This is a genomic window from Streptomyces sp. NPDC043812, from assembly GCF_056436245.1.
The window spans coordinates 49,670-142,418 of the sequence record NZ_JBWKCY010000021.1 but is presented as its reverse complement, the minus strand read 5'-3'; the positions used below and the strand labels follow the sequence as shown (position 1 = coordinate 142,418).

Below are 92,749 nucleotides of genomic sequence, written 5' to 3'. Positions count from 1 at the left end.
TCGCTGGCGTGGGTCGCCACGATCGTCATGTTCTGGTACGTGACCTCGCACAACGTGCGTCACGGGCTCCTGCCCGCGCCGGGCTGGCTGCGCGGCTTCTTCGACGAGTTCACCTGGGTCGTGCCGGTGCTGCACATCGGGATCATCGGGATGCTGATCCTGACCCGGTGGTGGGACTTCTGGACCGGCTGACCCGGCCCGCGGGGACTGTCAGAGCTCTGGCATAGGCTTCACGACGTGGAGCCCGACCTCTTTACCGCAGCAGCCGAAGAACGCCAGGAGAAGGACCCGACCACCAGCCCGCTGGCGGTCCGGATGCGCCCGCGCATCCTGGACGAGGTCGTCGGCCAGCAGCATCTGCTCAAGCCGGGATCCCCGCTGCGCAGGCTGGTCGGCGAGCAAGGATCCGGGCCGGCAGGCGCGTCCTCGGTCATCCTCTGGGGTCCGCCCGGTACCGGCAAGACGACCCTCGCCTACGTCGTCTCGAAGGCGACCAACAAGCGCTTCGTCGAACTCTCCGCCATCACCGCGGGGGTCAAGGAGGTCCGCGCGGTCATCGACGGCGCCCGTCGTGCCGCCGGCGGCTTCGGCAAGGACACCGTCCTCTTCCTCGACGAGATCCACCGCTTCTCGAAGGCCCAGCAGGACTCTTTGCTCCCGGCAGTGGAGAACCGCTGGGTGACACTGATCGCCGCCACCACGGAGAACCCGTACTTCTCGGTGATCTCCCCGCTGCTTTCCCGCTCCCTGCTCCTCACCCTGGAACCGCTGACCGACAACGACATCGGTGCCCTGCTGGACCGGGCGCTGGCCGAGGAGCGCGGACTCGGCGACGCGGTCACGCTGCCCGAGGACGCCCGCGGTCATCTGCTGCGCATCGCGGGCGGCGACGCCCGCCGGGCTCTGACCGCCCTGGAGGCCGCGGCCGGTGCTGCTATCGACAAGGGTGAGCAGGGGATCACCCTGGAGACGGTGGAGGAGACGGTCGACCGGGCGGCGGTGAAGTACGACCGGGACGGCGACCAGCACTACGACGTCGCCAGCGCCCTCATCAAGTCGATCCGTGGCTCGGACGTGGATGCGGCGCTGCACTATCTGGCGCGCATGATCGAGGCGGGGGAGGACCCGCGGTTCATCGCCCGCCGGCTGATGATCTCGGCGAGCGAGGACATCGGTCTCGCGGACCCGACGGCCCTGCCGACGGCGGTCGCCGCGGCCCAGGCAGTCGCCATGATCGGTTTCCCGGAGGCCGCGCTCACCCTCAGCCACGCCACGATCGCCCTCGCGCTCGCCCCGAAGTCGAACGCCGCCACCCTCGCGATCTCCGCCGCCCAGGAGGACGTGCGGAACGGGAAGGCCGGGCCTGTACCGCCCCATCTGCGCGACGGTCACTACAAGGGCGCCGCCAAGCTCGGTCACGCCAAGGGATACGTGTATCCGCACGACGTCCCGGGCGGCATCGCGGCCCAGCAGTACGCACCGGACGCGGTGCACGGCCGCCGCTACTACGAGCCCACGCGCTACGGCGCCGAGGCGCGGTACGCGGACGTGGTGGAGAAGGTGCGCGGGCGGCTGCGCGGGGAAGAGTCGTAACCCTTCAGCCCGCAGCGGCCTCGAAGAGCGTGTGCATCGCCCGGCGCAGCTCCGTGATGTCCCGCACCGGAGCGGGGAAGTCGAACCGCACGTCGAACGGCTGCTCGCCGGTGAAGCGCACCCGCAGGCCGAACCGGTCCAGAGCGAGGGGCACCGCACGTCGGCGGCTGCCCGCCGCATCGTTCGCCCGCTCGCCCACCAGTCCCGCGAGCTCATGCACCTGGTCGCCGTGCGCGGAATCCAGATGTTGCAGAAGCTCGGTCTCGTGCGTCACGAGCGGGTCCACGGACGCCAGGGCCAATGCCTCGGCGTCCACCGCGGAGGCACCCCACAGATCGTCGACGCTCGCCTCGCCGACCTCCAGGCGCAGCATCATGCAGCCTGGTTCGGTCGCGAGGCCGGGAGCGCAGGTCAGCCAGCCGCTGACCCAGGCGCGGCCGCGGATACGATGGGGGACGGCGACGGGTGCGACGTCGGTGATCTCCAGGACGGCCGAGAGTTCGTCGTCCTGTGCGTGGGTGGCTGCCCGTACGACGGGTGAGTCGGCCGGGAAGAGCAGGAACACCTCGCCGTCGGTGCCGAACGCCCGCGCCTGGGGGCTCAGCTGCTCGGGCCGCGCGCTCTCCACCCCGGGAACGAGCAGTACCGCCGAGCATGTACTCTGTACGAGAGTTCGTGTGCGCTCGGCTGCTGACGGCATTCGAGTGATTTCAAGCCCGCTGGGACGCGGCTGACCATGAGCTGATCGGACCTCCGTCACCTCCACGCTCGAAGAAGCGTCGGTGTTCGTCGTGCTGTCCGTGATGCGCTTGGTGTTCCCAGGGCGAGACATGCGATCTCCTTGAGTAAGGTGAGCCTAACCTAACCTACAACGGAGGTCTGGAGAACGTGCCTAACCAGTCGCGTCCCAAGGTCAAGAAGTCCCGTGCGCTCGGTATTGCGCTGACGCCGAAGGCCGTCAAGTACTTCGAGGCCCGCCCCTACCCGCCGGGCGAGCACGGCCGTGGCCGCAAGCAGAACTCGGACTACAAGGTCCGTCTGCTCGAGAAGCAGCGTCTGCGCGCCCAGTACGACATCAGCGAGAAGCAGATGGCGCGTGCCTACGACCGCGCCAAGAAGGCCGAGGGCAAGACCGGCGAGGCGCTGGTCATCGAGCTCGAGCGCCGCCTCGACGCCCTGATCCTGCGTTCGGGCATCGCCCGCACCATCTACCAGGCCCGTCAGATGGTCGTCCACGGCCACATCGAGGTCAACGGTGGCAAGGTCGACAAGCCGTCGTTCCGCGTCCGTCCCGACGACGTCGTGATGGTCCGCGAGCGCAGCCGTGAGAAGGCGCTCTTCCAGGTCTCGCGTGAGGGTGGCTTCGCCGCCGACGGTGAGACCCCCCGCTACCTGCAGGTCAACCTGAAGGCCCTGGCGTTCCGCCTGGACCGCGACCCGCAGCGCAAGGAAGTTCCGGTCATCTGCGACGAGCAGCTGGTCGTCGAGTACTACGCCCGCTGATCCAGGCATAGCGCACAGCGTTTCAGCCCGCCGCTTCCCCGCCGTTTCCGGTGGGGGAGCCGGCGGGCTCTCGCGTTTCCCGGGCCGAGGGGCCATCGCCACGCCGCCGGGCCGGACGGGGAGGTCTCTGCTCCGGCAGGGCCAGCGAGCGCCGCACCGTCGCGTCGAGGGACAGCGCCCCACCCTCCCGCGCGCATTCCTCGTACCGCGCGGAGCCCAGCACCTGGCGGGTCTGCTGCTCGCACATCGCGCGCGGCGCACCGAACATGGCCGAGCCGAACAGCGGCACACCCACCGACTCCCACACCGGGGCGGCAGCACCCTGCAGCACCGCGGCCTCCGCCGGCTCCCCCTCGCTCGCGGTCACCAGCGCCAGCAGCTCGATCGCGAGCACGAGTCCCACCATGTCGTTGAACCGGTGATCGATGGCGATGCACTCCGACAGCAGTGCCCGGGCGCGGGCGTTTTCGCCCTCGCTCCAGGCGGCGTAGGCCAGCACATACAGCGCATAGGCCCGCGTCCACCGCTCACCGCGCTCCTCGCAGACCTCCCGCACCTCCTCGCACAGGGCGACGGCCGCGTCCAGCCGGTTCTGGAAGGCAAGTGTCATCGCCAGCTCCACCCGGCCCATCAGGACGTTGCTGTTCAGCTCGCCCACCGCGTCGTACGCGGCGAGCGCCGTGCGCAGGAGGCTCTCCGCGCGCGGCATGTCGTCGGTCAGGAGTGCCAAGCAGCCCTTGCGGTGCACCGCGTACGCGCCGGCCACCTGGTTCCCGACGAGTTCCGCGCCCTCCTCGCACTCGTACAGGGCCGCGGCCGCCGCCGCGTTGTCGCCCTGCAGGACCGCGACGTAGCCGAGCACCCACAGCGCCTTCAGCCGTGACTCCGCGTGCGCGTTGTCGTGCGCGAGGGCGCGGTCCAGCCAGTGCCTGCCCTCGGCGAGACGGCCGCAGCCCACCCAGGAGAACCAGAGCGTGCCCGCCAGATACTGGCCCAGATACACCTCCTCGGGGCGCTCCAGGCAGAGTTCGAGCGCTGCCCGCAGATTCGGCAGCGCACTGTCGGTGACGGCCGCGACCTCGGCCTGGCGTGGGCTGAACCACTCCAGCTCGCACCAGGTGGCCAGTCCCATGTACCAGTCGCGGTGGCGTCGGCGCACGCGCTCGTCGTCGCCGAGCGCCGCCAGCCATCCCGCGCCGTACTCACGGACGGTGTCCAGCATCCGGTAGCGCGGCCCGGCGGGCGTGTCCTCGCGCGTCACGACCGACTGGGCGATCAGCTCTCCGAGCACGTCGAGCACACCGTCCGCCGGCAGCTCCGGCCCGCTGCAGATGTACTCCACGGCCTCCAGGTCGAACTGCCCGGCGAACACCGAGAGCCGCGCCCACAGCAGCCGCTCCTCGGGCGTGCACAGTTCATGGCTCCAGCCGACGGCCGTGCGCAGGGTCCGATGGCGGGGCAGTGCGCCGCGGGCGCCTCCGGACAGCAGCGCGAACCGGTCGTCGACGCGGTCCAGCAACTGGTCGAGGCAGAGTGCGGGCAGACGGCCGGCGGCCAGTTCCAGTGCCAGCGGGATCCGGTCGAGGCGCCGGCACAGCTCCCGCACCCTTGCCATGTCCGCCTCGTCGGCCCGCCACTGCGGCAGGTGACCGGCGACCCGGTCGCGAAAGAGCGCAGCGGCATCGTCCTCGGACATCGATCCGAGGGGGAGTACGCGTTCGCCGTCCACCCGCAGCGGTCGGCGGCCGACCGCCAGGACCTGGACACCGGGCGCGCGCCGCAGTACGTCCCGGACGAGTACGGCGCACTCGTCGACGAGATGCTCGAAGCCGTCGATCACCAGCAGCGTCCGGCGGTCCGCGAGACGTTCGAGCAGCACCTCGCGCGGCGGTCTGCTGGTGTGGTCGGTGACGGCCGCCGACTCCAGGACGGCGTGGGCGAGCAACTGCGGATCGTGCAGCAGCGACAGTTCGGCGAGCAGCACCCCGTCGACGTACCGATTCTGCAGGGTGGCAGCAGCGTGCAGGGCCAGCCGCGACTTGCCGATGCCACCGGTGCCGGTCACCGTGACGAGCCGGGACTCGTCGAGCGTCCAGGTCAGCGCGGACAGCTCGTCGGCCCGACCCACGAAGCGGTTCAGTTCAGCGGGAAGACCGTGCCGGCCGGGCACCTGGTCGTCGGGAGAACCGGATCGAGGGGAGGGCCACATGGGACACGCAGCGTACTCAGTCGTAAGCACTCCGTACAATCGGCTTCCGTGATCACGGCCCCCGCGCACAGCTAATGCGGTATGGGGTGCCACCCCGGGCGCGATAGGGTCGGCATACGACTTTTCAGGTGCCGGACGACAAGCAGAGAGCGGTGCGCAGTGACCGGTGGAGAGGTTGCCGGGATTCTGGTGGCCGTCTTCTGGGCGATCTTGGTTTCCTTCCTCGCCGTGGTGTTGGTGAGGCTGGCCCAGACGCTCAGAGCGACCACCAGACTCGTGGCGGACGTGACCGAACAGGCAGTGCCGTTGCTGGCCGACGCCTCGGCGACCGTGCGCTCCGCGCAGACCCAGCTCGACCGGGTCGACGCCATCGCGAGCGACGTCCAGGAGGTCACCTCCAACGCCTCCGCACTCTCCACGACCGTCGCATCGACTTTCGGCGGCCCGCTGGTCAAGGTTGCCGCGTTCGGATACGGCGTACGCAAGGCGCTGGGCCGCAAGGGCCCGGACGCGCCGCCCGCCCAGACCCGCCGCACGGTGATCGTCAGCCGGACCGTACCGGCGGCACGGCGTAAGAAGCGGAAAGGCTGAGGCGCATGTTCCGCCGCACGTTCTGGTTCACCGCGGGCGCAGCAGCCGGTGTGTGGGCCACCACCAAGGTCAACCGCAAGCTCAAGCAGCTCACCCCTGAGAGCCTCGCCGCGCAGGCGGCGAACAAGGCGCTCGACGCGGGGCACCGGCTCAAGGACATCGCTCTCGACATCCGCTCCCAGATGGTGCAGCGCGAGGCCGAACTGGGCGAGGTGCTGGGCCTGAACGCGACACCCGACGGCGAACTCCCCGCGGCCGGGCGGCGACCGGCCATCGAGCGCACCCGGCCCGCGCAGGTCACCTACCTGCACGACCGGACCAAGTACGCCAAAGACGCAGACGGCAGGACCGACAGTGCCGGCAGGACCGGCAAGAACAACGACACGACCGAGGACCCGTATCCCGGGACCTCGTACAACCGGAATGAGGACCACTGATGGAGTCGGCTGAAATCCGCCGCCGCTGGCTGAGCTTCTTCGAGGAGCGCGGGCACACCGTCGTCCCTTCGGCGTCGCTCATCGCGGACGACCCGACTCTCCTCCTGGTCAACGCGGGCATGGTCCCCTTCAAGCCGTACTTCCTCGGTGAGACCAAGCCGCCGGCCCCGCGCGCCACCAGCGTGCAGAAGTGCGTGCGTACGCCGGACATCGAAGAGGTCGGCAAGACCACCCGCCACGGCACGTTCTTCCAGATGTGCGGCAACTTCTCGTTCGGCGACTACTTCAAGGAAGGCGCCATCGAGCTCGCCTGGGAGCTGCTCACCAGCCCTCAGGACAAGGGCGGTTACGGCCTGGACCCCGAGAAGCTCTGGATCACCGTCTACCTCGACGACGACGAGGCCGAGCAGATCTGGCGCGAGAAGGTCGGCGTCCCCGCCGAGCGCATCCAGCGCCTGGGCAAGAAGGACAACTTCTGGTCCATGGGCGTCCCCGGTCCCTGCGGTCCCTGCTCCGAGATCAACTACGACCGTGGTCCGGAGTTCGGCGAGGAGGGCGGCCCGGCCGTCAACGACGAGCGCTACGTGGAGATCTGGAACCTGGTCTTCATGCAGTACGAGCGCGGCGCCGGTGAGGGCAAGGAGGATTTCCCGATCCTCGGGGACCTGCCGTCGAAGAACATCGACACCGGTCTCGGCCTCGAACGCCTCGCCATGATCCTGCAGGGCGTACACAACATGTACGAGACCGACACCCTGCGCGTCGTCATGGACAAGGCCACCGAGCTGACGGGCGTCCGTTACGGCGACAAGCACGACACCGACGTCTCCATGCGTGTGGTGGCCGACCACATCCGCACGTCCGTCATGCTCATCGGCGACGGCGTCACCCCGGGCAACGAGGGCCGCGGCTATGTGCTGCGCCGCATCATGCGCCGTGCCATCCGCAACATGCGTCTGATGGGTGCCACCGGCCCGGTGGTCAAGGACCTGATCGACGTCGTGATCGACACGATGGGGCTGCAGTACCCGGAGCTGGTCACCGACCGGAAGCGGATCGAGACCGTCGCCCTCGCCGAGGAGGCCGCCTTCCTCAAGGCCCTCAAGAGCGGCACCAACATCCTCGACACCGCCGTCACCGATACGAAGGCCGCCGGCTCCACCGTCCTGCCCGGCGACAAGGCGTTCCTGCTCCACGACACCTGGGGCTTCCCGATCGACCTCACGCTCGAGATGGCCGCCGAACAGGGCCTGACCGTGGACGAGGACGGCTTCCGGCGGCTGATGAAGCAGCAGCGGGACCAGGCCAAGGCCGACGCCCGGGCCAAGAAGACCGGTCACGCCAACCTGTCCGCCTACCGCGAGGTGGCCGACCGCTCCGGCAGCACCGAGTTCACCGGATACGCCTCCACCGAGGGTGAGTCGACCGTGGTCGGCCTGCTCGTCGACGGCGTCTCCTCCCCGGCAGCCTCGGAGGGCGACGAGGTCGAGGTCGTCCTCGACCGCACCCCGTTCTACGCCGAGGGCGGCGGCCAGCTCGCCGACCAGGGCCGGATCAAGCTCGACTCCGGCGCCGTCATCGAGGTCCGTGACGTCCAGCAGCCGGTTCCCGGCGTCAGCGTCCACAAGGGCGTCGTCCAGGTCGGCGAGGTCACCGTCGGTGCCTCGGCCTACGCCGCCATCGACGTACGCCGTCGCCGCGCCATCGCCCGCGCCCACAGCGCCACGCACCTCACCCACCAGGCGCTGCGCGACGCTCTCGGCCCGACGGCCGCCCAGGCCGGCTCGGAGAACTCGCCGGGCCGCTTCCGCTTCGACTTCGGCTCGCCGAACGCCGTCCCCGGCACGGTCCTCACCGACGTCGAGCAGAAGATCAACGAGGTCCTCGCCCGCGAACTCGACGTGCATGCCGAGGTCATGAGCATCGACGAGGCCAAGAAGCAGGGCGCCATCGCCGAGTTCGGCGAGAAGTACGGCGAGCGCGTGCGCGTCGTGACCATCGGCGACTTCTCCAAGGAACTGTGCGGCGGTACGCACGTCCACAACACCGCCCAGCTCGGTCTGGTGAAACTGCTCGGCGAGTCCTCCATCGGCTCCGGCGTGCGCCGGGTCGAGGCCCTGGTCGGCGTCGACGCGTACAACTTCCTGGCCAAGGAGCACACGGTCGTCGCTCAGCTCCAGGAGCTGGTCAAGGGCCGCTCCGAGGAACTGCCGGAGAAGATCGCCGCCATGCTCGGCAAGCTGAAGGACGCCGAGAAGGAGATCGAGAAGTTCCGTGCGGAGAAGGTGCTGGGCGCCGCCGCCGGTCTCGCCGAGGGCGCCAAGGACGTCCGTGGCGTCGCTCTTGTGTCGGGCACGGTGCCGGACGGCACCTCGGCCGACGACCTGCGCAAGCTGGTTCTCGACGTCCGCGGCCGGATCCCGGGCGACCGCCCCGCCGTCGTGGCCGTGTTCACCACCGCCAACGGCCGTCCGCTGACGGTCATCGCCACCAACGAGGCCGCCCGCGAGCGCGGCCTCAAGGCCGGTGACCTGGTCCGTACGGCCGCCAAGACGCTGGGCGGCGGCGGCGGAGGCAAGCCGGACGTCGCCCAGGGCGGCGGCCAGAATCCGGACGCCATCGGCGACGCCATCGCCGCCGTCGAGCGTCTCGTCGCCGAGACGGCTTGATGACCATGCGCAGAGGACGTCGGCTCGCGATCGACGTCGGGGACGCCCGGATCGGGGTCGCCTCGTGCGACCCCGACGGGGTCCTTGCCACGCCGGTGGAGACCGTGCCGGGACGTGACATCCCGGCGGCCCACCGGCGGCTGCGTCAACTGGTCGAGGAGTATGAGCCGATCGAGGTCGTGGTCGGCCTGCCCCGCTCGCTCAGCGGGCGGGAAGGGCCGGCGGCCAAGAAGATCCGGGGCTTCGCACAGGTGCTCGCCCAGGGCGTCAAGCCGATTCCGGTCCGATTGGTCGACGAGAGGATGACCACAGTGACGGCCACTCAGGGGCTGCGTGCTTCGGGTGTGAAGTCCAAAAAGGGCAGGTCCGTCATCGATCAGGCTGCCGCTGTGGTGATCCTTCAGAACGCTCTGGAGTCCGAACGGGCTTCCGGTACTGCTCCGGGAGAAGCCGTCGAAGTGGTTGTCTGATCGCGATACGGTAACGTTCCGCGCGATGCGGCGGTGTTCGAACAGCCGCCGCACGGCAGAGAGGCGGAACGTTCCGCGCCGTCTCGCGGCAGCCCTAGGGGATCGATGACTGAGTATGGCCGGGGCCCCGGCTCCGAACCGTGGCATCCCGAGGACCCCTTGTACGGGGACCAGGGATGGGGAGGCGAGCAGGCTGCGGCCGGCCAAGCTCCGTACGGCGGCCAGCCGCAGCAGCAGTACCCGCAGGCTCAGCAGCAGTACGGCGCGCAGGACCCGTACCAGCAGCAGTACGACCAGCAGCAGTACGACGAGCAGACGCAGTACGCCCAGCAGCAGTACCAGCAGCAGCAGGCGCAGCAGCAGTATCAGCAACAGCAGCAGTACCAGCAGCAGGCGCAGGCGCAGCAGCAGTACCAGCAGCAGGCGCAGTACGACGGGGGCTGGGACACGGGCCAGCACGCGGCCATGCCGTACGGCGCGGACCAGACGGGCGGGTACGGCGGTCATCCCTCCGGTTACGGCAGCCCTCAGGAGGCCGACTACTACGGCACACCGGAGGCGTATCCGCCGCCGCAGCCCCCGGGCAGGCGCGGACAGGATCCCCGACCGGCCCCGGAACCGGCCACCGACTGGGAGGCCGAGGCCCAGCAGGAGGAGAACCACCCCTTCTTCACGGGTGACGACGGCCGCGACGACGACGAGTACGACGACGATCCCCGGGACGCACGCCGGGACGGGCGCCGCGGTGGCGGCCGCGGCGGCGACGGCGGCGGCAAGAAGAAGAGCCGCAACGGCCTGGCGTGCCTGGTGGTCGCCACGGTCCTCGTCGGCGGCTTCGGTGGCATCGGCTACTTCGGCTACCAGTTCTGGCAGAGCCGGGGCGAGGTCGAGGACTTCGCGGGCAGTGGCACCGGCTCCGTCCAGGTGGAGATCCCCAGGGGCGCCGGCGGCTACGAGATCGGCAACATCCTCAAGAAGAACGGCGTCGTCAAGAGCGTCGACGCCTTCGTCGCCGCGCAGGAGCAGAACCCGAAGGGCAACACGATCCAGGACGGCATCTACGTCCTGAAGAGCGAGATGTCGGGTGAGAGCGCGGTCGAGCTCATGCTGAGCCCGGCCAGCCGGAACAACCTGATCATCGCCGAGGGCAGGCTCAACGTTCAGGTCTACGCGGACATAGACAAGCGGCTCGGCCTGAAGGCGGGCACCACGAAGGACGTCGCCGAGAAGAAGGCGGACAGCCTCGGCCTGCCCGCCTGGGCGAAGAACCACGCCGACGTCAAGGATCCGCTCGAAGGCTTCCTCTTCCCTGCCAGCTATCCGGTGGCGAAGGGGAACAACCCCGAGGCAGTCCTCAAGAAGATGGTCGCCCGTGCCAACCAGGAGTACGAGAAGGCCGGCCTGGAGGACAAGGCGAAGGGCCTCGGCCTCAAGAACCCCTGGGAGCTTCTGACCGTCGCCAGTCTGGTGCAGAAGGAGGGCAAGACGCACGACGACTTCCGCAGGATGTCCGAGGTCGTCTACAACCGGCTCAAGCCCACCAACACGGAGACGAACCAGCTGCTGCAGTTCGACTCGGCGTTCAACTACCTCAAAGGTCAGAGCAAGATCGACATCTCTGAGGACGAGATCAACAGCAACCAGGACCCGTACAACACGTACACCCAGAGGGGCCTGACCCCCGGGCCGATCAGCAACCCCGGCAACGAAGCGATCGCCGCCGCGCTGAACCCGACGAAGGACGGCTGGATGTACTTCGTCGCCACCGACGGGGTGAAGAAGACGGAGTTCGCCAAGACGCATGACGACTTCCTGAAGCTGAAGGAAAAGTTCAATGCCAGCTAGGGCAGGGGCGCGCCGCGCGGCGGTGCTCGGTTCGCCCATCGCGCACTCCCTCTCCCCGGTGCTCCACCGCGCCGCCTACGCCGAGCTCGGCCTCTCCGACTGGTCGTACGACCGGTTCGAGATCGACGAGGAGGCCCTGCCGGGCTTCGTGGAGGGGCTCGACGACTCCTGGGCGGGGCTGTCGCTGACGATGCCGCTCAAGCGGGCGATCATCCCGCTCCTCGACGGCATCAGCGACACCGCCGCCTCCGTCGAGGCCGTCAACACGGTGGTCCTCACCGACGACGGACGCCGCTTCGGCGACAACACCGACATCCCCGGCATGATCGCCGCGCTGCGCGAGCGCGGCGTGGACAAGGTGGAGACCGCCGCCGTCCTCGGCGCCGGCGCCACTGCCTCCTCGGCACTCGCCGCCCTGTCCCAGGTGTGCTCCGGCCCGGTCACCGCGTACGTCCGCAGCGCTGCCCGGGCGCACGAGATGCGCGGCTGGGGCGAGCGGCTCGGAGTCGACGTCCGGATCGCCGACTGGGCAGAGGCCGCCGAGGCCCTGCACGTGCCGCTGGTCGTCGCCACCACCCCGGCGGGCACCACGGACGCGCTCGCGGCCGAGGTCCCCGAGCGGCCCGGCACGCTCTTCGACGTCCTCTACGAGCCGTGGCCCACCGCCCTGGCCGCCGCGTGGGCCGGCAGGAACGGTCCGGTGGTCGGCGGTCTCGATCTTCTGGTCCACCAGGCGGTGCTCCAGGTCGAGCAGATGACGGGCCGTTCCCCGGCCCCCCTGGGGGCGATGCGAATTGCCGGTGAACGCGCGCTCGAAGCCCGCTAGTATCTGCGCGTTCGATCAGGAGCACGTCAACAGCACAGGGGGACTCCGGCCATGGAAACCGGTCAGCCGCAGGCGTCGATCGCCAAGAACATCTTCGAGGGCGTCGTCTCGTTCCTCCCCGAGTGGCTGCAGATCCCGCTGCTGTGCCTCTTCATCCTGCTCGTCGTCCTCGGCTGGGCGTCGTCGGTCAAGAAGAAGATCGCCCGGCGCCGCGCGGCCAGGAACCCCCAGCCGGTCGTCGTGCCACAGGGCAGCCAGGGCAGCGGCGCCGACCACCTCGGCCAGTACGCCCCGGCCCGGTCAGGGGCCGCGCAGCCCGCGCCGCAGCAGCCCAGCGGCGCCGACTTCCTCGGCGCCTACGCTCCCCAGCAGCGCCGCGACGCCGACTGACCGCTGTCCAGGGACGTCCGCCTGGTGGACCGGTGGCCGGGCGGCGCCCGCGGACGTGGGAGGATCGGGGGAGGCGGGCCAGGGCAGCGCGCCCCAGCCATCGCTGGAGGTGCCCCCCGGCCGTGCCGTCGCAGTACGAGGCGCGAGCATGAGGAGCACCGTTGAGCAGGTTGCGTTGGCTGACCGCGGGCGAGTCGCACGGACCCGCACTGGTGGCGACGCTGGAGGGTCTTCCCGCCGGTGTGCCGATCACCACCGACATGGTGGCGGACCACCTCGCGAGGCGGCGCCTCGGCTATGGGCGCGGTGCCCGGATGAAGTTCGAGCGCGACGAGGTCACGTTCATCGGCGGCGTGCGGCACGGCCTGACCATGGGCTCCCCGGTCGCCGTCATGGTCGGCAACACGGAGTGGCCGAAGTGGGAAAAGGTCATGGCGGCCGACCCCGTCGACCCCGACGAGCTCGCCCAGCTGGCCCGTAACGCGCCACTGACCCGGCCCCGTCCCGGCCACGCCGACCTCGCCGGTATGCAGAAGTACGCACTCGACGAGGCCCGGCCCATCCTGGAGCGTGCCAGCGCCCGGGAGACCGCGGCCCGTGTCGCGCTCGGCGCGGTGGCCCGTTCGTACCTGAAGGAGACCGCCGGGATCGAGATCGTCTCCCACGTCGTCGAGCTGGCCTCGGCGAAGGCCCCGTACGGCGTGGTGCCGGTCCCCGCCGACGAGGAGCGTCTCGACGCCGACCCCGTCCGCTGCCTCGACGCCGACGCGAGCAAGGCGATGGTCGCCGAGATCGACCAGGCCCACAAGGACGGCGACACCCTCGGTGGTGTGGTCGAGGTCCTGGCCTACGGCGTCCCGGTCGGTCTCGGCTCGCATGTGCACTGGGACCGCAGGCTCGATGCCCGGCTCGCCGCCGCGCTCATGGGCATCCAGGCCATCAAGGGCGTCGAGGTCGGCGACGGCTTCGACCTCGCCCGCGTCCCCGGCTCCAAGGCGCACGACGAGATCGTCGCCACCGACGACGGTATCCGCCGCACCTCCGGACGCTCCGGCGGCACCGAGGGCGGTATGTCCACCGGTGAACTGCTGCGCGTCCGCGCCGCGATGAAGCCGATCGCCACCGTGCCGCGCGCCCTGCGGACCATCGACGTCGAGACCGGCGAACCCGCCGCCGCCCACCACCAGCGCTCCGACGTGTGCGCGGTGCCTGCCGCGGGCATCGTCGCCGAGGCGATGGTCGCGCTGGTCCTCGCCGACGCCGTCGCGGAGAAGTTCGGCGGCGACAGCGTCACCGAGACCCGCCGCAACGTGCAGTCGTACCTCGACAACCTCCACATCCGGTGAGCGGCCCGCTGATCGTCCTCGTCGGGCCGATGGGCTCGGGCAAGTCCACGGTCGGTGAGCTGCTCGCCGACGCGCTGGGCGTCACCTTCCGGGACACCGACGCCGACATCGTCGCCGCCGAGGGGCGGGAGATCTCGGACATCTTCGTGGACGAGGGCGAGCCGCACTTCCGGGAGCTGGAGCGGGCGGCCGTCCGGGACGCCGTCGCCGAGCACACCGGAGTCCTGGCCCTCGGCGGCGGCGCGATCCTCGACGACGGAACCCGCGTGCTGCTCGGCGGCCTCCCCGTCGTCTATCTCTCGATGGACGTCGAAGAGGCCGTCAGGCGCGTCGGCCTCAACCAGGCCCGCCCGCTGCTCGCCGTCAACCCGCGCCGCCAGTGGCGCGAGTTGATGGACGCCAGGCGCCACCTCTACACCGAGGTCGCCCGCGCCGTCGTTGCGACCGACGACCGGACACCTGACGAGGTCGCGCAGGCGGTACTCGACGCGTTGGAGCTCAAGACGGTAATTCCCGGGGGACAGACCCCGGACCCCCGGCAGGAGAAGAAGTGACTGACCAGGCAGTGACGCGTATCCAGGTCGGCGGCACGGCCGGCACCGAGCCGTACGAGGTGCTGGTCGGCCGGCAACTGCTCGGCGAACTGGGCGGGCTGATCGGCGCCAGGACCCAGCGCGTGGCCGTCGTCCACCCGGAAGCGCTCGCCGAGACCGGTGAGGCGCTGCGCGCGGACCTCGCGGACCAGGGCTACGAGGCCGTGGCCATCCAGGTGCCGAACGCCGAGGAGGCCAAGACCGCCGAGGTCGCCGCCTACTGCTGGAAGGCGCTCGGCCAGACCGGCTTCACCCGCACCGACGTGATCGTCGGCGTCGGCGGCGGCTCCACCACCGACCTCGCCGGATTCGTCGCGGCCACCTGGCTGCGCGGCGTGCGCTGGATCGCCGTCCCGACCACCGTGCTCGCCATGGTGGACGCGGCAGTCGGCGGCAAGACCGGCATCAACACCGCCGAGGGCAAGAACCTCGTCGGCGCCTTCCACCCCCCGGCCGGAGTGATCTGCGACCTGGCCGCGCTGGACTCGCTGCCCGTCAACGACTACGTCAGCGGCATGGCCGAGATCATCAAGGCCGGCTTCATCGCCGACCCGGTCATCCTCGACCTCGTCGAGGCCGACCCCGAGGGCGCGCGCACCCCCGCCGGACCGCACACCGCCGAGCTGATCGTCCGTTCCATCCAGGTCAAGGCCGACGTCGTCTCCAGCGACCTCAAGGAGTCCGGCCTGCGCGAAATCCTCAACTACGGGCACACTCTCGCGCACGCCATCGAGAAGAACGAGCGCTACAAGTGGCGGCACGGCGCGGCCGTCTCGGTCGGCATGGTCTTCGCCGCCGAACTCGGACGTCTCGCCGGACGGTTGGACGACGCCACTGCCGACCGGCACCGCGCCGTCCTGGAGTCCGTCGGACTGCCCCTCACCTACCGCGGCGACCAGTGGCCCAAGCTTCTGGAGACCATGAAGGTCGACAAGAAGTCCCGCGGCAATCTGCTGCGCTTCATCGTCCTCGACGGCCTCGGCAAGCCGACCGTCCTGGAGGGCCCCGACCCGGCCGTCCTGCTCGCCGCGTACGGAGAGGTCTCCGCATGAGCCGCCGGACGCTGGTGCTCAACGGCCCCAACCTCGGCCGTCTCGGCTCCCGCGAGCCCGACGTGTACGGCGCCACGTCCTACGCGGGGCTCGTCGAGACCTGCCAGGCGCTCGGCAAGGACCTCGGCCTCGACGTCGAGGTGCGCGAGACCAACGACGAGGGGGAGATGATCCGCTGGCTCCACGAGGCCGCCGACGGATCGATTCCGGTCGTTCTCAACCCAGGGGCGTTCACGCACTACTCGTACGGCATGCGGGACGCGGCGGCCCAGCGGACCGCGCCGCTGATCGAGGTGCACATCTCCAACCCGTACACCCGCGAGGCGTTCCGGCACACCTCGGTGGTCGCCGCCGTCGCCAGTGGCACCATCGCGGGCTTCGGCATCGGCTCCTACCGGCTGGCGCTGCGCGCTCTCGCCGAGGAGCTCGACTCCTGACGCACCCGCGGGCCGCCTTCGAACGGGCTTGCCCGGCTTGCCCCGTGGGGCACTTTCCGCCGCCTTCGGCCGTTGTGACGACAGCGACCGAAGGCGGTCGCACATCCGAGCGGCCCGCGGAGGGTACCGTTCGGTAGCGGGGGGCCGACGGCCGCCCGATCAGCGTCAGTCGCACGAGACGGAGTGGCACCGGATGCAGCACGCAGTGGGGGCTCCGCTGCCGCCTCCCCACGGCCCCGGGCACGGCCCGGCCGGATGGACACCCAGCGCCCACCACCCTGGACCGGCTCCCGGCCATCCCGTAGGGCCCCCGCCGCCGCCTCCGGCCGCACCTGCCCCGGCGCCCCAGGGGCCGCCGCCACAGCAGGCCCCCGGCTGGACGGGTCCGGCGCCGCACCACCCGCCGGCGCCGCCGTCCCGCGAGACGACCGGACACATCCAACTGCCGCCCGGCGAGCCGGTCCCCATCCCCGCCCCGCCCCTCGCGGAGAACGGCACGGGCTCGACGATGCTGGCGGTGCTGCTGATCGGCCCTGCCGGCGCGGGCAAGACGACAGTGGCACGCCACTGGGCCAAGCGCCGCCGGGTCCCGACGGCGCACATCAGTCTCGACGATGTCCGCGAATGGGTCTGCTCCGGCTTCGCCGACCCGCAGGACGGCTGGAACGACCACTCCGAGGCCCAGTACCGCCTCGCCCGCCGCACCTGCGGCTTCGCCGCGCGCAACTTCCTGGCCAACGGCATCTCGTGCATCCTCGACGACGCAGTCTTCCCCGACCGCCCGGTCGTCGGCCTCGGCGGCTGGAAGCGCCACGTCGGCCCCGGCCTGCTGCCGGTGGTGCTGCTTCCCGGCCTGGAGATCGTCCTCGAGCGCAATGCGGAGCGCACGGGCAACCGCCGCCTCTCGGACGAGGAGGTCGCGGGCATCCACGGCCGTATGGCTGGGTGGTACGGGTCGGGCCTGCCGATCATCGACAACTCGAAGTACGACGTGGAGACGACGGCACGGGTGCTGGACGACGTCCTGGCGCGCGCGATAGCGAGCCCACCGAGCTGGTAGCCGGGGCCGGGCCCCGGCCCCCCGCTCGGCCGTGTCACCGGGCCGACCGACCCACCGGCTCGTACGCTCGGAGAATGTCCGAGGTGTTTGGCGCCCGACGCGGTCGGCTGCGCGACCGGTGCGCGGCCGCCGGCAGCGCGGCCGTACTGGTCTCCCGCCCTGCCAACGTCCGCTACCTCACGGGCAGCGCGCCGACCGGTGCCGTGCTGCTGCTCGGCCCGGACGAGGACGCCCTCCTGTGCCCCCGCACGCCCACCGACGACCCGGCCGACGGACGGCCCGACGACGCGTTGCGTCTGACCGTGCTGCCCACATCCGCCGGTGATCCGGCTGTCGCCGCGGCCGAGGTGGCGCGGACCGCGGGGGCGGACGCCCTCGCTGTCGAGGAGCATCATCTGACCGTCGCCCGGCACCGGGCGCTGCAGTCCGTCGCGCCCCGCCTGCGCATCGGTGACCTCGGCCTCGCCGTCGAGCAGCAGCGCGTCGTCAAGGACGAGGACGAGATCGCCTGTCTGCGCATCGCCGCCGAGATCACCGACCAGGCCCTCGGCGAACTCCTCGAATCGATCCTCGTCGGCAGGACCGAGCGCCATCTCGCCCTGGAGCTGGAACGCCGGCTGGTCGACCACGGCGCGGACGGCCCCGCCTTCCCCACCTCGGTGGCCACCGGCCCCAACTCGGGACGTCCGGGTCATCGCCCGTGCGACCGCCGTGTCGAGGAGGGCGACTTCCTCTCCGTGTGCCTCGGTGCGAACTACCGCGGATACCGCTGCGAGATCGGCCGCACGTTCGTGATCGGAACGAGCCCGGCGGACTGGCAGATCGACCTGTACGAGCTCGTCTTCGCCGCTCAGCGGGCCGGCCGCGAGGCGCTCGTGCCGGGTGCGGCGTACCGCGACGTGGACCATGCGGCCCGGCAGATCCTGGACGCGGCGGGGCACGGCGAGGGCCTCGCGGCCCGTACGGGGCACGGTGTCGGGCTCGAAATCGGCGAGGACCCGCAGCTGGCCCCTGCAGCCATGGGTAAACTGGACGCTTGTGTGCCGGTCACCGTCGAACCGGGGGTCCACCTCCCGGGCCGGGGCGGCGTCCGGATCGATGACACGCTCGTCGTGCGCCAGGAGGCGGACGGCGGACCCGAGCTACTCACCATCACGACCAAGGAGCTGCTCGCGCTCTAGCGCGCGCCCCGGCAGCCACTGGGTCGTCCACCAGCGTCAGTCCAGGAGATTCCGCAACCGTGGCTTCCACGAACGACCTCAAGAACGGCATGGTGCTCAAGCTCGACGGAGGCCAGCTCTGGTCCGTCGTCGAGTTCCAGCACGTCAAGCCCGGCAAGGGCCCGGCCTTCGTGCGCACCAAGCTCAAGAACGTGCTCTCCGGCAAGGTCGTCGACAAGACGTTCAACGCCGGCGTGAAGGTCGAAACGGCCACCGTCGACCGCCGCGACATGCAGTTCTCGTACATGGACGGCGAGTACTTCGTCTTCATGGACATGCAGACGTACGACCAGCTCATGGTCGACCGCAAGGCTGTCGGCGACGCCGCCAACTTCCTGATCGAGGGCTTCACCGCCAGCGTCGCGCAGCACGAGGGCGAGGTGCTCTACGTGGAGCTCCCCGCCGCTGTCGAGCTCAACATCCAGCACACCGAGCCGGGTGTGCAGGGCGACCGCTCCACCGGTGGCTCCAAGCCCGCCACCCTGGAGACCGGCTACGAGATCCAGGTCCCGCTCTTCATCACGACCGGTGAGAAGATCAAGGTCGACACGCGCTCCGGCGACTACCTCGGCCGGGTGAACAGCTAACCGTGGCTGCTCGCAACAAGGCCCGTAAGCGCGCCTTCCAGATCCTCTTCGAGGCCGACCAGCGCGGGGCGTCCGTGCAGACGGTCCTCGCGGACTGGGTCAGGCACGCACGGACCGACGACCGTCAGCCGCCGGTCGCCGAGTACACCATGGACCTCGTCGAGGGGTACGCGGCGCACGCGGACCGGATCGACGAGCTGATCGCCACGTACGCGGTCGGCTGGACGCTCGACCGGATGCCCGTGGTCGACCGCAACATCCTCCGGCTCGGCGCGTACGAGCTGGTGTGGGTGGACGAGACGCCCGACGCGGTGGTCATCGACGAGGCGGTGCAGCTCGCGAAGGAGTTCTCCACCGACGAGTCGCCCTCGTTCGTGAACGGTCTGCTCGGCCGGTTCAAGGACCTCAAGCCGAGCCTCCGCCGCGACTGACAGCGCGCGCGGGTACGACCCGGCTTCACCAGGCCCGGGGCACAGGACAGGAGTCCTCTGCCCCGGGCCTGGTGTTTGTGTGCCCCGGGCCTGGTGGTTGCCCGGAAACGTCGGAGGGCGGGCCCGGTGCGCACCGGGCCCGCCCTCCGACGTGACGTTTTTTCAGATTCAGAAGAAGTATCAGGCCTCTTCGTGTGACACCGCGCGCCGCGCGTCCGCGTCCAGCACGCCCCAGCTGATCAGCTGCTCGGTCAGGACCGAAGGCGACTGGTCGTAGATCACGGCCAGCGTGCGCAGATCGTCCTGGCGGATCGACAGCACCTTGCCGTTGTAGTCGCCGCGCTGGGACTGGATCGTCGCCGCGTAACGCTGCAGCGGACCGGCCTTCTCCTGCGGGACGTGGGCCAGGCGCTCCAGGTCGAGGACGAGCTTCGGCGGCGGCTCGGCGGCTCCGCCCGGCGTCGTGCCCGGGAGCAGCTCCTGCACCGGGACGCCGTAGAAGTCCGCCAGCTCGGCGAGGCGCTGCACGGTCACGGCACGATCGCCGCGCTCGTACGAGCCGACCACGACGGCCTTCCAGCGGCCCTGGGACTTCTCTTCCACGCCGTGGAGGGAGAGCCCCTGCTGGGTGCGGATGGCGCGGAGCTTGGCCCCGAGCTGCTTTGCGTATTCGCTGGACATATAGCTCCCCGGACGCTGTGACAACGTGCGGCTCCGCCGCGCGACTGGTAACTCACTGTGAGGTTACGCAGCGTTACTTGGCTGAGTCAAGCCGAATGGTCCGGACCGGTTTCGGCCAACGGCCGAGGACCCGGATCAGTACACCCATCAAGCCCTGGTAACGTTGACGGCGCAATTCCGACGTCCTTTAAGGTCCGTCCCGTGAGGCGGAGAAGGAGGTCCGTTTCTTATGGACACCCAGCAGAACCCGGATGCCGCCCGCCCCGTTCTCGAGGCGCCCGACATCGCGCGGGTACTCACCCGCATCGCCCACGAAATCGTCGAACGCGCCAAGGGCGCCGACGACGTGGTGCTCCTCGGCATCCCGACCCGCGGTGTGTATCTCGCCCGGCGGCTCGCCGACAAGCTCGAAGGCATCACCGGCCGGAAGATCCCGGTCGGCTCGCTGGACATCACGATGTACCGCGACGACCTGCGCCTGAAGCCCGCCCGCGCGCTGGCCCGTACGGAAATCCCCGGGGACGGCATCGACGGCCGCCTGGTCGTGCTCGTCGACGATGTGCTCTTCTCCGGCCGCACCATCCGCGCCGCTCTCGACGCCCTCGGCGACATCGGTCGTCCCCGGGCCGTTCAGCTCGCCGTCCTCGTCGATCGCGGCCACCGCGAGCTGCCCATCCGCGCCGACTACGTCGGCAAGAACCTCCCCACGTCGCTGCGCGAGACGGTCAAGGTCCAGCTCGCCGAGGAGGACGGTCGCGACACCGTGCTGCTCGGCGTGCGGGAGACCGCCCCGGTCGGCGAGCGGTAGCACACCCCGTACGTCCACCCCTCGTACGGCATGCCCTGCCGCGCGCCCGCATGTCTCACGATCCTCCACAGACCTGGAGAAAACACCCAGATGATGCGCCACCTCATCTCGGCCGCCGACCTCACCCGCGACGAAGCCGTCCTGATCCTCGACACCGCCGAGGAAATGGCCCGGGTCGCCGACCGGCCGATCAAGAAGCTTCCGACCCTGCGCGGCCGCACGGTCTGCAACCTCTTCTTCGAGGACTCGACCCGCACCCGGATCTCCTTCGAGGCCGCCGAGAAGCGCCTGTCCGCCGACGTCATCAACTTCGCCGCCAAGGGCTCCAGCGTCTCCAAGGGCGAGTCCCTCAAGGACACCGCCCAGACCCTGGAGGCGATGGGCGTCGACGCCGTCGTCATCCGGCACGGAGCCTCCGGCGCCCCTTACCGCCTCGCCAATTCCGGCTGGATCGACGCCCCCGTCATCAACGCCGGCGACGGCACCCACCAGCACCCCACCCAGGCCCTGCTCGACGCCTTCACCATGCGCCGCCGCCTCGTCGGCAAGGACGCCGGGATCGGCCAGGACCTGGCAGGCCGGCGGATCACCGTCGTCGGCGACATCCTGCACAGCCGCGTCGCCCGGTCCAATGTCGACCTGCTGCACACCCTCGGCGCCGAGGTCACCCTCGTCGCACCGCCCACGCTGGTGCCCGTCGGTGTCGAGACCTGGCCCTGCGAGGTCTCGTACGACCTGGACTCGACGCTGACCAAGTCCGACGCCGTGATGATGCTGCGCGTCCAGCGCGAGCGGATGAACGCCGCGTTCTTCCCGACCGAGCGCGAGTACTCGCGGCGCTACGGCCTGGACGGCGAGCGGATGGCCAGGATGCCGGAGCACGCCATCGTGATGCACCCCGGGCCGATGGTCCGCGGCATGGAGATCACCGCCGAGGTCGCCGACTCCGACCGCTGCACGGTCATCGAGCAGGTGGCCAACGGCGTCTCGATCCGCATGGCCGTGCTCTACCTGCTGCTCGGCGGCAACGAATCCGACGCCCCCAACCCCCGTACCGAGGAGAAGTAAGACCCATGAGCAAGATCCTGATCCGTGGTGCGAAGGTGCTCGGGGGCGACGCGCAGGACGTCCTGATCGACGGCGGAAACATCGAGGCCGTCGGGAACGGTCTGCCGGCGGAGGGCGCCCAGGTGATCGAGGCCGAGGGCCGGATCCTCCTGCCCGGCCTCGTCGACCTGCACACCCACCTCCGCGAGCCCGGCCGCGAGGATTCCGAGACCGTCCTCACCGGCACCCGCGCCGCAGCGAGCGGCGGCTACACCGCCGTGTTCGCGATGGCCAACACCTTCCCTGTCGCCGACACCGCAGGTGTCGTCGAGCAGGTCTACCGGCTGGGCAAGGAGTCCGGTTACTGCGACGTGCAGCCCATCGGCGCCGTCACCGTGGGACTCGAGGGCAAGAAGCTCGCCGAACTCGGCGCCATGCACGAGTCCGCGGCCGGTGTCACGGTGTTCTCCGACGACGGCAAGTGCGTCGACGACGCCGTGATCATGCGCCGGGCGCTGGAGTACGTGAAGGCCTTCGGCGGTGTCGTCGCCCAGCACGCGCAGGAGCCGCGGCTGACCGAGGGCGCCCAGATGAACGAGGGCATCGTCTCCGCCGAGCTCGGGCTCGGCGGCTGGCCGGCCGTCGCCGAGGAGTCGATCATCGCCCGCGATGTGCTGCTCGCCGAGCACGTCGGCTCCCGCGTGCACATCTGCCACCTCTCCACCGCCGGATCCGTCGAGATCGTCCGCTGGGCCAAGTCCCGCGGCATCGACGTCACGGCCGAGGTCACCCCGCACCACCTGCTGCTGACCGACGAGCTGGTCCGCTCGTACAACCCGGTCTACAAGGTCAACCCGCCGCTGCGCACCGAGCGCGACGTCATGGCCCTGCGCGAGGCCCTCGCCGACGGCACCATCGACATCGTCGCCACCGACCACGCCCCGCACCCGCACGAGGACAAGGACTGCGAGTGGGCCGCGGCCGCCATGGGCATGGTGGGCCTGGAGACGGCGCTGTCCGTCGTGCAGGAGACGATGGTCGAGACGGGGCTCCTCACCTGGGCCGGAGTCGCCGACCGGATGTCCTTCACGCCGGCGCGGATCGGGCAGGCCACGGGCCACGGCCGGCCCGTCTCGGCTGGTGAGCCCGCGAACCTCACCCTGGTCGATCCGGCATACCGTGGTCCGGTGGACCCCGCGGGCTTCGCCTCCCGCAGCCGCAACACCCCCTACGAGGGCCGTTCGCTGCCGGGACGCATCACCCACACCTTCCTGCGGGGCCGGGCAACGGTCGTGGACGGGAAGCTGGCGTGACACCTGCACTGATGGAACTGGCCGCCGAGCAGAAGTCGGCGGAGGTGACCGACTGGGCCGCGCGCATCGGCTGGGTCGTCGGCCTCCTGCTCTTCATCGCCTTCGTCTACTGGCTGATGCGCCAGGGCTGGAAGTGGCGCGGCAGCCTGCAGTCGGACCTGCCCGAGCTGCCTGGAATGCCCGAAGCGCCCAGCGAGGCGAAACTGACGATGAGCGGCCGCTACCACGGCTCCACGACCGCCGGGCAGTGGCTCGACCGGATCGTCGCCCACGGGCTGGGCGTGCGCAGTCGCGCCGAAGTCACGCTCACGGACGCGGGACTCGGCGTGGTGCGGCCCGGTGCGCAGGACTTCTTCGTACCGGTCGAGGCTCTGCGCGAGGCCCGGCTCGACAAGGGCATCGCCGGCAAGGTCCTCGCGGAGGGCGGTCTGCTGATCGTCACCTGGGCGCACGGCGACAAGCTGATCGACTCCGGTTTCCGCTCCGACCACGCGGCCGAGCAGAGCACCTGGGTCGACACCCTGAACGACATGATCAAGACAACGGAAGGCACCGCACGATGACGATCTCCACCCGGGGAGCGGCCAAAGCTCCCGCCGTACTCGTCCTGGAGGACGGCCGCATCTTCCGCGGCCGTGCCTACGGGGCCGTGGGGGAGACCTTCGGCGAGGCGGTGTTCAACACCGGCATGACGGGCTACCAGGAGACCCTCACGGATCCCTCGTACCACCGCCAGGTCGTCGTGATGACCGCCCCGCACGTGGGCAACACGGGCGTCAACGACGAGGACGACGAGTCGAAGCGGATCTGGGTCGCCGGATACGTCGTCCGGGACCCCGCCCGGATCCCGTCCAACTGGCGCTCCCGCCGCTCCCTCGACGACGAACTGGAGACCCAGGGCGTCGTCGGAATCTCCGGCATCGACACCCGCGCGCTCACCCGCCACCTGCGCGAGCGTGGCGCCATGCGCGTCGGCATCTTCTCCGGCGAGGCACTGGGCGACGACGCGACGCTGCTCGCCCGGGTGCTCGAGGCTCCCGAGATGAAGGGCGCCGACCTCTCCGCCGAGGTCGCCACCACCGAGACGTACGTCGTCCCCGCCATCGGTGAGAAGAAGTTCACCGTCGCCGCCCTCGACCTCGGCATCAAGGGCATGACGCCGCACCGCATGGCCGAGCGCGGCATCGAGGTGCACGTCCTGCCCGCCACCGCCACCGCTGAGCAGGTCTACGCCGTGAACCCTGACGGCGTCTTCCTCTCCAACGGCCCCGGCGACCCCGCCACCGCCGACCTGACCGTCATCAAGGCGGTCCTGGAGCGCCGGACCCCGCTGTTCGGCATCTGCTTCGGCAACCAGCTGCTCGGCCGCGCGCTCGGCTTCGGCACCTACAAGCTGAAGTACGGCCACCGCGGCATCAACCAGCCCGTGCAGGACCGCACGACCGGCAAGGTCGAGGTCACCGCGCACAACCACGGATTCGCCGTCGAGGCCCCCCTCGACAAGGTCTCCGAGACCCCCTACGGCCGCGCCGAGGTCTCCCACGTCTGCCTCAACGACAACGTGGTGGAGGGCCTCCAGCTGCTCGACCAGCCGGCCTTCAGCGTCCAGTACCACCCCGAGGCGGCCGCCGGCCCGCACGACGCCGCGTACCTCTTCGACCGCTTCGTATCCCTGATGGAGGCCGAGCGTGCCTAAGCGCACCGATATCCAGTCCGTCCTGGTCATCGGCTCCGGCCCGATCGTCATCGGCCAGGCCGCCGAGTTCGACTACTCCGGCACCCAGGCCTGCCGCGTCCTCAAGTCCGAGGGCCTGCGCGTCATCCTGGTCAACTCCAACCCGGCCACGATCATGACCGACCCGGAGATCGCCGACGCCACGTACGTCGAGCCGATCACCCCGGAGTTCGTCGAGAAGATCATCGCCAAGGAGCGCCCCGACGCCCTGCTGCCCACCCTCGGCGGCCAGACGGCGCTCAACACGGCCATCTCCATGCACGAGCAGGGTGTGCTGGAGAAGTACGGCGTCGAGCTGATCGGCGCCAACGTCGAGGCGATCAACAAGGGCGAGGACCGCGACCTGTTCAAGGGCGTCGTCGACGCCGTCAACGCCAAGATCGGTCACGGCGAGTCCGCCCGCTCGGTCATCTGCCACTCCATGGACGACGTCCTCAAGGGCGTCGAGACGCTCGGCGGCTACCCGGTCGTCGTCCGGCCCTCGTTCACCATGGGCGGCGCCGGCTCGGGCTTCGCCCACGACGAGGACGAGCTGCGCCGCATCGCCGGCCAGGGCCTGACGCTCTCCCCGACCACCGAGGTGCTCCTGGAGGAGTCCATCCTCGGCTGGAAGGAGTACGAGCTGGAGCTCATGCGCGACAAGCACGACAACGTCGTGGTCGTCTGCTCCATCGAGAACTTCGACCCCATGGGCGTGCACACCGGCGACTCGATCACGGTCGCCCCGGCGATGACGCTGACCGACCGCGAGTACCAGCGGCTGCGCGACATCGGCATCGCGATCATCCGCGAGGTCGGCGTCGACACCGGCGGCTGCAACATCCAGTTCGCGGTCGACCCCGACGACGGCCGGATCATCGTCATCGAGATGAACCCGCGCGTCTCCCGCTCCTCGGCGCTCGCGTCCAAGGCCACCGGCTTCCCGATCGCCAAGATCGCCGCGAAGCTCGCCGTCGGCTACACGCTGGACGAGATCCCGAACGACATCACCGAGAAGACCCCGGCCTCCTTCGAGCCGACCCTCGACTACGTCGTCGTCAAGGCCCCGCGCTTCGCCTTCGAGAAGTTCCCGTCCGCCGATGCCACCCTCACCACGACCATGAAGTCGGTCGGCGAGGCGATGGCCATCGGCCGCAACTTCACCGAGGCCCTGCAGAAGGCCCTGCGCTCGCTGGAGAAGAAGGGCTCGCAGTTCTCCTTCACCGGCCCCGTCGGCGACAAGGACGAGCTGCTCCAGGAGGCTGTGCGCCCCACCGACGGCCGGATCAACTCCGTCATGGAGGCCATCCGCGCGGGCGCCACGCCCGAGGAGGTCTTCGAGGCCACGAAGATCGACCCGTGGTTCGTCGACCAGCTGTTCCTGATCAAGGAGCACGCCGATGAGCTCGCCGCGGCCGACAAGCTCTACCCGGAGCTGCTCTCCGAGGCCAAGCGTCACGGCTTCTCCGACGCCCAGATCGCCGCCATCCGCGGCCTGCGCGAGGACGTCGTCCGCGAGGTCCGGCACGCGCTGGGCATCCGTCCGGTCTACAAGACGGTCGACACCTGTGCCGCCGAGTTCGCCGCCAGGACCCCGTACTTCTACTCGTCCTACGACGAGGAGTCCGAGGTCGCCCCGCGCACCAAGCCCGCCGTGATCATCCTCGGCTCGGGACCGAACCGCATCGGCCAGGGCATCGAGTTCGACTACTCCTGCGTCCACGCGTCCTTCGCGCTGCACGACGCCGGGTACGAGACCGTGATGGTCAACTGCAACCCCGAGACCGTCTCCACCGACTACGACACCTCCGACCGGCTCTACTTCGAGCCGCTCACCCTGGAGGACGTACTGGAGATCGTTCACGCGGAGTCTCTCGCCGGCCCGATCGCCGGAGTCGTCGTCCAGCTCGGCGGCCAGACCCCGCTCGGTCTTGCCCAGGCGCTCAAGGACAACGGCGTGCCGGTCGTCGGCACCCCGCCCGAGGCCATCCACGCCGCCGAGGACCGCGGCGCCTTCGGCCAGGTCCTCGCCGAGGCCGGACTGCCCGCGCCCAAGCACGGCACCGCCACCACCTTCGCCGGCGCGAAGGCCATCGCGGACGAGATCGGCTACCCCGTCCTCGTACGACCCTCGTACGTGCTCGGCGGCCGCGGCATGGAGATCGTCTACGACGAGGCGCGCCTGGAGGCGTACATCGCCGAGTCCACCGAGATCTCCCCGACCCGCCCGGTGCTGGTCGACCGCTTCCTCGACGACGCCATCGAGATCGACGTCGACGCCCTCTACGACGGCACCGAGCTCTACCTCGGCGGCGTCATGGAGCACATCGAGGAGGCCGGTATCCACTCCGGCGACTCCGCCTGCGCCCTGCCCCCGATCACCCTCGGCGGCTTCGACATCAAGCGGCTGCGCGCCTCCACCGAGGCCATTGCCAAGGGCGTCGGCGTCCGCGGACTGATCAACATCCAGTTCGCCATGGCCGGTGACATCCTCTACGTCCTGGAGGCCAACCCCCGCGCCTCCCGCACCGTCCCCTTCACCTCGAAGGCGACCGCGGTCCCGCTCGCGAAGGCCGCCGCCCGCATCTCGCTCGGCACGACCATCGCCGAGCTGCGCGAGGAGGGCCTGCTGCCCAGGAACGGCGACGGCGGCACGCTCCCCATGGACGCGCCGATCTCCGTCAAGGAGGCGGTCATGCCGTGGTCGCGCTTCCGCGACATCCACGGCCGCGGCGTGGACACCGTCCTCGGCCCGGAGATGCGCTCCACCGGCGAGGTCATGGGCATCGACTCGGTCTTCGGCACGGCGTACGCCAAGTCGCAGGCGGGTGCCTACGGACCGCTGCCCACCAAGGGCCGCGCGTTCATCTCCGTCGCCAACCGCGACAAGCGCTCGATGATCTTCCCGGCCCGCGAGCTGGTCGCCCACGGCTTCGAACTGCTCGCCACCTCCGGCACGGCCGAGGTGCTCAAGCGCAACGGCATCAACGCGACCATCGTGCGCAAGCAGTCCGAGGGCGAGGGCCCGAACGGCGAGAAGACCATCGTCCAGCTGATCCACGACGGGGACGTCGACCTCATCGTCAACACCCCGTACGGCACCGGCGGCCGCCTCGACGGCTACGACATCCGTACGGCGGCGGTGGCCCGCTCCGTGCCGTGCCTCACCACGGTCCAGGCACTTGCCGCGGCCGTCCAGGGCATCGACGCGCTGAACCACGGTGACGTGGGCGTCCGCTCGCTCCAGGAACACGCGGAACACCTGATCGCGGCCCGCGAGGACTAGCAGCCCACTGAGGGGGACACCGAACCGGTGTCCCCCTCTTCATGAGGCATACGAGGACACACACGATGTACACATTCTTCTTCAACCTGGTCTTCAAGCGGATGGACGCCGAGACGGCCCACCACCTGGCCTTCCGCTGGATCCGGCTCGCGGTCCGTATCCCGGTGCTGCGCACCTTCGTCGCCGCCGCGCTCGCCCCGCGCTTCAAGGCGCTGCGTACCGAGGCCCTCGGACTGCGCATGCACGGCCCGTTCGGCCTCGCGGCAGGCTTCGACAAGAACGCCGTCGCGATCGACGGCATGGCGATGCTCGGTTTCGACCATGTCGAGATCGGTACGGTCACCGCCGAGCCCCAGCCCGGCAACCCCAAGAAGCGCCTCTTCCGCCTCGTGCCGGACCGCGCGCTGATCAACCGCATGGGCTTCAACAACGAGGGCTCGGCGGCCGTGGCGGCCCGGCTGGCCGCCCGCACGGCCGTCTTCCGGACCACCGTCGGCGTCAACATCGGCAAGACCAAGGTCGTCCCGGAGGCGGAAGCCGTCGGCGACTACGTGACGTCCACCGAACGCCTCGCCGCCCACGCCGACTACCTCGTCGTCAACGTCTCCTCGCCCAACACCCCCGGCCTGCGCAACCTCCAGGCCACCGAGTCGCTGCGCCCGCTGCTCACCGCCGTGCGCGAGGCCGCCGACCGTACCGTCACCGACCGGCGCGTCCCCCTGCTCGTCAAGATCGCCCCCGATCTGGCGGACGAGGACGTCGACGCCGTGGCCGACCTTGCCGTGGAGCTCGGTCTCGACGGCATCATCGCCACGAACACCACCATCGCCCGCGAGGGCCTCGGCCTGAAGTCCTCGCCCGAACTGGTGAAGGAGACCGGCGGACTGTCCGGCGCCCCGGTCAAGGCGCGCTCCCTGGAGGTGCTGCGCCGGCTGTACGCCCGCGTGGGCGACCGCATCACGCTTGTCGGCGTCGGGGGCATCGAGAACGCGGAGGACGCCTGGCAGCGGATCCTCGCCGGCGCCACCCTCGTCCAGGGCTACAGCGCCTTCATCTACGAGGGCCCGTTCTACGCCCGCGCCATCCACAAGGGTCTCGCCGCGCGTCTGGCGGCGAGCCCGTACGCCACCCTCGCCGAAGCAGTCGGCGCCGAGACTCGAAAGGCCACCACCGCATGAGCCCCCAGGAGCCCTTCGGTACCCGCCTGCGTCACGCCATGGACACCCGCGGCCCGCTGTGCGTCGGGATCGACCCGCATGCCTCGCTGCTGACCGCGTGGGGACTGAACGACGACGTCAACGGTCTCGAGCGGTTCACCCGCACCACGGTCGAGGCGCTCGCCGACCGGGTCGCCGTGCTCAAGCCGCAGTCCGCGTTCTTCGAGCGCTTCGGCTCGCGGGGCATCGCCGTTCTGGAGAAGGCCGTCGAGGAGGCGCGTGCGGCCGGCGCCCTGGTGCTCATGGACGCCAAGCGCGGCGACATCGGCTCGACCATGGGTGCCTACGCCGAGACCTTCCTGCGCAAGGACTCCCCGCTCTTCTCGGACGCGGTCACCGTCTCCCCGTACCTCGGCTACGGCTCGCTGCGTCCCGCTCTGGACCAGGCCGTGCTGAGCGGCAGCGGCGTCTTCGTGCTCGCCCTCACCTCCAATCCGGAGGGCGCCGAGGTGCAGCGGTCGACGGCGGCGAACGGAGCGTCGCTCGCCCAGCTGATGCTCGACCACATGGCAGCCGAGAACGAGGGTGCCCACCCCCTCGGCTCGGTCGGCGCGGTCGTCGGCGCGACCCTCGGCGACGCCGGAGTGAACCTCGACATCAACGGACCCCTGCTGGCCCCCGGCATCGGCGCGCAGGGGGCGACCCCCGCGGATCTGCCCGGAGTCTTCGGCTCCGCCGTCGGCAACGTTCTGCCGAGCGTCAGCCGCGGTGTGCTGAAGCACGGCCCGGACACCGCGGCTCTGCGTGCGGCGGCGCAGCAGTTCGCCGACGAGGTGCGCGAGGCGGTGTCTTCGGCCGGGGCCTGACGGGCACCCGCGGACCTCGGGCGTGTGCGATCGGTGCATCGCAGGAAGACGCTGGGTAACTGCGTGGATCTCGCGGTTCCGGACGGATGACGGATTCTTGGCCGAAAAGCCGGTCGTTATGTCGGAAATGTCCCGGTCGGTCGATGCTGACCAGGACTTTTCGTCTGTTCTCGCTGACTGGAGCGGTGTTGGCCGCTAGTCTCCGTCGAAGAGTGAACGTGCAGGCAGCGTCCTTCCACGGGCGTACTGCGTTGCTCGTTGCTCGCCTGGTGTGGGGCGACTAGGTTCCTCACCGGTCCGTATCCGACAGTTCGACATCCGAGGTGACGTAGGCGTGGCTCTTCCGCCCCTTACCCCTGAACAGCGCGCAGCCGCGCTCGAAAAGGCCGCCGCGGCTCGCCGGGAGCGGGCCGAGGTCAAGAATCGACTCAAGCACTCAGGTGCCTCGCTCCACGAGGTCATCAAGCAGGGTCAGGAGAACGACGTCATCGGCAAGATGAAGGTCTCCGCCCTTCTCGAGTCCCTGCCCGGCGTGGGCAAGGTCCGCGCCAAGCAGATCATGGAGCGGCTCGGCATCTCCGAGAGCCGCCGAGTGCGCGGTCTCGGCTCCAACCAGATCGCCTCCCTGGAGCGCGAGTTCGGCGGCGGCGCCGCCTGACGTTCTCGGGCACTCCCGGGAACCTGGATAATCGCTGCATGGCAGCAGAGGTACGTCCGCGGCTGACCGTGCTCTCCGGCCCCTCCGGGGTCGGTAAGAGCACGGTCGTCGCCCATATGCGCAAGGTCCACCCCGAGGTCTGGCTCTCGGTGTCGGCGACCACCAGAAAGCCGCGTCCCGGCGAGAAGCACGGCGTCCAGTACTTCTTCGTCACGGACGAGGAGTTCGACAAGCTGGTCGCCAACGGAGAGCTGCTGGAGTGGGCCGAGTTCGCGGGCAATCGCTACGGCACGCCCCGCCGCGCGGTCCTCGACCGCCTGGAGGCGGGCGAGCCGGTGCTGCTGGAGATCGATCTCCAGGGTGCGCGGCAGGTCAAGGAGTCCATGCGGGAATCCCAGCTGGTCTTCCTGGCCCCGCCGAGCTGGGACGAGTTGGTCCGCCGGCTCACCGGCCGCGGCACCGAGTCCGCAGAGGTCATCGAACGCCGGCTGGCTGCCGCGAAGGTCGAACTGGCCGCCGAATCGGAGTTCGATACGACCCTGGTCAACACCTCCGTCGAGGACGTGGCGCGTGAGCTGCTAGCCTTGATGGAAGTTGTTTGATCTTTTGTCCGATCATTTTGCACGTTCTTCGGAAGGCTAAGCGTGTCCTCCTCCATCACTGCGCCCGAGGGCATCATCAACCCGCCGATCGACGAGCTGCTCGAGGCTACTGACTCGAAGTACAGCCTCGTGATCTACGCGGCCAAGCGCGCGCGCCAGATCAACGCGTACTACTCGCAGCTCGGTGAGGGCCTGCTCGAGTACGTCGGTCCGCTGGTGGACACCCACGTCCACGAGAAGCCGCTTTCGATCGCCCTGCGTGAGATCAACGCGGGTCTGCTGACCTCCGAGGCCATCGAGGGCCCGGCCCAGTAGGCGCAATTCGTACGTGACCACAGGCCCGGCGGAGCATCCGCCGGGCCTGTGGTGTGTGATGGGACCAATCACCGAGCGCGGGGAGGCGCAGTGGACAAGCCGAAGGTCGCCAGGGTCGTCCTGGGGGTGAGCGGCGGCATCGCCGCTTACAAGGCGTGCGAGCTGTTGCGCAGGCTGACCGAGTCGGGCCACGACGTGCGCGTGGTGCCCACCGCCTCCGCACTGAACTTCGTCGGCGCCGCCACCTGGTCCGCGCTGTCCGGCCACGCCGTCTCGACCGAGGTCTGGAACGACGTCCACGAGGTGCCGCACGTCCGCATCGGCCAGCATGCCGACCTCGTCGTCGTCGCGCCGGCCACCGCCGACATGCTCGCCAAGGCCGCCCACGGCCTGGCCGACGACCTCCTGACCAACACCCTGCTCACCGCACGATGTCCCGTCGTCTTCGCCCCGGCGATGCACACCGAGATGTGGGAGCACCCCGCCACACAGGAGAACGTCGCGACCCTGCGCCGCCGCGGCGCCGTCGTCATCGAGCCCGCGGTCGGGCGCCTCACCGGCGTCGACACCGGCAAGGGACGGCTGCCCGAACCCGGCGAGATCTTCGAGGTGTGCCGCCGGGTCCTGGCCCGCGGCGTTGCCGCTCCCGACCTCTCGGGCCGCCATGTCGTCGTCAGTGCCGGCGGCACCCGCGAACCGCTCGACCCGGTCCGCTACCTCGGCAACCGCTCCTCCGGCAAGCAGGGTTACGCCCTGGCCCGCACCGCGGCCGCGCGCGGCGCCCGCGTCACGCTGATCGAGGCCAACACCGGCCTCGCGGACCCCGCCGGCGTCGATGTCGTCCGTGTCGGCACGGCCGTGCAGCTGCGCGAGGCCGTCCTCAAGGCGGCCGCGGACGCGGACGCCGTCGTGATGGCGGCCGCCGTCGCCGATTTTCGGCCGTCCGAGTACGCCCCGGGCAAGATCAAGAAGAAGGACGGCGTCGAGGCGCCGATGGTGGACCTCGTACGCAATCCCGACATCCTCGCCGAGATCTCGGCCGACCGCGCCCGCTCCGGCCAGGTGATCGTCGGCTTCGCCGCGGAGACCGACGACGTGCTGGCCAACGGCCGCGACAAGCTGCGCCGCAAGGGCTGCGACCTGCTGGTCGTCAACGAGGTGGGGGAGCGCAGGACCTTCGGGTCCGAGGAGAACGAGGCCGTCGTCCTCGCCGCGGACGGCGGTGAGACGCCGGTGCCGTACGGTCCCAAGGAGGCACTTGCCGACACCGTCTGGGATCTTGTGGCGCCACGGCTGCACCGGGACCCATCGGACAACACTGCGTGAATTCTTCGAGACAGGCCGCGTCCGAAAAACCTGCGAAATGTGACGAATCGCTCAGTCGCGAGACGCTATCGTCGTAGCTTCTCGGTCATGGACCACAGGTCAGAGGGCTCCCAAGCTGCGAGACGGGTTGTCCACCGGTGGAACGCGACCGATAAACTGGTTCGTGGAACGTCGCGGGGCGCAGCCCCCTGCCGGTCCATCAATGATCAGCCAGCAGCCGCTGCAACCCCAGGGAGCGATGTGTCCCGCCGTCTCTTCACCTCGGAGTCCGTGACCGAGGGCCACCCCGACAAGATCGCCGACCAGATCAGCGACACGATTCTCGACGCACTTCTGCGGGAGGACCCGACCTCCCGGGTCGCCGTGGAGACCCTGATCACCACCGGCCTCGTGCACGTCGCCGGTGAGGTGACCACCAAGGCGTGGGCCGACATCCCCACGCTCGTGCGCAACAAGATCCTCGAGATCGGCTACGACTCTTCGAAGAAGGGCTTCGACGGCGCGTCCTGCGGAGTCTCGGTGTCCATCGGCTCCCAGTCGCCGGACATCGCGCAGGGCGTCGACACGGCGTACGAGAAGCGCGTCGAAGGCGACGAGGACGAGCTCGACAAGCAGGGCGCGGGCGACCAGGGCCTGATGTTCGGCTACGCCTGCGACGAGACGCCCGAGCTGCTGCCTCTGCCGATCCACCTCGCCCACCGGCTCTCCCGCCGCCTGTCCGAGGTCCGCAAGAACGGCACCATCCCCTACCTGCGCCCGGACGGCAAGACGCAGGTCACCATCGAGTACGACGGTGACAAGGCGGTCCGTCTCGACACCGTGGTCGTCTCCTCGCAGCACGCCTCGGACATCGACCTGGACTCGCTGCTCGCGCCCGACATCCGCGAGTTCGTCGTGGAGCACGTCCTCAAGCAGCTCGTCGAGGACGGTATCAAGCTCGACACCGACGGCTACCGGCTGCTGGTCAACCCGACCGGCCGCTTCGAGATCGGCGGCCCGATGGGCGACGCCGGCCTGACCGGCCGCAAGATCATCATCGACACCTACGGCGGCATGGCCCGCCACGGTGGTGGCGCCTTCTCCGGCAAGGACCCGTCGAAGGTGGACCGCTCGGCCGCCTACGCCATGCGCTGGGTCGCCAAGAACGTCGTCGCGGCCGGGCTCGCTGCCCGCTGCGAGGTCCAGGTCGCCTACGCGATCGGCAAGGCCGAGCCCGTCGGCCTGTTCGTGGAGACCTTCGGCACCGCCACCACGGACGTCGAGAAGATCGAGCAGGCCATCTCGGAGGTCTTCGACCTCCGCCCGGCCGCGATCATCCGCGACCTCGACCTGCTCCGCCCGATCTACGCCCAGACCGCGGCGTACGGCCACTTCGGCCGCGAGCTCCCCGACTTCACCTGGGAGCGCACGGACCGTGTGGACGCGCTGCGCGCGGCCGCGGGTCTGTAAGCAGGAAGTGCTCTGAAGGAGGGTCCCGGACCGTCACGGTCCGGGACCCTCCGGCTTTTCCGCGGCGCGTCGGGCCCCGCGTGCTCCGGCCGCCCGAGGGGCCGAGGCGGGCCGCACTGTCAGTGACCTCTGGCAGGATTCGGGCTGTGAGCAGCGACAACAACGAGCAGCCCGAGGAGCCCGCCACCGACGGGCCCGAGCAGCTTGCGCTCATCCGGGAGACCGTGCGCAGGGCCAAGGTGCCGAAGGCGAAGCCGCGCACGTGGCGCGGAGCCGCGCTGGCCAAGGACCTGCCCGTCGCCCGGGTCGTGGTCAACAAGGGCATCCTGCACCTCGACCAGTTCTTCGACTACGCCGTGCCCGAGGAGCTCGACGCCGCCGCGCAGCCCGGCGTGCGGGTGCGGGTGCGGTTCGGGGCCGGGTCGCACAGGGTGCGGGAGGGCCGCCGCGAGGGCGGCGGGCTCATCGACGGGTTCCTGATCGAGCGCATCGCCGAGTCCGACTACGCGGGACCGCTCGCCGCACTCGCCCATGTCGTCTCGCCCGAGCCCGTGCTCGGTCCCCGTATGCTCGCGCTCGCCCGTGCCGTGGCCGATCGGTACGCGGGCAGCCTGGCCGACGTCCTGCAGCTCGCCGTGCCGCCGAGGAACGGACGCGCCGAGGCGAAACCGTCCCCGGAGCCGCTGCCGCCTTCCCCCGCCCCCGCCCCGGGCACCTGGCAGCGTTACGGACGCGGGCCCGCATTCATCGAGGCCCTCGCGGGCGGCGGGACCCCACGCGCGGTGTGGACGGCGCTCCCCGGACCGCACTGGCCGGACGAGCTGGCACGGGCCGTCGCCGCCACGCTCGCCTCGGGGCGGGGAGCACTCGTCGTGGTGCCCGACGGGCGGCGTGCCGCGCGGGTCGACGACGCTCTCACGGCACTGCTCGGGGAGGGCCGCCATGCCGTGCTGACCGCCGAGTCCGGGCCGGAGAAGCGCTACCGCCAGTGGCTGGCGGTGCGCCGCGGTTCCGTGCGCGCGGTCGTGGGGACCAGAGCGGCCATGTTCGCTCCCGTCCAGGACCTCGGCCTCGTCGCCGTCTGGGACGACGGCGATGCCAGCCACAGCGACGACAACGCCCCTTTCCCGCACGTCCGCGAGGTCCTGGAGCTCCGCTCGGCCCACGACACGTGCGCCTTCTTGCTGGGGAGTACGAGCTGCACGGTCGAGGCCGCCCAGCTCGTGGAGAGCGGCTGGGCGATACCGCTCGTCGCCGACCGGGCGCAGGTGCGCGAGGCGGCGCCTCTCGTGCGGACCGTCGGCGACCAGGATCTGGCGCGCGACGAAGCCGCCCGGGCGGCCCGCCTGCCCAGTCTCGCCTGGGAAGCGGTGCGCGACGGGCTGAGGACCGGGCCGGTGCTCGTCCAGGTACCGCGGCGTGGATACGTGCCGCGGCTGGCGTGCGAACGGTGCCGCACCCCGGCCCGCTGCCGCCACTGCGCGGGGCCCCTGGAGGCGCCCGACGAGCGCGAGCTGCGCTGCCGCTGGTGCGGCCAGGGGGAGCCGGAGTGGCACTGCGCAGAATGCGGCGGGTTCCGGCTGAGGGCGCAGATCGTGGGTGCCCGGCGTACGGCGGAGGAGCTCGGCCGCGCATTTCCCGCGGTGCCGGTGCGCACCTCGGGCCGTGACCATGTGCTCGACGCCGTGCCCGGGCGTCCGGCGCTGGTCGTCTCCACGCCCGGCGCCGAACCGATCGCCGAGGGCGGTTACGCGGCAGCCCTCCTGCTGGACGGCTGGGCGATGCTGGGCCGGCCCGATCTGAGGGCCGGTGAGGAGGCGCTGCGCCGCTGGATCGCCGCGGCCTCGCTGGTGCGGGGGCAGAGCGAGGGCGGCAGGGTCGTCGTGGTCGCGGAGCCGACGCAGCGGCCGGTGCAGGCGTTGGTGCGCTGGGACCCGGTCGGGCATGCGCTGCGGGAGCTGGCGGAGCGCGCGGAGCTCGGTTTCCCGCCGGTGTCGCGGATGGCCGAGGTGCTGGGCAGGCCGGAGTCCGTTGCCGCGTTCATGGTGGCCGCCGAACTGCCCGCGGAGACGCAGGTGCTGGGGCCCGTTCCGCTGCCTGTGCCGGAGGCGGGCAGGGCGCGCAGGCCGGGCGATCCTCCGACGGGGGAGCGCTGGGAGCGCGTATTGCTGAGGGTGCCGCCGGGCAGCGGGGCGGCGCTCGCCGCAGCGCTCAAGTCGGCCCAGGCGTCCCGGCTCGCCCGCGGCGGCAGCGACCCGGTCCGGATCAGGGTCGACCCGCCGGACATCGGCTGACGGGCCCGGGCGAAACCGTCCCCGTCCGAGGGCGTCGCGGACCTTGCGGGCCACGGATCAAGGCCGGTGGCGGACGCACACCGCGGAGGTCCCCCGCGCGGGAGCCTCCGCAGTGATGTGCGGCGTCAGCCGTTTCTCGGCGCCGGGAACGTGCCGGGGCGGGCCTCGTCGCGGAGCGCGGGCTGCGGAGGCATCGAACGTGCCGCGGGAACCGCGGGGACCGGGGCCAGGGGCGGCAGCGTGCGCGTCGTGCCTTCGGCCACGCGCTCCGGCTCGGCCGCACCCGGCTGGGGTGTGGCACGGCGCGCGCCGTAACGGCGGTGCACCGCCTGCTTGGTGACCCCGAGGGCCGAGCCCACCGCGTCCCAGGAGAAGCCGAGGGACCGGTCGAAGTCCACGGCCGCGGTCACCAGGGTCTCGACGCTGTCGCGCAGTTCCTGCGCGAGGCGGACGGTCGGGGCGGGGGCCCTGCCGTAGACGACGAAGCCCGTGGACGGGCCGGAGCGGCGCGGGCGGTAGACATTGCCCAGCTGGGCGGTGAGGGTGCGCAATGCGTCCACCTGCCGGCGGACCCGCTCGATGTCCCGTACCAACAGGTGCAGACTTGCCCGGGCTTGGGCGTCGTGGGTTGCGTGGTCGGCCATTGACAAGCCTCTCGAACCGGCGTTGAAAAGGGGTCGGGCCGCATCCGGGGCGGCCCGCTTGGGTCAATCTCTCTTGACCAACGCTCCGGCGGGCGATCTGGTCACGCTTCGGGGCGTATGCGCATATGCGCGGGGCGCACGGTCTCCCGTACGCCCCCTGCGGCCGGGCCCCATAGACTGGTGAGCTGCTCGTCACCGCACCGCCGCACCGCACGGCCGGTCCCGCGCGTCACCGAACGTCGTGTCACCGCACGGCCCGGTAGCGCGCGTTCGGCCGTCGTCAGTACGTACCGCACCAAGCCCGAGAGGCAGTCAGCACCGATGAAGCTCGTCTTCGCAGGTACCCCCGAGGTCGCCGTCCCCGCCCTGGACGCCCTGATCGCCTCCGGTCGGCACGAGGTCGCCGCCGTCGTCACCCGGCCCGACGCCCCGGCCGGCCGGGGCCGCCACCTGGTGGCGAGCCCGGTCGCGCAGCGTGCGGAGGAGGCGGGCATCGAGGTGCTCAAGCCGGTCAAGCCGCGCGACGAGGCGTTCCTCGCGCGGCTGCGCGAGATCGCGCCCGACTGCTGCCCGGTCGTCGCCTACGGCGCCCTGCTGCCCAAGGTGGCCCTCGACGTACCCGCACGCGGCTGGGTGAACCTGCACTTCTCGCTGCTGCCCGCATGGCGCGGCGCGGCCCCGGTCCAGCACGCGATCCTCGCCGGTGACGAGATGACCGGCGCGGCGACGTTCCAGATCGAGGAGGGGCTCGACTCCGGCCCCCTGTACGGCGTGATCACCGAGCCCGTCCGGCACACGGACACCAGCGGGGACCTGCTGACACGGCTCGCCTTCGCGGGCGCGGGACTGCTGGCGGCGACGATGGACGGCATCGAGGACGGCACGCTGCACGCGGTACCGCAGCCTGCCGAGGGCGTTTCGCTCGCCCCCAAGATCACCGTCGAGAACGCGCACGTCGACTTCAAGGCCCCGGCGCTGCGCGTCGACCGTGTCGTGCGCGGCTGCACTCCCGCGCCCGGTGCGTGGACGGTCTTCCGCGGGGAGCGGCTCAAGCTGATCCAGGTGGCCCTGACGCCGGACCGTACGGACCTCGCGCCGGGTGAGCTCGACGCGGGCAAGAACCACGTCCACGCGGGCACGGGATCGCACGGAGTCGAACTGATGTGGGTCCAGCCGCAGGGGAAGAAGCCGATGCGGGCGGCGGACTGGGCACGCGGGGTGCGCATCGCCCCGGGCGAGCACCTCGGCGACTTTGTGCGGGGCTGACCCGTCCGGGCGGCCGTCCCCGGGGCCCGCGCGGCGCCGCGGTCGCGGGGAGCGCACGGTGATCACGCCGCCCCTGTCCGCCGCCGCCGGGGGACTACCCTGAGAGAGTTCAACCCTCATCGAACGCGGAGCACCTTTTGAGCGAGCAGTCCGGTCGCCGTCCCCCCAAGCCCCACCGCCGTCCCAAGAAGGATCCCGTCCGGATCCTCGCCTTCGAGGCGCTCAGGGCCGTCGACGAGCGGGACGCGTACGCGAACCTCGTGCTGCCGCCGCTGCTGAAGAAGGCCCGCGCGAAGGACGACTTCGACGGGCGCGACGCGGCGCTCGCGACCGAGCTGGTGTACGGGACGCTGCGGCGGCAGGGGACCTACGACGCGATCATCTCGGCCTGTATCGACCGGCCGCTGCGCGAGGTCGACCCACCCGTACTCGATGTGCTCTCGTTGGGCGCGCATCAGCTGCTGGGCACACGTATCCCCACGCACGCGGCGGTGTCGGCGAGTGTCGAGCTGGCGCGGGTCGTGCTCGGCGACGGCCGTGCCAAGTTCGTCAACGCCGTGCTCCGCAAGATCTCCCAGGACGACCTCGACACGTGGGTGGAGCGCGTCGCTCCGCCGTACGACAAGGACGCCGAGGACCATCTCGCCGTCGTGCACTCGCACCCGCGCTGGGTCGTCTCCGCACTGTGGGACGCGCTCGGCGGCGGGCGTGCCGGTATCGAGGACCTGCTGGAGGCGGACAACGAACGGCCCGAGGTGACGCTCGTCGCCCGGCCCGGCCGCTCCACCACCGGCGAGCTCGTCGAAGCGCTGGGCGAGGACTCGGTCCTGCCCGGCCGCTGGTCGCCGTACGCCGTGCGGCTCGCCGAGGGCGGCGAGCCCGGCGCGATCCAGGCCGTACGGGACGGGAGCGCCGGTGTGCAGGACGAGGGCAGCCAGCTCGTGGCCATCGCCCTCGCCAACGCCCCGCTGGACGGTCCCGACCGGCGCTGGCTCGACGGCTGTGCGGGGCCCGGCGGGAAGGCGGCGCTGCTGGGGGCCCTGGCCGCGGGGCGCGGCGCCTCGCTGCTCGCCTCGGAGAAGCAGCCGCACCGGGCCCGCCTGGTCGGCCGGGCGCTGGCCGGCAACCCCGGCCCGTACCAGGTGATCGCCGCGGACGGGACCCGTCCGCCGTGGCGCGAGGGCACGTTCGACCGGGTCCTCGTCGACGTCCCGTGCTCGGGCCTGGGTGCGCTGCGGCGCCGCCCCGAGGCGCGCTGGCGGCGCCGCCCGGAGGACCTGGACGGCTTCGCGCCGCTCCAACGCGAGCTGCTGCGCGAGGCGTTGAAGGCCGTGCGGATCGGCGGCGTGGTGGGCTACGCGACGTGCTCGCCGCATCTCGCGGAGACGCGCGTGGTCGTCGACGACGTGCTGCGCGGCCGCGGTGGTCCGGCCGTCGACGCCGAGTGGGTGGACGCCCGTCCGCTGATGCCCGGCGTCCCTGCGCTCGGCGACGGTCCCGACGTCCAGTTGTGGCCGCATCTGCACGGCACCGACGCCATGTACCTGGCGCTGCTGCGCCGCACCGCGTAGGTCGCTCAGCCCGGCTGTAGGCCCTCAACGTGAGTGACCAATTCTCAGTTGATCTTGGCCAACCACGACCACTGCACAGTCAGCATGGCAGACGCCCCGGCAGTAGTGAAGCAAGCTGCTCTGAAGCGCAGTCGTCGACTGGCGTGGAGACGGTCCCCGGTCGGCGGAGTGATCCCTTGGCGGGCGTCGGTGACTGGTTCGAGTGGGGGGAACGGTGAGGCCCTCACCAATGTCTGGGGGATCTTGTCGTGCCGGTAATACCTTCAACCCCTTTTGGCGGCAATCCAGCCTCACCCACGGAGAGGTCCTGACAAGCTGGGGCGGTGCCTTGTCTGCGACACGACTGGCTCGCCTCCCCCGGCGCGCCCGAATCCTCTTGCACTGCTGAGCGAGCAGGGCAGATGGATGCCCGGCACGTGCCGCGTCTGATGAAGCTGGCGGAGGAACGAGGTTATGAAGAATTCTCCTGATGATCAGCCGGAGCACCAGAACCAGGCTGGCCAACCCGCTGATCAGATCGACCCGGTGGTCGCCGTCCGCCCACTCCCACATTTCTGGTCCAGCCAACACTTACCCCCGGCGACGGGCGGCAACGTGCTGGTCTTCGCCACTGCTCAGGACACATACGACATGTACGTTCCGCCGGATCGGCCCGGATTCAGGGACGTGGCCGGACGGCGCTACACCTCGGTATACGTCGTCAACATGCGTGATCATCACCTGCGCCTGGAACTGCTGTTGCCCAGTGCACAGGAGACGTTCTCCTTCCGGGCAGTCCTTTACCTGATCTGGCGGGTCTCGGATCCTGTTGCCTGGGTCGCGAGCGGCCAGCGCGATGCAGCGGCGCTGTTAGAAGCTGAGATACAAGAGCTTGCCCGGAGGGTCAGCCCCAGCTTCGGACGCGAGGAATCGGAGCACCTGGCCGGGGAGCTGGAGCGCCGCATTGAGCAGACGGAACTCCTGGCGGCAGTCGGACTGAGTGTGCGGGGTCAGCTGACCATCACACCGAGTGCATCCATAGGAGAAGGCGAACGCCACGCTCGCGAGACATCCTCCCGCGCATTCTTGTTAGAGGCGCCGCATGGGGAATCTCTGGAGACGGTGCGCCTATGGCAGGAGCAGTCACGCCAACGACAGCTGGTGGAACGCCAACTCCAGCAGGTGGAGCACCAACGGCTGGCGCGCCAACACAGACTGGAGGAGCTGAAGCGCCAACAGCAGACGCTCACACACGAACTGGAGCAGGTCAAGCAGGAGGCGCGCGAAAGGCAGGCGCGCGCGGTGGAGTTGGAGCGGCACCGGCAGGCGCTTACACGTGAACTGGAGCAGTTAGAGCAGGAGGTGCGGCGCCATTGGCTCATGCGGGGGCTGACCGCTCTGGGCTTCTCAGCCGGTGGCCCACCATCGGCACCCCTAGATGTGGCAAGGCTCCTATTTGAAATAGAGCCTCGCCGTTTGGTGGCGGAACTTGCTGAGCAGGCTTCGCCAGCTCGTGAAGTGCCGCTGCAGGTACAGATCACCTGTGGCGGCGAGGCGGGTGTGGCGCTGCGGACGTTCGCCATACCCGCCGAGGGTGCCAGGGTGCTCATTACGGTGCATGCACCGGGGATGCTGGCGTTGGGTGATCTGCAGCAGGAGGTGCTGGTCGAGGCGGGCCGGGACTCCGACGTGCTGCGGTTCGGTCTGCGCACGATGCGACCGGGACTGCACTCGGTGACGGTCCGTGCGTTCCGCGGTGGATCATTCCTGGGCGAGCTGCAGATGCAAATGTCCGTCGAGTCGGGGGTGCCTGCTCGAGACGGGCCGCCGCGCAGCGCGCCCCTGGAATCGCTCGCCTTCGACCCGGGCGAGGTGACGTTGCAGGTCCTCAAGGCGGCAGACGGCACCTACAGCTTTCAGCTCCTCAGCGAGACCAGCTACGCCCCTGAGGCGTTCAAAGTGAGGGCAGGAGACCCGAGGCAGGCCGTGGAGGACATCTACCGCGAGCTGCGGGCGGTCGCGGCGGCAGCTAGTGACGGCACCGACGCTAAGGAGGTGCGCGAGCAGCTACGCGATCTTGGGGTGGCGCTGTGGAGGGCTGCGGTGCCCGCCGGTGTACGGAATCACTTCTGGCAGGAGGCCGGCCGCATCCGCGCCTTCACCGTGCTGGGTGAGCACGACTTCGTACCGTGGGAGTTGCTGTATCCGCTGGACGGGACGCAGGAAGGCGATGGCTTCCTTGCCGAATGGCTGCCCATCGTCCGCCGGGTCTTCGGCCAGGACCGGGTGCGACAACTCGTCCTGCCGCAGGCAACATTCGTGGTCCCGCCTGGCTCACCGCCGGAAGCGGAGCTGGAGGTCACAGCTTTGCGAGCCAGGTTCGGCTCCGAAGTGGCGTACGGCGGCACGCTGACCCACCGCGCCGAAGTCCGGAACTTGGTCCGCGGCGGCTTGGCCGGTCTACTGCACTTCGCCTGCCACAACGCATTCACCGACGCCGGTTCCCGGGTCGTCATGGCCGACGGCGCCTTCAGCCCCAGAGACCTGTCGTATGCCGAGGGGGCTGGTGCACTGCGCGCGACGCGTCCGCTGGTGTTCTTCAACGCCTGCCGCAGCGCCGGGCAGGTCGACTGGTATTCCTCGCCCCTCGGGTGGGCCTCGAAGTTCCTCGAGGCTGGCGCAGGGGCATTCGTGGGCACGTTGTGGCCCGTCCGCTCCGATTCCGCGCTGGCCTTTGCGGACGCCTTCTACGCACACCTGGTCACCGACGGGCTGCCGTTAGGGGAGGCCTCGATGAAGGCCCGCCAGGCCATTCGGGACCGCCACGGTGACCCCACGTGGCTGGCCTATGCCGTATACGGGAGCCCGGCCGCCCGTGCAACCACCGCTTGACCGCTCCCGCACCTCACTTGATGAATGGAGAAGCATGGACGAGCCGGTCTTCATTATCCATGGCGTAGGTAACCGCGACCGTGACGGCTTCATAGTGACCGTCGCTGCACTCGGGGCGTCTGCGGGGCTCGCTGTGTCGCCGGTCTACTGGGGCGACCTTGGTGCCGACGACACGTTCGTCGACCTGGCGCTGCCGCTGCGACACAGCTCCGGGCTGCGCGACGCGGCTCCCGAAAATGCTGATGCTGCTGAGGTCCTCACCGCGCTGCTGGGCGGCACCGCGGCTGCGGGCCTGGGCATTGACCCCCCGCCCCCGGTACGTGCGGGTGTCCGTGACGTCATGGGCAGCGACGCGGACAGAGGTCTGCGCACCAGCGACCGGGATCCCGAGACGGAGCAGTTCGTCCTGGAAACTCTGGCCGAGCAGTGGCCTGCCACGCGCTGGCTGTCGAGCACCGACGACGAGGCCCTGCTCCGCGAGACAGGGAGGGCCATCGCCGAAGCAGTGACGTCCGAGGCGGACGACTCGCACACGGGACTGCGCGGACCAGGAGCAGACCGGGAGAAGCAGCGCGGCCTGATCCGTCGCCGCCTGGACAATCTCGACCGGGTCGCCGGCGCCGCCATGCAGGCGGTCGCCGGACGGGTCAACCACAGCCTGCGCACCCGCTACGGTCCTGCAAGCACACGGTTCCTGGGCGACGTACTGGTCTACCAGCGCCACCGCGCTGCCATCCAGGCACGGGTGCGGGATCAGATCGCCGCCGTCGACCCGCTCCTGGGCACCGGCCCTGACCACCGGGTACGGGTGGCCGCACACAGCCTGGGTGGCGTGATCGCCGTCGACATGGCCACCGCCCAGCACCCGCTGTGGATCTCCTCACTGGTCACCTTCGGCTCCCAGTCCGCCTACTTCCACCTGTGCGATCCGCGCGGCGGCCAACTCCTCCCGTATCGTCACGAGGAGCCGGTCGCCCTACCCCAGTCACTGGCCCGCTGGACGAACCTGTGGCAACCGCTCGACGTCCTGGCCTTCGCCGCCTCACGCGTCTTCCGCCTCGCCGACGGAACACCACCCCTCGACGTCCCCGTGCGCCATACGGCCAGCGCCGGACTGTGGACCCACTCGGAGTACTGGGACATGCCGCAGGTCGCTACAGCCATCGCCGAAGCCATGCACCCGGCCGACTGACCTTACAGACGGAGTTGGTCACTCATGCCCTGACCGTAGCGCGCGGGCCCGAGTGCACCCAGAGGCGCGCGGCACCTCCCGCGAGCGGTGGCCCGTCCGTGGAGGCGGTGATTGCCTCATCACTGGACCGCCGGTGCGGGGCGCCGACGTCGTGATCCAGGCGAAAGACTGTACGCCGCCGGACATTGGCCAAGATCGTGAGACGAACCAAGCCTGGCCTCCAAGTGAGCCAACCAAGAAGCCGCAGGTTGAGCCGTCAGCAATGGCCATCAGAACTGAGAACCTACAGCCCGCCGGCCGGCCCGCCGACTCCTTCGGCGGGGGCACGGCCGCGGCGTCGCCGTCCTCCCGCGACAACCGGTGCGGCCACCAGACCTTCGGGCCCACGTCCAGGAACAACGAGGTCACCAGGACCGAGCGCACCACGAGCGTGTCCAGCAGCACGCCCAGCGCCACCGCGAAACCGATCTCGGCGAACGCGACCATCGGCAGCGTGCCGAGCGCCGCGAACGTGCCCGCGAGCACCAGGCCTGCCGAGGTGATCACCGCTCCCGTGGCCGCGAGGCCCGTGAGCACGCCGGGCCGGGTGCCCTGGCGCCGGGCCTCCTCACGGATACGGGTGGTCAGGAAGATGTTGTAGTCGATTCCCAGTGCCACCAGGAACACGAAGACGAACAGCGGGAAGTCGGTGGACTCGCCCGCGTAGTCGAAGAGGTACCGGAAGGCGAGCGCGCTGAGGCCCAGAGCGGCCGCGAAGGACAGCACGACCGTCCCGATGAGGACCAGCGGAGCGACCAGGCACCGCAGCAGGGCCATGAGCACCAGCAGCACGACGGCCAGCACCAGCGGGATGATCACGATGTTGTCGCGCGTCGTCGCCGCGTCCATGTCGAGAAGCGCGGCCGTGCCGCCGCCCACCTGGGCGTCCGCGTCCGGCACGGCGTGCACCGCGTCCCGCACCCGTTCGACGGTGTCCCTCGCCGCCTGGCTGTCGGCCGGGTCCGTCATCGTGGCCTCGAAGAGCACGCGTGACTCGTGGACCGGTTTGCTGCCGGGCGGCACGGCCGACGAATCCGGTACGACCCCCTCGGTGCGCGCCACCGCCTCGCCGACCGCGCGGGCCTGCGCCGCATTGCTGACGATCACCAGCGGGTCTCCGCTGCCCGCGGGGAAGTACGTCGCCTGGACCTCCTGGCCGGTGATCGAATCGGGCTTTCCGGTGAACGAGTCCGCGTTGCTGATCCCCTGAGCCCGCAACTGCGTGAGCCCCAGCGCGCACACCACGAGGGCCATGGCGGTGGCGGCCCAGACCTGCCGCGGGCGACGGGCGATCCGCTGCCCCGTGCGTGCCCAGAAGCCGCGCTCCGTGGGCTCGGGCGTGCCCAGGTGCGGAACGGCCGGCCAGAAGAGCCAACGCCCGAAAATCACCAGCAGCGCGGGGAGCAGCGTCAGCATGGCCGCCAGGGCGACCGCCACACCGATCGCCGCCACGGGTCCCAGGCCCCTGGTGGAGTTCATCTCCGCCGCCATCAGCACCAGCATGCCGAGCACGACCGTGGCGGCACTGGCCAGCACCGCCGGCCCCGCACGGTGCAGGGCGAGCGCCATCGCCTCGTGCCGGTCCTCGTGACGGCGCAGCTCCTCGCGGTAGCGGGCCACCAGCAGCAAGGCGTAGTCCGTGCCCGCGCCGAAGACCAGCACGGTGAGAATGCCCGCGCTCTGCCCGTTGACGGTCAGCCCTCCGTGCTCGGCCAGCAGATAGATCAGCGCCTGCGCCGCCGAGAGGGCCCCGATCGCCGCGATCACCGGCACCAGCAGCAGCGTCGGGCTGCGATAGGTGATCAGCAGCATCACGACGACGACGCCGAGCGCGGCGAGCAGCAGTGTCGAATCGATGCCTTCGAAGGCCTCGGAGAAGTCCGCCGAGGTGCCGCCCGGGCCGGTGATGTGCACAGCGAGTCCCGCGCCGCCCGTTCCCGTGACGTCACGGATCGAGTCCACCGCCGGTGCGATCCGCTCCCAGCCCTCCTCGTCCATGGTGATCGGTACGAAGACCTGGGCGGCCCGCGGATCGGCGGGCCGGTCGAAGACCGGACCGCGTGTCTCGTCACCGCGCACGCCGTGGTCGCTCAACTGCTTGATCCCGGCGACGTCCTCGGCGATCCGCGCCCGGTCCCGTGGGGTGAGGCCGTCCTCCCGTGCGTAGACGACGATCGCGGGGATGACCTCGGGCCGGAAGTCCTCGGCCTCGTGCAGGACTTGGGTGGACTCGGCACTGCCGGGCAGCCAGGAGGCCGCGTCGTTGTCCTGCGCGTCGGTCAGCTTCTGGGCCAGGGGGAACGCCAGCATCATCACGGCGATCCAGAGGATCAGGACGATCCACTTGCTGCGCCGTCCGCAGACGAGAAGCGCCACGCCTCGGCGTGGCGGTGCGGGTGATGCGTTGCGCTGCTGTGCGTCCGCCATGACGCTCCCAACACTCCGGGCGGGCCGGCGGCGGGCACCCGGGCGGACTGGTCGAAGGCACCGGACCGCGGGACGGAAACCCCGTACGGGCGGCGGAATGGCCGGTATTGCGGTGGGCTGTGCGGATCGTGCGAGGCCTTGGTCCATACCCGGTACCGTCCCGGGGAGGGGAAGTGCCCGGGAACATGGCAGGCTTGGCACATGGCCGTTCAGATCAACCCCAGTATCCTCTCCGCGGACTTCTCTCGCCTGGCGGAGGAGGCCAAGGCCGTCGAAGGGGCCGACTGGCTCCACGTCGACGTGATGGACAACCACTTCGTGCCCAACCTGACGCTGGGCGTGCCGATCGTGGAATCCCTCGCCAAGGCGACGGACACCCCGTTGGACTGCCATCTGATGATCGAGGACCCCGACCGCTGGGCTCCCGCGTTCGTCGAGGCCGGCGCCGGGTCCGTCACCTTCCACGTCGAGGCGGCGGCCGCTCCGGTGCGTCTCGCCCGTGAGATCCGGGCCAAGGGTGCGCGTGCCTCGATGGCGCTGAAGCCCGCCACGCCCATCGAGCCGTACGAGGACCTGCTTCCCGAGCTCGACATGCTGCTGATCATGACCGTGGAGCCCGGATTCGGCGGGCAGGCGTTCCTCGACATCATGCTGCCGAAGATCCGCCGCACCCGGGAGCTGATCTCCAAGCACGGCCTGGAGCTCTGGCTGCAGGTCGACGGAGGTGTGTCGGCGTCGACGATCGAGCGGTGCGCGGAGGCGGGCGCGGACGTGTTCGTGGCCGGATCCGCGGTCTACAACGCAGACGACCCGGCCGCGGCGGTGCGGCTGCTCCGTGACCAGGCCGCGGCGGCGACGGCGTCCGCGGCCTGGGCGTGCGGACACTGAGCGAATGCGCCGTCGGACGCGCTTGTTCAACCGTTGTTGGTCCATCCGGGACGATCAGGGACCGGCGGATCTGACAGGATGACGGATCCGGGAGTGTGTACGTGTGTACAGCAGTGAGGAGATCGCGGTGACTGCTAGGCCGGCGGGACGGTCCGCCCTGCGGATGGGGCCCGCTGAGCTGGTGCAGGCGGCGGCCATGGCGCGTCGCTTCTATCTCGAGGGCAAATCCAAGATCCAGATCGCGGAGGAGTTCGGCGTCAGCCGCTTCAAGGTCGCCCGGGTCCTGGAGACGGCACTCGAGCGTGACCTCGTACGGATCGAGATCCGCGTCCCGGCGGAGCTGGACGCGGAGCGCTCCGACGCCCTGCGCGCCCACTACGGGCTGCGGCACGCGGTCGTCGTCGAGTCCCCGGCGGAGGCCGACGAGTCGCCCGACCCCGAGAACCTGGGCGAGGTCGCCGCGGACCTGCTCGGCGAGCTCGTGAACGAGGGGGACGTGCTGGGCCTGGCCTGGGGCCGCTCCACGATCCACATGGCTGCCGAGCTGCACCGCCTGCCGCCGTGCACGGTCGTGCAGCTCACGGGTGTCTACGACGCGGGCACCGCCGAGCGCGGCTCCGTCGAGGCGGTACGGCGTGCGGCCCAGGTATCGGGCGGCGAGGCCCACCCCATCTACGCGCCGATGCTGCTGCCGGACCCGGCCACCGCCGCGGCGCTGCGCCACCAGACCGGCATCGCCCGTGCCTTCGAGTACTTCGACAAGGTGACCGTCGCCTGCGTCTCCATCGGCTCCTGGGAGCCGGGCATCTCCACCGTGCACGACATGCTCTCGGACGAGGAGCGCGCCCACTACGCCTCGCTCGGCGTGGCCGCGGAGATGTCGGCGCACCTCTTCGACACCGAGGGCCGCCGGGTCGGGCGCGACCTGGGGGAGCGCTGCATCACGGTGGAGGCCGACCGGCTGCGTCGCATCCCCGAGGTCGTGGCGATCGCGGGCGGCCAGCGCAAGGCCGAGGCGATCGCGGCGGTGCTGCGCTCCGGTCTCGTCACCAGCCTGGTGACGGACACGGCGGCCGCCGACCTGCTGCTGACGGCGCAGCCCGGCCAGCGCCCGGCACTGGAGCGGGCGGACCCGGACGACTGAGGGGCGCCGTCGCGGCCTCGGCAAGCATTCGGGTGATCGTACGAAGTCACCCCCTCTGACCTGGACGATTGTCCCGGACGGGTCAGGGGTGTCGGCATGGGAGAATGAAGTACGTGCGTTTCCCCGGCTGCAATGCCCGGGGGTCACCTCCGATCGACTGGGATGTTCAGCACGTGCGTTTCCTCAATGACCAGAAGCCGCCGTACGACCTGACGTACGACGATGTGTTCATGGTGCCGAGCCGCTCGGCCGTGGGTTCCCGCCAGGCCGTGGACCTGTCCTCCCCCGACGGCACCGGCACGACCGTCCCGCTGGTCGTCGCCAATATGACGGCCATCGCGGGCCGCCGGATGGCCGAGACCGTCGCCCGTCGCGGCGGGCTCGTGGTGATCCCGCAGGACATCCCGATCGACGTCGTCACCGACGTCATCTCCTGGGTGAAGACGCGGCACCTCGTCCTGGACACCCCGATCGTCCTCGCCCCGCATCAGACGGTCGCGGACGCGTTGTCGCTGCTGCCGAAGCGTGCGCACGGCGCCGGCGTCGTCGTCGACGACGAGCAGCGGCCGGTCGGCATCGTCACCGACCACGACCTGGCCGGTGTGGACCGCTTCACGCAGCTCTCCGAGGTCATGTCCAAGGACCTGCTCCTGCTCGACGCGGACATCGACCCCCGCGAGGCCTTCAACACGCTCGACACGGCCAACCGCCGCTACGCCCCCGCCGTGGACACCGAGGGCAGGCTCGCCGGCGTCCTCACGCGCAAGGGCGCGCTGCGCGCGACGCTCTACAGCCCTGCCGTCGACGCCGGGGGCAAGCTGCGCATCGCCGCCGCCGTCGGTATCAACGGCGATGTGGCGGGCAAGGCCAAGCAGCTCCTCGACGCGGGGGTCGACACGCTCGTCGTCGACACCGCACACGGCCACCAGGAGTCGATGATCAGCGCGATCAAGGCCGTGCGGGCGCTCGACCCGCAGGTGCCGATCGTCGCGGGCAACATCGTCGCCGCCGAGGGCGTGCGCGACCTCGTCGAGGCGGGCGCGGACATCATCAAGGTGGGCGTGGGCCCGGGTGCCATGTGCACCACCCGCATGATGACCGGTGTGGGCCGCCCGCAGTTCTCGGCGGTCCTGGAGTGCGCCGCCGAGGCGAAGAAGTACGGCAAGCACGTCTGGGCCGACGGCGGTGTCCGTCACCCGCGCGACGTCGCCATGGCGCTCGCGGCCGGTGCGTCCAACGTGATGGTCGGCTCGTGGTTCGCCGGGACGTACGAGTCCCCGGGCGATCTGCAGCAGGCCGCCGACGGCCGGCTGTACAAGGAGTCCTTCGGCATGGCGTCCGCGCGTGCCGTACGCAACCGCACCAGCGAGGAGTCCGCGTACGACCGCGCCCGCAAGGCGCTGTTCGAGGAGGGCATCTCCCACTCGCGCATGTTCCTCGACCCGACGCGTCCCGGTGTCGAGGACCTGATCGACTCGGTCATCGCGGGTGTGCGTTCCTCCTGCACGTACGCCGGTGCCGGCTCCCTGGAGGAGTTCGCCGCCAACGCCGTCGTCGGCGTCCAGAGCGCCGCGGGCTACGCCGAGGGCAAGCCGCTGCACGCCAGCTGGAGCTGACGTCTGCCCCACGGGCCGCACGTCCGGCTTCCGCGCCTTTCGCGCGGGGGCCGGACGTCGTTGTTCGCGCACCGGAAAAATTTCCGTGCATGCCCAAGGACATCCGGGGTAGGCGCGTCTTCGCACTGACATCGGAGCAGGGGAGGACGTAGTGTCCACGGCGAGCACGGTCCCGACCGAACGCACGCAGCTCGGAGTACGGCGCCCGGAAATGGCGGAGCTCGACCTTCCGGACGTGCCGAACCCGGGGGAGGTTGCACCCAAGGACGCACGCGAGATCTCCAGGTCATTCTTCGTCAGGCTCGACTCCCTCGACGAGGGCACACACGAGTACCAGTACGTACGCAACACGTTGATCGAGCTCAATCTGGCCCTGGTGAAGTACGCGGCCGGCCGTTTCCGCAACCGCGCGGAACAGATGGAGGACATCGTCCAGGTCGGCACCATCGGCCTGATCAAGGCGATCGACCGGTTCGAGCTCAGCCGCGAGGTGGAGTTCGCGACGTTCGCCGTCCCGTACATCGTCGGTGAGATCAAGCGGTTCTTCCGTGACACCAGCTGGGCGGTCCATGTGCCGCGCCGACTGCAGGAGTTGCGGATCGATCTGGCGAAGGCCGTCGACGAGCTCTCCCAGAAGCTCGACCACACCCCCACCACCGCCGAACTCGCCGAGCACCTGGGGCTGGACGAGGAGGAGATCATCGAGGGCGTCGTCGCGAGCAACGGCTACACGGCCGGTTCGATCGACATGCCCATGGACGACGCCTCCGATCACGCCGCGGTGCCGCTGTCCGACCGGCTCGGCGCGCCCGACGCCGAGCTGGAGACCGCGGAGAACGTGCAGGCACTCAAGCCGCTGATCAAGGAACTCGACGACCGTGACCGCAGGATCCTGCGGATGAGGTTCGGCGAGGAGATGACGCAGTCGGAGATCGGTGAGGAGCTGGGCGTCTCCCAGATGCATGTGTCCCGCCTGCTGTCGCGCATCACCGGGCGGCTGCGTGAGGGGCTGCTCGTGGTGGAGTGATTCCACCGCCCCTTTCCGGGCGGCGCAACGCCGCTGCCCCGCCAGAACCGCATTCCCCCCACGGGAGAAACGGCGCCCCGGCCGACCGGGGCGCCGTTTCTTGCAATCAGGCTCAGTGAGCCAGGCTCAGTACAACCAGCAGCCAGGGTCCAGGGTCAGTACGGGGCAACCAGGCTCAGTACGAGGTCGTTGCCGGGGTGGCCGGGCGCATCCAGGTCGCCTCGACCCGCTTGCCGTAGGGCTGGGGGCAGACCTCCACGCGGCCCGCGAGTCGCTGCACCATGTGCCAGCCGAAGCCACCGCTGCCCGAGAGGTCGGGCGTCCGCTCGACGGGCGGCAGCGGGCTGGAGTCGTCGATGCCGATGACCAGCGTGTCCGCGCCCGCCGTGAGGTGCAGCCGCCACCAACCGGCAGTGTGCCGCACCGCGTTGGCAACGAGTTCGGACACGACGAGCAGCACTGCGTCCAGGTCGGCCCAGGGGCAGTGCTGCAGCAGGAAGTCCGCGGTCGCCGTCCGGGCGCCCGCGCTGTGCCTGCTGCTCTCCAGGTGTGGTGATTCCTCGATCACCACATGGGGCTGTGCGTTCATCACGGCTCGCATACCCAGTTGTCGCTCTTTTATCAAGGGTGGTTCGAGATCATTCACGTTACCAGCGGATACGTTGCGCTGCGCATGCCAATTCCCGTAGCTTGACTGCCCCTACCGAGGGGTAACCGCGGTCGGGCGGACAGTTCTTGGAACGATGTGCTCAGGGGCCCCTATGCGCCGGCGACTCCGCCGTCCCACGATCCGCGGCCGGATCGTGACGCTCACCGTCATCCCGGTTGTCGCTCTCATGCTGTTGTGGACGTTCGCCATGGTCTTCGTGACCGGCGACCTCAGGGCACTGATCCGGGTCCAGGGCGTCTACGAGTCCTTCGGCACACCGATCGACACGGCCGTCGGACAGATCCAGATCGAGCGCCGCCTCACCGCGCAGTACCTGGGCACCGACAAACCCGACCGGCAGGCTCCCCTCGCCGCCCTCATGCAGCAGCAGCGCGTCACCGACCGCGCCCTCGCAGCCATGTACGAGGCGATCGGCGACAGCGAGCGCCGGGAGGACCTCACCGACCGCCAGCGCAGTTCCGTCGACGCCATGGCCGGTGCCGCGGGAGGACTCGAGGACCTGCGGGGGCGCGTACTGGCCGGAACGATCGGCTGGGACCGCGCGGTCGAGGCGTACACCGAGGTCGTCGAGCCCACCTTCGACGTGCAGTCGCAGCTCACCGCACTGCAGGCCGGCCGCCTCGCCCGGGAGGGCCAGGTCGTGATCGAGCTGGTGCGCGTGCGGGAGTTCGTGTCCCGCGAGGACGCGTTCGTCGCCGGGGCCCGCGCCGCCGGTGACCTGACCGACGTCCAGTACGACACCCTCACGGCGACGATCGAGGACCGCCGCGTCTTCCACCGGACCTACGTCGCCGACCTGCCGGGCGACTCCCGGCGGCTGTTCACCGAGTTCGAGCGCGGTCCCGAGTACCGCGCGCTGACCGCGGGCGAGGACGCGCTGCTGCGTGCCGGCGCAGCCCGGGCCGGGAAGGCGATCGCGGCCGATTCCTGGCGCACGACCACCGACAGGGCCGTCGTGCGGTACATGGAGCTGTGCACCGAGTCCGCGCTGAACACCGCCGGCCGCGGCCGGGACTACGCCTACCGGGAAATGATCAAGGCTGCCGTCGTGGGCGTCGTCGGACTGCTCGCCGTCGGGCTGTCGATCTGGCTGTCCATGACGAGCGGCCGCCGGATCTCCCGCAGACTCGAGGAGCTGCGCGACGCCGCCGACATCCTGGCCACCCGTCAGCTCCCCGAGGTCATGGAACGCCTCGCGGCCGGTGAGGAGGTGGACGCCGCCAGGGTGGCGCCCCCGCTGGACTTCGGAGGCGACGCCCGGGGGCGCGCGGAGATCGACGAGATCGCCCAGGTCGGCCGGGCCCTCAACACGGCCCGGCTCGCGGCCGTGGAGGCCGCCGTCAAGCAGGCCACACTGCGCCGCGGGGTCTTCGCCGTCCTGCTCAACATCGCCCGCCGCAACCAGGCGCTCGTGCACCGCCAGTCCAAGCTCGTCGACACCCTGGAGCGGCGCGCCGAGGACCCGGACACCCTCGACGACCTCTTCAAGATCGACCACCTGACCACGCGCATGCGGCGCCACGCCGAGGGCCTGATCATCCTCTCCGGCGCCGCGCCGGGGCGACGCTGGCGCAAGCCCGTTCCCGTCGTCGACGTCGTGGCCGCCGCCGTCGGCGAGATCGAGGACTACACACGCGTCGTCGTGCCGCCCATGGCGCCGGTCGGCATCGGTGCGGACGCCGTGGCCGACGTCGTGCACCTGCTCGCCGAACTCGTGGAGAACGCCGCGGCGTTCTCACCCCCGCACACCCAGGTCACCATGCGATCGAGCGAGGTCTCCGGCGGGTTCGTGCTGGAGATCGACGACCGCGGGCTCGGTATGGACGTGCACGAACTGGCCGAGGCGCAGGGCACACTGGCCCGTCCCGGCGACTTCGACCCCGCCCAGGACGAACGGCTCGGCCTCTATGTCGTCGGCCGGCTCGCCGAGCGGCACGGCATCGGGGTGACCCTCACCAGGTCCCCGTACGGCGGCACCACGGCAGTGGTGCTGCTGCCCAAGACGATTCTCGCGGCTGTCGACCCGCTCGACGCCGCCGTGCCCGGGAGCCGGGACCCCGAGGCCCCGGCCCACGGGCACACGGCGGACGCCGCCCCGGACACACCCGGGCATCCCCGCACCCGCCTGCGCCTGGCCGACGAACCGGCCTCCGCCCCGGGCGGATTGCCCCGCCGCGAGCGGACGGTGCCCGGCCCCGCTCCCTCACCGGCCGGCGGGAGCACGCGGGACGACGCCCCGGCCGGGCCCGCCGTACCCGAGGACCTCCCCGTCGGTGAACCGGGCGCGACACCGTCGCACCCGCTGCCGACCCGCGTACGGCAGGCATCGCTCGCCGCGCCGCTGCGGGAGGCGCCTGCGCGCGAGGACGGGCCGTCCGGCCGTGACGTGTCCGCCGACGAGATGCGGTCCATCTTCGGCTCCTTCCAGCGCGGACTGGACCGGGGACGCAGGGGCGAGCCCGCGAGTCCGGAGACCGACGGCGGGACCCCGCGCCCCGGCACCACCCAGGAAGGGACCGACGACCATGTCTGACCACGACCGCGCGGAGGAGACGGCGCAGTCCGATCTCGGCTGGCTCCTGGACGAACTGCTGGCAAGGACCGACAACGTCCGCCAGGCGGTGCTGCTGACCGCCGACGGCATCGCCACCAGTGCGTCCCGGGGCATGCCGAAGAGGGACATCGACCATCTGTCGGCCGTCTGCGCGGGCTTCCACAGCCTGGCCGCCGAGGCGGGTTCGCGTTTCGCGGCGGGCAACGTGCGGCAGACCATGGTCATGCTCGACGACGCGTACCTCTTCATCACCCCCGCAGGGGACGGCAGCAGACTCGCCGTGCTCTCCGACTTCGGTACCGACGTCGGTCAGCTGGCGCACGAGATGTCGTTGCTCGTCAAGCGTGTGGGCCGGCACATGGCGGTGCCCGCGCGCCGGGCCGACGAGGTCGCCGACACCAGACCGTGAGCGACCACCACTGGTACGAGGACGAGACCGGCCCCCTGGTGCGGCCGTACACCGTCACCGGCGGCCGTACCCGTCCCGACGCCGCACACCGCCTCGACCTGATGGCACGCGTCACCGCCGTGCCCGGAGCCGTCCCCGGCCCCGGCACGGACCACGCCCGCAGCTCGCTGCTGGAACTGGTGCGCCGCGGGGCACGCCCGGTTGCCGAGGTCGCCGCCGACGCGGATCTGCCGCTCACCGTCGTGCGCGTGCTGCTCGCCGACCTCGCCGAGGCCGGACTCATCGAGGTGTCCGCACCCGTGGCCGGACCCGGCGTGCAGGACCCCGCGCTGCTGCGCGAGATCGCCGACCGGCTGCGCCGGTTGTGACCCCGGGCGGGCACCACGGAGCTCCGTGCGCCGGAGAGTTGCCCGCCCCCGGCTGACGCGCGGTACGACGTTCTCTTTCACCCGAGCGCAATGTTTCCCCGTGCCGTGCGTGAGCGCGCAATGATCGTCCGCCGATGCGCAACAACGGTGCATTACGGCTGTGAGCTGCGGACTCGTAGGCTCGGGCCCCGTACCTGGAGTGGCGGCGACCGTCTGCTCGGCGGTCTCCTCACCCATGCGCGGGCGTGCTTCGCCGTGCGCGGAGGCCGCCGGGGGTCGCCCCTCGCCGACCCGCAGCGATGAAGGAGCCCCCGCGTGCTTGACCACGGCGCAGCACCGCCCGCGACCGAGCCATCGCCGTCCCCGAACACCGGGCTCGGCGCCCGGCTGATGCGGCGCAAGCCCGTCGAGCTCCTGGTCGCCGAGGGCGGACAGGGCGAGGGCGGCGCACTCCGCCGGTCCCTGACCATGTGGCAACTGACGATGATCAGCATCGGCGCCACGCTCGGCACCGGAATCTTCGTCGTGCTCGGCGAAGCCACTCCGCTTGCCGGGCCCGCGGTCGCGATCTCGTTCGTCCTCGCCGGGCTGACCGCGCTGTTCTCGGCGCTGTCGTACGCCGAACTCGCCGGCTCCATCCCCGTCTCCGGCTCCTCGTACTCCTACTCGTACGCCACCATGGGCGAGCTCGTCGCCTGGATCTGCGGCTGGTGTCTGGTGCTGGAGTACGGCGTCTCGGTGGCGGCCGTCGCCGTCGGCTGGGGCGAGTACCTCAACGAACTGCTCGACGGCACCATCGGCGTGACCATTCCGGCCTCGGTCTCCGCACCGCTGGGCGAGGGCGGCTGGATCAATCTGCCGGCGCTCGTCGTCGTCCTGCTCGCCATGGTCTTCCTGATGGGCGGCGCCAAGGAGAGCGCGCGCGCCAACAGCATCATGGTCGTGGTGAAGATCGTGACGCTGCTGCTCTTCTGCGGCATCGGCTTCCTCGGCATCAAGGCCGGCAACTACACCCCGCTCGCACCGCTCGGCGTCACCGGGATCAGCGCAGCGGCGGCGACGCTCTTCTTCTCGTACATCGGCTTCGACGCCGCGTCGACCGCGGGCGAGGAGGCGAAGAACCCCAAGCGCGACCTGCCGCGCGCGATCATGCTGTCGCTGCTCGTCGTCACCGTCCTGTACTGCCTCGTCGCCCTGGTCGCCGTCGGCGCCATGCCGTGGCAGGACTTCGAGGGCACCGAGGCTGCGCTCGCCCAGATCATGAAGGACGTCACGGGCCACAGCTTCTGGAGCGTGGTGCTCGCCGCGGGCGCCGTCGTCGCGATCGCCAGCGTCGTGTTCGCCGTGCTGTACGGCCAGACCCGGATCCTGTTCGCGATGTCCCGCGACGGCCTCGTGCCCAAGGTGTTCGCCAAGGTGGACGAGCGCACCGGTACGCCGCGCGCCAACACCGTCATCGTCTCCGCCTTCTGCGGAATCCTCGCCGCGACCATCCCGCTCGGTGAGCTCGCCAATGCCACCAGCATCGGCACGCTGTTCGCGTTCGCACTGGTCAACGTGGCCGTCGTCATCCTGCGCTACACGCGCCCCACCATGAACCGGACCTTCCGTGTGATGCTCTTTCCGCTCACGCCGGTGCTCGGGTTCGCGTTCTGCGTCTGGATGATGTTCAGCCTGCCCGGCGTCACCTGGGCGGTCTTCGGTGGCTGGATGGTCGCGGGCCTCGTGTTCTACTTCCTGTACGGCCTCCGCCGCTCCCGACTCGCGACATCAGAGAAGTGATCCACCCGCAGTGCGACTGAACGATCTCGACGAACGCATCGTCCACGCCCTCGCCGAGGACGCCCGCCGTTCCTACGCCGACATCGGCGCGGTGGTGGGCCTGTCCGCTCCCGCCGTGAAGCGAAGGGTCGACCGGCTGCGCGCCGAGGGCGCGATCACCGGCTTCACCGTGCGGGTGGACCCCGCAGCGCTCGGCTGGGAGACCGAGGGCTTCATCGAGATCTACTGCAGCCGCAACACCTCTCCCGAGGCCATCGAGCGCGGTCTGAAGCGCTACCCGGAGATCGCGTCCGCCTCCACCGTCACCGGTGACGCGGACGCGATCGTCCAGGTCTTCGCCGCCGACATGCGCCACTTCGAGCGGGTGCTGGAACGGATCGCGGGCGAGCCGTTCGTGGAACGCACCAAGTCCGTCCTGGTGCTCTCGCCGCTGCTGCGCCGCTTCTCCTCCGGGGCGCCGGCCTAGGTCGCCCTGGTTCCCGGCGGGCGGCGGTGTCGCGCCGCTCCAGGGGGCGTCCCCGGGCGCCGAGGGCCCGCGGCGCGGGCCGGATCCGTACCTCCGACGCGGGATCCGCACCTCCGGCGCGGGCCGGATCCGTACCTCCGACGCGGGATCCGCACCTCCGACGCGGGCCGGATCCGTACCTCCGACGCGGGTCGCGCAACGAATCACCGGTCCGCCCGGATATGACGCAACGGATCGACCGTTTGCGCGCAACGGTCGCGCCTTGTCCCGGCCGAATCGGGGACCGTACCTTTTTAGACGTCTCCCGTTCACCCGCACCATGCCCGAGGACAGCCATGCCGCCGTTGCGCACCGCCCTGCTCCAGAGTTCCGGCCGGCCGGGCTCGGTCGCCGAGAACCTGAAGGTGCTCGACGAGGCCGCCGGCCGTGCCGCGGCCGCCGGTGCACGGCTGCTGGTTACCCCCGAGATGTTCCTGACCGGATACGCGATCGGCGACGCCGTGCCGGAGCTGGCCGAGCCCGCCGACGGCCCCGGCGCCCACGCCGTGGCCGAGATCGCCGTACGCCACGGCCTCGCGATCCACTACGGCTACCCCGAGCACGGCGAGGAGCCGGGGATCATCCACAACTCCGCCCAGCTGATCGGCCCGGCCGGCGAGCGCCTCGCGAACTACCGCAAGACCCATCTCTTCGGCTGCTTCGAGCAACAGTGGTTCACGCCGGGGGACACGCCCGTCGTCCAGGCCGAGCTCGACGGCATCCGCATCGGCCTGCTGATCTGCTACGACGTGGAGTTCCCGGAGAACGTCCGCGCCCACGCGCTGGCCGGAACTGACCTGCTGCTCGTGCCCACCGCGCAGATGCACCCGTTCCAGTTCGTCGCCGAATCACTCGTGCCGGTGCGGGCCTTCGAGAGCCAGATGTACATCGCGTACGTCAACAGGACCGGCCCGGAGGGCGAGTTCGAGTTCGTCGGGCTCAGCAGCCTCGCAAGCCCCGACGGCATCGTGCGCACTCGCGCGGGCCGCGGCGAGGAACTCGTCATCGGCGAGGTCGACCCCGTACTGCTCGGCGCCTCGCGCGAGAACAACCCCTATCTGCGCGACCGGCGCCCCGGCCTCTACGGCTCGCTGAGCTGACACCCCCACCGCTTCCCGCCACATTCTTTCCGTGCAAGGAGTCCGTACCCCATGACGTCCACGGTGCCCACCACCGCCGTCCAGCACAGCGACGCGCAGCCGCCGATCACCATGTTCGGTCCGGACTTTCCGTACGCCTACGACGACTTTCTCGCCCACCCGGCGGGGATCGGCCAGATACCGGCGACCGAGCACGGCACCGAGGTCGCCGTCATCGGCGGCGGCCTCTCCGGCATCGTCGCCGCGTACGAGCTGATGAAGATGGGCCTCAAGCCCGTCGTCTACGAGGCGGACAAGATCGGCGGACGGCTGCGCACCGTCGGCTTCGAGGGCACCGGCACGGACGAGCTGACCGCCGAGATGGGCGCGATGCGCTTCCCGCCCTCCTCCACGGCCCTGCAGCACTACATCGACCTGGTGGGTCTGACCACCCGGCCGTTCCCCAACCCGCTCGCCCCCACTACCCCGTCGACCGTCGTCGACCTCAAGGGCGAGTCGCACTACGCCGAGACCATCGACGACCTCCCCCAGGTCTACCGCGACGTCATGGACGCGTGGAACGCCTGTCTGGAGGAGGGCGCGGACTTCTCCGACATGAACCGCGCCATGCGCGAGCGCGATGTGCCGCGCATCCGCGAGATCTGGGCGAAGCTCGTGGAGAAGCTCGACAACCAGACGTTCTACGGCTTCCTCTGCGACTCCGAGTCCTTCAAGTCCTTCCGGCACCGCGAGATCTTCGGCCAGGTCGGCTTCGGCACCGGCGGCTGGGACACCGACTTCCCCAACTCCATCCTGGAGATCCTGCGCGTCGTCTACTCCGAGGCCGACGACCACCACCGCGGCATCGTCGAAGGCAGCCAGCAGCTGCCGCTGCGCCTCTGGGAGCGCGAGCCCCAGAAGATCGTGCACTGGCCTCTCGGCACGTCGCTGTCCTCACTGCACGACGGCGACCCGCGGCCCGCCGTGACCCGGCTCAACCGCACCGCCGGCAACCGGATCACGGTCACCGACGCGAGCGGGGACATCCGCACGTACCAGGCGGCCGTGTTCACCGCGCAGTCCTGGATGCTGCTGTCGAAGATCGCGTGCGACGACACGCTCTTCCCCATCGACCACTGGACGGCGATGGAGCGCACCCACTACATGGAGTCCTCCAAGCTGTTCGTGCCGGTGGACCGGCCGTTCTGGCTCGACAAGGAGGAGGTCACGGGCCGCGACACGATGTCCATGACGCTCACCGACCGGATGACGCGCGGCACCTACCTGCTCGACAACGGGCCGGACAAGCCCGCCGTGATCTGCCTGTCCTACACCTGGTGCGACGACAGCCTGAAGTGGCTCCCGCTGTCCGCGAACGAGCGGATGGAGGTCATGCTGAAGTCCCTCGGCGAGATCTACCCGAACGTCGACATCCGCAGCCACATCATCGGCAACCCGGTGACGGTGTCGTGGGAGAACGAGCCGTACTTCATGGGCGCGTTCAAGGCGAACCTGCCCGGCCACTACCGCTACCAGCGTCGTCTGTTCACCCACTTCATGCAGGACCGGCTGCCCGAGGACAAGCGGGGCATCTTCCTCGCGGGGGACGACATCTCGTGGACGGCCGGCTGGGCCGAGGGCGCCGTGCTGACCGCGCTGAACGCCGTCTGGGGCGTGATGCACCAGCTCGGCGGGGCGACCGACCCCTCCAACCCGGGGCCCGGCGACCTCTACGACGAGATCGCGCCGGTCGAACTGCCGGAGGACTGACCCGCTTCAGCGCCAGGGGGTGAGCAGGCAGTGGCCTACGAGCCCCACCCCGGCGTCCAGACGCTCGGTGAACTCCTCGGCGAGGTCCGGCAGTCCGCGCAGCCCCCACAGCAGCCGGGCTGCCGACCAGGCGCCGTCGCGGGCCCGCTCCAGGCTCCACGAGCCGACGAGATGGGTCAGCGGATCGGCGATCTGGAGCAGATCGGGACCCGGCATGAGGTCCTCGCGGATGCGCTCCTCCAGCAGGACGAGGATGTCGCCGACGCGGTCGAACTCGCTCTCCAGATCGGCGGGTTCGCAGCCGAGCGCACGGCAGGTGTCCACGACCGCGAGCGCCAGGTCATGGCCGATGTGGGCGTTGATCCCGGCGAGCGCGAACTGCAGCGGGCGTACACCGGGGTGTCGGCGGTACTGGAACAGCGGGCGCCAGCAGGCCGGCGGCCGCCGGCCCTGCGCGACGTCCTCTACGACCGCGAGGTAGCGGTGGGCGAACAGCACGTCGAGTGTGGCCGCCGTGCCCCCGTCGGGGAAGTGCCCGGCTCCGATGTGGTGGCCGATCTCCCGGGTCACGGCGAGGTAGACGCGGTTGAACACCGCCAGCCCGTCCGCGGCCGGCCAGTTTGACCCCACGGCGGCCATCCGCTCCACCACGGAGTCCACCGCGGCCGGAGCGCACCCCGCCCGCACCGCGAGCTGTTCCCTCTGCGCCATGGCTGCAGCGTCCCAGGCCACGGCCCGGCGACACGGTGACGGGCCGTGGCTTCCCCAGAAAGAGGGACGTTTCCGCGGTTCGGGCGCCCAGGCCGCTCGCCGATCCGCCTGATCCGAACGAAACACGCCCTAGCGGGAGTCCTCGTCCGTGCCGTCCTTCGTGTCGTACGAGGAGGTGCCGGAGTCGAGCAGCGGGCCCGGTGCGTGCGGGTCCTGCTTCATGTGGGCGGGGGCGAAGGCGCGCAGCACGTGGTAGCCGGTGATGACGACGAGGGTGCCCAGGGCGATGCCGCCGAGTTCGAAATTGTCGGTGATCTTGAGGCTGACGCCGCCGATGCCGATGATGATGCCCGCGGCGGCCGGCACGAGATTGAGCGGATTGCGCAGGTCCACCCCGGCGTTGATCCAGATCTGTGCGCCGAGGAGGCCGATCATTCCGTACAGGATGACGGTGATGCCGCCGAGCACTCCACCGGGGATCGCGGCCACGACGGCGCCGAACTTGGGGCACAGACCGAAGAGCAGGGCGAATCCGGCGGCGGCCCAGTAGGCGGCCGTGGAGTACACGCGGGTGGCCGCCATGACGCCGATGTTCTCGGAGTACGTGGTGTTCGGCGGGCCGCCGACGGCGGTGGAGAGCATCGACGCGGCGCCGTCGGCCGCGATCGCGGTGCCGAGCTTGTCGTCGAGCGGGTCGCCGGTCATCTCGCCCACGGCCTTGACGTGTCCGGCGTTCTCGGCGATCAGCGCGATGACAACCGGGAGGGCGACGAGGATGGCCGACCATTCGAAGCTCGGTGCGTGGAAGGACGGCAGCCCGATCCAGTCGGCACTGCCGACTGCCGACAGGTCGAGCCGCCAGTGGTCGACGGCCTCGGCGCCGCCGGCGGGGGAGTGGATCTTCCCGAAGATGCGGTCGAGCGCCCAGGACAGTCCGTAGCCGAAGACCAGCCCGAGGAAGATCGCGATGCGGGAGAGGAAGCCGCGCAGACACACCACCGCGAGTCCGGTGAACAGCATGACCAGCAGCGCGGTCCACTGGTCCTGCGGCCAGTACGTGGAGGCGGTCACCGGGGCGAGATTGAATCCGATGAGCATGACGACCGCGCCGGTGACGATCGGCGGCATCGCCGCATGGATGATTCGTGCGCCGAACCTCTGCACCGCGAGGCCGGCCAGGAACAGCGCCGCGCCGACTACCAGCACGGCACCGGTGACGGTCGCGCTGTCGCCGCCGGACGCGCGGATCGTGGCGGCCACGCCGACGAAGGAGAGCGAGCAGCCGAGGTAGCTGGGCACCTTGCCGCGCGTCGCGAGCAGGAAGATCACGGTGGCGACGCCGGACATCATGATGGCGAGGTTCGGGTCGAGTCCCATGAGGACGGGGGCCACGAACGACGCGCCGAACATGGCGACGACGTGCTGGGCGCCGAGGCCGGCCGTCCGCGGCCACGACAGCCGCTCGTCGGGGCGTACCACGGCGCCGGGAGCGGGGGTCCGCCCGTCGCCGTGCAGGGTCCAGCGCACGCCGAGGTTCACGGGCCGCTCCACTTCCACAGATGTCGATGATCGGCGCCATGCTAATGGGCCGCGCAGCTCCGAGTCCCATCCGTGAATCGTGCGAGAGGCGTTGCCAGTCGTACCTGCCGGGCCTACGCTCGCACGATCTCGTCCATGAATCTCGTTCACATACATGTCGGAGCGTGTGATGACCGGAAGACCTCGACGGCGAAGGGGAGCTCTGCTCGGCGTGCTGGCCGTGTGCGCCGCCCTTCTCGTCCCGGCGGCCTCGTCCCAGGCCGCCGCCCACGAGAACGCCCGGGTACCCAGGACCGTTGTGCTCGACGGGAAGCGGCTCCAGCAGGCCAAGGCCCGGCTCGATCGCGGCGACCCGGCTCTGCGTCGCGCGGCGAGGGACCTGGTCGCCCGCGCCGACGGATTGCTCGGGCAGGGGCCCTGGACGGTCGTGGACAAGCCGCGGCCCGCTCCCAGCGGTGACGCCCACGACTATCTGAGCCAGGCGCCCTACTGGTGGCCCTCGCAGCCCAAGACGCCCGAGAATCCCTGGGGTTGCCCGTACGTGCAGCGCGACGGCGAGCGCAACCCCGAGGTGGACACCGGCACGGACCGCCCCGACATCGGCAGGGTCGTCGACTCCGCCTACACGCTGAGCCTCGCCTGGTACTACACGGGTGAGCGGCAGTACGCGGAGCATGCGGCCACTGTCCTGCGCACCTGGTTCGTGGATCCGGCGACGCGGATGAACCCGAACCTGAACCACGGGCAGTTCATCCCCTGCAAGTACGAGGGCAGGGCCATCGGCATCATCGACTTCTCGCAGCAGTACACCAGCGTCCTCGACGCCATCGCGATCCTCGAAACCGGCGCCCCCGGCTGGGCCCGTGGCGACAGCGCCGGCATGAGGGCCTGGAACGCCTCGTTCCTGGACTGGCTGGTGAACTCCCCCTTCGGCAAGCAGGAGGCCGCCGCCACCAACAACCACGGCACCTTCCACGACATGCAGGTCGCCGCTCTCGCGCTCGCCACCGGCGACCGCGACCTTGCGCGCCGGACGGTGCAGGAGGCCAGGTCCAGGCGCATCGACCCGCAGATCGCGGCCGACGGCAGCCAGCCCCAGGAACTCGCCCGCACCCGCAGCTGGCACTACTCCACCTTCGATCTGGTCGCCTACACCCGGCTCGCCGACATCGGCCGCCATGTCGGCGTGGACCTCTGGTCGCACCGGGGGCCCGACGGGCAGAGCCTGTTCAAGGCCGTCGACTACCTGCTGCCCGCCGCCACCGGGGCCGCCGCCTGGCCGCATCCCGAGCTGGAGTTCTATCGGTACGCGGCGAGCGACGTCGTGCACGCCGCCGCCGACGCGGGGGACCGCAGGGCGAAAGCCGCCCTTCCCCGCCTCGAGGCACCGCCCGGCGGGGACCTCTGGGCGCTGCGGCCGGCCGCCGAACAGCTCGACTCGATCGCGGGCTGACGGTTCGCCCCGGCGGGGGCGGCTTCTGAGCGGCTGCTTAGGATGAAACGATTTCAGCCAAGCGCCGCTCAGGAGTTCCGCCGTGACCACCGAAGCCCTGCCCGTCCCGGCCGCCGCCCACGGCGTCCTCGTCCCGGTCGCCGTCCATTTCGACGACCTCGACGCGCTGGGCCTCCTGCACAACGCCCGCTACCCGCTGCTCGTGGAGCGGGCCTGGGTGACGCACTGGCAGGCACGCGGCTTCGGCTTCGAGGGTGACTGGGCCGCGGCCGGCGACGCCTGCAACGCCGTCAAGGAGCTCCGTATCGGCTACGAGCAGCCGGTGACCCGCGCCGGTGCCTACGCCGTCCACCTCTGGCTCGAACGACTCGGCCGTACCGGTCTCACGTACGGATTCCGTTTCTGCTCGGCCGACGGCGCCACGACCTACGCGCAGGGGGCCCGGGTCCTCGTCAGGCTGGACCCGGGCACCCTGAGGCCCGCCCCGTGGAGCGAGCGCTTCAGGGATGCCGGTCGGGAACTGCTGCGTCCGCAGAGCTGACCGTCACCCTCTCCCGCCCCGCGGTGCGCAGGACGCTCGCGCCGAGGACGAGGCCCAGCGCCAGCACGGTCACCAGGCCGAACGAGACCATCAGGCTGGTCGCGTCGGCGACCGCGCCGATCGCCGACGGGGCGATCAGCCCCGAGGTGTACGTGATGGTGGCCACGCCTGCGATGGCCTGGCTCGGATTCGGGCCGCTGCGTCCGGCAGCCGCGAAGGCGAGCGGGACGACGACCGCCACACCGAAGCCGATCAGCGCGAAGCCGCACATCGCCACCGCCGGATGCGGCGCGACGACCACCAGCAGCCCGCCGGCCGTCGCCAGTACCCCGCCCACCCGCACGGTGCGCACCGGTCCGAACCGGTCCACGATCCGGTCGCCCGCGAGCCGTGCCACCGCCATCGTGAGCGCGAACGCCGTCGTCGAGGCGGCCGCGAGGCCCGGCGACGTGTCCAGCTCGTCCCGCAGATACACGGCGGACCAGTCCAGGCTCGCGCCCTCCGCGAACACCGCGCAGAACCCGATGGCACCGATGACCAGTGCCGACCTCGGCGGCAGCGCGAACCGGGGCGGCGCCTCCTCGTCGGGTGCGCTGCGCAGGTCCAGTACGCCCTGGCACGCGATCAGCCCCAGCGCGGTGAGCACCACGGCCGCCAGGGCGTGATGCAGTCGGGCATCGCTGCCCAGATGCGCGGCGAGCGTGCCGCCCGCCGACCCGATCAGGGCACCCACGCTCCACATGCCGTGCAGGCCGGACATGATCGAGCGGTCGAGGCGGTTCTCGATCTCCACCCCCAGCGCGTTCATCGCCACGTCCGACATCCCGGCGGTCGCGCCGAACGTGAACAGCGCGGCGCACAGGACGAGCAGGTTCGGCGCGAGGGACGGCAGGATCAGGGCGAGCGTCCACAGCGCGAGCAGTCCGCGCAGGGCCGTGCGCGCGCCGAAGCGATGGCTGACCGCTCCGGCGAGCGGCATCGCGACGGAGGCCCCGAGTGCCGGGAAGGCGAGCGCGAGCCCGAGCTGGCCGGCGCCGATCCCGGCGTGGTCCTGGATCCACGGAATGCGGGTGGCGAAGCTTCCGGTGACCGCGCCGTGCACACAGAAGACGGCGGCCACGGCGAATCGGGCGCGCTTCAGCTGTCGCAGCCCGACGACCGACTTGCTCGACATGCGGATACCCCTCCCCGAGAACGTGAGCGGTAAACTATCAGGAACCCTGCCTGATAAATAGTGGGTTCACGTCGTGGCTCTCGCGCCGTCTGGAAGGATTCCCGGCATGCCCGCATCTCCGAGCACCGCCCGGGCCATCAACGACCGCCTCGCCCTGGAACTGCTCCAGGAGGAGGGCCCGTTGACGGCAGGCCAGCTGAAGACCATGACCGGCCTCTCCCGGCCGACCGTCGCCGACCTGGTCGAGCGCCTCCAGGGCTCCGGACTCATCCGCGTGGTCGGTGAGGCGGGCGCCGAACGCCGCGGCCCCAACGCCCGCCTCTACGGGCTCGTTTCCGACCGGGCCCATCTCGCCGCGCTCGACGTCCGCACCGAGGGCGTCACCGTCGTCGTCACCGATCTGCTGGGTACGACACTGGCCGAGGCGTCCCTGCCCATCGGCGACGACACCGGCACCGAAGCTGCCGCGGAACGGGCCGCCGCCCTTCTGGAGCGCACCGTCCGCGAGGCCGGCGCCCTCCGGCTGCACAGCGTCGGTATCGGGGCGCCCGGCCTGATCGACCCCGCCAGCGGCGAACTGCGCGCGACGAGCGGCCTGCCCGCCTGGCACCGTCACCTCGTCGGCGCCCTCCAGGAACGGCTGCCCGCCCGCGTGATCGTCGAGAACGAGACCAACCTCGCGGCCCTGGCCGAACAGCGACTGGGCGCCGCCCGCGACCGGGAGACGTTCGCCTTCCTCTGGCTGGGCCACGGGGTGGGCGCGGGCCTCTTCCTCGACGGCAGGCTGCGCAGGGGGGCGTCGGGCGGCGCGGGCGAGATCGGCTTCCTGCCCGTCCCGGGCACGGGCGGCGTTCCCTCGGCCGTCGACTGCGACGGGGGCTTCCACTCACTGGCCGGATCGGCGGCGATCTGCGCATTGGGGGAGCGGCACGGGATCGCGGCACCGGCCGACGGCCCGGAACCGCGGGCCGCAGGAGTGGTGTCGGCGGCCGTCGCGGCCGACCGCACGGACTTCCTCGACACACTCGCGCACCGCCTCGCGCTTGGTGTGTCCGCGATCGTCTCCGTGCTCGACCCGGGCTGTGTGGTTCTGGGCGGCGAGGTGGGCCACGCGGGGGGCGCGGCGGTGGCCTCGCGGGTGCAGACGCGGATCGCCTCGATGTCCCCGCTGCGGACGGAGGTCAGGGCCGGGGCGCTGGGAGGTGCGGCGGTACTGCGGGGCGCGCTGCTGACGGCGCGGGACGCGGCGCAGCAGGAGCTGTTCGGGCGGGGGGCGTAGCCGCCGGTGTCCGGGGCGGAGCCGGACGGGGGCGGGGCGCCCCCGTCCGGCTCCCGAAGGGCCCGGCGGCGGCAAGGGCCGTTGATCCGCCGCCGGGCTGCTCGTACAGGAGCGTCAGCAGGCGCCGAGGTCCTGCCAGACACCCCACTCACCTGTGGTACCCGGCTCCTCGCCCTTCGTCCACCACTTGGACTTCCACGTGTGCGATCCGTGGGACACGCTCGTCCCCGACCCGTACTCGGCTGTCGCCGTCCAGGCAGGCGCGCCGCATGCGCCCGGCGAAGGCGTCGGTGTCGGCGAAGGCGACGGGCCCGGGTCCGTGCCGCCGCCGGGCTCCACCACCGACGTGCCGCGCGCCAGGTCACCCGCCAGGGCGTACGTCTTCCCGCCGAAGCTCACCGTCCAGTTCGACGGTGTCGATGTCGGCAGGTAGTACACGAAGTCCAGCGACACCGAGGCACCCGGAGCCAGCGTCTGCCACGCGGGCAGCTTGAGCGACACCCGGTTGAAGTCACCGTCGAGTCCGCCGGTGTTGCTGCCGGTGTGGTCGCTGCGGACTATCGTCGTGCCGAAGCCGGACTGGTCCTTGGCGTTCGCGGGTGCGGACGTCGCGTAGTCGAACTGGAACTCCGTTCCGCCCGGCAGCGTCGCCGCCGTGTTGTTGGTGATCGTGAGCTTCGGGCTGATCGGATAGTTCGAGTCGCCCAGCGGGAACTGCCCGAAGTCCACGTCGATGTCGAGGGCTTCGGCCGGCAGCGCCGAGTTCGAGCGCTTCGCGCCGTACGGGGACGCCGACTTGAACTTCTCGTACATCGTCGTCGTGAGCGTGTCGCCGGTCTCGTACTGCCCCTTGGCCGCGTTCCAGTCGTAGTCCCCGGCCAGTTCCCAGACCATGGTGCCGCCGATGCCGCGGTCCACCACGTAGTCCGCCTTGACCGCGACCGACTGCTCGTCCTCCGTGGACAGGAAGACCTTCTTCTGCGCGTTCCAGAGCCACGGTGCGACGAGGGTCGAGTCGTACCGGCGGGCATACGTACCGGTCAGCTGGGTGCCCGCCGGGAAGCCGTACTGCGTGACGTAGTCGCCGACCACACCCTTCTCGAGGTTCTTCGCGTGCCACATGGGGTTGGATCCCGCCGGGGACTCCTTGCCCGCCGTGTCCTTGTCGTGCCAGAGGTTGTCGATGCCGACGGCCCCGTCGCCGCACTTGGTCAGACCGGCGCCCGCCGGGCACTCGGTCGACGGCGCCCGGCCCCACAGCCCGTCCGTGCCGCCCTGCACGTTCTTGAAACCACGTGTGTAGTACGGCAGTCCGATGTTGATCCGCCCGGCCGGCATGGACCCGCGGAAGTAGTGGTACGCCCAGTCGGTGTTGAGATAGCCGATCCCGCCGTACTGCGAGGTCGAGTACACGCCTGCCGCCGCCAGCTCGGCGTCCTTTCCGTCGTCGAACAGCGAGGCGTTCGGCCCGACGTACTCGTTCCACGCGCCGTGCAGGTCGTACGACATGATGTTGACGTAGTCCAGGTATCTCTGGACCTGGAAGGTCTCCATGCCGCGCAGCAGATAGCCGGACGAGGGCGCCGCCACCGTCAGCAGGTAGTGCCTGCCGTCCGCCGCGCCCGCGCGGTCCAGCTTCTCGCGCAGGCTCTTCATCAGCGCCGCATAGCCCTTGACCAGGCCGGCCCGACGGGCGTTGGAGATCGAGTGGTCGAGCGGATTGCCCGCGTCCTTCATGGTCGTGGGGTACTCGTAATCGATGTCCACACCGTTGAAGCCGTACTTCTTGATGAACGCGACCGCCGAGTCCGCGAAGGTGTCGATGCCCGCCTGGTTCACCGAGCCGTCGGCATTGGTCGCCATCGCGTAGAAGCCGCCCGAGTTCACGCGGGTGCCGCCGCCGTCGAAGTACCCGCCGGTCTCCGCCCAGCCGCCCACGGAGATCAGCGTCTTCACGTGCGGGTGCTGCTTCTTGTACTTCGTCAGCAGGTTGAAATGGCCCTTGTACGGCAGAGCGGGGTCCATCTCGGCCCCGGCCACGCCCGGCCAGGTCATGCCCGTCGCGGCGTTGTTCGCGCCGTCGGCGCCGACGGAGAGCTTGTTGGCCGAATCGATGTGTCCGAAGGCGTAGTTGATGTGGGTGACCTTGTCCCACGGGATGTCGGACGCGAGATAGGCGGGGGCGCCGTCCTTGCCGGTCCGCCAGCCGGTGAAGTAGCCGATGACGCGGCGCTGGTGGTCCGCGCCCATCGTCTCGCGGCCCTCGGTGTCGTAGACGGAGCAGTACGGGACGTCGACGCCCGGCGTGGAGTAGAGCCCGTCGGGGCGACAGGTCTCCTGGGAGGCGGCGTGGGAGACGCCTGCCGAGAGGGAGCCGGCCAGCAGCGCGGCGGCGGCTGCGCCGGCTGCGAGCATCGATGCTCTCCTGGGGGTGGGGGACTGCACGTTCAGTTCCTCCTGGTGGGGTCCCCGGCACGCCCGCCAGGGCGCCAAGGGGAGTTCGGCCTCGCACAACTGGCATGGGGGTACGTGCTGTTGGCCCGCCGGAGTGCGCACACCTGCGGGCCGATCCGCGGAGGTGTCGCAGAGATTAAAAGGACTAGACCAGTGCGTCAATAGGTCTGGACCAATCGATGTCACACCGGGGTCTGTGAGTCAGCCCACAGGATTCACCTGCATGGGTGAGGCTCCGGCGTGGCAGACTGGCCCTGTATCAGCAGCAGCGCACTCCGGGGTCGGTGCAATTCCGAACCGGCGGTTACAGTCCGCGACCCGTCCGCAGCCAGCGGCCGGTTGACCAGGTGAAATTCCTGGACCGACGGTTAAAGTCCGGATGGGAGGCAGTGCGCGGCGGGCGACCCTCATGGGTGCGCCGGCCGTTGTTGTGCGGATCGCCCCCTGTGGCGACCCGTCGACCGGTCTCGGCGTTTCCAGTGTGGTCCTCCCGCTCTCTGTCGTCATCGACAGGCCCCGGAGTCCGTGCCCGAAGAGGCAGGAGGACCCGGTGGCCACCGCAGCCGACACCGTCGCCATGCGCCGAGCCATTGCGCTCGCCGCCCGCGGACTCGGCTCCACCAGCCCCAACCCGGTCGTCGGGTGCGTCATCACCGACACCTCCGGGCGAACCGTCGGCGAGGGCTGGCACCAACGTGCCGGAGGCCCGCACGCCGAGATCCACGCCCTGCGCGAGGCCGGCGACCGGGCCCGCGGCGCCACCGCCTACGTCACCCTCGAACCCTGCAATCACACCGGCCGCACCGGTCCCTGCGCACAGGCTCTGATCGAGGCCGGGATCGCCCGCGTCCTCTACGCCGTCGCCGACCCGAACCCGCAGGCCACCGGTGGCGCCGAGACACTGCGCGCCGTGGGCGTCGAGGTCGGACACGGGCTGCAGGAGGCCGAGGCCGCGGCCGGCAACATCGCCTGGCTCACCGCCGTACGCCTCGGCCGCCCGCACGTCACCTGGAAGTACGCCGCCACTCTCGACGGACGCATCGCCGCGGCCGACGGCACCAGCCGCTGGATCAGCTCGCCCGAGTCCCGCGCCGACGTCCACCGGCTGCGCGCCGAGTCCGACGCGGTCGTCGTCGGCTCCGGCACGATGCGCGCCGACGACCCCCACCTCGCGGTGCGTGGCATCGAAGGAGCCACCCAGCCGCTGCGGGTCGTGATCGACAGCGATGCCCGCGCCGTGCGCCCGGGCGCACGTGTCCTGGACGGCGCGGCCCCCACCGTGATCGCCGTCGCCGACGACCTCGAACCGGAGGAGTTGCTCCGGACCGGCGCCGGAGAGCTGTGGACCCTTCCGCGAGGATCCGGCGGCCTCGACATCCCCGAGCTGCTGCGCACCCTGCACGAGAGCGGCATCCGCTCCGTACTCCTCGAAGGCGGGCCGACCCTCGCCGGGTCCTTCGTCGCCCATCACGCCGTCGACCGCGTCATCGGCTACCTCGCCCCCGTACTCCTCGGCGCGGGTCCTGCCGCCCTCGCCGACGCCGGAATCACCACCATCACCGAAGCGTTGCGGCTCGACGTCACCGAGACCGTGCGCATCGGCCCCGATCTGCGCATCACCGCGACCGTCTCCAAGGGAGCTTGAGTGTTCACCGGAATCGTCGAAGAGCTGGGTGAGGTCACCGCCGTCGAGAATCTCGGCGACGCCTCCCGCTTCCGTCTGCGTGGCCCCGTGGTCACCGAAGGCGCCAAGCACGGCGACTCCATCGCCGTCAACGGTGTCTGTCTCACCGTCGTCGAGACCGGCGACGGTGAGTTCACCGCCGATGTCATGGCAGAGACGCTGAAGCGCTCCAGCCTCGGCGCACTCGCCACCGGCTCCCGCGTCAACCTGGAGCGGCCCATGGCCGTCGGCGGCCGGCTCGGCGGCCACATCGTGCAGGGCCATGTCGACGGCACCGGCACGATCGTCGAGCGCACCCCCTCGGAGAACTGGGAGATCGTCAAGATCTCGCTGCCCGGCGAGCTGACCCGGTACGTCGTCGAGAAGGGCTCCATCACCGTCGACGGCGTCAGCCTCACCGTCGTGGACGCCGGTGCCGACCACTTCACCATCAGCCTGATCCCCACGACCCTCGCCCTGACCACGCTCGGCATCAAGCAGCTCGGCGACCCGGTCAACCTCGAGGTCGACGTCATCGCCAAGTACGTCGAGCGGCTGCTCGGCGCGGACGCGAAGGAGAGCGCGAAGTGAGCGCGCTGAACTGGCTGAACACGGAGGCGTTCACGCTCTTCGGGCAGCACATCCTGTGGTCCGACATGATCGGCAACACGATCGGACTGATCGCGCTCGCCCTCGGCTGGCGGCGGTCCATCCTCACCTGGCCCGCGCAGCTGCTGTCCGGCGTCATACTCGTCGGCGCCTACGCCTCCGCCGAGCTCAGCGGCGGTGTCGGCAAGCAGCTCCTGGTCATCGGTGTCGCGGCCTGGGGATGGCGCCAGTGGACCCGCGGCCGGCAGCAGGCACAGGACGGTTCCCTGGCCGTCCGCTTCGCCACCTGGCAGGAGCGTGGCTGGCTGCTCGCCGGCGCCGCGCTCGGCACGCTCGCGGTCGGCGGCCTGTTCTCCGCCTACCCGTCGCTTTCGTGGAGCCCGTGGGCAGACGCGTACATCTTCGTCGGCACCCTGGTCGCGATGGTGGCCCAGGCGCGCGGCCTCGTCGAGTTCTGGTTCGCCTGGCTGCTGGTCGACCTGGTCGGCGTCCCGCTCGCCTTTAGCAGCGGCCTGGCCTTCTCCGGCCTGGTCTACGTGATCTACTTCGCCCTCGTCGTCTGGGGTGCCTACGACTGGTGGCAGCGCTCGCGCACGAGCGCCCGGCCCGCTCTGGAAGGAGCACTTTCGTGAGCGACGCACAGGCGGCCGCCGAGCCGCGGATGTCAAAGAAAGCCGCGCCGCTGCACCGCGCGGGTGGAGAAGCAACCAATTGGGGGACAGCATGACCGCACTGCCCACCTGGTACTCGTCGGACAGCATCGAGGACTTCTCCCTCGACCCCGTCGAGCAGGCCATCCGTGACATCGCCGCCGGCCGGCCGATCGTCGTCGTCGACGACGAGGACCGCGAGAACGAGGGCGACCTCGTCATCGCCGCCGAGAAGGCCACCCCCGAGATCATCGCGTTCATGATGAGCGAGTGCCGCGGTCTGATCTGCGCGCCGATGGAGAACGACGAACTGGAGCGCCTCGAGCTGCCCCAGATGGTTGGCCGCAACACCGAGTCCATGCAGACGGCGTTCACCGTCTCCGTCGACGCGGGCCCCGCCCACGGCGTCACCACCGGTATCTCCGCGGCCGACCGCGCCACCACCCTCCGGCTGCTCGCCGGAGGACAGGCCGGAGCGGGCGACTTCGTGCGCCCCGGTCATGTCTTCCCGCTGCGCGCCAAGCCCGGCGGTGTGCTCACCCGCCCCGGTCACACCGAGGCCGCCGTCGATCTCGCCCGCCTCGCGGGCCTGCGCCCGGCCGGCGCCATCGTCGAGATCGCGGGCGAGGACGGCGTCATGCTGCGCCTGCCCGAGCTGATCCCGTTCGCCCGCAAGCATGGACTGACGATCATCTCCATCGAGGACCTGATCGCCTACCGGCGCAGTTCCGAACCCACCGTCAAGCGCGAGGCCGAGGTGAACCTGCCCACCTCCTTCGGGCCGTTCACCGCCTACGGCTACCGCTCGACCGTCGACGGCGTGGAGCATGTCGCGCTCGTCCACGGCGACATCGGCGACGGCGAGGACCTGCTCGTACGTGTCCACTCCGAATGCCTGACCGGCGACATCTTCCACTCGCTGCGCTGCGACTGCGGGCCCCAGCTGCATGCCTCCATGGAGCGGATCACCGAGGCCGGGCGCGGGGTGGTCGTCTATCTGCGCGGCCACGAGGGCCGCGGCATCGGGCTGCTGTCCAAGCTCCGCGCCTACGAGCTCCAGGAGCGCGGCCGGGACACCCTGGACGCCAATCTGGAGCTGGGGCTGCCGGCCGACGCCCGCGACTACGCGGCCGGCGCGCAGATCCTGGGCGACCTCGGCGTACGAAGCGTGCGGCTGATGACCAACAACCCCGACAAGATCGCCGCGGTCTCCCGGCACGGGCTCACCGTCCTCGGACGCGAGCCGATGCCCGTACAGGCCGGTGAGCACAACCTCCGCTACCTGCGCACCAAGCGGGACCGGATGGGGCACGACCTGCCCTGGCTCGACGCCCCCGCGTCGGCCTGCGGCAACCAGTAGAGCGACGTAGACCAGCAAGCTGAGGAGAGAGATGAGCGGCAAGGGCGCGCCCGAACTGAGCGTGAAGAACTGCGGCGACCTGCGGGTGGCCGTGATCGCGGCGCAGTGGCACGAGAAGATCATGGACGGCCTCGTCGACGGCGCCCTGCGCGCCCTGCACGAGCTGGGCATCGACGAGCCGACGCTGCTCCGTGTCCCGGGCAGCTTCGAGCTGCCCGTCGTCGCCAAGGTCCTCGCCGGCCGCGGCTACGACGCGATCGTGGCGCTCGGCGTCGTCATCCGCGGCGGTACCCCCCACTTCGAGTATGTGTGCCAGGGCGTCACCCAGGGTCTGACCCAGGTCACCCTCGACACCGGTGTCCCTGTCGGCTTCGGCGTACTGACGTGCGACAACGAGGAACAGGCGCTGGACCGGGCCGGACTCGAAGGCTCGAGCGAGGACAAGGGGCACGAAGCGGTCACCGCGGCCGTGGCCACCGCGACCATCCTGCGTTCAGTATCTGAACCCTGGCGCTGAGGAGAACCCACTTCCGCGTAGGGTGGGACCACCATGTCCAAGAAGACGTTCGAGGAGCTCTTCACCGAGCTCCAGCACAAGGCCGCCAACGGCGACCCCGCAACCTCCCGCACCGCCGAACTGGTGGACAAGGGCGTGCATGCCATCGGCAAGAAGGTCGTCGAAGAGGCCGCCGAGGTCTGGATGGCCGCCGAGTACGAGGGCAAGGAAGCCGCCGCCGAGGAGATCTCCCAGCTGCTGTACCACGTCCAGGTGATGATGGTCGCGCGCGGGATCTCCCTCGACGACGTCTACGCCCACCTCTGAGCACTCCCGTCCACACGTACACACCACGCGAACAAAGGAAGCCCGTCTCATGCTGCGCATCGCCGTCCCCAACAAGGGTTCACTGTCCGGACCTGCGTCGGCGATGCTCCATGAGGCCGGCTACCAGCAGCGCAAGGAGTCCAAGGAACTCGTCCTCGTCGACCCCGAGAACGAGGTCGAGTTCTTCTACCTGCGCCCGCGCGACATCGCGATCTACGTGAGCTCCGGCCGGCTCGACATCGGCATCACCGGCCGGGACCTGCTGCTCGACTCCGGGGCGAACGCCGAGGAGATCCTGCAGCTCGGCTTCGCCCGTTCGACCTTCCGCTACGCCACCAAGCCCGGCACCGCGAAGGGCGTCGAGGACTTCGGCGGCATGACGATCGCCACCTCGTACGAGGGCATCGTCGCCAAGCACCTCGCCGACAGCGGTATCGACGCCTCCGTCGTCCACCTCGACGGCGCCGTCGAGACCGCGATCGAGCTCGGCGTGGCCCAGGTCATCGCCGACGTCGTCGAGACCGGCACCAGCCTGCGCAACGCCGGGCTGGAGGTCATCGGCGAGCCGATCATGACCTCCGAGGCCGTCGTCATCCGGCGGACCGGCGCCGACACGCAGGACCCCCAGGTCCAGCAGTTCCTGCGCCGCCTCCAGGGCGTCCTCGTCGCCCGCAGCTACGTGATGATGGACTACGACTGCCGCGTCGAGAACCTCGAACAGGCTGTCGCACTCACCCCCGGACTCGAGTCCCCGACCATCTCCCCGCTGCACCACGAGGGATGGGTGGCCGTCCGCTCCATGGTCGCCGCCAAGGAGGCCCAGCGGATCATGGACGACCTGTACGCGCTCGGCGCCCGGGCCATCCTCACCACGGCCATCCACGCCTGCCGGCTCTGAGGAACCGCCGACACCATGTCCGCAACCGCATCCCAAGGCCCCGCGCTCCCGGTCACGTTCAGGCCGACCCGTACCCGGATCGTCCTGCTGACCGTGGGCTCGGTGATGTGCGCCGTGCTCATCGCCGTCACCCTGCTCCTCGACCGGCTCAGCCCGCCGGAGCAGGTCAGCTTCATCTTCACCGCCCTCCTCTTCTTCGGCGTTCTCGCCCTGCTCAGCAGGCCGAGGGTCGTCGCCGACGAGGAGGGTGTGACGGTCGTCAACCTCACCCGCACGCGCCGGCTCGTCTGGGCGGAGATTCTGCGGGTCAATCTCCGACCGGGTGACCCGTGGGTCTTCCTCGACCTCAGCGACGGCACCAGCCTGCCCGTCCTCGGCATCCAGCCGGGTGTGGCCAAGGCACAGGCCATCAACGACGCCCGTGCCCTGCGCGCCCTCGTCGAGGCTCGCGGCACCCGGCTGGACGAGTCGTAGGCCACTCCTCTGCCCCGGTCGGCCCTGGCTTGATTAGTCTGGTGGGCGGCGGCGCCAGGTGCGCCCCGCCCCGCACACAGGGGAAGCCTGGTGGATCAGGGCCGGACCGGCCGCGATCCACAGGACAAGCCCCTCCGGCCGCACGGCCGCGGGGATTCCTTCGACCCGAGGAGTGACTCCCTCCGGCAATGGACGGATCGTCCGGTAGTACCTGCGCCGCCCCCTCACAGGAGGCGGCGGCATGATCATCCCGCTTCTGCTGCTCGCCGCGGCATTTCTCCTCATCCTCGCCAACGGATTCTTCGTGGCGGCCGAGTTCGGCCTCGTCACGGTGGAACGGGCCGAGGCCGAACGGGCCGCCGCCGAAGGCGACCGGCGCGCCCGCCGTGTCGTCGGCGCCCTGCGCGAGCTGTCGTTCCAGCTGTCCGGCACCCAGCTCGGCATCACCATCACCTCCCTCGTCGTCGGCATGCTCGCCGAACCGGCGCTCGCCCAGCTTCTCGACGGGCCGCTGACGGCGACCGGACTGCCCGACGGCGCGGTTCCCGGCGTCGCCGTCGTGATCGGCATGCTGCTCGCCTCCGCGGTGCAGATGGTGATCGGCGAACTCGTTCCCAAGAACTGGGCGGTCTCACGGCCGTTGCAGGTCGCCCGCTTCGTCGCGGGGCCGCAGACCCTGTTCTCCGCCGTCCTGCGCCCCGTCATCACCCTGCTCAACGCCGCCGCCAACCGTCTCGTACGGCTCCTCGGCGTCGAGCCCGCCGAGGAGCTGGCGTCCGCCCGGACCCCCGGTGAGCTGGTGTCGCTCGCTCGGCACTCGGCGCAGGCGGGTGCGCTGGAACAGGACACGGCCGACCTGTTCGTACGGACCCTGTCCCTCGGACACCTCACGGCACAGCACGTGATGACACCGCGTGTGAAGGTGAGCGCCCTGCAGTCGGACGCCACCGCAGCCGATGTCCTCAACCTCACCCGCGCCACGGGCCTTTCCCGCTTTCCCGTCTACCGGGACCGCATCGACGAGATCGTCGGCATGGTGCATCTGAAGGACGCACTCGCCGTCAGAGCGATCGAGCGGCAGCGGGTCCATGTGGCCCGCATCGCCGTCGCGCCGCTGCTCGTACCGGAGACCCTGCCGGTGCAGCAGCTGCTCGAACGCCTGCGCAGCGAGCAGCCCATGGCCGTCGTCGTCGACGAGTACGGCGGCACGGCCGGCGTGGTGACGCTGGAGGACATCGTCGAGGAACTCGTCGGCGAGGTCCGTGACGAGCACGACGCCGAGGCCGACGCCCGTCCGGAGCTCGCCCCCGTCGCCCCCGAGGACGGCAGGCCCGCCTGGGACGCGGACGGCAGCTGCCGTGTGCTGACCCTGCGCCGGATAGGCCTCGACGTGCCCGACGGCCCCTACGAGACCGTCGCCGGCCTCGTCGCCGATCTGCTGGGCCGTATCCCCGCCCCCGGCGACCGGGCCGACCTGCCGGGTTGGCGGCTCTCCGTGCGCCAGGTGGACCGTTACCGGGCCGAGCGGGTGCGCCTGGTGCGCACCGCCGACGTCGCGGCCATGTCGGAGGCCGCCCGATGAGCGTCCTCCAACTGCTGTTCGCCCTGCTGCTGGTGCTGGCGAACGGCTTCTTCGTCGGAGCCGAGTTCGCACTCGTCTCCGTACGCCGCAGCCAGATCGAACCGCTTGCCGCCGAGGGTTCCTCGCGGGCCCGCCGGGTCATGCACGGGCTGGAGAACCTGCCGCAGATGATGGCCGCTGCGCAGTTCGGCATCACCATCTGCTCACTCACGCTCGGAGCCGTCGCGGAACCGACCGTGGCCCATCTGCTGGAGCCCGTCTTCCACGCGGCCCGCGTGCCCGAGGGTCTCGTCCACCCCCTCGGCTACCTCATCGCGCTGGCCGTTGTCGTCTTCCTGCACCTCGTCATCGGCGAGATGCTGCCGAAGAACCTGGCGATGGCCGCGCCCGAGAAGACCGCGCTGTGGCTCAGCCCCGGCCTGGTCGGCTTCGCACGGCTCTGCCGGCCGGTGACCCGGGGGCTCGGCGCCTGCGCCACCCTCGTGCTCAGGGCCTTCCACGTCGAGCCGAAGGACGAGGTGGAGGCGGTCTTCACCAGCGTCCAGCTCGGCCGGCTGGTGGAGGACGCCGGGCAGGCGGGGCTGCTGGAGCCCGCCGAGCAGGAACGGCTGGAGGACGCCCTGGAGCTGGGCAGCCGACCCGTCAGCGAAGTGATGATCGCCCGGTCGGCTCTCGTGACGGTGCCCCCGTCGGTCACTCCCCGGCACGTGGAGGAACTGACGGTCCGCACGGGCTACTCCCGGTTCCCCGTGTGCGCGGACGGCCCGGGACCGTTCATGGGCTATCTGCATGTCAAGGACGTCCTGGACCTGGAGGACGACGAACGGGCGGTACCGCAGCACATCTGGCGGCCCATGGCGACGCTGCGCGCCGAACTCCCGCTCGACGACGCCCTCACCGTGATGCGCCGTGCGGCGACGCACCTCGCGCAGGTCGCCGACGCGTCGGGGCGGGTGCTGGGCCTGGTCGCGCTGGAGGACGTGCTGGAGATGCTGGTGGGCGAGGTCCGCGACCCGGCCCATCGGATCACCGTGCCGCGGTCCCAGAGGAAGGCGACGGCCGCCGACACGGCCCTGGCGAGCTAGGGCCTCTCGTTTGGATCTTGCCGGCCTCGCGTGCCCTGGTACGCACGCTCGCTGCGTTGTCGTCGGTCGGCATGGCTCCGCCATGCCTCCCTCCTCCGCCTTGCGATCGCACGCACCAGGCCCCGCTCACTGATCCGGCCTGATCCAAACGAAAGACCCTAGGCCCGGACAGGGCCGAGGCGGTATCCACCCCATCACCCGAGGGGAGGTTCCTGCGGGTCACGGCCGACCGGGCCGCGACCCGACAGGACCTCCCCGTACGCCTGCATCAGATCGGGCAGCCGTAGCGTCGACAGGTCCTCGCGGCCCGGCGTACCCGGGTACATCGACAGCCGCAGATCCCGGTACGCGCAGCTCTTCTCGTACAGGGTGCGCAGGAAGCGGCCGTTGCCCAGTTCGTCGATCCACCCCTGGTCGACGACGTGCCCGCTGATCGAACGGAGCTCGTCGCGTGCCTCCTCGTCCCACGCGTCGCCGTTCTCGGCGGCCAGCACGCCGCCGATCGCGGTCAGTTCGAGCGGGCGGTAGGAGGGGAAGTCGACACGCGTGGTGAACCGCGACGAGAGCCCCGGGTTGGTGGCGAGAAGTCGGTCCATCCCTTCCGGGTAGCCCGCGAGGATCACGACGAGGTGGTCACGGTTGTCCTCGGCACGCTTCAGCAGCACCTGCAGGGCCTCGTCGCCGTATGCGTCGCCCTTGCTGTAGCCGGAGTTGGAGAGGCTGTACGCCTCGTCGACGAAGAGCACCCCGCCCAGCGCCGAGTCGATCAGCTCATTGGCCTTCACCGCGGTCTGGCCGAGGAACTCGCCCACCAGATCCGCCCGCTGCGCCTCCACGAGATGGTCGCCGCCCAGCAGACCGAGCGCGTAGAAGACGCGGCCGAGGATGCGGGCCACCGTGGTCTTGCCGGTGCCGGAAGGGCCGGAGAAGACGAAATGCCGCTTGGGCGGCTGGACGGGCAGCCCTTGACCTGCCCGCAGCCGGGCCATTTCCAGCTGTGCCGACAACGCCTTGACCTGCCGCTTCACCGGCTCCAGACCCACCATGCGCTCCAGCTCCGCCAGAGCCTGGGCGAGCAGCACGGGATCGCTGGGACCCGCGGGGAACTGTGGGGGAGTGGCCTGCCGCGGCATGGCGGTCCGGTGCAGTAAGCCTTCGGCCGGCACGGCCGGAACGGCGCCGGGCAGCTGACCGGAGGGGTCGCCGCCGAGGCGTTCGGTCGCCACGGGTCCGTCACCGTCGGACTGGGTGTCCGCCGCGTCCGCTCCGTAGCCGGCGAGCGAAACGGCGGCCAGGCCGGCCGACTCGTCGTAGGCGTCGACACCGTCGATGCCGTCGTAGTCCGCGATCGCCGCGAGCCGGGCCGAAGTGTCCATGAACGCCGGGTCGATCCGCTGCACCGCGCGGTACAGCGGCAGTGCGGCCGCGCTCCGTCCCGTGCCCTCGTGCGCCCGCGCCAGCCAGTACCGCAGCTCCTTGCGCTGAGGCTGCTCGCTGCGGCACCGCATCAGGGCGGCGGACAGCATCGGTTCCGCCTGTCCGAACATCTCCATGCGCACGCGGGCCATCCCGCCGAACAGGCCGGCCTCGATGCCCAGCATCGGATCGTCGACCAGCGGCTCGGTGTGGCGCACGAGCTGCTCCCAGTCCTTGACCAGATAGGCCCGGCACGCGTGCAGGAAGCGCACATGGGGATCGGTGTCGACCGGCGGCAGCCCGGCGAGTGCCCGGTCGAGCTCGGCCACATGGCGGCCGTCGAGCCAGTGGGAGGCGTGCGCCAGCAGCAGATCGCGGGGGCTCTCGAGCAGTGGCTGGACCCACCAGCCCAGCCAGTACCAGGAGTTGAGCGTGCGGCGGTGACGGGCGCGCTGCTCGCCGAAGCGCTCGCGGTTGCGGTACATCCGCAGCAGAGCGGTGGTGGTGTCGACGCGCAGCGCGTGCAGTCCCAGCCAGGCGTCGGCCATCCCGGGGTCGAGCCGCACGGCGGCGCGGAACTCCTCCTCCGCCTGCGGATAGGCACCCATCGTGCAGGCGTCCACGCCACGCAACCAGGCGAGCTCGGCCGGAGTCCGTGCGCCCTGCGTGCCGTCGTCCATAGGGTCCCCCACACTCCCCCCACAAACCGTGCACCAGTGTTGTCGCGCATGGGGGGCGCCCACCGGCAGCGTACGCAACGACCATGCCGCGGACGGGAATTGAGCCCACCGGGGTGCATCGTACCTGCGCACGGGGGCTGCGCTAAGAGCGCCTTGGCGGCCCGGCAGCGGTGACCCAGGGTGATCTGCTGTGTCCGAATAGTGCCGGAACGGGCGAGAGGGAGGGCAGAACGAAGCCCCCGATCACGGGGGAACAACCGGGGGCTTCGCATCTGCGGGCGGCTCCGGAAAGCCGCACATTGAACGTAAGACCTGTAAGGCTCGTCGGTCAAGCAGAGTTGAGGCACTCTTGAGTCGCAATTCCGACTGTTCAGTATGGCGGAGGCGACTGATCACCGTCCGTAATGGCAGGGTGCAAACGTGCCGCCCCACCAGGCAACGGCAGCCACTCGTATCCCTCCCGGCACTCCCGCACCAGGGCGTCGGCGTGCGGACGGGACGGGTCCGTGGAGAAATGGCGTGACTCCGCCGCCGTCCAGCCGTCCCAGAACGCGGTCAGGGACGCTCCGTCCCGCTGCCTGCCGCGTGACCAGGAGTCCTCCGCGCCCCGGTCCATCCACAGCACGGCGGCCAGATGGGGGCGCAGCGCCCGCCTGCCGGCGCCGACACCCTCGATGAGCACGACGGGTGCCACGGGCAGGGGGCGCGGTTCGAGAAAGCGCCGCAGATTCCAGTCGTATGGGTGATAGAGCGCCGTCCGGCCCTGCGACAGCGGATCGATCACCTCGTCGAGCATCCGGCCCGTCCACGCGAAAAGCTCCTCGTGCGAGGCCAGATCGTCCAGATGCAGCACCGGTACGCTCTCGCCCCCGTCCTCACCGACGGCTGCCGCGAGATGCGCCGTGAACGTGCTCTTGCCCGAACCGGCGTGACCGTCCACCGCGATGAGCCGCGCCGGACCGCAGGAAGGGGGCAGCGCGCGCAGGGCGGCGGCGAGCGGGGCGAGGTCGTTCATGGGGGCAAGCGTAGGTCGAAGCCGCTGCCGGATCCGGCGACCCTGCAGGTCACTCCAGTGGACCAGACCAATATTGGTCGGCCGACGCGGCTCCGGAAGCTGGCAGAATGCTGTCCGCAGCCGGGATAGTTGCCCCCACTGTTGCGCATACGACTTGGGGGTCCCATGGCCAGACCTACTTCGCGCAGAACCGTTCTCGGCGCCGCTGTCGCGGCGGCCGCGAGTGCCGGAGCCCTGTCCTCCGCGACCGCTCCGGCGGCGGCGGACCCCGCGGCCGCGGCGGGATCCGCCGCCGACCGGGCCGCCGCCCCGCCCCGGCAGATCGACAACCACTTCTGGTCCACCCACACCGACTGGCGCCGCGGCGAGCTGGCCGGTACCGAGGCGGTGGCGGGCCGGCGACCGGGCGTGGTGATCGCGAGGCCCGTCGGCACGCTCGATTACACCGACCCGCACACCGGGCGCACGGCGAGCTGGGAGTACGCGACCTGGACCTCGCCGGTGCACCGCTCCACGGTGCCGGCCACCGAGGTGATCGCCTCCTGGAACGCGAACACCCCGGCCGGCACGTGGCTGCAGGTCGAGCTGCGCGGCACGTACTCCGACGGCAAGGACACGCCGTGGTTCGTCATGGGGCGCTGGGCGGCGGGTGACGCCGACATCCGGCGCGCCTCGGTGGACGACCAGAGCGACGGCAAGGCGAGCATCTGGACCGACACCTTCTCCGTAGACGACGCCGCGAGCGGTCTGCGGCTCACGTCGTACCGACTGCGGCTCACCCTGTACCGCAAGCCCGGTACCCGGCTCACGCCGACCGTCTGGCGGCTCGGCGCGATGGCGTCCGACATCCCGGACCGCTTCGAGGTCCCGGCCTCGCGGCCGGGCCTCGCCCGTGAGCTCGTGGTGCCGCGCTACTCGCAGAACACGCATGTGGGCCAGTACCCCGAGTACGACAACGGCGGCGAGGCCTGGTGCAGCCCCACGTCCTCGCAGATGATCATCGAGTACTGGGGGCGGAGGCCCGGCGCCGCGGACCTCGCATGGGTCGATCCGGACTTCGAGGACCCGCAGGTCTGCCACGCGGCCCGCTCCACCTACGACCACCAGTACGAGGGCTGCGGGAACTGGCCGTTCAATGCCGCGTACGCAGCCGGCTATCGCGACATGAGTGCCGTGGTCACACGGCTCTCGTCCCTCACCGACCTCGAGACACTGATCCGGGCCGGTGTCCCCGCCATAACGTCGCAGTCGTTCCTGAAGGAGGAACTGACCGGGGCGGGGTACGGGACCTCGGGGCACCTGATGACCGTCATCGGCTTCACCGCGGACGGTGATGTGATCGCCAACGACCCGGCTTCGCCGAGCAACGCGGCGGTCCGGCGCGTGTACCAGCGCGCCGAGTGGGAGAAGATCTGGCTGCGCACCAAGCGCTACAACGCGACCGGCAAGGTGGTCTCGGGCACAGGCGGCGTCTGCTACCTGTACTGGCCGGCCCACCCCACGCCCGCCCAGCGCCGGGCCCTGGCGGCGGTCGGGATCCACTGAAGCGGCCGACCGGCCGCGGGGCAGTGACGAACGTCTCTACCCCGCGGCCCGGTATCGCTGGCACTGTGGTGAGCACCGGGGGACGACCATCTGCTGCCGACCGAACGAGATCACCATGACTTCGACCGCCGCCGCGGCCACCGCCGACCGGGCCCGCCCGGCCACCCGCACCGGGGGCCCGGACGACGAGTCCTCCGTCCTGGAGCACATCCTCGGCTGGACCCTCGTCGTCGTTCTCTCCATGCTGATCACCCAGCTCGGGCTTCTGTAGAGCACCTGTCAGGGCCCGGTCCCCCTGCCGACAGGCTCTGACATACTGCGTCACTCCTGAACGACCCTGTGGCATCGAAAATCCTCGGAGACCAGGGATCATCGTGAGCAGCAGTCAAGAGCACGGCGGGTCCGGGCGCTCGCAGCAGCGACGCTCCGAACTCATCGCCACCGGCCGGAAGTTGTTCGCCGACACCTCGTACGACGCCTTGTCCGTCGACGACATCGCCCGGCACGCAGGCATCGCCAAAGGGCTCATCTACTACTACTTCAAGAGCAAACGCGGCTACTACCTCGCCGTCATCGAGGACTCGGTGACGGAGCTGGTCTCCCGCGCATCGGGGGACCGCGACCTGCCGCGCACGGAGCGCGTGCAGCGGACCGTGGACGGCTATCTGCACTACGCCCAGACCCATCAGGGCGCCTTTCGCACCATCGTGACCGGCGGCGTCGGCTGCGACACCCAGGTGCAGTCCATCCGCGACGCGGTCCGCGACGAGCTGATCGCCACGATCGCCGAAGGCGCGTACGGGCGGCGCGAGATCCCCGATCTGGCCAGACTTGCGCTGCTGGGCTGGCTGAGCAGCGTCGAGCAGGTCACGCTCGACTGGCTGACGGATCAGGAGCCTGCGCGCGAGACGGTGTGCGCGCTGCTGGTGCGACTGCTGCGCGCGACGCTGCACACGATCGCCGAGTTCGAACCGAGCTGCCCGGAACCGTCGTCCGCCCGCGAACCGGTACCGGTCTGAACCGGGCGGAGACAGGCACCGGGGCGGGCGGCCGACCGGCCGCCCGCCCCAGCACATTTTCGCGGGTTCCCAGGCCCGGACGGGGCCTAGTTGATTGCCTTGATCAGCTCACCGTTCGCGGTGTCGCCGCTGAGCTCCCAGAAGAACGTGCCGCCGAGGCCCTCCTGGTTCTTGTAGTTCATCTTTCCTGCGATCGTCGCCGGGGTGTCGTAGCTCCACCACTGGTTGCCGCAGTGCGCGTACGCCGTCCCTGCCACGGTCCCGTTCGCCGGGCACTTCGCCTTGAGCTCCTTGTAGTCGTCGATGCCCTGCTCGTACTTGCCCGGAGCCGGTCCGGTCGCCGTGCCGCCCGGCTCCTTCTGCGTCACACCCGTCCAGCCGCGCCCGTAGAAGCCGATGCCGAGCAGCAGCTTGTCGGACGGGATGCCCAGGCCCTTGAGCTTCTTGATCGCGGCATCGGAGTGGAAGCCCTCCTGCGGTATGCCCTGGTAGGACGTGAGCGGTGAGTGCGGGGCGGTGGGGCCCTGGGCGGCCCAGGCGCCGAAGAAGTCGTACGTCATCGGGTTGTACCAGTCGACGTACTGGGCGGCGCCGGCGTAGTCGGCGGCGTCGATCTTGCCGCCGTCGGTGGCGTCGGCCGTGATGGCCGCGGTGACCAGGTTGCTCGTGCCGAACTTGGCACGCAGGGCCGACATCACGTTCTTGAACGAGTCACGGCCGCTGGTGTCGCAGCTCAGTCCGCAGGCGTTGGGGTACTCCCAGTCGATGTCGATGCCGTCGAAGACATCTGCCCAGCGCGGGTCCTCGACCAGGTCGTAGCAGGACTGGGCGAAGGCGGCCGGGTTCGCCGCGGCCTGGCCGAAGCCACCGGACCAGGTCCAGCCGCCGAACGACCACAGCACCTTGAGGTCGGGGTGCAGCTTCTTCAGCTTGCGCAGCTGGTTGAAGCTGCCGCGCAGCGGCTGGTCCCAGGTGTCGGCGACGCCGTCGACGCTCTGGTCGGCGGTGTAGCTCTTCTCGTAGTCCGCGAACGCGTCGCCGACGGCGCACTTGCCTCCGGTGACATTGCCGAACGCGTAGTTGATGTGCGTGAGCTTGCCGGCGGAGCCGGACGTCTCGATGTTCTTGACGTGGTAATTGCGGTCGTAGACGCCCCATTCGGTGAAGTAGCCGATCACCTTGTTGCCTGCGGCGGTGGGGGCGGCCGCGGTCTTCGCCGTGGGGCCGGCGTCGTCGGAGGCCCCGGCAGCGGAGCCGATGCCGGTGAGCAGGGTCGCGCCGAGCGCGGCGGTACAGGCCGCTGCGACGAGCGCCCCGAGGCGGGCGCGGGGACGGAAGGGTGCGAGCATTCGGATCTCCTCGTGGGGAGGGAGAGCGAGTGGGGGGAGCGCGTCGACCGTCGATCGATGGGTTGGCATGAACGCGATCACGCGTTTGCCGGAAAACGGTAGAAGGACTAGACCAGTTGGTCAATGGTTCGGACCAAGTTCCACGAACTCCCGGCACCCTCCCGCGGTCCCTCCGGGCGCTCCGGGGCACCCCGTGACGGAAACCCGCCGATCGGGCATACTCAACGCGCCACAGCCGCCAACCAGCCTCTTTCGTGATCCGGAAGGGCAGCATCGGCCTGGCAGTACAACCGGCGGCGCGCCCAACACCCTGCGCGCGCGACCGCCGCAGCGCCCGACAGGGAGGAGAGCGCCGTAATGCCCGACCGCGCCCCGCAGCCGGTGGACCGTGAGCTGCCCACCGAGGAGGCCAGGGATCTGATCGCCCTGGTCCGCGACATCGCCCAGCGGGAGATCGCTCCCCGCGCGGCCGAGGAGGAGGAGGCCGGGCACTTCCCGCGCGAGATCTTCTCCCTGCTCTCCGAGTCCGGGCTGCTCGGTCTGCCGTACGACTCCGCCTACGGCGGCGGCGACCAGCCCTACGAGGTCTACCTCCAGGTGCTCGAGGAGCTCGCCGCTGCCCGCCTCACCGTGGGCCTCGGTGTCAGCGTCCACTCGCTCGCCTGCCACGCCCTCGCCGGCTACGGCACCAAGGAGCAGCGCACCGAGCACCTGCCCGCCATGCTCGGCGGCGGTCTGCTCGGCGCCTACTGCCTCTCCGAGCCCGCGTCCGGGTCGGACGCCGCCTCGCTGCGCACGAAGGCCGTGCGGGACGGCGACGACTGGGTCATCAACGGCACGAAGGCATGGATCACGCACGGCGGCGTCGCCGACTTCTGCACCGTCCTCGCCCGTACGGGCGGCGAAGGCGCCCGCGGCATCACCGCTTTCCTGGTCCCGGGCGACGCGGCAGGCCTGGGCGCCGCGCTGCCGGAGAAGAAGATGGGCATGAAGGGATCGCCCACCGCCCAGCTGCACTTCGACGGCGTACGGATCCCCGACGCCCGCCGTATCGGCGACGAAGGGCAGGGCTTCGCCATCGCCCTGTCCGCACTGGACTCCGGACGCCTCGGCATCGCCGCATGTGCCGTCGGCGTCGCCCAGGCGGCGCTCGACAGCGCGGTCGAATACGCCACGGGACGCACGCAGTTCGGCCGCCCGATCGCCGACTTCCAGGGACTGCGCTTCATGCTCGCCGACATGGCGACCCGGATCGAGGCGGGGCGCGCGCTCTATCTCTCCGCCGCCCGGCTGCGCGACGCGGGACGCCCGTTCTCCCGGCAGGCTGCGATGGCGAAGCTGTTCTGCACCGATGCGGCGATGAGCGTCACCACGGACGCCGTCCAGGTACTCGGCGGCTACGGCTACACGCAGGACTTCCCGGTCGAGCGTTACATGCGCGAGGCCAAGGTGCTGCAGATCGTCGAGGGCACCAACCAGATCCAGCGCATGGTCATCGCCCGTCACCTGGCCGGGCCCGAGACGCGCTGACCCGCCCCTCCCACACCAGGGGCGCCGCGAGCCTGCTCCACTCGGGATCCCGGTGCCCCGGCAGGGTCCGCCCGCTGCTCGCCCACAGGCGGAGCATCTCGCGGTAGATGGGCGGATCGGCCGGATGGGGAACCGATTCTGCAACGACGGGCATGACGAGGCGCCGCCGACCTCGTGCGCTCGGAGCGTACGACGCGCTCGATGAGTACGACAGGTTCATGCCGGGCCAACGCCCGGCCCCCTGCGCGGGTTACCGCTGCGCGAATTCGCGCGCCAGTCCAAGGGCTACGCGCCCCGCCACTGCGCGCGATCATCGCGTGGACGTCCGGTGACCGAAGCTCCTGGGCGGGCACGTGCGCGGGCCGCGACCCTTCGCGGTCCGCGCCCGGCCAGGGAGTGAGGTCAGGCGGCCCGGCGCATCGGCGGGACCTTCAGCGGCCGCGAGCCCGGTCCGCCCACATGGGAGAAGGGCTGTGTGCGCCAGTCCAGACCCTGGGGGAGCGTCAACAGCAGGGCCGTGTCCTGCTCCTGCAGATCGAGGGACTCGTCGGCGGCATGTGCGTCACCGGCCGGCCGGCCCGTGCCCGCGCACACGGTCAGCCCGAAGGGGTTCCACGGGGTGGGGCACAGCGCATGCTCCGGCAGAACGTTCTCGTCCGCGAGGAGAGCGATCGGCTGGGCGCAGTCCGGGCAGATGACCCGGTACATCTCGAACGTGTCGTACGTGTCGAACTCGTTGCCGTCGGCCGGTTCGGCCGAATCGACGGGCTCCAGTTCGGTACGGCCGTCGTTCACAACGTTCTGCATGGAGAATCTCCCCCTCGGATGGGCCGACCAGGCGCTTGTGGCCTCGACCACAGCAAGCAATTCCCATCGCGCCGGGGAGGTAACCGTGGGGTCACGGCGGACCCTTGCCCAAACCTGTGGTGTTCGTCACATGCCCTCCGCAGGTGCCACTCCGCGCCTCCTCGGACTGTGCCGGAAGGTGCCCGGGGCAATAGGTTGATCCGCATGGAGGAGCTGGATCGTCAGATCGTGGATTTGCTCGTCAAGGACGGGCGGATGAGCTACACCGACCTGGGCAAGGCCACCGGCCTGTCCACCTCGGCGGTGCATCAGCGCGTCCGTCGCCTGGAGCAGCGGGGCGTCATCCGCGGCTATGCCGCCGTCGTCGACCCCGAAGCCGTGGGCCTGCCGCTCACTGCCTTCATCTCGGTGAAACCGTTCGACCCCAGCGCCCCCGACGACATCGCCGAGCGGCTCTCGGGTGTGCCCGAGATCGAGGCATGCCACAGCGTCGCCGGGGACGAGAACTACATCCTCAAGGCACGCGTCGCCACCCCGCTGGAGCTGGAGCACCTGCTCACCCGCATCCGCTCCCTGTCCGGCGTCTCCACCCGCACGACCGTCGTGCTGTCGACCCCGTACGAGGCCCGCCCGCCGCGTATCTAGTCTTGGTCCCATGACCGAGCGCACCGCCCCCCAGAGCGAACACCGCACCGTGCTGCTGCGCGGTGGAGAAGTCCACAGCCCCGCCGACCCCTTCGCCACCGCGATGGTCGTCGAGAAGGGTCATGTCGCCTGGGTCGGCTCCGAAGGCGCCGCCGACGCGTTCGCCTCCGGTGTCGACGAGGTCGTGGACCTCGAAGGCGCGCTGGTCACCCCCGCGTTCACCGACGCGCACATCCACACCACCGCGACCGGTCTCGCCCTCACCGGCCTCGACCTGTCCAGCGCCGCCTCCCTGGCCGAGGCGGCAGCGCTCGTGCGCCGGTACGCGGCCGATCGCCCCGGCGACCGCATCCTGATCGGACACGGCTGGGACGCCTCCCGCTGGCCCGAGGCGCGGGCGCCGCGCCGGGACGAACTCGACGAGCTGACCGGCGGCCGTCCTCTCTATCTGACCCGTATCGACGTCCACTCCGCCGTCGTCACCACCGCCCTGCTCGACCTCGTCCCGGGCATCGGCTCGCTGGCCGGCTTCCGGGACGGTGAACCACTGACCGGCGACGCCCACCACGCCGTACGCGCCGCCGCCTACGCCGCACTGTCGCCTCAGCAACGCAACGAGGCCCAGCGCGCCGCGCTTCGGCACGCCGCTTCGCTCGGCATCGGCACGGTCCACGAGTGCGGCGGCCCCGACATCTCCTCCGAGGACGACTTCACCGGCCTGCTGCGGCTGGCGCGGGAAGAGCCGGGGCCGCGCGTCGTCGGCTACTGGGCCGACCGTGACGTCGAGCGCGCCCTCGCCCTCGGCGCCCTGGGCGCCGCCGGCGACCTGTTCGCCGACGGTTCCCTCGGCTCCCACACCGCGTGCCTCCACGAGCCGTACGCAGACGCCGGTCACACCGGCAACGGCCACCTCGACGCCGCCGCGATCGCCTCCCATGTCGTGGCCTGCACCGAGGCCGGACTGCAGGCCGGGTTCCACGCCATCGGCGACGCGGCCCTCACGGCCGTCGTCGACGGTGTCCGGGCAGCGGCGGACAAGCTGGGCCTGGCCCGTGTCCGGGCCGCTCGCCACCGCGTCGAGCATGCCGAGATGCTCACGCCCGAAACGATCGCTGCCTTCGCGGAGTTCGGCCTCACGGCCTCCGTCCAGCCGGCCTTCGACGCGGCCTGGGGCGGCGAGACGGGCATGTACGCCCAGCGCCTCGGCGCCGAGCGCGCCCGCACCCTGAACCCGTACGCCGCGCTGCTGCGTGCCGGGGTACCGCTGGCGTTCGGCTCCGACAGCCCTGTGACCCCGCTCGACCCGTGGGGCACCGTCCGTGCCGCCGCCTTCCACCGCACCCCCGAGCACCGTGTGTCCGCCCGGGCCGCCTTCACCGCCCACACACGCGGCGGCTGGCGGGCCATCGGCCGGGACGACGCCGGTGTTCTGGTACCGGGAGCGCCGGCGGACTACGCGGTGTGGCGCACCGGCGAACTGGTCGTTCAGGCGCCCGACGACCGGGTGGCCCGCTGGTCCACCGACCCGCGCTCCGGTACCCCCGGCCTGCCGGACCTCACCCCCGGCAACGAGCTGCCGGTCTGCCTGCGAACGGTGGTCTTCGGCCACACCGTCTTCGCGGGACCGAACGGGTGACGTACGGACATTTCGTACCGCCGATCGATGCCTGCACCGCTCGGCCACGACCTGCGGATCTTCCCCTCTGACCTGGTGATTCGGCCGATTCTCGCTGGTCGCACGACTGTTGACAGCGAGCGCCCACCGGCCGGTAGGTTCGGCCGAGTCCACCACAGGACGTCCGACCGGCACCTACCACGCAGTCGTCGAACGCCGCTGGGTCATGGGGTGGTACGCCGCACCGGCGCACCACCACTGGGAGCCAGATTCAGCGCCCGCGCCTCGGGGGCAGAGGGAAGGTTCAGCCGGTCGGCAGGTGTGACCCGGGTGGGGCCCGGCGTTCAGTAGACAACGGCTCTCGGTCGACCCGCAGCCAGCGGGCCCCAGGTCGGCCCGAAGGACGCCGGGTCCGATTCGTCGTCCCTGCTCCCGCGGTACTTCGCCGACCGGCACGCCTCCTGCGCCGCTCCTCCGGCCCCTGCCCGCGCTGATCCAACCGCCACCGTTCGGCGTCCTCCGCTCGCTCGCTATGGTGGGGCTCTGCGTACGGACTTTAAGGGGCAGCAGTGAACGACGGTGGTGCGGTTCCCCATGGTGGATCCCAGGGGAGGCGGTACGGCCCGCTCGGCAAGGCCTTGGTAATCATCCCGACCTACAACGAGGCCGAGAACATCAAGTCGATCGTCTCGCGCGTGCGTGCCGCCGTCCCCGACGCGGACGTGCTCGTCGCCGACGACAACAGCCCCGACGGCACGGGAAAGTTCGCCGACGAGCTCGCTGCCACCGACGAACAGGTGCACGTCCTGCACCGCAAGGGCAAGGAAGGGCTCGGCGCCGCCTACCTCGCGGGCTTCGGCTGGGGCATCGAGCGCGACTACGGCGTGCTCGTCGAGATGGACGCCGACGGCTCCCACCAGCCCGAGGAGCTGCCCCGGCTGCTGACCGCCCTCAAGGGCGCCGATCTGGTGCTCGGCTCCCGGTGGGTCCCCGGTGGCCGTGTCGTCAACTGGCCCAAGCACCGGGAGTTCCTGTCCCGCGGCGGCAGTACCTACTCCCGTGTGCTCCTCGGTGTGCCCATCCGTGACATGACCGGCGGCTTCCGCGCCTTCCGCGCCGGGACGCTCGAAGGGCTGGGCCTCTCCGACGTCGCCTCGCAGGGCTACTGCTTCCAGGTCGACCTCGCCCGCCGGGCGATCGCCGCCGGCTTCCATGTCGTCGAGGTGCCGATCACCTTCGTCGAACGCGAGCTGGGCGACTCCAAGATGAACCGGGACATCGTCGTCGAGGCGCTGTGGCGGGTCACTGCGTGGGGCGTGGGCGGCCGGGCGAACCGACTGCTCGGCCGCAAGCCCCGAGCGTTCTGATCCACCCTTTACGCCGCTTCCTCGAACGCCCAGGCACACTGGTGGCATGACGACCGGTGCACCGAACCCGACCGCTCCCCGGCGCTCGCGCGCCCGCTCCTTCACGGCTCTCGGCACGGCCGCGTGGCTGGTCCTGGAGATCTGGCTGCTGATCGTCGTCGCGGACGCGGTCGGCGGTCCGGCCATGTTCGGGCTGCTCCTCGCCGGCGCGGTGCTCGGCGCCGTGGTGATGAAGCGCGCGGGGCGCCGGGCCTTCACGAACCTCACCGAAACGCTTCAGCAGCAGAGCGGTGCGACGGCGCCCCCCACAACCTCGGGCCGCAGTACGGGCAACGGCTTCCTCATGCTGGGCGGCCTGCTGCTGATGCTGCCGGGCCTGATCTCCGACGCGCTGGGCCTGCTGCTCCTGCTCCCGCCCGTGCGCACCCGACTAGGTCGGTACACGGAGCGCTCGCTGGAACGCCGGATGCGTGCCGCCGCGCCCGGAAGCCTGGGCGACGCCTTCCAGCAGGCACGGATGCACCGACCCGACGGCAAGGTGGTCCAGGGAGAGGTGATCCGCGACACTGCGCCAGGCGGGCCGGATCCGCGCGAGGACGGGCTTCGTCCGCCGCTGACCCCCTGACGGAGCCGCACCCCTCGCGTCCGCCGGGGCCGTGGGCCGCGGCGGACGCTACTGCCCACGGCACGGCGCACCTGCGCGGGACTCGGACATCAGCCCTGCGCGGGACTCGGACATCAGCAGAGACACAGCAGAGCCGCGGGGGGGGGGGGGGGGGGGGGGGGGGGGGGGGGGGGGGGGGGGGGGGGGGGGAGGGTGGGGGGGGGGGGGGGGCGGGGGGGGTGGGGGGGGGGGGGGGGGGGGGAGA

At 70.7% G+C, this 92,749-nt stretch carries 81 protein-coding genes, 1 pseudogene and 1 riboswitch; of the genes and pseudogenes, 68 read left to right on the top strand and 14 right to left on the bottom strand.

The features are described 5' to 3' along the window. A pseudogene (locus AC067Z_RS28270) lies at positions 1-192 on the top strand (vitamin K epoxide reductase family protein); the annotation flags it as partial. Between the two features lie 45 nt (positions 193-237). Further along, the gene (locus AC067Z_RS28265; RefSeq protein ID WP_478792447.1) at positions 238-1,593 is read left to right on the top strand and encodes a replication-associated recombination protein A; all 1,356 of its coding nucleotides are present in this window, start codon (positions 238-240) and stop codon (positions 1,591-1,593) included. 4 nt (positions 1,594-1,597) lie between these two features. Here the strand turns inward: AC067Z_RS28265 and AC067Z_RS28260 are convergent, their stop codons facing one another. Beyond that, a complete protein-coding gene (locus AC067Z_RS28260) occupies positions 1,598-2,293 on the bottom strand; it encodes a DUF2470 domain-containing protein (RefSeq protein WP_478792446.1) in 696 nt (231 codons plus the stop codon). 188 nt (positions 2,294-2,481) lie between these two features. On the opposite strand from AC067Z_RS28260, the gene rpsD reads away from it, so the two are divergent. Next, a complete protein-coding gene (gene rpsD, locus AC067Z_RS28255; protein ID WP_478792445.1) occupies positions 2,482-3,096 on the top strand; it encodes a 30S ribosomal protein S4 in 615 nt (204 codons plus the stop codon). Positions 3,097-3,118: 22 nt separating this feature from the next. Here rpsD and AC067Z_RS28250 read toward each other — a convergent pair whose 3' ends face one another. Beyond that, positions 3,119-5,305: an ATP-binding protein gene (locus AC067Z_RS28250; protein WP_478792444.1), complete on the bottom strand. Its 2,187-nt coding sequence runs from the start codon at positions 5,303-5,305 to the stop codon at positions 3,119-3,121. A gap of 159 nt (positions 5,306-5,464) precedes the next feature. Here AC067Z_RS28250 and AC067Z_RS28245 point away from each other — a divergent pair, with 159 nt between their 5' ends. The 15 genes from AC067Z_RS28245 (at position 5,465) to nusB (ending at position 19,259) form a co-directional block, all read left to right on the top strand. Continuing rightward, positions 5,465-5,896 carry a DUF948 domain-containing protein gene (locus AC067Z_RS28245; protein ID WP_478792443.1) on the top strand — a complete coding sequence of 144 codons (432 nt, stop codon included), beginning with the start codon at positions 5,465-5,467 and terminating at the stop codon, positions 5,894-5,896. A 5-nt stretch (positions 5,897-5,901) separates the two neighbouring features. After that, complete coding sequence (locus AC067Z_RS28240) at positions 5,902-6,333, top strand: hypothetical protein (RefSeq protein WP_478792442.1); 432 nt, start codon at positions 5,902-5,904, stop codon at positions 6,331-6,333. Beyond that, positions 6,333-9,002 (top strand): alanine--tRNA ligase, encoded by a 2,670-nt coding sequence (gene alaS / locus AC067Z_RS28235; protein WP_478792441.1) that lies wholly within the window; start codon positions 6,333-6,335, stop codon positions 9,000-9,002. The genes AC067Z_RS28240 and alaS overlap by 1 nt, the downstream gene beginning before the upstream one ends. Then, entirely contained in the window at positions 9,002-9,472 is a 471-nt protein-coding gene (gene ruvX, locus AC067Z_RS28230; RefSeq protein WP_478792440.1) for a Holliday junction resolvase RuvX, read from the top strand. Before alaS ends, ruvX begins: the two co-directional genes overlap by 1 nt. Before the next feature lie 105 nt (positions 9,473-9,577). Next, entirely contained in the window at positions 9,578-11,317 is a 1,740-nt protein-coding gene (gene mltG, locus AC067Z_RS28225; protein ID WP_478792439.1) for an endolytic transglycosylase MltG, read from the top strand. After that, on the top strand, positions 11,307-12,143 hold the full coding sequence (locus AC067Z_RS28220; protein ID WP_478792438.1) for a shikimate dehydrogenase: 837 nt from the start codon (positions 11,307-11,309) through the stop codon (positions 12,141-12,143). The genes mltG and AC067Z_RS28220 overlap by 11 nt, the downstream gene beginning before the upstream one ends. A gap of 51 nt (positions 12,144-12,194) precedes the next feature. Further along, on the top strand, positions 12,195-12,533 hold the full coding sequence (locus AC067Z_RS28215; RefSeq protein ID WP_478792437.1) for a hypothetical protein: 339 nt from the start codon (positions 12,195-12,197) through the stop codon (positions 12,531-12,533). Positions 12,534-12,694: 161 nt separating this feature from the next. After that, entirely contained in the window at positions 12,695-13,879 is a 1,185-nt protein-coding gene (gene aroC, locus AC067Z_RS28210; protein WP_478792436.1) for a chorismate synthase, read from the top strand. Continuing rightward, positions 13,876-14,433 (top strand): shikimate kinase, encoded by a 558-nt coding sequence (locus AC067Z_RS28205; RefSeq protein WP_478792435.1) that lies wholly within the window; start codon positions 13,876-13,878, stop codon positions 14,431-14,433. The genes aroC and AC067Z_RS28205 overlap by 4 nt, the downstream gene beginning before the upstream one ends. Continuing rightward, positions 14,430-15,524 (top strand): 3-dehydroquinate synthase, encoded by a 1,095-nt coding sequence (aroB, locus tag AC067Z_RS28200; protein ID WP_478792434.1) that lies wholly within the window; start codon positions 14,430-14,432, stop codon positions 15,522-15,524. The genes AC067Z_RS28205 and aroB overlap by 4 nt, the downstream gene beginning before the upstream one ends. Next, positions 15,521-15,961 (top strand): type II 3-dehydroquinate dehydratase, encoded by a 441-nt coding sequence (aroQ, locus tag AC067Z_RS28195; RefSeq protein ID WP_478792433.1) that lies wholly within the window; start codon positions 15,521-15,523, stop codon positions 15,959-15,961. The genes aroB and aroQ overlap by 4 nt, the downstream gene beginning before the upstream one ends. A gap of 193 nt (positions 15,962-16,154) precedes the next feature. Then, complete coding sequence (locus AC067Z_RS28190; protein ID WP_478792432.1) at positions 16,155-17,021, top strand: Pro-rich N-terminal domain-containing protein; 867 nt, start codon at positions 16,155-16,157, stop codon at positions 17,019-17,021. A 74-nt stretch (positions 17,022-17,095) separates the two neighbouring features. Further along, on the top strand, positions 17,096-18,202 hold the full coding sequence (locus AC067Z_RS28185; protein WP_478792431.1) for an aminopeptidase P family protein: 1,107 nt from the start codon (positions 17,096-17,098) through the stop codon (positions 18,200-18,202). Between the two features lie 59 nt (positions 18,203-18,261). Further along, complete coding sequence (efp, locus tag AC067Z_RS28180) at positions 18,262-18,828, top strand: elongation factor P (protein WP_478792430.1); 567 nt, start codon at positions 18,262-18,264, stop codon at positions 18,826-18,828. 2 nt (positions 18,829-18,830) lie between these two features. After that, the gene (nusB, locus tag AC067Z_RS28175; RefSeq protein WP_478792429.1) at positions 18,831-19,259 is read left to right on the top strand and encodes a transcription antitermination factor NusB; all 429 of its coding nucleotides are present in this window, start codon (positions 18,831-18,833) and stop codon (positions 19,257-19,259) included. Between the two features lie 180 nt (positions 19,260-19,439). On the opposite strand, the gene bldD is transcribed toward nusB, so the two are convergent. After that, the gene (bldD, locus tag AC067Z_RS28170) at positions 19,440-19,940 is read right to left on the bottom strand and encodes a transcriptional regulator BldD (RefSeq protein ID WP_478792428.1); all 501 of its coding nucleotides are present in this window, start codon (positions 19,938-19,940) and stop codon (positions 19,440-19,442) included. Positions 19,941-20,169: 229 nt separating this feature from the next. Between bldD and pyrR the strand changes: the two genes are divergently transcribed. From pyrR to AC067Z_RS28100, 14 genes are all read left to right on the top strand, one after another. Continuing rightward, entirely contained in the window at positions 20,170-20,748 is a 579-nt protein-coding gene (pyrR, locus tag AC067Z_RS28165; protein ID WP_478792427.1) for a bifunctional pyr operon transcriptional regulator/uracil phosphoribosyltransferase PyrR, read from the top strand. A gap of 90 nt (positions 20,749-20,838) precedes the next feature. After that, positions 20,839-21,816, top strand: a complete 978-nt coding sequence (locus tag AC067Z_RS28160; protein WP_478792426.1) for an aspartate carbamoyltransferase catalytic subunit — start codon at positions 20,839-20,841, stop codon at positions 21,814-21,816. A 5-nt stretch (positions 21,817-21,821) separates the two neighbouring features. Beyond that, the gene (locus tag AC067Z_RS28155; RefSeq protein ID WP_478792425.1) at positions 21,822-23,108 is read left to right on the top strand and encodes a dihydroorotase; all 1,287 of its coding nucleotides are present in this window, start codon (positions 21,822-21,824) and stop codon (positions 23,106-23,108) included. A gap of 11 nt (positions 23,109-23,119) precedes the next feature. After that, a complete protein-coding gene (locus AC067Z_RS28150; protein WP_478792451.1) occupies positions 23,120-23,671 on the top strand; it encodes a PH-like domain-containing protein in 552 nt (183 codons plus the stop codon). Continuing rightward, positions 23,668-24,804: a glutamine-hydrolyzing carbamoyl-phosphate synthase small subunit gene (gene carA, locus AC067Z_RS28145; protein WP_478792424.1), complete on the top strand. Its 1,137-nt coding sequence runs from the start codon at positions 23,668-23,670 to the stop codon at positions 24,802-24,804. The genes AC067Z_RS28150 and carA overlap by 4 nt, the downstream gene beginning before the upstream one ends. Further along, the gene (carB, locus tag AC067Z_RS28140) at positions 24,797-28,108 is read left to right on the top strand and encodes a carbamoyl-phosphate synthase large subunit (protein WP_478792423.1); all 3,312 of its coding nucleotides are present in this window, start codon (positions 24,797-24,799) and stop codon (positions 28,106-28,108) included. The genes carA and carB overlap by 8 nt, the downstream gene beginning before the upstream one ends. Before the next feature lie 65 nt (positions 28,109-28,173). Next, positions 28,174-29,286 carry a quinone-dependent dihydroorotate dehydrogenase gene (locus AC067Z_RS28135; RefSeq protein WP_478792422.1) on the top strand — a complete coding sequence of 371 codons (1,113 nt, stop codon included), beginning with the start codon at positions 28,174-28,176 and terminating at the stop codon, positions 29,284-29,286. Beyond that, positions 29,283-30,131 (top strand): orotidine-5'-phosphate decarboxylase, encoded by an 849-nt coding sequence (gene pyrF / locus AC067Z_RS28130; RefSeq protein WP_478792421.1) that lies wholly within the window; start codon positions 29,283-29,285, stop codon positions 30,129-30,131. Before AC067Z_RS28135 ends, pyrF begins: the two co-directional genes overlap by 4 nt. A 334-nt stretch (positions 30,132-30,465) precedes the next feature. Further along, positions 30,466-30,789, top strand: a complete 324-nt coding sequence (locus AC067Z_RS28125) for an integration host factor (protein ID WP_005319887.1) — start codon at positions 30,466-30,468, stop codon at positions 30,787-30,789. Positions 30,790-30,827: 38 nt separating this feature from the next. After that, complete coding sequence (gene gmk / locus AC067Z_RS28120; RefSeq protein ID WP_478792420.1) at positions 30,828-31,391, top strand: guanylate kinase; 564 nt, start codon at positions 30,828-30,830, stop codon at positions 31,389-31,391. A 42-nt stretch (positions 31,392-31,433) separates the two neighbouring features. Then, positions 31,434-31,706: a DNA-directed RNA polymerase subunit omega gene (gene rpoZ / locus AC067Z_RS28115; RefSeq protein ID WP_005319902.1), complete on the top strand. Its 273-nt coding sequence runs from the start codon at positions 31,434-31,436 to the stop codon at positions 31,704-31,706. Positions 31,707-31,796: 90 nt separating this feature from the next. Beyond that, positions 31,797-33,032: a bifunctional phosphopantothenoylcysteine decarboxylase/phosphopantothenate--cysteine ligase CoaBC gene (gene coaBC, locus AC067Z_RS28110; RefSeq protein WP_478792419.1), complete on the top strand. Its 1,236-nt coding sequence runs from the start codon at positions 31,797-31,799 to the stop codon at positions 33,030-33,032. Between the two features lie 240 nt (positions 33,033-33,272). After that, positions 33,273-34,481 (top strand): methionine adenosyltransferase, encoded by a 1,209-nt coding sequence (gene metK, locus AC067Z_RS28105; protein WP_478792418.1) that lies wholly within the window; start codon positions 33,273-33,275, stop codon positions 34,479-34,481. Positions 34,482-34,627: 146 nt separating this feature from the next. Then, positions 34,628-36,775, top strand: a complete 2,148-nt coding sequence (locus AC067Z_RS28100) for a primosomal protein N' (RefSeq protein ID WP_478792417.1) — start codon at positions 34,628-34,630, stop codon at positions 36,773-36,775. 125 nt (positions 36,776-36,900) lie between these two features. Here AC067Z_RS28100 and AC067Z_RS28095 read toward each other — a convergent pair whose 3' ends face one another. Next, positions 36,901-37,419, bottom strand: coding sequence for a hypothetical protein (locus AC067Z_RS28095; protein ID WP_478792416.1), 519 nt, complete (start codon positions 37,417-37,419; stop codon positions 36,901-36,903). A gap of 321 nt (positions 37,420-37,740) precedes the next feature. On the opposite strand from AC067Z_RS28095, the gene fmt reads away from it, so the two are divergent. From fmt to AC067Z_RS28075, 4 genes are all read left to right on the top strand, one after another. Further along, positions 37,741-38,685, top strand: coding sequence for a methionyl-tRNA formyltransferase (fmt, locus tag AC067Z_RS28090; RefSeq protein WP_478792415.1), 945 nt, complete (start codon positions 37,741-37,743; stop codon positions 38,683-38,685). A gap of 137 nt (positions 38,686-38,822) precedes the next feature. Then, positions 38,823-40,256, top strand: a complete 1,434-nt coding sequence (locus AC067Z_RS28085) for an RsmB/NOP family class I SAM-dependent RNA methyltransferase (RefSeq protein WP_478792414.1) — start codon at positions 38,823-38,825, stop codon at positions 40,254-40,256. A 453-nt stretch (positions 40,257-40,709) separates the two neighbouring features. After that, on the top strand, positions 40,710-43,127 hold the full coding sequence (locus AC067Z_RS28080; RefSeq protein ID WP_478792413.1) for a CHAT domain-containing protein: 2,418 nt from the start codon (positions 40,710-40,712) through the stop codon (positions 43,125-43,127). A gap of 94 nt (positions 43,128-43,221) precedes the next feature. After that, positions 43,222-44,319: an alpha/beta hydrolase family protein gene (locus tag AC067Z_RS28075; RefSeq protein ID WP_478792412.1), complete on the top strand. Its 1,098-nt coding sequence runs from the start codon at positions 43,222-43,224 to the stop codon at positions 44,317-44,319. An 18-nt stretch (positions 44,320-44,337) separates the two neighbouring features. On the opposite strand, the gene AC067Z_RS28070 is transcribed toward AC067Z_RS28075, so the two are convergent. Beyond that, positions 44,338-46,785, bottom strand: a complete 2,448-nt coding sequence (locus AC067Z_RS28070; RefSeq protein ID WP_478792411.1) for an MMPL family transporter — start codon at positions 46,783-46,785, stop codon at positions 44,338-44,340. A 201-nt stretch (positions 46,786-46,986) separates the two neighbouring features. On the opposite strand from AC067Z_RS28070, the gene rpe reads away from it, so the two are divergent. The 4 genes from rpe (at position 46,987) to AC067Z_RS28050 (ending at position 51,460) form a co-directional block, all read left to right on the top strand. Beyond that, positions 46,987-47,673 (top strand): ribulose-phosphate 3-epimerase, encoded by a 687-nt coding sequence (gene rpe, locus AC067Z_RS28065; RefSeq protein ID WP_478792410.1) that lies wholly within the window; start codon positions 46,987-46,989, stop codon positions 47,671-47,673. Positions 47,674-47,776: 103 nt separating this feature from the next. Beyond that, complete coding sequence (locus AC067Z_RS28060) at positions 47,777-48,817, top strand: sugar-binding transcriptional regulator (RefSeq protein ID WP_478792409.1); 1,041 nt, start codon at positions 47,777-47,779, stop codon at positions 48,815-48,817. 104 nt (positions 48,818-48,921) lie between these two features. Beyond that, positions 48,922-50,433 carry a GuaB1 family IMP dehydrogenase-related protein gene (locus AC067Z_RS28055; RefSeq protein WP_478792408.1) on the top strand — a complete coding sequence of 504 codons (1,512 nt, stop codon included), beginning with the start codon at positions 48,922-48,924 and terminating at the stop codon, positions 50,431-50,433. A gap of 151 nt (positions 50,434-50,584) precedes the next feature. Then, positions 50,585-51,460, top strand: coding sequence for an RNA polymerase sigma factor SigF (locus tag AC067Z_RS28050; RefSeq protein WP_478792407.1), 876 nt, complete (start codon positions 50,585-50,587; stop codon positions 51,458-51,460). Positions 51,461-51,635: 175 nt separating this feature from the next. Here AC067Z_RS28050 and AC067Z_RS28045 read toward each other — a convergent pair whose 3' ends face one another. Continuing rightward, the gene (locus tag AC067Z_RS28045; RefSeq protein ID WP_478792406.1) at positions 51,636-52,049 is read right to left on the bottom strand and encodes an ATP-binding protein; all 414 of its coding nucleotides are present in this window, start codon (positions 52,047-52,049) and stop codon (positions 51,636-51,638) included. A 172-nt stretch (positions 52,050-52,221) separates the two neighbouring features. On the opposite strand from AC067Z_RS28045, the gene AC067Z_RS28040 reads away from it, so the two are divergent. From AC067Z_RS28040 to AC067Z_RS28010, 7 genes are all read left to right on the top strand, one after another. Next, positions 52,222-54,663, top strand: coding sequence for a sensor histidine kinase (locus tag AC067Z_RS28040; RefSeq protein WP_478792405.1), 2,442 nt, complete (start codon positions 52,222-52,224; stop codon positions 54,661-54,663). Then, positions 54,656-55,093 (top strand): roadblock/LC7 domain-containing protein, encoded by a 438-nt coding sequence (locus tag AC067Z_RS28035; protein ID WP_478792404.1) that lies wholly within the window; start codon positions 54,656-54,658, stop codon positions 55,091-55,093. Before AC067Z_RS28040 ends, AC067Z_RS28035 begins: the two co-directional genes overlap by 8 nt. Then, positions 55,090-55,461 (top strand): DUF742 domain-containing protein, encoded by a 372-nt coding sequence (locus AC067Z_RS28030; RefSeq protein WP_478792403.1) that lies wholly within the window; start codon positions 55,090-55,092, stop codon positions 55,459-55,461. The genes AC067Z_RS28035 and AC067Z_RS28030 overlap by 4 nt, the downstream gene beginning before the upstream one ends. Before the next feature lie 315 nt (positions 55,462-55,776). Continuing rightward, a complete protein-coding gene (locus AC067Z_RS28025; protein ID WP_478792402.1) occupies positions 55,777-57,243 on the top strand; it encodes an amino acid permease in 1,467 nt (488 codons plus the stop codon). Between the two features lie 10 nt (positions 57,244-57,253). Continuing rightward, positions 57,254-57,709: an Lrp/AsnC family transcriptional regulator gene (locus tag AC067Z_RS28020; RefSeq protein WP_478792401.1), complete on the top strand. Its 456-nt coding sequence runs from the start codon at positions 57,254-57,256 to the stop codon at positions 57,707-57,709. A gap of 335 nt (positions 57,710-58,044) precedes the next feature. Further along, positions 58,045-58,848, top strand: a complete 804-nt coding sequence (locus tag AC067Z_RS28015) for a carbon-nitrogen hydrolase family protein (protein WP_478792400.1) — start codon at positions 58,045-58,047, stop codon at positions 58,846-58,848. 51 nt (positions 58,849-58,899) lie between these two features. After that, complete coding sequence (locus AC067Z_RS28010; protein ID WP_478792399.1) at positions 58,900-60,597, top strand: flavin monoamine oxidase family protein; 1,698 nt, start codon at positions 58,900-58,902, stop codon at positions 60,595-60,597. Between the two features lie 6 nt (positions 60,598-60,603). Here the strand turns inward: AC067Z_RS28010 and AC067Z_RS28005 are convergent, their stop codons facing one another. Both AC067Z_RS28005 and AC067Z_RS28000 read right to left on the bottom strand, forming a co-directional pair. Beyond that, positions 60,604-61,308: a DUF5995 family protein gene (locus AC067Z_RS28005; protein ID WP_478792398.1), complete on the bottom strand. Its 705-nt coding sequence runs from the start codon at positions 61,306-61,308 to the stop codon at positions 60,604-60,606. Between the two features lie 129 nt (positions 61,309-61,437). Next, the gene (locus tag AC067Z_RS28000) at positions 61,438-62,847 is read right to left on the bottom strand and encodes a uracil-xanthine permease family protein (protein ID WP_478792397.1); all 1,410 of its coding nucleotides are present in this window, start codon (positions 62,845-62,847) and stop codon (positions 61,438-61,440) included. A gap of 169 nt (positions 62,848-63,016) precedes the next feature. Here AC067Z_RS28000 and AC067Z_RS27995 point away from each other — a divergent pair, with 169 nt between their 5' ends. Further along, positions 63,017-64,300, top strand: coding sequence for an alginate lyase family protein (locus AC067Z_RS27995; protein ID WP_478792396.1), 1,284 nt, complete (start codon positions 63,017-63,019; stop codon positions 64,298-64,300). A gap of 82 nt (positions 64,301-64,382) precedes the next feature. Continuing rightward, entirely contained in the window at positions 64,383-64,841 is a 459-nt protein-coding gene (locus tag AC067Z_RS27990; protein ID WP_478792395.1) for an acyl-CoA thioesterase, read from the top strand. Here the strand turns inward: AC067Z_RS27990 and AC067Z_RS27985 are convergent. After that, on the bottom strand, positions 64,801-66,015 hold the full coding sequence (locus AC067Z_RS27985) for an MFS transporter (protein ID WP_478792394.1): 1,215 nt from the start codon (positions 66,013-66,015) through the stop codon (positions 64,801-64,803). The two genes, AC067Z_RS27990 and AC067Z_RS27985, sit on opposite strands and share 41 nt — an antisense overlap. Before the next feature lie 106 nt (positions 66,016-66,121). On the opposite strand from AC067Z_RS27985, the gene AC067Z_RS27980 reads away from it, so the two are divergent. Further along, positions 66,122-67,294: an ROK family transcriptional regulator gene (locus AC067Z_RS27980; protein ID WP_478792393.1), complete on the top strand. Its 1,173-nt coding sequence runs from the start codon at positions 66,122-66,124 to the stop codon at positions 67,292-67,294. A gap of 114 nt (positions 67,295-67,408) precedes the next feature. Here the strand turns inward: AC067Z_RS27980 and AC067Z_RS27975 are convergent, their stop codons facing one another. After that, the gene (locus AC067Z_RS27975; protein WP_478792392.1) at positions 67,409-69,739 is read right to left on the bottom strand and encodes a chitinase C-terminal domain-containing protein; all 2,331 of its coding nucleotides are present in this window, start codon (positions 69,737-69,739) and stop codon (positions 67,409-67,411) included. 275 nt (positions 69,740-70,014) lie between these two features. Continuing rightward, positions 70,015-70,145, top strand: a riboswitch (FMN riboswitch). Between the two features lie 153 nt (positions 70,146-70,298). Between AC067Z_RS27975 and ribD the strand changes: the two genes are divergently transcribed. From ribD to AC067Z_RS27925, 10 genes are all read left to right on the top strand, one after another. Then, the gene (gene ribD, locus AC067Z_RS27970) at positions 70,299-71,393 is read left to right on the top strand and encodes a bifunctional diaminohydroxyphosphoribosylaminopyrimidine deaminase/5-amino-6-(5-phosphoribosylamino)uracil reductase RibD (RefSeq protein WP_478792391.1); all 1,095 of its coding nucleotides are present in this window, start codon (positions 70,299-70,301) and stop codon (positions 71,391-71,393) included. Next, a complete protein-coding gene (locus AC067Z_RS27965) occupies positions 71,394-72,002 on the top strand; it encodes a riboflavin synthase (RefSeq protein ID WP_478792390.1) in 609 nt (202 codons plus the stop codon). It begins immediately after the preceding gene. Next, complete coding sequence (locus tag AC067Z_RS27960; protein ID WP_478792389.1) at positions 71,999-72,652, top strand: nicotinamide mononucleotide transporter family protein; 654 nt, start codon at positions 71,999-72,001, stop codon at positions 72,650-72,652. Before AC067Z_RS27965 ends, AC067Z_RS27960 begins: the two co-directional genes overlap by 4 nt. A gap of 91 nt (positions 72,653-72,743) precedes the next feature. Continuing rightward, positions 72,744-74,030 carry a bifunctional 3,4-dihydroxy-2-butanone-4-phosphate synthase/GTP cyclohydrolase II gene (locus AC067Z_RS27955; protein WP_478792388.1) on the top strand — a complete coding sequence of 429 codons (1,287 nt, stop codon included), beginning with the start codon at positions 72,744-72,746 and terminating at the stop codon, positions 74,028-74,030. Between the two features lie 31 nt (positions 74,031-74,061). Then, positions 74,062-74,547, top strand: a complete 486-nt coding sequence (gene ribH / locus AC067Z_RS27950) for a 6,7-dimethyl-8-ribityllumazine synthase (RefSeq protein WP_478792387.1) — start codon at positions 74,062-74,064, stop codon at positions 74,545-74,547. Between the two features lie 33 nt (positions 74,548-74,580). Then, complete coding sequence (locus AC067Z_RS27945) at positions 74,581-74,853, top strand: phosphoribosyl-ATP diphosphatase (RefSeq protein WP_030951748.1); 273 nt, start codon at positions 74,581-74,583, stop codon at positions 74,851-74,853. Between the two features lie 49 nt (positions 74,854-74,902). Beyond that, positions 74,903-75,751, top strand: a complete 849-nt coding sequence (gene hisG, locus AC067Z_RS27940) for an ATP phosphoribosyltransferase (protein WP_478792386.1) — start codon at positions 74,903-74,905, stop codon at positions 75,749-75,751. Positions 75,752-75,766: 15 nt separating this feature from the next. After that, on the top strand, positions 75,767-76,225 hold the full coding sequence (locus AC067Z_RS27935) for a PH domain-containing protein (protein WP_478792385.1): 459 nt from the start codon (positions 75,767-75,769) through the stop codon (positions 76,223-76,225). Between the two features lie 241 nt (positions 76,226-76,466). Beyond that, positions 76,467-77,807: a hemolysin family protein gene (locus AC067Z_RS27930; protein WP_478792384.1), complete on the top strand. Its 1,341-nt coding sequence runs from the start codon at positions 76,467-76,469 to the stop codon at positions 77,805-77,807. After that, positions 77,804-78,892, top strand: coding sequence for a hemolysin family protein (locus AC067Z_RS27925; RefSeq protein WP_478792383.1), 1,089 nt, complete (start codon positions 77,804-77,806; stop codon positions 78,890-78,892). Before AC067Z_RS27930 ends, AC067Z_RS27925 begins: the two co-directional genes overlap by 4 nt. 194 nt (positions 78,893-79,086) lie before the next feature. Here the strand turns inward: AC067Z_RS27925 and AC067Z_RS27920 are convergent, their stop codons facing one another. Both AC067Z_RS27920 and AC067Z_RS27915 read right to left on the bottom strand, forming a co-directional pair. Next, positions 79,087-80,988 carry an AAA family ATPase gene (locus AC067Z_RS27920; protein WP_478792382.1) on the bottom strand — a complete coding sequence of 634 codons (1,902 nt, stop codon included), beginning with the start codon at positions 80,986-80,988 and terminating at the stop codon, positions 79,087-79,089. 370 nt (positions 80,989-81,358) lie between these two features. Continuing rightward, complete coding sequence (locus AC067Z_RS27915) at positions 81,359-82,003, bottom strand: uridine kinase family protein (RefSeq protein WP_478792381.1); 645 nt, start codon at positions 82,001-82,003, stop codon at positions 81,359-81,361. A gap of 165 nt (positions 82,004-82,168) precedes the next feature. Between AC067Z_RS27915 and AC067Z_RS27910 the strand changes: the two genes are divergently transcribed. The 3 genes from AC067Z_RS27910 (at position 82,169) to AC067Z_RS27900 (ending at position 84,567) form a co-directional block, all read left to right on the top strand. Beyond that, positions 82,169-83,548, top strand: coding sequence for a peptidase C39 family protein (locus AC067Z_RS27910; protein ID WP_478792380.1), 1,380 nt, complete (start codon positions 82,169-82,171; stop codon positions 83,546-83,548). A 115-nt stretch (positions 83,549-83,663) separates the two neighbouring features. After that, complete coding sequence (locus tag AC067Z_RS27905) at positions 83,664-83,819, top strand: SCO1431 family membrane protein (RefSeq protein WP_478792379.1); 156 nt, start codon at positions 83,664-83,666, stop codon at positions 83,817-83,819. A 103-nt stretch (positions 83,820-83,922) separates the two neighbouring features. Continuing rightward, entirely contained in the window at positions 83,923-84,567 is a 645-nt protein-coding gene (locus AC067Z_RS27900; RefSeq protein ID WP_478792378.1) for a TetR/AcrR family transcriptional regulator, read from the top strand. Between the two features lie 86 nt (positions 84,568-84,653). Here AC067Z_RS27900 and AC067Z_RS27895 read toward each other — a convergent pair whose 3' ends face one another. After that, positions 84,654-85,916, bottom strand: coding sequence for a glycoside hydrolase family 18 protein (locus AC067Z_RS27895; RefSeq protein ID WP_478792377.1), 1,263 nt, complete (start codon positions 85,914-85,916; stop codon positions 84,654-84,656). 357 nt (positions 85,917-86,273) lie between these two features. Here AC067Z_RS27895 and AC067Z_RS27890 point away from each other — a divergent pair, with 357 nt between their 5' ends. Continuing rightward, positions 86,274-87,446, top strand: coding sequence for an acyl-CoA dehydrogenase family protein (locus tag AC067Z_RS27890; RefSeq protein ID WP_478792376.1), 1,173 nt, complete (start codon positions 86,274-86,276; stop codon positions 87,444-87,446). Positions 87,447-87,848: 402 nt separating this feature from the next. Here the strand turns inward: AC067Z_RS27890 and AC067Z_RS27885 are convergent, their stop codons facing one another. Then, positions 87,849-88,253 carry a hypothetical protein gene (locus AC067Z_RS27885; RefSeq protein ID WP_478792375.1) on the bottom strand — a complete coding sequence of 135 codons (405 nt, stop codon included), beginning with the start codon at positions 88,251-88,253 and terminating at the stop codon, positions 87,849-87,851. A gap of 204 nt (positions 88,254-88,457) precedes the next feature. Between AC067Z_RS27885 and AC067Z_RS27880 the strand changes: the two genes are divergently transcribed. The 4 genes from AC067Z_RS27880 to fxsA all read left to right on the top strand — a co-directional run bounded on the left by AC067Z_RS27880 (position 88,458) and on the right by fxsA (position 92,505). Continuing rightward, positions 88,458-88,898, top strand: a complete 441-nt coding sequence (locus tag AC067Z_RS27880) for an Lrp/AsnC family transcriptional regulator (RefSeq protein ID WP_478792374.1) — start codon at positions 88,458-88,460, stop codon at positions 88,896-88,898. Positions 88,899-88,908: 10 nt separating this feature from the next. Next, positions 88,909-90,534: an amidohydrolase gene (locus AC067Z_RS27875; protein ID WP_478792373.1), complete on the top strand. Its 1,626-nt coding sequence runs from the start codon at positions 88,909-88,911 to the stop codon at positions 90,532-90,534. A gap of 548 nt (positions 90,535-91,082) precedes the next feature. Next, positions 91,083-91,880 (top strand): polyprenol monophosphomannose synthase, encoded by a 798-nt coding sequence (locus AC067Z_RS27870; protein ID WP_478792372.1) that lies wholly within the window; start codon positions 91,083-91,085, stop codon positions 91,878-91,880. Positions 91,881-91,926: 46 nt separating this feature from the next. Then, positions 91,927-92,505 (top strand): FxsA family membrane protein, encoded by a 579-nt coding sequence (fxsA, locus tag AC067Z_RS27865; protein WP_478792371.1) that lies wholly within the window; start codon positions 91,927-91,929, stop codon positions 92,503-92,505. Positions 92,506-92,749: the final 244 nt, after the last annotated feature.

Bases quoted from the DNA above. Each gene is read 5' to 3' on its own strand.
- AC067Z_RS28260 (WP_478792446.1), bottom strand. From the start codon at position 2,293: ATGCCGTCAGCAGCCGAGCGCACACGAACTCTCGTACAGAGTACATGC.
- AC067Z_RS28250 (WP_478792444.1), bottom strand. From the start codon at position 5,305: ATGTGGCCCTCCCCTCGATCCGGTTCTCCCGACGACCAGGTGCCCGGC.
- AC067Z_RS28240 (WP_478792442.1), top strand. From the start codon at position 5,902: ATGTTCCGCCGCACGTTCTGGTTCACCGCGGGCGCAGCAGCCGGTGTG.
- alaS (WP_478792441.1), top strand. From the start codon at position 6,333: ATGGAGTCGGCTGAAATCCGCCGCCGCTGGCTGAGCTTCTTCGAGGAG.
- ruvX (WP_478792440.1), top strand. From the start codon at position 9,002: ATGACCATGCGCAGAGGACGTCGGCTCGCGATCGACGTCGGGGACGCC.
- mltG (WP_478792439.1), top strand. From the start codon at position 9,578: ATGACTGAGTATGGCCGGGGCCCCGGCTCCGAACCGTGGCATCCCGAG.
- AC067Z_RS28220 (WP_478792438.1), top strand. From the start codon at position 11,307: ATGCCAGCTAGGGCAGGGGCGCGCCGCGCGGCGGTGCTCGGTTCGCCC.
- AC067Z_RS28215 (WP_478792437.1), top strand. From the start codon at position 12,195: ATGGAAACCGGTCAGCCGCAGGCGTCGATCGCCAAGAACATCTTCGAG.
- aroQ (WP_478792433.1), top strand. From the start codon at position 15,521: ATGAGCCGCCGGACGCTGGTGCTCAACGGCCCCAACCTCGGCCGTCTC.
- AC067Z_RS28190 (WP_478792432.1), top strand. From the start codon at position 16,155: ATGCAGCACGCAGTGGGGGCTCCGCTGCCGCCTCCCCACGGCCCCGGG.
- AC067Z_RS28185 (WP_478792431.1), top strand. From the start codon at position 17,096: ATGTCCGAGGTGTTTGGCGCCCGACGCGGTCGGCTGCGCGACCGGTGC.
- bldD (WP_478792428.1), bottom strand. From the start codon at position 19,940: ATGTCCAGCGAATACGCAAAGCAGCTCGGGGCCAAGCTCCGCGCCATC.
- pyrR (WP_478792427.1), top strand. From the start codon at position 20,170: ATGGACACCCAGCAGAACCCGGATGCCGCCCGCCCCGTTCTCGAGGCG.
- AC067Z_RS28160 (WP_478792426.1), top strand. From the start codon at position 20,839: ATGATGCGCCACCTCATCTCGGCCGCCGACCTCACCCGCGACGAAGCC.
- AC067Z_RS28155 (WP_478792425.1), top strand. From the start codon at position 21,822: ATGAGCAAGATCCTGATCCGTGGTGCGAAGGTGCTCGGGGGCGACGCG.
- AC067Z_RS28150 (WP_478792451.1), top strand. From the start codon at position 23,120: ATGGAACTGGCCGCCGAGCAGAAGTCGGCGGAGGTGACCGACTGGGCC.
- carA (WP_478792424.1), top strand. From the start codon at position 23,668: ATGACGATCTCCACCCGGGGAGCGGCCAAAGCTCCCGCCGTACTCGTC.
- AC067Z_RS28135 (WP_478792422.1), top strand. From the start codon at position 28,174: ATGTACACATTCTTCTTCAACCTGGTCTTCAAGCGGATGGACGCCGAG.
- pyrF (WP_478792421.1), top strand. From the start codon at position 29,283: ATGAGCCCCCAGGAGCCCTTCGGTACCCGCCTGCGTCACGCCATGGAC.
- gmk (WP_478792420.1), top strand. From the start codon at position 30,828: ATGGCAGCAGAGGTACGTCCGCGGCTGACCGTGCTCTCCGGCCCCTCC.
- AC067Z_RS28095 (WP_478792416.1), bottom strand. From the start codon at position 37,419: ATGGCCGACCACGCAACCCACGACGCCCAAGCCCGGGCAAGTCTGCAC.
- fmt (WP_478792415.1), top strand. From the start codon at position 37,741: ATGAAGCTCGTCTTCGCAGGTACCCCCGAGGTCGCCGTCCCCGCCCTG.
- AC067Z_RS28080 (WP_478792413.1), top strand. From the start codon at position 40,710: ATGAAGAATTCTCCTGATGATCAGCCGGAGCACCAGAACCAGGCTGGC.
- AC067Z_RS28070 (WP_478792411.1), bottom strand. From the start codon at position 46,785: ATGGCGGACGCACAGCAGCGCAACGCATCACCCGCACCGCCACGCCGA.
- rpe (WP_478792410.1), top strand. From the start codon at position 46,987: ATGGCCGTTCAGATCAACCCCAGTATCCTCTCCGCGGACTTCTCTCGC.
- AC067Z_RS28055 (WP_478792408.1), top strand. From the start codon at position 48,922: ATGAAGTACGTGCGTTTCCCCGGCTGCAATGCCCGGGGGTCACCTCCG.
- AC067Z_RS28045 (WP_478792406.1), bottom strand. From the start codon at position 52,049: ATGAACGCACAGCCCCATGTGGTGATCGAGGAATCACCACACCTGGAG.
- AC067Z_RS28040 (WP_478792405.1), top strand. From the start codon at position 52,222: ATGCGCCGGCGACTCCGCCGTCCCACGATCCGCGGCCGGATCGTGACG.
- AC067Z_RS28035 (WP_478792404.1), top strand. From the start codon at position 54,656: ATGTCTGACCACGACCGCGCGGAGGAGACGGCGCAGTCCGATCTCGGC.
- AC067Z_RS28015 (WP_478792400.1), top strand. From the start codon at position 58,045: ATGCCGCCGTTGCGCACCGCCCTGCTCCAGAGTTCCGGCCGGCCGGGC.
- AC067Z_RS28010 (WP_478792399.1), top strand. From the start codon at position 58,900: ATGACGTCCACGGTGCCCACCACCGCCGTCCAGCACAGCGACGCGCAG.
- AC067Z_RS28005 (WP_478792398.1), bottom strand. From the start codon at position 61,308: ATGGCGCAGAGGGAACAGCTCGCGGTGCGGGCGGGGTGCGCTCCGGCC.
- AC067Z_RS27995 (WP_478792396.1), top strand. From the start codon at position 63,017: ATGACCGGAAGACCTCGACGGCGAAGGGGAGCTCTGCTCGGCGTGCTG.
- AC067Z_RS27985 (WP_478792394.1), bottom strand. From the start codon at position 66,015: ATGTCGAGCAAGTCGGTCGTCGGGCTGCGACAGCTGAAGCGCGCCCGA.
- AC067Z_RS27980 (WP_478792393.1), top strand. From the start codon at position 66,122: ATGCCCGCATCTCCGAGCACCGCCCGGGCCATCAACGACCGCCTCGCC.
- AC067Z_RS27955 (WP_478792388.1), top strand. From the start codon at position 72,744: ATGACCGCACTGCCCACCTGGTACTCGTCGGACAGCATCGAGGACTTC.
- ribH (WP_478792387.1), top strand. From the start codon at position 74,062: ATGAGCGGCAAGGGCGCGCCCGAACTGAGCGTGAAGAACTGCGGCGAC.
- AC067Z_RS27945 (WP_030951748.1), top strand. From the start codon at position 74,581: ATGTCCAAGAAGACGTTCGAGGAGCTCTTCACCGAGCTCCAGCACAAG.
- hisG (WP_478792386.1), top strand. From the start codon at position 74,903: ATGCTGCGCATCGCCGTCCCCAACAAGGGTTCACTGTCCGGACCTGCG.
- AC067Z_RS27935 (WP_478792385.1), top strand. From the start codon at position 75,767: ATGTCCGCAACCGCATCCCAAGGCCCCGCGCTCCCGGTCACGTTCAGG.
- AC067Z_RS27930 (WP_478792384.1), top strand. From the start codon at position 76,467: ATGATCATCCCGCTTCTGCTGCTCGCCGCGGCATTTCTCCTCATCCTC.
- AC067Z_RS27925 (WP_478792383.1), top strand. From the start codon at position 77,804: ATGAGCGTCCTCCAACTGCTGTTCGCCCTGCTGCTGGTGCTGGCGAAC.
- AC067Z_RS27920 (WP_478792382.1), bottom strand. From the start codon at position 80,988: ATGGACGACGGCACGCAGGGCGCACGGACTCCGGCCGAGCTCGCCTGG.
- AC067Z_RS27915 (WP_478792381.1), bottom strand. From the start codon at position 82,003: ATGAACGACCTCGCCCCGCTCGCCGCCGCCCTGCGCGCGCTGCCCCCT.
- AC067Z_RS27910 (WP_478792380.1), top strand. From the start codon at position 82,169: ATGGCCAGACCTACTTCGCGCAGAACCGTTCTCGGCGCCGCTGTCGCG.
- AC067Z_RS27905 (WP_478792379.1), top strand. From the start codon at position 83,664: ATGACTTCGACCGCCGCCGCGGCCACCGCCGACCGGGCCCGCCCGGCC.
- AC067Z_RS27895 (WP_478792377.1), bottom strand. From the start codon at position 85,916: ATGCTCGCACCCTTCCGTCCCCGCGCCCGCCTCGGGGCGCTCGTCGCA.
- AC067Z_RS27890 (WP_478792376.1), top strand. From the start codon at position 86,274: ATGCCCGACCGCGCCCCGCAGCCGGTGGACCGTGAGCTGCCCACCGAG.
- AC067Z_RS27885 (WP_478792375.1), bottom strand. From the start codon at position 88,253: ATGCAGAACGTTGTGAACGACGGCCGTACCGAACTGGAGCCCGTCGAT.
- AC067Z_RS27880 (WP_478792374.1), top strand. From the start codon at position 88,458: ATGGAGGAGCTGGATCGTCAGATCGTGGATTTGCTCGTCAAGGACGGG.
- AC067Z_RS27875 (WP_478792373.1), top strand. From the start codon at position 88,909: ATGACCGAGCGCACCGCCCCCCAGAGCGAACACCGCACCGTGCTGCTG.
- fxsA (WP_478792371.1), top strand. From the start codon at position 91,927: ATGACGACCGGTGCACCGAACCCGACCGCTCCCCGGCGCTCGCGCGCC.